98 protein-coding genes (2 of these 98 cut by a window edge) are annotated in these 114,785 nt (G+C 68.2%); 35 read left to right on the forward strand and 63 right to left on the reverse strand.

The features are described from left to right. The 3 genes from V5F63_RS22080 to V5F63_RS22090 all read left to right on the forward strand — a co-directional run. Positions 1 to 683: the 3' portion of a response regulator gene (locus V5F63_RS22080; protein ID WP_209485719.1), read on the forward strand. Its footprint begins 31 nt before the window's first position; only the last 683 of its 714 coding nucleotides appear in the window; its start codon lies off the left edge, out of view; its stop codon occupies positions 681 to 683. 41 nt (positions 684 to 724) lie between these two features. Further along, the gene (locus tag V5F63_RS22085) at positions 725 to 2,074 is read left to right on the forward strand and encodes an ATP-binding protein (protein ID WP_394028929.1); all 1,350 of its coding nucleotides are present in this window, start codon (positions 725 to 727) and stop codon (positions 2,072 to 2,074) included. Positions 2,075 to 2,141: 67 nt separating this feature from the next. After that, a complete protein-coding gene (locus tag V5F63_RS22090) occupies positions 2,142 to 2,993 on the forward strand; it encodes a tRNA nucleotidyltransferase/poly(A) polymerase-related protein (RefSeq protein ID WP_394101086.1) in 852 nt (283 codons plus the stop codon). Positions 2,994 to 2,996: 3 nt separating this feature from the next. On the opposite strand, the gene V5F63_RS22095 is transcribed toward V5F63_RS22090, so the two are convergent. Continuing rightward, a complete protein-coding gene (locus tag V5F63_RS22095; RefSeq protein ID WP_394101085.1) occupies positions 2,997 to 3,356 on the reverse strand; it encodes a tRNA-binding protein in 360 nt (119 codons plus the stop codon). A 143-nt stretch (positions 3,357 to 3,499) separates the two neighbouring features. Between V5F63_RS22095 and V5F63_RS22100 the strand changes: the two genes are divergently transcribed. Beyond that, entirely contained in the window at positions 3,500 to 4,309 is an 810-nt protein-coding gene (locus V5F63_RS22100) for a VHL beta domain-containing protein (RefSeq protein ID WP_394101084.1), read from the forward strand. A gap of 147 nt (positions 4,310 to 4,456) precedes the next feature. Here the strand turns inward: V5F63_RS22100 and V5F63_RS22105 are convergent, their stop codons facing one another. Further along, on the reverse strand, positions 4,457 to 4,627 hold the full coding sequence (locus V5F63_RS22105) for a hypothetical protein (RefSeq protein WP_509210812.1): 171 nt from the start codon (positions 4,625 to 4,627) through the stop codon (positions 4,457 to 4,459). A 343-nt stretch (positions 4,628 to 4,970) separates the two neighbouring features. Here V5F63_RS22105 and V5F63_RS22110 point away from each other — a divergent pair, with 343 nt between their 5' ends. Next, on the forward strand, positions 4,971 to 6,770 hold the full coding sequence (locus V5F63_RS22110) for an RNA-directed DNA polymerase (RefSeq protein WP_394101082.1): 1,800 nt from the start codon (positions 4,971 to 4,973) through the stop codon (positions 6,768 to 6,770). 10 nt (positions 6,771 to 6,780) lie between these two features. On the opposite strand, the gene V5F63_RS22115 is transcribed toward V5F63_RS22110, so the two are convergent. Further along, positions 6,781 to 8,079 carry an ATP-dependent DNA helicase gene (locus V5F63_RS22115; RefSeq protein WP_394101081.1) on the reverse strand — a complete coding sequence of 433 codons (1,299 nt, stop codon included), beginning with the start codon at positions 8,077 to 8,079 and terminating at the stop codon, positions 6,781 to 6,783. 30 nt (positions 8,080 to 8,109) lie between these two features. Beyond that, positions 8,110 to 9,111, reverse strand: coding sequence for an adenosine kinase (locus V5F63_RS22120; protein ID WP_394101080.1), 1,002 nt, complete (start codon positions 9,109 to 9,111; stop codon positions 8,110 to 8,112). Between the two features lie 340 nt (positions 9,112 to 9,451). On the opposite strand from V5F63_RS22120, the gene glmM reads away from it, so the two are divergent. The 4 genes from glmM to V5F63_RS22140 all read left to right on the forward strand — a co-directional run bounded on the left by glmM (position 9,452) and on the right by V5F63_RS22140 (position 13,639). Beyond that, complete coding sequence (glmM, locus tag V5F63_RS22125; RefSeq protein ID WP_209485735.1) at positions 9,452 to 10,795, forward strand: phosphoglucosamine mutase; 1,344 nt, start codon at positions 9,452 to 9,454, stop codon at positions 10,793 to 10,795. Between the two features lie 555 nt (positions 10,796 to 11,350). Next, complete coding sequence (locus tag V5F63_RS22130; RefSeq protein WP_394101079.1) at positions 11,351 to 12,064, forward strand: outer membrane protein; 714 nt, start codon at positions 11,351 to 11,353, stop codon at positions 12,062 to 12,064. Between the two features lie 243 nt (positions 12,065 to 12,307). Beyond that, the gene (locus V5F63_RS22135; RefSeq protein WP_245327799.1) at positions 12,308 to 13,051 is read left to right on the forward strand and encodes a rhomboid family intramembrane serine protease; all 744 of its coding nucleotides are present in this window, start codon (positions 12,308 to 12,310) and stop codon (positions 13,049 to 13,051) included. Positions 13,052 to 13,207: 156 nt separating this feature from the next. Continuing rightward, a complete protein-coding gene (locus tag V5F63_RS22140; RefSeq protein ID WP_209485740.1) occupies positions 13,208 to 13,639 on the forward strand; it encodes a CBS domain-containing protein in 432 nt (143 codons plus the stop codon). A 307-nt stretch (positions 13,640 to 13,946) separates the two neighbouring features. Here the strand turns inward: V5F63_RS22140 and V5F63_RS22145 are convergent, their stop codons facing one another. Beyond that, entirely contained in the window at positions 13,947 to 14,585 is a 639-nt protein-coding gene (locus V5F63_RS22145; RefSeq protein ID WP_209485742.1) for a peroxiredoxin, read from the reverse strand. A gap of 214 nt (positions 14,586 to 14,799) precedes the next feature. Between V5F63_RS22145 and V5F63_RS22150 the strand changes: the two genes are divergently transcribed. Continuing rightward, positions 14,800 to 15,906, forward strand: coding sequence for a choloylglycine hydrolase family protein (locus tag V5F63_RS22150; protein WP_394101078.1), 1,107 nt, complete (start codon positions 14,800 to 14,802; stop codon positions 15,904 to 15,906). 51 nt (positions 15,907 to 15,957) lie between these two features. On the opposite strand, the gene pncB is transcribed toward V5F63_RS22150, so the two are convergent. Further along, on the reverse strand, positions 15,958 to 17,250 hold the full coding sequence (gene pncB / locus V5F63_RS22155; RefSeq protein ID WP_394101077.1) for a nicotinate phosphoribosyltransferase: 1,293 nt from the start codon (positions 17,248 to 17,250) through the stop codon (positions 15,958 to 15,960). 108 nt (positions 17,251 to 17,358) lie between these two features. On the opposite strand from pncB, the gene V5F63_RS22160 reads away from it, so the two are divergent. Further along, positions 17,359 to 17,817 carry a DUF1801 domain-containing protein gene (locus V5F63_RS22160; RefSeq protein ID WP_394101076.1) on the forward strand — a complete coding sequence of 153 codons (459 nt, stop codon included), beginning with the start codon at positions 17,359 to 17,361 and terminating at the stop codon, positions 17,815 to 17,817. A gap of 30 nt (positions 17,818 to 17,847) precedes the next feature. Here the strand turns inward: V5F63_RS22160 and V5F63_RS22165 are convergent, their stop codons facing one another. Beyond that, positions 17,848 to 18,135 (reverse strand): YARHG domain-containing protein, encoded by a 288-nt coding sequence (locus tag V5F63_RS22165; protein ID WP_394101075.1) that lies wholly within the window; start codon positions 18,133 to 18,135, stop codon positions 17,848 to 17,850. Positions 18,136 to 18,354: 219 nt separating this feature from the next. On the opposite strand from V5F63_RS22165, the gene gcl reads away from it, so the two are divergent. From gcl to V5F63_RS22190, 5 genes are all read left to right on the forward strand, one after another. Then, positions 18,355 to 20,130 carry a glyoxylate carboligase gene (gene gcl, locus V5F63_RS22170; protein ID WP_394101074.1) on the forward strand — a complete coding sequence of 592 codons (1,776 nt, stop codon included), beginning with the start codon at positions 18,355 to 18,357 and terminating at the stop codon, positions 20,128 to 20,130. Positions 20,131 to 20,230: 100 nt separating this feature from the next. Beyond that, complete coding sequence (hyi, locus tag V5F63_RS22175; RefSeq protein WP_394101073.1) at positions 20,231 to 21,010, forward strand: hydroxypyruvate isomerase; 780 nt, start codon at positions 20,231 to 20,233, stop codon at positions 21,008 to 21,010. Between the two features lie 112 nt (positions 21,011 to 21,122). After that, the gene (gene glxR / locus V5F63_RS22180; RefSeq protein ID WP_394101072.1) at positions 21,123 to 22,010 is read left to right on the forward strand and encodes a 2-hydroxy-3-oxopropionate reductase; all 888 of its coding nucleotides are present in this window, start codon (positions 21,123 to 21,125) and stop codon (positions 22,008 to 22,010) included. A 377-nt stretch (positions 22,011 to 22,387) separates the two neighbouring features. After that, a complete protein-coding gene (pyk, locus tag V5F63_RS22185; RefSeq protein WP_394101071.1) occupies positions 22,388 to 23,917 on the forward strand; it encodes a pyruvate kinase in 1,530 nt (509 codons plus the stop codon). Positions 23,918 to 24,143: 226 nt separating this feature from the next. Continuing rightward, positions 24,144 to 24,608 (forward strand): CYTH domain-containing protein, encoded by a 465-nt coding sequence (locus V5F63_RS22190; protein WP_209485760.1) that lies wholly within the window; start codon positions 24,144 to 24,146, stop codon positions 24,606 to 24,608. Positions 24,609 to 24,805: 197 nt separating this feature from the next. Here the strand turns inward: V5F63_RS22190 and V5F63_RS22195 are convergent, their stop codons facing one another. Continuing rightward, on the reverse strand, positions 24,806 to 25,705 hold the full coding sequence (locus V5F63_RS22195; RefSeq protein WP_394101070.1) for a uracil-DNA glycosylase: 900 nt from the start codon (positions 25,703 to 25,705) through the stop codon (positions 24,806 to 24,808). Between the two features lie 217 nt (positions 25,706 to 25,922). On the opposite strand from V5F63_RS22195, the gene V5F63_RS22200 reads away from it, so the two are divergent. Beyond that, positions 25,923 to 27,596 (forward strand): electron transfer flavoprotein-ubiquinone oxidoreductase, encoded by a 1,674-nt coding sequence (locus V5F63_RS22200; RefSeq protein ID WP_394101069.1) that lies wholly within the window; start codon positions 25,923 to 25,925, stop codon positions 27,594 to 27,596. 58 nt (positions 27,597 to 27,654) lie between these two features. Here V5F63_RS22200 and cysG read toward each other — a convergent pair whose 3' ends face one another. From cysG to polA, 3 genes are all read right to left on the reverse strand, one after another. Then, positions 27,655 to 29,163, reverse strand: coding sequence for a siroheme synthase CysG (gene cysG / locus V5F63_RS22205; RefSeq protein WP_394101068.1), 1,509 nt, complete (start codon positions 29,161 to 29,163; stop codon positions 27,655 to 27,657). A 323-nt stretch (positions 29,164 to 29,486) separates the two neighbouring features. Beyond that, positions 29,487 to 29,831: a RidA family protein gene (locus V5F63_RS22210; protein WP_209485770.1), complete on the reverse strand. Its 345-nt coding sequence runs from the start codon at positions 29,829 to 29,831 to the stop codon at positions 29,487 to 29,489. A gap of 244 nt (positions 29,832 to 30,075) precedes the next feature. Further along, positions 30,076 to 33,066, reverse strand: a complete 2,991-nt coding sequence (gene polA, locus V5F63_RS22215; RefSeq protein ID WP_394101067.1) for a DNA polymerase I — start codon at positions 33,064 to 33,066, stop codon at positions 30,076 to 30,078. A 478-nt stretch (positions 33,067 to 33,544) separates the two neighbouring features. On the opposite strand from polA, the gene V5F63_RS22220 reads away from it, so the two are divergent. The 8 genes from V5F63_RS22220 to V5F63_RS22255 all read left to right on the forward strand — a co-directional run bounded on the left by V5F63_RS22220 (position 33,545) and on the right by V5F63_RS22255 (position 44,795). Beyond that, entirely contained in the window at positions 33,545 to 34,963 is a 1,419-nt protein-coding gene (locus tag V5F63_RS22220) for a CmpA/NrtA family ABC transporter substrate-binding protein (RefSeq protein ID WP_394101066.1), read from the forward strand. 70 nt (positions 34,964 to 35,033) lie between these two features. Beyond that, entirely contained in the window at positions 35,034 to 35,927 is an 894-nt protein-coding gene (gene ntrB, locus V5F63_RS22225; RefSeq protein ID WP_394028867.1) for a nitrate ABC transporter permease, read from the forward strand. Positions 35,928 to 35,960: 33 nt separating this feature from the next. Then, positions 35,961 to 36,755, forward strand: a complete 795-nt coding sequence (locus V5F63_RS22230) for an ABC transporter ATP-binding protein (RefSeq protein WP_209485778.1) — start codon at positions 35,961 to 35,963, stop codon at positions 36,753 to 36,755. 63 nt (positions 36,756 to 36,818) lie between these two features. Further along, positions 36,819 to 37,244: a globin family protein gene (locus V5F63_RS22235; protein WP_209485780.1), complete on the forward strand. Its 426-nt coding sequence runs from the start codon at positions 36,819 to 36,821 to the stop codon at positions 37,242 to 37,244. A 10-nt stretch (positions 37,245 to 37,254) separates the two neighbouring features. Continuing rightward, the gene (locus V5F63_RS22240; RefSeq protein ID WP_394101065.1) at positions 37,255 to 38,469 is read left to right on the forward strand and encodes an NAD(P)/FAD-dependent oxidoreductase; all 1,215 of its coding nucleotides are present in this window, start codon (positions 37,255 to 37,257) and stop codon (positions 38,467 to 38,469) included. Between the two features lie 22 nt (positions 38,470 to 38,491). Next, positions 38,492 to 40,249: a NirA family protein gene (locus tag V5F63_RS22245; protein WP_394101064.1), complete on the forward strand. Its 1,758-nt coding sequence runs from the start codon at positions 38,492 to 38,494 to the stop codon at positions 40,247 to 40,249. A 205-nt stretch (positions 40,250 to 40,454) separates the two neighbouring features. Continuing rightward, positions 40,455 to 42,083, forward strand: a complete 1,629-nt coding sequence (locus tag V5F63_RS22250; RefSeq protein ID WP_394101063.1) for a sulfite reductase subunit alpha — start codon at positions 40,455 to 40,457, stop codon at positions 42,081 to 42,083. 36 nt (positions 42,084 to 42,119) lie between these two features. Next, complete coding sequence (locus V5F63_RS22255) at positions 42,120 to 44,795, forward strand: molybdopterin-dependent oxidoreductase (protein ID WP_394101062.1); 2,676 nt, start codon at positions 42,120 to 42,122, stop codon at positions 44,793 to 44,795. Between the two features lie 258 nt (positions 44,796 to 45,053). On the opposite strand, the gene ppa is transcribed toward V5F63_RS22255, so the two are convergent. The 6 genes from ppa to V5F63_RS22285 form a co-directional block, all read right to left on the reverse strand. Continuing rightward, positions 45,054 to 45,596: an inorganic diphosphatase gene (ppa, locus tag V5F63_RS22260; protein WP_209485803.1), complete on the reverse strand. Its 543-nt coding sequence runs from the start codon at positions 45,594 to 45,596 to the stop codon at positions 45,054 to 45,056. Positions 45,597 to 45,716: 120 nt separating this feature from the next. Further along, positions 45,717 to 46,226: a GNAT family N-acetyltransferase gene (locus V5F63_RS22265; protein WP_209485805.1), complete on the reverse strand. Its 510-nt coding sequence runs from the start codon at positions 46,224 to 46,226 to the stop codon at positions 45,717 to 45,719. Positions 46,227 to 46,361: 135 nt separating this feature from the next. After that, on the reverse strand, positions 46,362 to 47,246 hold the full coding sequence (locus tag V5F63_RS22270; protein WP_394101061.1) for an aldose 1-epimerase family protein: 885 nt from the start codon (positions 47,244 to 47,246) through the stop codon (positions 46,362 to 46,364). 202 nt (positions 47,247 to 47,448) lie between these two features. Next, on the reverse strand, positions 47,449 to 48,501 hold the full coding sequence (locus V5F63_RS22275) for an NAD(P)/FAD-dependent oxidoreductase (RefSeq protein ID WP_394101060.1): 1,053 nt from the start codon (positions 48,499 to 48,501) through the stop codon (positions 47,449 to 47,451). Beyond that, the gene (locus tag V5F63_RS22280; protein WP_394101059.1) at positions 48,498 to 51,140 is read right to left on the reverse strand and encodes a LodA/GoxA family CTQ-dependent oxidase; all 2,643 of its coding nucleotides are present in this window, start codon (positions 51,138 to 51,140) and stop codon (positions 48,498 to 48,500) included. Before V5F63_RS22280 ends, V5F63_RS22275 begins: the two co-directional genes overlap by 4 nt. A 104-nt stretch (positions 51,141 to 51,244) precedes the next feature. Beyond that, positions 51,245 to 51,850: a biliverdin-producing heme oxygenase gene (locus tag V5F63_RS22285; protein WP_394101058.1), complete on the reverse strand. Its 606-nt coding sequence runs from the start codon at positions 51,848 to 51,850 to the stop codon at positions 51,245 to 51,247. 396 nt (positions 51,851 to 52,246) lie between these two features. Here V5F63_RS22285 and V5F63_RS22290 point away from each other — a divergent pair, with 396 nt between their 5' ends. Next, a complete protein-coding gene (locus tag V5F63_RS22290; protein WP_209485821.1) occupies positions 52,247 to 52,837 on the forward strand; it encodes a superoxide dismutase family protein in 591 nt (196 codons plus the stop codon). 50 nt (positions 52,838 to 52,887) lie between these two features. Beyond that, positions 52,888 to 53,049, forward strand: coding sequence for a hypothetical protein (locus V5F63_RS22295; protein WP_394101057.1), 162 nt, complete (start codon positions 52,888 to 52,890; stop codon positions 53,047 to 53,049). A 162-nt stretch (positions 53,050 to 53,211) separates the two neighbouring features. Here V5F63_RS22295 and V5F63_RS22300 read toward each other — a convergent pair whose 3' ends face one another. From V5F63_RS22300 to V5F63_RS22325, 6 genes are all read right to left on the reverse strand, one after another. Then, positions 53,212 to 54,144, reverse strand: a complete 933-nt coding sequence (locus V5F63_RS22300; protein ID WP_394101056.1) for a DMT family transporter — start codon at positions 54,142 to 54,144, stop codon at positions 53,212 to 53,214. A gap of 115 nt (positions 54,145 to 54,259) precedes the next feature. Further along, positions 54,260 to 55,855: a PEP/pyruvate-binding domain-containing protein gene (locus V5F63_RS22305; RefSeq protein ID WP_394101055.1), complete on the reverse strand. Its 1,596-nt coding sequence runs from the start codon at positions 55,853 to 55,855 to the stop codon at positions 54,260 to 54,262. Next, positions 55,852 to 57,810: a hypothetical protein gene (locus V5F63_RS22310; RefSeq protein ID WP_394101054.1), complete on the reverse strand. Its 1,959-nt coding sequence runs from the start codon at positions 57,808 to 57,810 to the stop codon at positions 55,852 to 55,854. The genes V5F63_RS22305 and V5F63_RS22310 overlap by 4 nt, the downstream gene beginning before the upstream one ends. A 151-nt stretch (positions 57,811 to 57,961) precedes the next feature. After that, a complete protein-coding gene (locus V5F63_RS22315) occupies positions 57,962 to 60,784 on the reverse strand; it encodes a cation-translocating P-type ATPase (RefSeq protein ID WP_394101053.1) in 2,823 nt (940 codons plus the stop codon). Between the two features lie 66 nt (positions 60,785 to 60,850). Then, positions 60,851 to 61,480: a glutathione S-transferase family protein gene (locus tag V5F63_RS22320; RefSeq protein ID WP_209489992.1), complete on the reverse strand. Its 630-nt coding sequence runs from the start codon at positions 61,478 to 61,480 to the stop codon at positions 60,851 to 60,853. A gap of 220 nt (positions 61,481 to 61,700) precedes the next feature. Beyond that, positions 61,701 to 62,474, reverse strand: a complete 774-nt coding sequence (locus V5F63_RS22325; RefSeq protein ID WP_394101052.1) for a ferredoxin--NADP reductase — start codon at positions 62,472 to 62,474, stop codon at positions 61,701 to 61,703. A gap of 189 nt (positions 62,475 to 62,663) precedes the next feature. On the opposite strand from V5F63_RS22325, the gene V5F63_RS22330 reads away from it, so the two are divergent. From V5F63_RS22330 to V5F63_RS22350, 5 genes are all read left to right on the forward strand, one after another. Then, the gene (locus V5F63_RS22330) at positions 62,664 to 64,268 is read left to right on the forward strand and encodes an acyl CoA:acetate/3-ketoacid CoA transferase (RefSeq protein WP_394101051.1); all 1,605 of its coding nucleotides are present in this window, start codon (positions 62,664 to 62,666) and stop codon (positions 64,266 to 64,268) included. Between the two features lie 53 nt (positions 64,269 to 64,321). Next, a complete protein-coding gene (locus tag V5F63_RS22335; protein WP_209485833.1) occupies positions 64,322 to 65,005 on the forward strand; it encodes a TetR/AcrR family transcriptional regulator in 684 nt (227 codons plus the stop codon). Positions 65,006 to 65,577: 572 nt separating this feature from the next. After that, positions 65,578 to 67,053, forward strand: a complete 1,476-nt coding sequence (locus V5F63_RS22340; protein ID WP_394101050.1) for an oxidoreductase — start codon at positions 65,578 to 65,580, stop codon at positions 67,051 to 67,053. Next, positions 66,969 to 67,982 carry an NAD(P)-dependent oxidoreductase gene (locus V5F63_RS22345; RefSeq protein ID WP_394101203.1) on the forward strand — a complete coding sequence of 338 codons (1,014 nt, stop codon included), beginning with the start codon at positions 66,969 to 66,971 and terminating at the stop codon, positions 67,980 to 67,982. The genes V5F63_RS22340 and V5F63_RS22345 overlap by 85 nt, the downstream gene beginning before the upstream one ends. Continuing rightward, a complete protein-coding gene (locus V5F63_RS22350) occupies positions 67,979 to 68,749 on the forward strand; it encodes an enoyl-CoA hydratase/isomerase family protein (RefSeq protein WP_394101049.1) in 771 nt (256 codons plus the stop codon). Before V5F63_RS22345 ends, V5F63_RS22350 begins: the two co-directional genes overlap by 4 nt. 104 nt (positions 68,750 to 68,853) lie before the next feature. Here V5F63_RS22350 and V5F63_RS22355 read toward each other — a convergent pair whose 3' ends face one another. From V5F63_RS22355 to V5F63_RS22380, 6 genes are all read right to left on the reverse strand, one after another. Next, positions 68,854 to 69,456: a hypothetical protein gene (locus V5F63_RS22355; protein WP_394101048.1), complete on the reverse strand. Its 603-nt coding sequence runs from the start codon at positions 69,454 to 69,456 to the stop codon at positions 68,854 to 68,856. A gap of 70 nt (positions 69,457 to 69,526) precedes the next feature. Beyond that, positions 69,527 to 70,384, reverse strand: coding sequence for a hypothetical protein (locus V5F63_RS22360; protein ID WP_394101047.1), 858 nt, complete (start codon positions 70,382 to 70,384; stop codon positions 69,527 to 69,529). Positions 70,385 to 70,457: 73 nt separating this feature from the next. Beyond that, on the reverse strand, positions 70,458 to 71,237 hold the full coding sequence (locus tag V5F63_RS22365) for a 2-keto-4-pentenoate hydratase (RefSeq protein ID WP_394101046.1): 780 nt from the start codon (positions 71,235 to 71,237) through the stop codon (positions 70,458 to 70,460). Next, positions 71,234 to 72,052 carry a shikimate dehydrogenase family protein gene (locus tag V5F63_RS22370; protein WP_394101045.1) on the reverse strand — a complete coding sequence of 273 codons (819 nt, stop codon included), beginning with the start codon at positions 72,050 to 72,052 and terminating at the stop codon, positions 71,234 to 71,236. The genes V5F63_RS22365 and V5F63_RS22370 overlap by 4 nt, the downstream gene beginning before the upstream one ends. A 174-nt stretch (positions 72,053 to 72,226) precedes the next feature. After that, positions 72,227 to 73,219, reverse strand: a complete 993-nt coding sequence (locus V5F63_RS22375) for an ABC transporter substrate-binding protein (RefSeq protein WP_209485858.1) — start codon at positions 73,217 to 73,219, stop codon at positions 72,227 to 72,229. 227 nt (positions 73,220 to 73,446) lie between these two features. Further along, positions 73,447 to 73,974 (reverse strand): MarR family winged helix-turn-helix transcriptional regulator, encoded by a 528-nt coding sequence (locus V5F63_RS22380; protein WP_394028931.1) that lies wholly within the window; start codon positions 73,972 to 73,974, stop codon positions 73,447 to 73,449. A gap of 510 nt (positions 73,975 to 74,484) precedes the next feature. Here V5F63_RS22380 and V5F63_RS22385 point away from each other — a divergent pair. Next, complete coding sequence (locus V5F63_RS22385) at positions 74,485 to 75,420, forward strand: ABC transporter substrate-binding protein (RefSeq protein ID WP_209485862.1); 936 nt, start codon at positions 74,485 to 74,487, stop codon at positions 75,418 to 75,420. A gap of 85 nt (positions 75,421 to 75,505) precedes the next feature. On the opposite strand, the gene V5F63_RS22390 is transcribed toward V5F63_RS22385, so the two are convergent. From V5F63_RS22390 to V5F63_RS22450, 13 genes are all read right to left on the reverse strand, one after another. Further along, a complete protein-coding gene (locus V5F63_RS22390) occupies positions 75,506 to 76,927 on the reverse strand; it encodes an amidase (RefSeq protein WP_394101044.1) in 1,422 nt (473 codons plus the stop codon). A 2-nt stretch (positions 76,928 to 76,929) separates the two neighbouring features. Beyond that, the gene (locus V5F63_RS22395; protein WP_394101043.1) at positions 76,930 to 77,451 is read right to left on the reverse strand and encodes an aromatic-ring-hydroxylating dioxygenase subunit beta; all 522 of its coding nucleotides are present in this window, start codon (positions 77,449 to 77,451) and stop codon (positions 76,930 to 76,932) included. A 12-nt stretch (positions 77,452 to 77,463) separates the two neighbouring features. Continuing rightward, entirely contained in the window at positions 77,464 to 80,337 is a 2,874-nt protein-coding gene (locus V5F63_RS22400) for an FAD-dependent oxidoreductase (RefSeq protein ID WP_394101042.1), read from the reverse strand. An 86-nt stretch (positions 80,338 to 80,423) separates the two neighbouring features. After that, positions 80,424 to 81,542 (reverse strand): xanthine dehydrogenase family Fe-S subunit, encoded by a 1,119-nt coding sequence (locus V5F63_RS22405; RefSeq protein WP_394101041.1) that lies wholly within the window; start codon positions 81,540 to 81,542, stop codon positions 80,424 to 80,426. Next, a complete protein-coding gene (locus V5F63_RS22410; RefSeq protein WP_394101040.1) occupies positions 81,539 to 82,360 on the reverse strand; it encodes an FAD binding domain-containing protein in 822 nt (273 codons plus the stop codon). The genes V5F63_RS22405 and V5F63_RS22410 overlap by 4 nt, the downstream gene beginning before the upstream one ends. Next, complete coding sequence (locus tag V5F63_RS22415) at positions 82,357 to 84,744, reverse strand: xanthine dehydrogenase family protein molybdopterin-binding subunit (protein ID WP_394101039.1); 2,388 nt, start codon at positions 84,742 to 84,744, stop codon at positions 82,357 to 82,359. The genes V5F63_RS22410 and V5F63_RS22415 overlap by 4 nt, the downstream gene beginning before the upstream one ends. A gap of 74 nt (positions 84,745 to 84,818) precedes the next feature. After that, entirely contained in the window at positions 84,819 to 85,907 is a 1,089-nt protein-coding gene (locus tag V5F63_RS22420) for a TRAP transporter substrate-binding protein (RefSeq protein ID WP_394028892.1), read from the reverse strand. A gap of 50 nt (positions 85,908 to 85,957) precedes the next feature. Further along, on the reverse strand, positions 85,958 to 87,847 hold the full coding sequence (locus V5F63_RS22425; protein ID WP_394028893.1) for a TRAP transporter large permease: 1,890 nt from the start codon (positions 87,845 to 87,847) through the stop codon (positions 85,958 to 85,960). Between the two features lie 55 nt (positions 87,848 to 87,902). Further along, positions 87,903 to 88,511: a TRAP transporter small permease subunit gene (locus V5F63_RS22430; protein ID WP_394101038.1), complete on the reverse strand. Its 609-nt coding sequence runs from the start codon at positions 88,509 to 88,511 to the stop codon at positions 87,903 to 87,905. A gap of 83 nt (positions 88,512 to 88,594) precedes the next feature. Next, a complete protein-coding gene (gene maiA, locus V5F63_RS22435) occupies positions 88,595 to 89,230 on the reverse strand; it encodes a maleylacetoacetate isomerase (RefSeq protein ID WP_209485887.1) in 636 nt (211 codons plus the stop codon). Between the two features lie 100 nt (positions 89,231 to 89,330). Next, the gene (locus V5F63_RS22440; RefSeq protein ID WP_209485889.1) at positions 89,331 to 89,699 is read right to left on the reverse strand and encodes a hypothetical protein; all 369 of its coding nucleotides are present in this window, start codon (positions 89,697 to 89,699) and stop codon (positions 89,331 to 89,333) included. Between the two features lie 437 nt (positions 89,700 to 90,136). Next, on the reverse strand, positions 90,137 to 92,266 hold the full coding sequence (locus tag V5F63_RS22445; protein ID WP_394101037.1) for an ATP-binding protein: 2,130 nt from the start codon (positions 92,264 to 92,266) through the stop codon (positions 90,137 to 90,139). Then, complete coding sequence (locus tag V5F63_RS22450) at positions 92,253 to 92,636, reverse strand: response regulator (RefSeq protein WP_209485893.1); 384 nt, start codon at positions 92,634 to 92,636, stop codon at positions 92,253 to 92,255. Before V5F63_RS22450 ends, V5F63_RS22445 begins: the two co-directional genes overlap by 14 nt. A 225-nt stretch (positions 92,637 to 92,861) precedes the next feature. Here V5F63_RS22450 and V5F63_RS22455 point away from each other — a divergent pair, with 225 nt between their 5' ends. Further along, positions 92,862 to 94,124 (forward strand): EAL domain-containing response regulator, encoded by a 1,263-nt coding sequence (locus V5F63_RS22455; protein WP_394101036.1) that lies wholly within the window; start codon positions 92,862 to 92,864, stop codon positions 94,122 to 94,124. 58 nt (positions 94,125 to 94,182) lie between these two features. Beyond that, on the forward strand, positions 94,183 to 94,998 hold the full coding sequence (locus V5F63_RS22460) for a response regulator (RefSeq protein ID WP_209485900.1): 816 nt from the start codon (positions 94,183 to 94,185) through the stop codon (positions 94,996 to 94,998). Between the two features lie 68 nt (positions 94,999 to 95,066). Here V5F63_RS22460 and V5F63_RS22465 read toward each other — a convergent pair whose 3' ends face one another. From V5F63_RS22465 to fliI, 21 genes are all read right to left on the reverse strand, one after another. Beyond that, positions 95,067 to 96,743 carry a methyl-accepting chemotaxis protein gene (locus tag V5F63_RS22465; RefSeq protein WP_394101035.1) on the reverse strand — a complete coding sequence of 559 codons (1,677 nt, stop codon included), beginning with the start codon at positions 96,741 to 96,743 and terminating at the stop codon, positions 95,067 to 95,069. A gap of 122 nt (positions 96,744 to 96,865) precedes the next feature. Continuing rightward, positions 96,866 to 97,537, reverse strand: a complete 672-nt coding sequence (locus tag V5F63_RS22470; RefSeq protein ID WP_209485904.1) for a response regulator transcription factor — start codon at positions 97,535 to 97,537, stop codon at positions 96,866 to 96,868. A 317-nt stretch (positions 97,538 to 97,854) separates the two neighbouring features. Continuing rightward, a complete protein-coding gene (locus V5F63_RS22475) occupies positions 97,855 to 98,700 on the reverse strand; it encodes a CheR family methyltransferase (RefSeq protein ID WP_209485906.1) in 846 nt (281 codons plus the stop codon). After that, positions 98,697 to 99,839 carry a protein-glutamate methylesterase/protein-glutamine glutaminase gene (locus V5F63_RS22480; protein ID WP_245327257.1) on the reverse strand — a complete coding sequence of 381 codons (1,143 nt, stop codon included), beginning with the start codon at positions 99,837 to 99,839 and terminating at the stop codon, positions 98,697 to 98,699. The genes V5F63_RS22475 and V5F63_RS22480 overlap by 4 nt, the downstream gene beginning before the upstream one ends. After that, complete coding sequence (locus V5F63_RS22485; RefSeq protein WP_029555998.1) at positions 99,839 to 100,216, reverse strand: response regulator; 378 nt, start codon at positions 100,214 to 100,216, stop codon at positions 99,839 to 99,841. Before V5F63_RS22485 ends, V5F63_RS22480 begins: the two co-directional genes overlap by 1 nt. Continuing rightward, positions 100,217 to 100,726, reverse strand: coding sequence for a chemotaxis protein CheW (locus tag V5F63_RS22490; RefSeq protein ID WP_209485908.1), 510 nt, complete (start codon positions 100,724 to 100,726; stop codon positions 100,217 to 100,219). Continuing rightward, positions 100,723 to 103,413, reverse strand: coding sequence for a hybrid sensor histidine kinase/response regulator (locus tag V5F63_RS22495; RefSeq protein ID WP_209485917.1), 2,691 nt, complete (start codon positions 103,411 to 103,413; stop codon positions 100,723 to 100,725). Before V5F63_RS22495 ends, V5F63_RS22490 begins: the two co-directional genes overlap by 4 nt. Before the next feature lie 75 nt (positions 103,414 to 103,488). Next, positions 103,489 to 104,046: a hypothetical protein gene (locus V5F63_RS22500; RefSeq protein ID WP_209485920.1), complete on the reverse strand. Its 558-nt coding sequence runs from the start codon at positions 104,044 to 104,046 to the stop codon at positions 103,489 to 103,491. After that, positions 104,043 to 104,438, reverse strand: coding sequence for a hypothetical protein (locus tag V5F63_RS22505; protein ID WP_209485922.1), 396 nt, complete (start codon positions 104,436 to 104,438; stop codon positions 104,043 to 104,045). The genes V5F63_RS22500 and V5F63_RS22505 overlap by 4 nt, the downstream gene beginning before the upstream one ends. Next, positions 104,435 to 105,034, reverse strand: a complete 600-nt coding sequence (locus V5F63_RS22510; RefSeq protein WP_209485924.1) for a rod-binding protein — start codon at positions 105,032 to 105,034, stop codon at positions 104,435 to 104,437. The genes V5F63_RS22505 and V5F63_RS22510 overlap by 4 nt, the downstream gene beginning before the upstream one ends. Before the next feature lie 50 nt (positions 105,035 to 105,084). Continuing rightward, positions 105,085 to 105,486 carry a hypothetical protein gene (locus tag V5F63_RS22515; protein WP_209485926.1) on the reverse strand — a complete coding sequence of 134 codons (402 nt, stop codon included), beginning with the start codon at positions 105,484 to 105,486 and terminating at the stop codon, positions 105,085 to 105,087. 2 nt (positions 105,487 to 105,488) lie between these two features. Further along, complete coding sequence (locus tag V5F63_RS22520) at positions 105,489 to 106,259, reverse strand: flagellar biosynthetic protein FliR (protein WP_394028902.1); 771 nt, start codon at positions 106,257 to 106,259, stop codon at positions 105,489 to 105,491. Continuing rightward, entirely contained in the window at positions 106,256 to 108,340 is a 2,085-nt protein-coding gene (gene flhA / locus V5F63_RS22525; protein WP_209485930.1) for a flagellar biosynthesis protein FlhA, read from the reverse strand. Before flhA ends, V5F63_RS22520 begins: the two co-directional genes overlap by 4 nt. A 26-nt stretch (positions 108,341 to 108,366) precedes the next feature. Beyond that, on the reverse strand, positions 108,367 to 108,633 hold the full coding sequence (fliQ, locus tag V5F63_RS22530) for a flagellar biosynthesis protein FliQ (protein WP_024276890.1): 267 nt from the start codon (positions 108,631 to 108,633) through the stop codon (positions 108,367 to 108,369). Between the two features lie 2 nt (positions 108,634 to 108,635). Beyond that, entirely contained in the window at positions 108,636 to 109,043 is a 408-nt protein-coding gene (gene flgD / locus V5F63_RS22535; protein WP_209485932.1) for a flagellar hook assembly protein FlgD, read from the reverse strand. An 81-nt stretch (positions 109,044 to 109,124) separates the two neighbouring features. Then, positions 109,125 to 109,538, reverse strand: a complete 414-nt coding sequence (flbT, locus tag V5F63_RS22540) for a flagellar biosynthesis repressor FlbT (RefSeq protein ID WP_245327258.1) — start codon at positions 109,536 to 109,538, stop codon at positions 109,125 to 109,127. Beyond that, complete coding sequence (flaF, locus tag V5F63_RS22545) at positions 109,535 to 109,882, reverse strand: flagellar biosynthesis regulator FlaF (protein ID WP_394101034.1); 348 nt, start codon at positions 109,880 to 109,882, stop codon at positions 109,535 to 109,537. Before flaF ends, flbT begins: the two co-directional genes overlap by 4 nt. A gap of 14 nt (positions 109,883 to 109,896) precedes the next feature. Then, positions 109,897 to 110,946 carry a flagellar hook-associated family protein gene (locus V5F63_RS22550; RefSeq protein WP_394101033.1) on the reverse strand — a complete coding sequence of 350 codons (1,050 nt, stop codon included), beginning with the start codon at positions 110,944 to 110,946 and terminating at the stop codon, positions 109,897 to 109,899. A 3-nt stretch (positions 110,947 to 110,949) separates the two neighbouring features. Continuing rightward, positions 110,950 to 112,404, reverse strand: coding sequence for a flagellar hook-associated protein FlgK (gene flgK / locus V5F63_RS22555; protein WP_394028905.1), 1,455 nt, complete (start codon positions 112,402 to 112,404; stop codon positions 110,950 to 110,952). A 32-nt stretch (positions 112,405 to 112,436) separates the two neighbouring features. Then, on the reverse strand, positions 112,437 to 113,693 hold the full coding sequence (locus V5F63_RS22560) for a flagellar hook protein FlgE (RefSeq protein ID WP_209485939.1): 1,257 nt from the start codon (positions 113,691 to 113,693) through the stop codon (positions 112,437 to 112,439). Positions 113,694 to 113,813: 120 nt separating this feature from the next. Next, positions 113,814 to 114,785 carry the 3' portion of a flagellar protein export ATPase FliI gene (fliI, locus tag V5F63_RS22565; RefSeq protein WP_394101032.1) on the reverse strand. Its footprint extends 366 nt past the window's final position, so 972 of the gene's 1,338 nt are visible here — the last part of the coding sequence; its start codon lies beyond the right edge, outside the window; it ends in the stop codon at positions 113,814 to 113,816.

Raw genomic sequence — 114,785 nt, forward strand, 5'->3', positions numbered from 1 at the left:
TCGCCGACGACGCCCCCCACCTGCTGGTGGTGGACGATGACAACCGCATCCGCACGCTCCTGTCGCGCTTCCTCACGGAGAACGGCTATCGCGTCAGCACCGCCGCCTCCGCCGCCGAGGCGCGGGCCCGGCTGGAGGGGCTCGCCTTCGACCTTCTGGTGCTCGACGTGATGATGCCCGGCGAGAGCGGGCTCGACCTCGCCCGCGACATCAGGCGCGGCTCGGCCGTGCCCATCCTCATGCTGACCGCCCGCTCGGAGACCGCCGACCGCATCACCGGCTTGGAGGCCGGGGTGGATGATTATCTCGCCAAGCCCTTCGAGCCGCGCGAGTTGCTGCTGCGCATTGGCTCCATCCTCAAGCGCGCCCTGCAGCCGCCGCAGAAGGCCATCGAGAGCGTGCGTTTCGGCGAGTTCGCCTTCCATCTGGAGCGCGGCGAGCTGACCCGAAACGGCGAGATCGTGCGCATCACCGAGCGCGAGCGCGACATGTTGCGGGCGCTGGCCGAGGCGCCGGGCGATACCGTGCAGCGCCTCGCCCTCGCCGGCGGCGGGGCGGCGAGCGAGCGCGCCGTGGACGTGCAGGTGAACCGCCTGCGCCGCAAGCTGGAGCGCGACCCCGCCAATCCCGTCTACCTGCAGACCGTGCGCGGCATCGGCTATCGGCTGGTGGTGACGCCTTGAGCGTGGCGGAGAGCCCTTCCGGCGCACGGCACTGGGCGAAGATGGTGCTCGTCCGGCTGCGCGACAGCACGAACGGCTTCGCCGCCTGGTTCAACCGGGTGACGCCCAAGGGGCTCTATCCGCGCTCGCTGCTCATCATCGTGACGCCGATGGTGATCCTCCAATCGGTACTGGCCTTTGTGTTCATGGAGCGTCACTACAATGTGGTGACGCGCCGCCTCTCGGCCGCCGTCAGCCAGGACATTTCGGCCGTCGTATCGCTCTACGATCTCCTGCCCAGGACCAACGACCACATCGCCCTGCGCACCTTCGCCTCGCGCAACCTCTCGCTGAACGTGGCAGTCCTGCCGCCCACCGACCTGCCGCCGCCGGGGCCGAAGCCCTTCTTCTCGGTGCTGGACGCCGCGCTCTCCCGCGAGATCGGCCTCAGGCTGAAGCAGCCCTTCTGGCTCGACACCGTGGGCCGCTCCATGCTCATCGAGGTTCGGGTGAAGATGGATGACGCGGTGCTGCGCATCTTTGCGCCGCGCAATGCCGCCTATGCCTCCAATTCGCACATCTTCCTCTTGTGGATGGTGGGCACTTCGCTGGTGCTGCTGGCCGTCGCCATCCTGTTCCTGCGCAACCAGATCCGCCCCATCGAGAACCTCGCCGACGCCGCCGAGGCCTTCGGCAAGGGGCGGGACGTGGAAAATTTCCGGCCCCGCGGCGCCCGCGAGGTGCGGCGGGCGGCCATCGCCTTCCTGGAGATGAAGCGGCGCATCGAGCGGCAGATCGAACAGCGCACCACCATGCTCGCCGGCGTCTCCCACGACATGCGCACCATCCTCACCCGTTTCAAGCTGGAGCTGGCCTTCCTGCCCGAGGGTGAAAGCGAGGCTCTGAAGAAGGACGTGGACGAGCTTCAGGGCATGCTGGAAGCCTACCTCGCATTCGCCCGGGGCGACCCGGGCGAGCAGGCGGCGCTCACCGACATGGGCGAGTTGATCGAGGACCTGCGCCTCAACGCCGAGCGCGATGGCGCCACCGCCACGGCGAGCTTCATGGGCCCGCCGCTGGTGGAGGTGAAGGCCGACCAGCTCAAGCGCTGCATCGGCAACCTCGTGAACAACGCCGTGCGCCATGCCCGCTGCGTCGCCATCGCCGGGACGCGGGACGCGCGCTATCTCATCGTGACCGTGGACGACGACGGGCCCGGCATTCCCGAGGAGAAGCGCGAGGAGGTGTTCCGCCCCTTCCTGCGGCTCGATGATGCGCGCAACCAGGATGCCGGCGGCTCGGGGCTTGGCCTCTCCATCGCCCGCGACATCGCCCGCGCCCATGGCGGCGACATCCAGCTTTCCGACAGCCCCATGGGCGGCCTCCGGGCGACGGTGCGCATCCCGGTCTAGCCCATTCTTTATGCATGCCCGAAGCTTAGGCTTGCCCCTGTTCGCCGGCTGATGATCCACTGACGGGATGGACAAGCTGCCCCCGTCTTCGCCCTTCCAGCCCTCGGATTTCGCCGAAACCCATCCGGGCCTCTCGCTGCTCCGGCTCGCCGCGCTTCTGGCGGAAGGGAGCGAGGCGGATGAGGAGACGCTCGACATGATGTTCGAGCAGATGGAGGTGGGGGCGCTCGACGGGCTCGCCCCCGCCGACATCTGGGCGGAATTCTCCCGCGGGCTGATGGGCCCGCGGCCGGGCACCATGGTGAAAGCGCTGCGCGAATGCGGCGTGCTGGAACAGATCTTCCCCGAAATATCCGCGGTCTTCGGCGTGCCGCAGATCACCGACAGCGCCGACGAGATCGACCTCGGGGCGCTCCTCGTCGCCTCGCTGGATGAGGCCGGCCGCCGTGCGGCGCCGCTGGAGGTGCGCGCGGCCCTGCTGCTGATGCACGCGGGGAAATCGGACTCTCCGCGCGAGCACCTGCCCGTCCATTATCGCCACATCGAGCGCGCCATTCCGCGCATCGAGGCGGCCTGCGACCGCTACGACGTGCCCGAGCGCTGCCGCGACCTCGCGCTGCTTGCGCTCCACGAATGCGAGCGGGTGCAGCGCGCCTCGCCGGTCCGCGCCGGACCGCTCGCCGCCATGCTCGACCGCACCGGTGCCTTCCGCGATCCCGATCTGTTCGAGGCGCTGATGCTGGTGGCCACCTGCGATTATTTCGGCCACGGCGGCCGCGTGGGCGAGACCCACCCCAAGGTGGACCTGCTGCGCGCCGCCCGCGACGCCTGCGCCGGCATCGAGGGAGACGACATCGCCGTCGCCCGCGCGCAAGCCATTGCGTCCGCTTTCAAATCCGAGCGGTGGGCGGACGCCTGAGGCTCAGAACAGGCGGCCGCCGTCCGGCACCTTGAGGCTCGGCGAGATCAGCACCACCGCGCCGTTCTCGTCCGGGAAACCGAGGGTCAGCACCTGCGACATGAAGGGGCCGATCTGGCGGGGCGGGAAATTCACCACCGCCGCCACCTGCCGCCCCACCAGATCCTCCGGCGTGTAATGCACTGTAATCTGTGCAGAAGAGCGCTTCACGCCGATCTCCGGGCCGAAATCGATGGTCAGCTTGAAGGCGGGTTTCCGCGCCTGTGGAAAGGGTTCGGCGGACAGGATGGTGCCGACGCGGATGTCGACCTTCAGGAAGTCGTCGAAAGTGATGAGGGGGGTGGCGGGGCTCTGGTCGGACATGGCGGCCTGCTGCTGTGGAGACCTGCTTATAGGCCATGGCCGGCCGCCCTCGCGAGCCCTGAAATACATGCGTCAGCTTGACAGTCGAGGGGTCGCAAAATAGGAAAACAGCGTTAACCATAATGGGGCGGGGGAGCCGACAAGTGACTTTCAGGACAGGATTTTTTGCCGGCTTCCTCGCCCTCTCGGCGCTCGGCGCCGCCCTGCCCGCCATGGCGCAGCAGGAGACGGCCTACGACCGGGTGGGGCGCTGGTCCATCACCGTCGTCAATGACGGCAACCGCTTCGGCTATTGCGCCGCCGACGTGGACAATGGAAAGGTGCAATTCCGCATCGGGACGGACGGAAAGTCTTGGCAGATCGGCGTGCCTTACTATGGCAACGTCTCCGGCCCGCTGGATGTCTATTACGGCTTCGGCGGCGCGGCGGAGATGGGCACCTTCCATGCGGAAGGGGACGGCTGGGCCTCCATGATGATCAACAATGATCAGCTCAACGCCTTCAGGACATTGCCGGAATTCTCGGTGAACCTCGACCGGGGCGAGCAGACCTTCAAGCTCGCAGGGGCCGCCCAGGCCATCGACAAGGCCCGCGAGTGCGCGCGCAACAAGGGCCAGAAGGCCTCCCCGCCCCCGCCAGCCCCGCAGCAGAACGCGAGCAACGGCAAGAATTGCCCGCCCTTCGGCACCGTCCGCTCGCAGAACAGCAAGGCACCGGTGAAGGTGATGTTCGTGAATCTCTCGAAGGTTCCGCTGAACATCATGTGGATCGACTTCAACGGCGAGTGGAAGAAATACCACACGCTGGCGCCCAATTCCAACGTCACCCAGTCCACCTTCGGCACCCATCCCTGGATCGCCGTGGACTCCCGCGGCACCTGCCACGGCGGCGTCATGTACGGCAACCCCGCCTCCCGCACGGAGGGGGATAACATGTTCCAGATCTGGGACTGAGGAGAGGCCGACGCGACCGCCCCGGCATGGCCTGACCGGCCCGTGCCGGGGGTGTTTCACCGGGTTTCCGGTGGGGATATCGGTGGGGTTCGGGAGGCGGTTCGGGTGGGAGTCAGGGGAATCGGCGGCTGCGGCGGCCATTCCGCATTATAATACCTTCAAAATCTCCGTGTGGACGACGGCGAGGCCCGCTTCGATCCGGTGGTGCTGAGCGGCAACGAGACCCTGCTGCTGATGGCGGCGCGCGAGGGCATGGGCCTCGCCTTCCTGCCGCGGGCGATCGTGGAGGACGACCTCGCCGCCGGCACGCTGGAGCACCTCCTGCCCACCGCCCTCACCCCCTCCGCCCCCTCTACGCCATCTACCCCAACCGCACCCACCTGCCCGCCAAGGTGCGGACGTTCCTGGATTTTCTGGCGGAGGAGGGGTGGGGGTAAGGGGGACTATTACCGGCGGCGCCTATATCCCTTGGCAAGCGCTCAATCTTATACTCTACTTCAGTCCATTAAAAAATGATTCAAGCTGAGAGCTATGCTGAACGAGACCCGCGCTAATCACAAGAGCCAATCCCGTTCGCAAGCTGACATCAGCGGCTTCAAACGATAACACATCGGGAAAAGTCCTCCACCGGCCCCTCACGGCAGCGCATTCTGGAACAAATATGAAGTCCCCCAGATTCAATATTCGCGCAAAAAAACTTGAGGAAATATTTTCGGCGCGGAACATCGAATTTATTTGGAAGAAGAAAGTGCGAACCTCCATGAGGTCGCAGATAATATCTGATGGCATCGAGAATTTTGACTTCCATGTATATCGAAAAGCTGAAAGCGAGAAACTTTCCAAGATGATTTTATCTGGCGACTATTCTCCACAAAAATGTCAGAGAATTCTTCTTGAGAAGAGCAAGGGACTTTGCAGACAAATTGTGATCCCATCTATCAGAGATGCGATCGTTCTGCAGTGCTTGTCTGATGCACTTTATGCATCTTTGAAGGGAAAGGCACCAACGAAAAAGTCATTTTTCGAGCCAAAAGATCATAGTTTTTCGGATACCGGAAACACTTATGGGACATATAGAGCTTGGCTCAATTTCCAGAGAGCGCTTTTCAATTTTTCCAAAGCGAGACGATATATAGTTGTAACTGACATCGCAAATTATTACGACTCAATAAACTATAATTATTTGAGAAACTCTATATCATCAATATCAGATGTTGATGAGTGCGTAATCGATATGCTGATTTATGTACTAAGTGACCTTTTATGGCAGCCGGATTATACGCCCAGAATGGAAGTCGGACTTCCACAGATAAATTTAGATGCCCCGAGAGTTCTCGCCCACGCCTTTCTTTATGAATTGGATTCATTTCTCGACAGCAATACTCACATCGACTTCGTTAGATATATGGACGACGTCGACATTGGCGTTGACACAATAGTTGATGCTAAGATGATTCTTAAATCTGTTGACCTAGTTCTACAAGCGCGCCAAGTTCGGTTGAATAGCGGGAAAACACTAATATTATCGCAAGCGCAGGCCAGCCAGCACTTTTGTATAGCAGAAAATGCTTATCTTGATAATTTAAAATCCAGGATAGATAATAAAATAAAAGCGGGACTTCCGCTCGACTCAGAACGGGAACTCGTAAAAAAATGCATACATAGGGATTTGAAGCGTGGAAGTTTCGACAAGGGCAATGGAGAGAAAATTCTTAAACGATGGATAGGCCTTGCAGCAAAAGTCGGCACCGACATTGCGCCTCAGGCTGTCGAATCCGTGATAAAATATAGGCCATCTGTTCGGGAAAATATGCTCACATATCTGAGAGGCCGGCCACTCACTCCAAAATACGCGGAGGCTCTTTACAATTGCATGTCGTCCGGTCTTTTGATGGACGATGCCGCCAATGTGCACATATCAAACCACCTGGCTGAAACCTTATGCAAAAACAAGAGATGCAATAAGTTTATTATTAATATTATTGATTCGTTCGATATTAATTCAACATATGGACTATATTGTAAGATATGGATGCAATCAAAATATAGTACAATAGATGATTTAATGAAAACTGTATCAGACTCCATCAAAGTTTGGGCACCAGACGAACCAATCGGGCGCCTAGTCGGGTCTCTTTATCCATTATTTTATGGAACGTCATTAATTGATAGATACAAGAGGGTGATTGCCCACTCCCTGAATTCTGGAGCGAGAGATGCATATAAATTTCAGTCGCGACTTTCGGATGACGTATATGTCCTAAATGAAATGATTCCCGCCTTGAGATCTCCAAACCCGACAAGAGGAACCGGAATAACTCACGCCAAATTCCTTTGCCTCGTATCGGCTTTGAATAATAGAAATGCCAATCCGGCTCATTTAAAAACCTTAAGAGACGCCAATCACATGGCTTTTTCCGATGCCTACTATAAGGATATTGCGAAGAGAACAGGTATATGATCGCCCCGCCTCACCCCTCAAACCGCTCCACAAACGCCGCCACCCGCCGGTCCACCCGCACATCCCGCCCCGTGATCGCCCGCACCAGCGAGAGCCCCTCCAGCGTCCGCGCGCGGGAGAGGGCCACATAGGCCTGCCCGGGGGCGAAGGCGCCTTCGGCGAAGTCGATGCGGACGTCGGTGAGGGTGAGGCCTTGCGCCTTGTGCATGGTGAGGGCCCAGGCGGGGGCCAGCGGGAGCTGGGTGTAGGTGCCCACCACCTGCGCCTCCAGCCGGCCGCCGGGCTCGTCCCAGCCGTAGCGGATGCGTTCCCAGGTGAAGGCCTCGATCTCCACGCTGGGGCCGGCATCGAGCTTCACCAGCGCCGAATGGGGGCCGAGGCCGGTCACCGTGCCCACCGAGCCGTTCACCCAGCGCCGGGCGGGATCGTTGCGCAGGGCCATGACGCGGGCGCCGCGCTTCAGCACCAGCTTTTCCGCCACAGGCAGGCGGTCGCCCTCCAGCCCGAACTCGCCCTTCAGCAGCCCGGAGAATTCGCGCCCCTCGTCGGCGAGGGAGGCGAGGCCGCGGGCGTTGTAGGCGTCGGCGCGGGCGTTGGTGGGGGTGAGGAGCACGGGGAGCGCGCCGTCGCGGTGGGGGCGCACGCAGGCCTCGTTCAGCGCCTCCGCCGCCTCGCGGGCGCCACGGCCCCGGCGCAGGGCGTCGAGCATGGCGATGAAGGCGCGGTCGGTCTGGCGGTGGACGAAGGTGAAGGGCACGCCCGTCACCTCCCGCCCGTCCAAAGCCTTGGCATGGAAGGCGAATGGCCCCTCGTAGCCCATGCGGCCGAGCATCTCCTGCTCGGCATAGGGCACCACGGGGGGCAGCTGGAGGAAATCGCCCACCAGCACCATCTGCACCCCGCCGAAGGGTTCCGAATTGTCGCGGGCGATGCGCAGCGAGATGTCCACCGCGTCGAGCAGGTCCGCCCGCACCATGGAAATCTCGTCGATCACCACCCGGTCCAGCTTCTTCAAGAGGCGCCGCACCTGCGCGCGGGGCTTCACCTCGTCCGGGTTCTGGAGACGGGGCGGAATGCCGAAAAAGGAATGGATGGTCTGCCCGCCGGCCTGCAGCGCCGCGACGCCGGTGGGCGCCAGCACCACCTGCCGGCCCCGTGGGGCTTTCCGCAGCTCGTGCAGGAAGGTGGTCTTGCCCGTGCCCGCGCCGCCCAGCACCATGATGAGCGGCGCCTTCGCCTCGATGGCGGCAAGCGCCCGCCCGGCCGCATCCGCGCCGGGGGCTTCGGCTGGTACGGGCAGGTCGGTCACGAAATGAGGTCGCTCACGAGATGAGGCCTTTCAAGAGATAAGGCCTGCCTCGCGGGCGAGGTCGATGAGGGGGCGCTGGGGCCGCGCGCCCATCTGGCCGATGATCTCCCCCGCCGCCAGCGCGCCGAGGCGCAGGCTGGTGGCCGGGTCGAGGCCACGGGTAGTGCCGGTGAGGAAGCCGGCGGCGAAGAGGTCGCCCGCGCCGGTGGTGTCCACCACCCGCTCCACCGGATGCGCCGGCACGCTCACCACCGCCTCGCGGGTGACGAAGGAGGCGCCCTTCTCCGAGCGCGTCACCACCGCCTCCTTCGCATCCTTGCGCAAGGCCACGAGGGCGGCGTCGAAATCGGAGGTCTCGTAGAGCGACTTCAGCTCGCCCTCGTTGCAGAACACGAGGTCCACCGTGCCGGAGACGATGAGGTTCTTGAACTCGGCGCGGTAGCGGTCCACGCAGAAGGTATCGGAGAGGGAGAGCGCCACCTTGCGGCCGGCGCCATGGGCGATCTTCGCGGCGGCGAGGAAGGCCTCCTTCGCGGCCGGCGGGTCCCACAGATAGCCTTCGAGATAGGTGACGGAAGCGCTCTCCACCATGGCGGCGTCGATGTCGGCGGCGACGAGGTTCTGCGCGGCACCGAGATAGGTGTTCATGGTGCGTTCGCCATCCGGCGTCACCAGGATGAGGCAGCGCGCGGTGGCCGGGCCGTCGGCGGCGGCGGGGGTGCCATAGGCGACGCCGGCGGCGCGGATGTCATGGCCGAACACGGTGCCGAGCACGTCGTCCCTCACCTTGCCGATGAAGCCGGCCCTGCCGCCCAGCGAGGCGACGCCCGCCGCCGTGTTGGCGGCCGAGCCACCGGACGCCTCGGTGCCCGGGCCCATGGCGGCGTAGACGTCCTCCGCCCGCGCCTCGTCGATGAGCGCCATGCCGCCCTTGGCCATGCCGTTGGCGGAGAGGAAATCCTCCTCGGCGCGCGAGAGGACATCGACAATGGCGTTGCCGATGGCGAGGACGTCGAGGGCGCTGGTCGTCACGGGAAGGTCTCCGGAAGGTTCGGCGAGGGGTAGCATCCGCCTTGGTGCGGTGCAATCGCCGGGCCACCCTCAGCCTGCCGCCCCTTAACCTTTCCGCAAGGAATGCCCACCGCCCCGCCCGGCCCCGCGCCTTCGCACTTGCAACGGGGGCGCCCTTCTGAACAATTCGGACACGTCTGCTCACAGGGGCCTGATCGACCCACGGACGGGACGTTGCGTTGCGGAGCGTCACGAGACGTGATGCCGCCCGGCGCCGCGCGGATGCTAAAGGCAGGTTCGGCGGCCGCCGGTCGGGGCACGGCGCGCCGGGATAAAAAAGCTTCAGGCGACGAGAGGGACCATGTCGCGCAGGTATTTCGGAACGGACGGCGTGCGCGGGCGCGCCAATGCCTCGCTGACGGCGGATCTGGCGCTGCGGGTGGGCATGGCGGCCGGGCTGGTGTTCCAGCGCGGCGAGTACCGCCATCGCGTGGTGATCGGCAAGGATACGCGCCTGTCCGGCTACATGATCGAGAATGCGCTGGTGGCCGGCTTCACCTCGGTGGGCATGGACGTGCTGCTGCTCGGCCCCATGCCGACGCCGGCGGTGGGCATGCTCACCCGCTCCATGCGCGCCGACCTCGGGGTGATGATCTCGGCCTCGCACAATCCGTTCGACGACAACGGCATCAAGCTGTTCGGCCCGGACGGCTTCAAGCTCTCCGACGAGGTGGAGCGCGAGATCGAGGAGCTGATCGACGAGGATCTCGCCAAGCGCCTCGCCAAGCCCGCCGAGATCGGCCGCGCCCGGCGGCTGGAGGGCGTGCACGCCCGCTACATCGAATATGCCAAGCGGACCCTGCCGCGGAACCAGTCGTTCGAGGGCATCCGCGTGGTGGTGGACTGCGCCCATGGCGCCGGCTACCGCGTGGCCCCGGAGGCTCTGTGGGAACTGGGCGCGGAAGTCATCGCCATCGGCGTCGAGCCGGACGGCATGAACATCAACCGGGACGTGGGCTCCACCTCCCCCGCCGCCCTCGCCGCCAAGGTGCGTGAAGTGCGCGCCGACATCGGCATCGCCCTCGACGGCGACGCCGACCGGGTGATGATCGTGGACGAGAAGGGCCACACGGTGGACGGCGACCAGCTGATGGCCGTCATCGCCGAGAGCTTCAAGGAGGACGGCCGCCTCGCCCGCGACGGCGTGGTGGCGACCGTCATGTCCAACCTCGGGCTGGAGCGCCACCTCGCCAGCGAGGGCATCACCCTCGCCCGCACCGGCGTGGGCGACCGCTACGTGCTAGAGCGCATGCGGGCGGACGGCTTCAATGTGGGCGGCGAGCAGTCCGGCCACATCATCCTGTCGGATTATTCCACCACTGGCGACGGCCTCGTCGCGGCGCTGCAGGTGCTCGCCGTGGTGGCGCGGCAGGGCAAGCCGGTGTCCGAGGTCTGCCACCGGTTCGATCCGCTGCCGCAGATCCTCAAGAACGTGCGCTATCGCGACGGCGCGCCGCTTGAGAACGAGAAGGTGAAGGTCGCCATCGCCGATGCCGAGCGCCGCCTCTCCAACCACGGCCGCCTGCTCATCCGCCCCTCGGGCACCGAGCCGGTGATCCGCGTGATGGGCGAAGGCGACGACCGCGAGCTGGTGGAAACCGTGGTGGACGAGGTGATCGACGCCCTCCAGCGCGCCGCCGCCTGAGCGGGGCGCGGTCTTCCGCAGCCGTCGCGCCCTCTGGCCGGACCGGAGGGCCCGGACCGCACCGTGACGCCGGTCCACCCCTCTCCTCCGTCATCGCCCGGCTTGTCCGGGCGATCAACGGTCGGGCCGGGATGGATTTGCAGACAGCCCGCAGGCCGATGGGTGGATCCCCCGGACAAGCCGGGGGATGACGGCACGAGTATGCGCTGCCACCTGAGCGGGGCGCGCTCTTCCGCAGCAGTCGTACTCCGGCCAGACCGGAGGGCCCCGGACCGCACCGCCCAGACAGCGCTGCGACGCCGGAACACCCGCCCCCTCCTCGGTCATCGCCCGGCGCGTCCGGGCGATCCACGGTCGGGCCGGGACGGGTTGGCCGATAGCGTGCTGGCCGAGGGGTGGATCCCCCGGACGCGCCGGATGACGGAACGAAGGCGCGCCGCTGCCGCCCCCCGAATTCCTTTGCCGCGCCAGAGCTTAACCCTTCATCAGGGTTAATCCGGCCTTAAGCCTCCCCGTGCCACACCTCGCTCCAGAGCATTTCTCGGGCGGGTCGTCATGATGGGTGTGTTTGGTCGGGCCGGGCGTCTTCTTCTGGCCTCTCTCGCAATCGCCGCGCTGGCGGGCACGGCGCAGGCCGCCGACAAGGCGGATGCGGAGATGGAGGCCATGATGGCCTCCCTCGGCAAGCCGGGCGACTTCTCCCTCGCCGCCCCTGCGGTGAGCGAGGACGCGGCCTCCGGCTGGTATTTCCGCGCGGACGTGGGCTACGTCGCTGCGACCAGCGCGCGCCTCTCCTTCGGCGGGCTCCCCACCGGGCTCGATGTGTCGGGGTCGGGCTGGTCGCTGGGCGGCGGCATCGGCTATCGCTTCCTCCCCTTCCTGCGGGCCGAGGTGAGCCTCGATTATCTCGCCCTCGGCTCCGCCAGCCTCGCGCCGTTCGGGCCAGGCGTCGGCGCCAGTGCCACGGTGGGGCTCGCCAGCGTCTACTGGGACATCATCACGCTCGCCGGCTTCACGCCCTATCTCAGCGTCGGCGCGGGCTTCGCCATCGACACGCTCAGCGCCCCTGCGGCGCTCCAGCCGGCCGGCAATGCCTGGGAATTCGCCTGGACGGCGGGCGCGGGCATCTCCTTCGCGGTGTCGAGCAGCTTCAGCCTCGATCTCGGCTACCGCTATCTCGACCTCGGCAGCCCCGCCTATGCCGGCGGGCTGTCCCTCGGCAATGCCACCGCCCAGCAGGTGCGCTTCGGCCTGCGCTACGCGCTGTAGGGGCGCGCCAACCGCCGTCGTCCTCCGACTTGATCGGAGGACCCATGACGCCATTGGCCCCGGTCATCGGACACTGGCACCGGCGGCTGGATGGGCCCTCCGGTCAGGCCGGAGGGCGACGATGGAGCAGGGAACCGCCCTAGCGCCCCGGACGTCCCCGGCAAGTGAAGGCACCAGAGCTGCCCCCTCCCCCCGCGCTTTTCCCTTGCCGGGCGGGGCAGCGGCACCTATGTGCAGAGCGTGCTGAACCGCCCCACCCATCCCGGCACGTCGCATCGGGAACCCGTCTTCAACGTGCCCGGCGCGGTGGCGGTGATGGCGCTTGGGCTGGTGGCGATCCACGCCATCCGCGTGCTGCTGCTCTCGCAGGACGCGGACATCGAAATCCTCACCTATTTCGCCTTCATCCCCGCGCGCTACACGCTGCCGGACAGCATGTTCTACCTGCCGGGCGGCCTCGGCCCGAAGGTGTGGACCGTGGTGAGCTACGCGCTGCTGCACGCGAACTGGATGCACCTCATCGTCAACCTCGTCTGGCTGCTGGCCTTCGGGACGCCTGTGGCGCGGCGGTTCGGCTCCACGCGCTTCTGGCTGTTCTGCGCGGTGACGGCGGCGGCGGGCGCGGGGGCGCATTATCTCGCCAATCGCGATGCCATCGCCCCGCTCATCGGCGCGTCGGCGGCCATCTCGGGCACCATGGCGGCGGCGGTGCGTTTCGCGTTCGGGCCGGGCGGCGCGCTCTCCGGCTACCGCACCATCTTCGCCGACCACCAGCCGGCCGGGACGCTGCGGGAAAATTTCAGCGACAAAAGGGTGCTGATCTTCGTCGGCGCATGGTTCGCCTTCAACCTCCTGTTCGCCGTCGGCGTCTCGCTCCCCGGAACGGAGGATGCGGAGGTGGCCTGGCAGGCCCATATCGGCGGCTTCGTTGCCGGCCTGCTGCTGTTCCCCCTGTTCGACCCGGTGGGGCGCCGGCGCATGGCCTGAGGGCATTTTATAGGCCCAAGGTCGTGGTGCATGGAGCGCGCTGCGCGCTTGCGTCGCACCGCAATGCGAGTGATCATCCCTGTCCGGATCGTTTCCAGAGAAGGCCCCGCCGGCGGAGCGGGCCCCTGGATTTCACCAGCTAGGGAGATTACGCCAATGTCCGTGACCGTCATCCTGAGCCGCAAGGGCAACGACATCGTCACCCTGTCGCCCGACGCCACGTTGGGCGATGCCGTGGCGAGCCTCGCGCGCAACCGCATCGGCGCCATCGTCGTCACCAATGCGGACATGGGGGTGGAGGGGATCATCTCCGAGCGCGACGTGGTGCGCCTCATCGGAGAACGCGGCGTGGACGTGCTCGCCGAGCCGATCACCGGGCTGATGACCAAGGCGGTCGTGACCTGCGCCCCGGACGACACCGTGCCCCAGATCATGGAACGCATGACCCGCGGCCGCTTCCGCCATGTGCCCGTGGTTCAGGGCGGCAAGCTCGTGGGCATCATCTCCATCGGCGACGTGGTGAAGTATCGCGTGGAGGAAATGGAGCGCGAGAGCGCCCAGCTGCGCGACTACATCATGTCGGCCTGAGGGGAGCGGATATCGGAACCCACGTCATCCCCCGCCTGGTGCGGGGGATCCACGGTTCCGCCTGTCCGGCTCTCGTGTCGGCAGGAGCCGACCCGGTCGTCGGTGGATCGCCCGCACAAGGCGGGCGATGACGGCGGGGTCAATGGATAGCGCCGTGCTCCGTAAGCAGCCGCGCTCAGGTTTTGCCCGCTGCGCGGCACTTGCGCGCTGGACCCCGGATCAGCGCTCCGGCTGCGACGTCGCTTGTCCGGGGAAAGGCTTCGCCCTCCGGGTGGGCCGGAGGGCGACAATCAAAGCAAGAAACGCCTCACGCGCCGGGCTGGCGCACCACGCGCAGATAGGGCTTCACGGTGGTCCAGCCGTCCGGAAACTTCTCCTTGGCGGCGTCGTCCGAGAGCGAGGGGACGATGATCACGTCATCGCCCTGCTTCCAGTCCACCGGGGTGGCCACCGAGTGCTTGGCGGTGAGCTGGAGGCTGTCCACCACGCGCAGGATTTCCGCGAAGTTGCGGCCGGTGGAGGCGGGGTAGGTGAGCGACAGCTTCAGCTTCTTGTCCGGGCCGATGATGAACACCGAGCGCACGGTGAGCGTGTCGTTCGCATTGGGGTGGATGAGGTCGTAGAGGTCGGAGACCTTCTTGTCGGAATCCGCGATCAGCGGGAAGTTCAGGGTGGCGCCGGTGGCGTCCTTGATGTCGCCGACCCAGGCCGGGTGATTGTCGATGGCATCCACCGACAGGCCGAGCAGCTTCACGCCGCGCTTGTCGAACTCGGGCTTGAGGTGGGACGCCTGCCCCAGCTCCGTGGTGCAGACGGGCGTGAAGTTCTTGGGGTGTGAAAACAGGATGCCCCAGCTGTCGCCGAGCCACTCATGAAAAGTGATGGGGCCTTCGGTGGTCACGGCCTCGAAATCCGGCACCACATCGCCCAGTCGCAGCGTCGCCATGGTCGTCTCCAATAAACATGTAAAAACTGTATATCGTTTTATTATACCAGAAGCTCGATGCATTTAAAGCGGATTCACGCCCCGTCGACCGCGCGCCCCGCGGCCGTATCGACGGCGCCATTCATCAGGCATCAGCCTTTGTGTGCTCAAGTCTCAGCCGGCCGGAGAGCCGATACGCTCCGCGATCCGCGGGACCTGGAGGGAGAAAATTCACATGAAACGCATCCTGGCGATGGCCCTCGCAGCCGTCCTTCCCCTCCAGAACGTCAGCCTCGCGGTGGCCTGCACGGCGGTGAACGTGGTCGCGGCGGACAAGACCGTGATCGCCGGGCGCACGATGGAATGGGCGTTCGACATGAAGTGGACGCTCAAGAGCATCCCCAAGGGCACAACCCTCACCTTGACCGCCCCGGCGGACCTGGGCCTGCCCGAGAAGAAGGTGGCGACGCTCTATTCGGCTGTCGGCATCAGCGCCGAGGTCATTCCCGGCGGCGCCATCATCGAGGGGCAGAACGCGGCCGGGCTCGGCATGAGCGGCAATTTCCTGCCCGGCTTCACCACCTACCAGACGGTGACCAAGGCGGACACGGCCTACGTCTCCATCCTCGGCTTCGGCGCCTGGGCGCTGGGCATGCACGGCACGGTGGCCGATGTCCGCGCCGCTTTGGAGAGGACCAAGGTGTGGGCCGATGCCTCGCTGCCGAGCGGGCCGACCCCGCCCACCATCCACATGGTCTTCACCGACCGCTCGGGCGCCAGCATCATCGTGGAATATGTGGGCGGCCAATTGCAGATCCACGACAATGTGGCGAGCGTCCTCACCAATTCGCCGCCCTACGACTGGCACCTCCTGAACCTGCGCAACTATCTGAATCTCTCCACCATGGGCGTCGGCGACCGCCGGTTCGGCACGGCCAATGTCACGGCCATCGGCCAGGGCGGCGGCGCCACCGGGCTGCCGGGGGATTTCACCCCGCCCTCGCGCTTCGTGCGCGCGGCCTTCATGCGCCATTACATGGCCCAGCCGAAGGACGCCGCCGACGCCGTCACCTCCATCGGCCACATCCTGAACACGGTGGACATCCCGCTGGGCGTCGCTCAGAGCCGGGACGGCAACGCGGTGGTCTCGGACTACACCCAGTGGGTGGCCATCAAGGACCTCACCCACAACAAGCTGACGATCTCCGACTACGCCCACCGCACGACCTTCATCACCCTCGATCTCGACACCATCTTCGCGCAGGACAAGCCGAGCGCGCGGCTGGTCACCGACCTGCCCTTCCCGGCGGCGGTGGACGGGACGGCGGCGCTGAAGAACTGAGCCGGCGGGACGGGCGGGTCGCCCTTACACCATGGCGACCCGCGCCTCTTTCTAGACCAGGGCGCTACGCGCCTCTTGCTCGCCCACCTCGAACACCCTCTTGTAGCGCTCGACCTCGCCGGCCGGGCCCATGGCCTTGGTGGGGTTGTCGGAAAGCTTCACCGCCGGGTGGCCGTTGGCGGCGATGACCTTGCAGACGATGGAGATGGGATCGAGCGCCCCATTCGGCGCGAGGCCCCGGAAATCATTGGTCAAAAGCGTGCCCCAGCCGAAGCCGAGGCGGATGCGGCCGGCGAACGTGCGGTGGATGCGGGCCACCTCCTCCACATCGAGCGCATCGGAGAAGATGGCGAGCTTGTCGCGCGGGTCCTGCCCGCGCGAGGCCCACCACGCGATGGCCTCCTCGCCGCCGGCGATGGGGTCCTTGCTGTCGATGCGGATGCCGGTCCAGTGGGTCACCCAGTCGGGGGCCCGCTCCAGGAAGCCGGTGGTGCCGTAGGTGTCGGGCAGGATGACGCGCAGGTTGCCGTCATAGTCGTCCTGCCAGTCGGCGAGCACCTGATAGGGGGCCCAGCGCAGTTCGTCGTCGTTGCGGGCGAGGGCCGCGTAGACCATGGGCAGCTCGTGGGCGTTGGTGCCGGTGGCCTCCACCTCGCGGCGGAGCGCTATGAGGCAGTTGGAGGTGCCGAGGAAACCCTCGCCCAGCCCCTCGATCAGCGCCTGCACGCACCAGTCCTGCCACAGATAGCCGTGGCGGCGGCGCGTGCCGAAATCGGCGATGTTGATGCGGCCGAGGGATTTCAGGAACTGCACCTTCTCCCACACCCGCGCCATGGCCCGGGCATAGAGGATCTGCAATTCGAACTTGCCCATGCCCTTCAGCACGGCCCGCGAGCGCAATTCGTTGATGATGGAGAGGGCGGGGATCTCCCACATGGTGGTTTCCACCCACGGCCCCTCGAAGGTCAGCTCATACTGGCCGTCCACCTTCTCCAGGTGATAGGCGGGGAAGCGGAAGCCCTCGAGCCAGGCCACATAGTCCGGCGAGAACATCTGCCTTTTGCCGTAGAACATGTTGCCGCGCAGCCAGGTGCTCTCGCCCCGCGTGAGGGAGAGCGAGCGCACATGGTCGAGCTGCTCGCGCAAAGCGCCGATGTCGATGATGTCGGCGAGCCGCACCGAGGTGGAGCGGTTGTGGATGCCGAAGGTGACGCGGGTGGCCCGGTGGCGGTTGAAGATCGTCTGCCCCATGAGCAGCTTGTAGAAGTCCGTGTCGAGCACGGACCGCACGATGGGGTCGATCTTCCAGGTGTGGTTGTAGACGCGCGTGGCGATGTCGGTCATGGGTGACCCCAGGGGCGGGACAGCACCTATACCATCGTCGCACAGGAATGGGAGGCTTCGCCCGCAGGCGAGACCCCGAATGGGGCAGGCCGACCTCGGGAGGCGGATATGACGGAAGGGAAGCGCAGGCCGGGCGCGACGGGCGGGCGGGCCGAGGAACGTCCCGTGGTTCTCCTCGCGGGGGGCAATCCGCAGATCCCCAAGGGCGAGGGGGATGCCCCGATCGCGGCCTATATCGCCGCGATGCCGGGCTGGAAGCGCGACCTCGGCGCGCGGCTCGATGCGATCGTCGTCGGGACCGTGCCGGAGGTGCGCAAGGCGGTGAAGTGGAATTCGCCCTTCTACGGTGTGGAAGGGAAGGGGTGGTTCCTCTCCTTTCACGTCTTCACGCGCTACGTGAAGGTGACATTCTTCAACGGCCTCGCGCTGGACCCCGTGCCGCCCGGCGGCACGCCCAGGAGCGGCGACGCGCGCTGGCTCGACATCCACGAGACCGACACGCTGGACGAAGCGCAACTGGTGTCCTGGGTGAAGCAGGCGTCCGCTCTGCCGGGCTGGACGCCCTAGAAGCCGCGCCCGTCAGCGGTCGGAATTCCCTCAGCGGCAGCCCTTGCGGGCCTCCCAGGCCTGCACCTCGTTCACGAAGCGCTGCTGGTCGGGGGTCAGCTTGCCATATGGCGCATAGCAGCGGGCGCCGAAGGTGGCGATGGCGTCCTTGGTCTTGAAGCAATAGCCCTGCTCGGCATAGACCGCATTGCGCTGGTACCACAGCGCCTTGCAGGACAGTTCGCTGAGCGCCTGCGCGCCCGCGCCCGTGACGAAAACCGTCGCCGCGCAGGCTCCGAGGGCGAGCGCCGCCAGCCCCCTCCCCTTGCCGTCTGCCATCCCTGCCTCCCCTTTGTTCCACACCCGGCCACCGCCTGACACGGCCGGCGGGTGCGCCCCGCACCATTATTGCTCAGATGGCACGAATGTCATTCCGTTTCTTCCCATAGAAGCGAAAACGGCGCGGGCGTATCCAATACGAAAGTCCAAAGCCGAGACGATCCGATCCGGATCGCGGCCCGCCAGGACGAAGCAACAAGATTCAAAGGGAGGACTGCCATGGCCCGCATGCGCGCCGTCGACGCCGCCGTCCGTGTTCTCGAGAAGGAAGGCATCTCCTGCGCCTTCGGTGTTCCGGGCGCGGCCATCAATCCCCTCTATTCCGCCATGAAGGCGCGCGGCTCCATTCGCCATGTTCTGGCGCGCCATGTCGAGGGCGCCTCCCACATGGCCGAGGGCTACACCCGCGCGGTGGCCGGCAACATCGGCGTGTGCATCGGCACCTCCGGCCCCGCCGGCACGGACATGATCACCGGCCTCTATTCGGCCTCGGCGGACTCGATCCCGATCCTGTGCATCACCGGCCAGGCGCCGCGCGCCCGCCTCTACAAGGAAGATTTCCAGGCGGTGGACATCGAATCCATCGCCAAGCCGGTCACCAAGTGGGCGGTGACCGTGCGCGAGCCGGCCCTCGTCCCCATGGTGTTCCAGCAGGCCTTCCACGTCATGCGCTCCGGCCGCCCCGGCCCGGTGCTCATCGACCTGCCCATCGACGTGCAGATGGCGGAGATCGAGTTCGACGAGGAGACCTACGCCCCGCTGCCGGTCTACAAGCCGTCCGCCACACGGGCGCAGATCGACAAGGCGATGGGGATGATCCTCGACGCCAACAAGCCGCTGATCGTCGCCGGCGGCGGCATCATCAATGCCGATGCCTCCGACCTCCTTGTGGAGTTCGCCGAGCTGACCGGCATCCCGGTCATCCCCACCCTCATGGGCTGGGGCACCATCCCGGACGACCATCCGCTGATGGCCGGCATGTGCGGCCTGCAGACCTCGCATCGCTACGGCAATGCGAACATGCTGGCCTCCGACTTCGTGGTCGGCATCGGCAACCGCTGGGCCAACCGCCACACCGGCTCGGTGGAGGTCTACACCCAGGGCCGCAAGTTCATCCACGTGGACATCGAGCCCACCCAGATCGGCCGCGTGTTCGGCCCCGACTTCGGCATCGTCTCCGACGCCAAGGCGGCCCTGGAGCTGTTCGTGACCGCCGCGCAGGAGCTGAAGGCCGCCGGCAAGCTGCCGGACTGGACGGCCTGGGCCGACGAATGCCTCGGCCGCAAGCAGACCATGCTGCGCAAGAGCCATTTCGACGCCGTGCCGCTGAAGCCCCAGCGGGTCTATGAGGAGATGAACGAAGCGCTGGGCCGGGACGTCACCTACGTCTCCACCATCGGCCTCTCGCAGATCGCCGGCGCGCAGTTCCTGCACGTCTACCATCCGCGCCACTGGATCAATTGCGGCCAGGCCGGGCCGCTGGGCTGGACCCTGCCGGCGGCCCTCGGCGTGCGCGCCGCGCGGCCCGACGCCAAGATCGTCGCGCTCTCGGGCGACTACGACTTCCAGTTCCTCATCGAGGAGCTGGCGGTGGGCGCCCAGCACAAGCTGCCCTATTTGCACGTGGTGGTGAACAACTCCTACCTCGGCCTGATCCGTCAGGCGCAGCGCGGCTTCAACATGGACTTCGAGGTGAGCCTCTCCTTCGACAACATCAATTCGGAGGAGGTCGGCGCCTACGGCGTGGACCATGTGGCGGTGGCCGAAGGCCTCGGCTGCAAGGCCATCCGCGTGCGCACCCCGAACGAGTTCAAGGACGCCTTCGCCAACGCCCAGAAGCTCATGGACGAGCATCAGGTGCCGGTGGTGCTGGAGTTCATCCTGGAGCGCGTGACCAACATCGCCATGGGCGTCGAGATCAACGCCGTGAACGAGTTCGAGGAAGTCCTCGACGTGCCCCTCTCCGAGGTGCGCACCCTGGAGCCGGCCGAATAGGCCGGGCCAAAAGACTCATATCGATTTAAAAAAGCCTGGATGCCCCGGCCCCGCCGGGGCATGACAGTGCGCCACAACGGCTCAGCCCGCGGAGAGACGCATGCCCAAGTTCGCCGCCAATCTCACCATGCTGTGGAACGAGATCGATTTCCTCGACCGCTTCGAGAAGGCCGCCAATGCCGGCTTCACGGGCGTCGAATATCTCTTCCCCTATCCCTTCGAGAAGGACGTGCTGGCCGAGAAGCTGGCGAAGCACAATCTCACCCAGGCGCTGCACAATCTGCCGGCCGGCGACTGGGCGGCGGGCGAGCGCGGCATCGCCTGCATCCCCGGCCGCGAAAGCGAGTTCCAGGACAGCGTCGGCAAGGGCATCGAATATGCGAAGGCCCTCGGCACCAAGGCCATCAACTGCCTCGCCGGCCTCACACCCAAGGACGTGCCGGCGGAGAAGGTCCACGAGACCCTCATCAACAACCTGAAGTTCGCGGCGGCGGAGCTGAAGAAGGCGGGCATCCCGTTCGTCGTCGAGGCCATCAACACCCGCGACATCCCGGGCTTCCACCTGCACAACACCAAGCAGACGCTCAAGGTGCTGGATGAAGTCGGCGCGGACGACATCTTCTTCCAGTACGACATCTACCACATGCAGATCATGGAAGGGGATCTCACCCCGACCATCCGCACCAACATCGCCCGCATCAAGCACATCCAGCTCGCGGACAATCCGGGTCGCGGCGAGCCGGGCACGGGCGAGATCAACTATCCCTTCCTGTTTAAGGCCATCGACGACACCGGCTATGACGGCTGGATCGGCTGCGAATACAAGCCGAAGACCACCACCGACGAAGGCATCGGCTGGTTCGCCCCCTACAAGGGCTGAACTGATTTTACCCCTCTCCCCCTGCGGGAGAGGGTGGACCGCGGCATGGCCGCGGGACGGGTGAGGGGTTCGGCCCCGCGAGACACAAAAGCACTCTTCAGGAGAAACGCACATGAACGTGGGATTCATCGGCCTCGGCATCATGGGGGCCCCCATGGCCGGCCACCTCATCGACGCCGGGCACACGCTGTTCGTCTATGACGTGGTGAAGGTGCCGGAGGCGCTGACCGCCAAGGGCGCGACCGCCTGCGCCTCCTCCGCCGAGGTGGCGAAAAACGCCGACATCATCATCACCATGGTGCCGGACACCCCGCACGTGGAAGAGGCGCTGTTCGGCAAGGGCGGCGTCGCCGAAGGCCTCTCGGCCGGCAAGATCGTGGTGGACATGAGCTCCATCTCGCCGGTCGCCACCAAGGGCTTCGCCCAGAAGATCAACGCGCTCGGCTGCGACTATCTCGATGCCCCGGTCTCCGGCGGCGAGGTGGGCGCCAAGGCCGCCTCCCTCACCATCATGGTGGGCGGGCCGGACGGCGCGTTCGACACCGTTAAGCCCCTGTTCGAGAAGATGGGCAAGAACATCACCCTCGTCGGCGGCAATGGCGACGGCCAGACCACCAAGGTCGCCAACCAGATCATCGTCGCTTTGACCATCGAGGCGGTGGGCGAGGCCCTGCTGTTCGCCTCCAAGGCGGGCGCCAACCCGGCCAAGGTGCGCGAGGCGCTGATGGGCGGCTTCGCCTCGTCCAAGATCCTGGAGATCCACGGCGACCGCATGGTGAAGCGCACCTTCGATCCGGGCTTCCGCATCGAGCTGCACCAGAAGGACCTCAACCTCGCGCTCCAGAGCGCCAAGGCGCTGGGCGTGAGCCTGCCCAACACCGCCACCTGCCAGGAGCTGTTCAACGCCTGCGCCGCCCACGGCGGCTCCAAGTGGGACCACTCCGCCATGGTGAAGGCCCTCGAGCTGATGGCCAACCACACGGTGGCCCCGGACGCCTGAGCGCGCCTTACGGCACGCAGAGCCACGACACCCTCGGCGACGCGCGGCACGTTCCCTGCCCTGCGTCGCCGGCACCCCGGACGGGTCCGCGCGGCCCCTCCGGAAGAGGCGCGCCGACAGCGTTCCCGGCGCGCCTCCGCCACTTCAGATCGCGCCCCCCAACCTCCGGCGCCAAAACGGGGGGCGATGCGCAGCCAGAATTGCCTGCAAGGACCTGCCTGCAAGGACCTGCCTGCACGGACCTGCCTGCACGGACCTGCCTGCAACGGTCAGCCTTGCTGCCGTTTATGCGACTTTATGCGTACATCAAAGGCGCGCATGATGCCGCCTAAAACGCATTGAACCGAGCGCGAACGCGCCGAGCCGGAGGACGACACATGCCCAGCAAGCGCCACCCCACCTTCAAGCGCCAGCGCGCCACCAAGATCGTGGCCACCGTCGGCCCCGCCTCCAACAGCGAGGAGAAGCTGAAGGCGCTGTTCCTCGCGGGCGTGGACGTGTTCCGGCTCAATTTCTCGCACGGTACCCAGGCCGATCACGGCGAGGTGCTGGCCCGCATCCGGCGGCTGGAGAAGGAGATGAACCGGCCCATCGGCGTCATCGCCGACATGCAGGGCCCCAAGCTCCGCATCGGCCGCTTCAAGGACGGCTCCATCGCGCTGAAGGCCGGCGACGTGCTGCATTTCGACGCCGATGTGGACCGCCCCGGCGACGAGACCCGCGTGCCGATCCCGCATCCGGACATCCTCGAAGCCCTCACCGTCGGCTCGACCGTGCTGTGCGACGACGGCAAGGTGCGCCTGAAGGTGGTGAAGAAGGGCGCCGGCTTCCTGGAGGCCCAGGTGGTGGCGGGCGCCAAGCTCTCCAACAACAAGGGCTTCAACATCCCGGACGTGGTGCTGCCGCTCTCGCCCCTCACGGAGAAGGACCGCCACGACCTCGAATTCGCCTGCGAGGCCGGGGTGGAGTGGATCGCCCTCTCCTTCGTGCAGCGTCCGGAGGACATCCACGAGGCGCGCGGCCTCATCAAGGATCGCGCCGCCATCATGCTGAAGATGGAGAAGCCCGCCGCGGTGGAGCATCTCACCGAGCTGGTGGAATTGTCCGACGCCATCATGGTGGCGCGCGGCGATCTCGGCGTGGAAATGTCGCTGGCCGAGGTGCCGGCGCTGCAGAAGCGCATGATCGCGGAATCCCGCAAGTATGGCCGCCCGGTGATCGTGGCGACGCAGATGCTGGAATCCATGATCACTGCCCCCGTCCCCACCCGCGCCGAGGTGTCGGACGTGGCCACCGCCGTCTATGAGGGCGCGGACTGCGTGATGCTCTCCGCCGAGACCGCCGCCGGCCAGTTCCCGGTGGAGGCCGTGACCTTCATGGACGACATCATCCGCCACGTGGAGTGCGATCCCGGCTACCGTCAGGTGCTGGACGCCACCCAGGCGGAATGGGGCAAGACCATCGGCGACGCCGTGACCAAGGCCACCTATCAGGCGGCCATCGCGGTGGATGCCTCGGCGTTCGTGGCCTTCACCTTGTCGGGCACCACGGGCCTCCGCGCGGCGCGCGAGCGGCCGGCCATCCCGATCCTCGGCCTCACCCCGAAGGTGGAGACCGCGCGGCGCCTCGCCCTCTCCTATGGCGTGCACGCCGTGCACATGAAGGAGGACATCCACTCCTTCGGGGAGATGGTGGACACCGCCGTGCGCACCGCCGTGGAGCACACCCTCGGCAAGCCGGGCGACCGCCTCGCCATCACGGCCGGCGTGCCCTTCGCCAAGCCCGGCACCACCAACATCATGCGCATCACCACCATCGGCACCACCAACCCGCCGTCGCGGGATGATCTGGACACCGGTGCGGCGCAGGACGCGCCGAAGGCGTCCAAGGGCAAGGTCCACGCCTGATGCGTGCATGGCTGAGGCAGTGCGCGACTTGCGCGCGCAATGCCCGACCCTGAAACTGGAGCGTGGCCACAGGCGCCACGCCCTAATGTGCAGCGTGTTGACGCATGCGGTATCATGAAATCGTTTTCTGCGATGTTTTAGGGTTTTAGCCCCGTTCTGCGGGCTGGACGAGTCCCGCCCCCTTCGGTCTATGGTGCGGATATCCACAGTCCCAGCCGGCCGAAACATGCCCGTCGAGATCGAGCGCAAGTTCCTCGTGACCTCCAACGCATGGCGGGCGGGCGCGCGCGCCACCCCCATCCGCCAGGGCTACCTCTCGCACGATGGCGCGACGGTGCGCATCCGCATCGCGGACGGCGACGCCTTCATCACCGTGAAGGGCAAGACGCAGGGCCTCTCCCGCGCCGAGTTCGAATATGCGATCCCCATCGAGGACGCGCGTGTGATGCTGGAGACGCTCTGCGCCCGGCCGCTCATCGAGAAGACCCGCTACGCCGTGGAGCACGCCGGCCGCCTTTGGACCGTGGACGTCTTCGAGGGCGAGAATGACGGGCTCGTCATGGCCGAGGTGGAGCTGGACGGCATCGACCAGCAGGTGGACCTGCCCGAGTGGGTGGGCGAGGAAGTCACCTCCGACCCCCGCTACCGCAACTCCGCGCTGGTGAACGCCCCGCTGGGGTATGGGAAATAGGCGGCGACGCAGCGCTGCCATCGTCCATCCCGGACCGCCGTCGTTCTTTCGCTCGATGATCGCAACGGCCCCTCCCCCGTCATCGCCCGGCTTTTCCGGTCGATCCACGGCGTGGCTGGTTCCCACTCTCGCAAGTGGCACGAGCGGAAGGGTGGATCGCCCGGACAAGCCGGGCAATGACAAAAGAAAAGCCTCCCTCACCCCCCGCTTATCTTCAGCAGCGCCTCCACCGCCAGCATGTCGCGCCAGGCGAAGCGCTTGCCGAGCGGGGTGCGCAGGAGATAGGCCGGGTGGAAGGTGGCGATGGCGCGGATGGTGCGCGTGCCGGTGTCGTAATCCATGAAGCGCCCGCGCAGCTTGGTGATGCCCTCGGTGGTGCCGAGCAGCGCCTGCGCCGAGGGGCCGCCCAGGCACACCAGGATATCCGGATCGGCCAGCTCGATCTGCCGGGCGATGAAGGGCAGGCACACCGCCGTCTCCTGCGGCGTCGGCGTGCGGTTGCCGGGCGGGCGCCAGGGGATGACGTTGGCGATATAGGCGCTGGTGCGGTCGAGGCCGACGGCGGCCAGCATCAGATCGAGCAGCTTGCCGGAGCGGCCGACGAAGGGCAGGCCCTGCTGGTCCTCGTCGCGGCCCGGCGCCTCGCCGACGAACATGACCTTCGCGGCCGGATTGCCATCGGCGAACACCAGCCGGCTCGCGGTGCGCTTGAGCGCGCAGCCTTCGAAACCCTCAAGGATCGCCTTCAGCTCGTCGAGGCTCGCGGCCCCCCGTGCCGCCTCGCGCGCGCCCATCACCGCCTCGTCGGGCGGCTGGGTGACGAGAGTGGGCGTCGCCGGAGCGGCTGGCCGCGCGGGCTGGTTGCGGGAGGGCGCGGGACGGGAGGGCGCGACGCCCGCCGGGGCGCCGGAGGCCGGGCCGGCATCTGCGGCCCCGCGCGCCGCAGGCGCCGGTGGCCGGGGACGGCTCGGCTCGGCGGCGCTTTCGGCGAAGCGGTCCACCGGCACCTCGCCGATGGCCACGTCCACGCCCGCCTCCCAGTGGAAGGCGAGAATGTCGGCCCAGTCGTCGAAGTCCCGGTCGGCGGTCACGTCCATCCCATCCTTTTAGACAGTCCGCCCGCCGGCGCGAAGCCCGCCCGGACGAAGCCCGCCCGAACATGGCAACCATAGGCCAGCGCCCGCGCGTGCGTAACCACGGAACTATAGTCCCATATAGGGCAAGATGTTGCCCTATGCGGAAGTGCCCGGTTGTCTTTGCCGGCGTGTCGTGGAAAAAGTCCAATCAACGGGATTGACGGACGGGAGCAGGCGTATGAGCGCGGCGGAGCTGCCAGAGCGCGAGGGCATGGATTATGACGTGGTGGTGGTCGGCGCCGGCCCTGCGGGCCTCGCCACCGCCATCCGCCTGAAGCAGCAGGCCGCCGAACGCGGCACGGATGTCTCCGTCGTGGTGGTGGAGAAGGGCTCCGAAGTCGGCGCCCACATCCTCTCCGGCGCGGTCGTCGATCCCATCGGCCTCGACGCCCTCATCCCCGGCTGGCGGGACGAGGCGGACACCCCCCTCACCGTCCAGGTCACGGACGACGCCTTCTATCTGCTCGGGCCCGCCGGGGGCGTGCGCCTGCCCAATTTCGCCATGCCGCCGCTGATGAACAACCACGGCAATTATGTCGGCTCGCTGGGCAACGTGTGCCGCTTCCTCGCCCAGAAGGCCGAGGCGCTGGGCGTGGAGATCTATCCGGGCTTCGCCGCCGACGAGATCCTCTATGACGAGAAGGGCGCGGTCATCGGCATCGCCACCGGCGACATGGGCGTCGACAAGACCGGCGCGCAAAAGGCCGAGTTTACCCGCGGCATGGAGCTGCGCGGCCGCTACACCGTCTTCGCCGAGGGTGCGCGCGGGCACCTCACCAAGAAGATCATCGCCAAGTACGACCTCGGCGCGGGCCGCGACGTGCCGAAGTTCGGCATCGGCCTGAAGGAACTCTGGAAGGTGAAGCCGGAGAAGCACAAGCCCGGCCTCGTGCAGCACGCCTTCGGCTGGCCGCTCGATTCCAAGACCGGCGGCGGCGCCTTCCTCTACCACATCGACGACGAGCAGGTGGTGGTGGGCTTCGTGGTCCATCTCAACTACCAGAACCCCTGGCTCTCGCCCTTCGACGAGTTCCAGCGCTTCAAGACCCACCCCATGTTCCGCGACACGTTCGAGGGCGCAAAGCGCATCTCCTACGGCGCCCGCGCCATCACCGAGGGCGGCTACCAGAGCGTGCCGAAGCTCTCCTTCCCCGGCGGCGTGCTGGTGGGCTGCGCGGCCGGCTTCGTGAACGTGCCGCGCATCAAGGGCAGCCACAATGCGGTGCTCTCCGGCATGCTCGCCGCCGACCACCTGCTCGACGCGCTCGCCGCCGAGCGCAGCCACGACGAGCTTGCGAGCTACGAGGCGGCCTGGCGCGCCTCGGCCATCGGCGCGGACCTGAAGAAGGTGCGCAACATGAAGCCGCTGTGGTCGAAGTTCGGCACCTTCCTCGGCATCCCGCTGGGCGCGCTGGACATGTGGACCAACACCTTCGGCTTCTCCCTGTTCGGCACGCTGAAGCACGGCAAGACCGACGCCGCCTCGCTGAAGCCGGCCAAGGACTGCAAGAAGATCCAGTATCCCCGCCCCGACGGCGTGCTGACCTTCGACAAGCTCTCCTCGGTGTTCCTCTCGAACACCAATCACGAGGAGAACCAGCAGGTGCATCTGGTGGTGAAGGACATGGCCCTGCAGAAGGCGTCGGAGCACGACGTCTATGCCGGCCCCTCCAACCGCTACTGCCCGGCCGGCGTCTATGAGTGGATCGAGGAAGGGTCGGACGCCCCGCGCTTCCAGATCAACGCGCAGAACTGCGTCCACTGCAAGACGTGCGACATCAAGGACCCGAACCAGAACATCACCTGGACGGCGCCCGAAGGCGGCGGCGGGCCGAACTATCCCAACATGTGAGGATGGGTCGTCATGCCCCGGCTCGTCCGGGGCATGACGGCGCTATCCGCGCCCTGCCCTACCCCCGCGCGGCCTCGGCCGCCTGCGGCAGGTCCTGCGCCGCGACTTCCGACAGCGCGAAACCATAGAGCACGAGGCAGGGGCCATCCGCCCCGGCCTCGACGGCGCGCGTCACCGCCTCGGCGAGGCTGGCGACCGTGGCGACGACCACCTTTTCCTCCGGCCGGGTGACCGAGAAGATGGCGATGGCGGGCGTCGCCGGCTCGATGCCGGCGGCGAGGAGATTCCGCACGAGGTCCGGCAGTGTCCGGCGCGGCATGTAGACGACGGTGGTCGCCGCCTTGTCGGAGAGCGCCTTGAAGTCGAGATCGGCGGGCAGCTTGCCGTCGCGCGCATGGGCGGTGACGAATTGCAGCCGCCGCGCATGGTCGCGATGGGTGAGCGACGTGACGAGCCGGCTCGCCGCGCCCTGGGGGGAGGAGATGCCGGGCACCACCTCCACCGGCACGCCGGCCGCGCGGCAATAAGCGATCTCCTCGCCCGCCCGGCCGAAGATCATGGGTTCGCCGCCCTTCAGACGCACCACGCGGCGGCCCTCGCGGGCGAGGTCCACCATCAGCGCGTTGATGTCGTCCTGCTTGCAGGAGGGGCCGTAGCCGGTCTTGCCCACGAGCATCTTCTTCGCCTCGCGCCGGGCGAAATCGAGGATCGCACCGGAGACGAGGTCGTCATAGAGCACCACGTCCGCCGATTGCAGCGCGCGCACGGCCTTCAGCGTGAGCAATTCGGGATCGCCCGGCCCTGCGCCCACCAGTACAACCGAGCCGCCCACGCCCGAGCGACCTTGCGGGGATGAGCCCTGCGTCTCGATGGCGGCGAACAGCGCGGCGCGGTCGGCTTCTTCCGGGGCGCGGTGGGGCTCGGCGAGAGCTTTCGCGGCGAACCGCTCCCAGAAGGCGCGGCGGGCGTGGAAGGAGAGGCCGCGCTCGGTCACCGCCGCGCGCCACGTCTTCGCCGCCTGCGCCCAGGCGCGGAAGCCCGAGGGCAACAGCGCCTCGATCTTGGCCCGCACCGCCTGCCCGAACACCGGGGCCGCGCCGTCCGTGGAAATGCCCACCACGAGGGGCGAGCGGTTGACGATGGCGCCGAAGGTGAAGTCGCACAGGGCCGGCCGGTCGATGACATTCACCGGCACCCCGGCCGCGCGAGCAGCAGAGGAAAAGCGCGCGGCCGCCTCCGCATCCTCGAAATCGCCGATGGCGAGGGCCGCGCCCGCGATGTCGTCGGCGTGCCAGTCGCGCACATGCACCGCGATGGCACCATGGGCAGGCGCGCCGGCCAGCCGCCAGATGTCCTCGCAGACGGCGGGGGCGATCACCTCCACCCGCGCCCCGGCGGCGGAGAGAAGCTCCACCTTCCAGGCCGCCGGCTCACCACCGCCCGCCACCAGCACGCGCCGGCCGTCCAGCCCAAAGAACACCGGCAGGCGCGCGAGCGCCTCCATGCGCGCCTGCCGCGTCTCACGCGGGGCACGGGGGCTGGAGGATTCGGCGCCGGGGGCGGCCATGGGTCGAGACTCCGGAGTATCGTCAGGCGGAGAAAGTAAGCTTCGAGACCACCGGGCGCCACCCCTCTCCCCTTGAAGTCGGCTGTTGCCGACTTCAACCAGCCCGAACCGAACCCGGCAACAGCCGGGTTCGGGCGGGAGAGGGGTTGGGGGTGAGGGGTAGACGCCGCCGGGAATGTGATCGCGGCGCCACCCCCTCACCCGTCTCGCGGCTGCGCCGCGATCCACCCTCTCCCGCCTGAACTCGGCTGATGCCGAGTTCATTTCGTGAAAGCCGAAGTCGGCAAAAGCCGACTTCGGGGGAGAGGGGGATGCCCGGCAGATCAGCCGCGGGCGGCGACGACGATGATCTCGACCAGGAACTGCGGCGCGGCGAGCTTGCCTTCGCTGGTGGCGCGGGCGGGGGGATTGTCCTTGTCCACCCAGCTGTCCCACACGCTGTTCATGCCGGCGAAATTCTTGATGTCCGACAGCCAGATGGTGGCGGTGAGAAGGCGCGACTTGTCGGTGCCGGCGCGGGCCAGCAGGCTGTCGATGGAGGCGAGCACGGCCTTGGTCTGGCTCTCCACGTCCGGCCCCTCGGCCACCTGGCCGGCGAGATAGACGGTGTTGCCGTGGATCACCGCCTCGCTCATGCGGGCGCCCTTGTCGAGCCGTTCGATGCTCATGATGTGTCCTCGTGTTGGGGAATGGCGGGTGTTTAGCAGTTTGGGGGGCGGAGGCGTCAACCATCTGGCGCCGCCCCGCCTCATCCCGGCGTCATCCCCCGCCTTGTGCGGGGGATCCACCTGTGGCCGGGGATGGTATCGGCATTCGCAGAGCAGTCCGTCGGCCAAGTGGATGCCCCGGACAAGCCGGGGCATGACAGCGGAAAGGCTGCGTTGCAGTCGGCCGGGACGCGAGAGCCGCCCCTCAGTGTGCCTCTTCCCAGTTCTTCGCCGCCCGCGCGTCCACCTTCAACGGCACGGCCAGCTGCACGGCGGGCGCCGCCGCGCTCTCCATGGCGTGGCGCACGACGGGAATGGTCGCCTCGGCCTCGCCCTCGGGCACCTCGAACACCAGTTCGTCATGCACCTGCAACAGCATGCGGGCGGAAAGGCCAGCCTGTTCCAGCGCCGGCTCCATGCGGATCATGGCGCGGCGGATGATGTCGGCGGCGGTGCCCTGGAGGCGGGCGTTGATGGCGGCGCGCTCGTTGAAGGCGCGAATGGAGGGGTTCTTCGCCGCAATGTCCGGATAGTGGCAGCGCCGGCCGAACAGCGTCTCCACATAGCCGTGCTCGCGGCAGAAGGTCTTGGTCTCCTCCATATAGTCGCGGATGCCGGGGAAGCGCTCGAAATAGCGCTTGATGTACTGCCCCGCCTCCTCGCGCGGGATGGAGAGCTGGTTGGCGAGGCCGAAGGCGGAGATGCCGTAGATGATGCCGAAATTGATGGCCTTCGCCCGCCGCCGGATCTCCCCCGGCATGTCCTTCACCGGCACGCCGAACATCTCGGAGGCCGTCATGGCGTGGATGTCGAGCCCGTCGGTGAAGGCCTGCCGCAACGCCGGGATTTCCGCGATCTCGGCGAGGAGCCGCAGTTCGATCTGCGAATAGTCGGCCGAGACGAGGAGGTTGCCCTCCTCCGCCACGAAGGCGCGGCGGATGCGCCGGCCTTCCTCGGTGCGCACGGGGATGTTCTGAAGGTTGGGATCGGAGGAGGAGAGCCGCCCCGTGGTGGTGGCGGCCAGCGCATAGGAGGTGTGGACGCGCTTCGTCTCAGGATGCACGAAGTTCGGCAGCGCGTCCGTATAGGTGGAGCGGAGCTTGGAGAGCTGGCGCCATTCCAGGATCTTCTGCGGCAGCTTGTGGCCCTGCTCGGCGAGTTCCTCCAGCGCGGTGGCCTTGGTGGACCACATGCCGGTGGCGGTCTTGGTGCCGCCGGGCAGGCCCATGCGGCCGAACAATATGTCGCCCATCTGCTTGGGCGAGCCCACGTTCAGCCGCTCGCCGGCCAGCTCCGCGATTTCGTCCTCCACCCGCGCCGCGCCCTGCGCGAATTCGGAGGAGAGGCGCGCCAGCATGGCCTTGTCGATGGCGATGCCGCGGGCTTCCATGCGCGCCAGCACGGGAATGAGCGGGCGCTCCAGCGTCTCGTAGACGGTGGTGCGGCCCTCGGCGGCGAGCCGGGGTTTCAGCACCTGCCACAGGCGCAGCGTCACGTCCGCATCCTCGGCGGCGTAGGCCGTGGCGGGCTCCAGCGCCACCTTGTCGAAGGTGATCTGCGCCTTGCCCTTCCCCGTCACCTCCGAATAGCCGATGGGCTGATGGCCGAGATGGAGGACGGAGAGTTCGTCCATGCCGTGGCCGTTCTTGCCGGCATCGAGCGCGTAGGACATGCACATGGTGCAGTCGATGGGCGCAACGGTGATGCCGTGGCGGGCCAGCACCGCCTCGTCATACTTCACATTGTGCCCGACCTTGAGCGTGCCCCTGTCCTCAAGCATGGGCTTCAGGGCGGCGACCGCATCGCCGAGGGAAATCTGCCCCGGCAGCAGGCCTTCGCTGAACAGGCCATCGCCGGCCCCCTGATGCAGCAGCGGGATGTAGCAGGCCTCATTGGGCGAGAGCGCCAGCGAGACGCCCACGAGGTCCGCCTGCATGGGATCGAGGGAATTGGTCTCGGTGTCGAAGGCGACGACGCCGAGGTCCACGGCCTTGGCGCACCACGCCTTCAGCTCGGCGAGATCGAGGATGGTGCGGTAGGCCTTGCGGTCCACCGGAGTCGCCCGCGCGGCCTGCGCGCGCTGGTGGGCGAGATCGGCAGGGGTGGGCGTGCCGCCGGGGGCGGCGGCAGCGGCGCCCGGCTGGGCGACGGCGGCCGGCGCTTCCCCATCTGCGGCGGGCGCGGCCGCGGGCGCGAAGAGGTCACCGCCGCTGGGCGCCAGCTTCGGGTCCGGCTCCACCTCGCCGGCTTCCACGCCATAGGCCTCGGCCACGCGGCGGGTGATGGTGGTGAATTCCATGGCCTTCAGGAAGGAGATGAGGCGCTTGGCGTCCGGGTCTTCCAGCACGAGGTCTTCCAGCGGCACCTCCACCGCCACGTCGCGCACCAAGGTCACGAGCTGCTTGGAGATGCGCGCCGCCTCCTGATTGTTCAGAAGCGACTCGCGACGCTTGGGCTGCTTGATCTCGCCCGCGCGGGCGAGCAGCGTTTCCAGATCCCCATATTCGGCGATGAGCTGGGCGGCGGTCTTGATGCCGATGCCGGGCACGCCGGGCACGTTGTCGGTGGAATCCCCCGCCAGCGCCTGCACGTCCGTGACCTTCTCCGGCGGCACGCCGAAATATTCCTGCACCTCGCCGAGGCCGATGCGCCGCTCGGGGCGCGCCCCGCGCCCGCCGCTCTCGCCGGAGGCGGGGTCATACATGGCGACCTTGGGGCCGATCAGCTGCATCAAGTCCTTGTCGGCGGAGACGATGAGCACGTCCGCCCCCGCCTTCACCGCCTGCTCGGCATAGGTGGCGATGATGTCGTCCGCCTCGTAGCGCGCCTGCTCCACGGGGATGAGGCCGAAGGCGCGCACCGCCTCGCGCATGAGCGGGAACTGGGGAATCAGCTCCTCCGGCGGCTCGGAACGATTGGCCTTGTAGTCGGGATAAAGCTCCTTGCGGAAACTGTCCTCCGACTTGTCGAAGACGATGGCGAGATGGGTGGGGCGGATGCCCACGGCCCCGTCGCGCACGAACTGGAACAGCTTGGTGCAGAAGAGGCGCACCGCGCCCGTGGGCAGCCGGTCCGAGCGGAAATTGTACTTCCGGTCCTGGTTGATGGACTGGAAATAGGCGCGGAACACGAAGGACGAGCCATCCACCAGGAACACATGGTCGCCGGGCTTGAGGGGGCGGGGAGAGGGGGACATGGGGCGTCCTTCAGAGGTCCGGCGGCAGCGGCGACCAGCGGTCGGAATCGGGGTCGATCGAAGGCGCGCACGATGCCCGAGGGGGCGGCGGGGGACAAGAGCGGCACCGGCGGCCGCGCCGCCGATAGACGCGGCTCAAGAGGTGCACGCTCCAACGGTCAAGCCGTGCCGCGTCGCACACTTCACAGGCATCTGCATCGCGTAATGACCAACACTGATGCAGGTAGTATCCGCGCCCAATTTTTAATCAGACAAGATTCAATATTCAAATCAGCCAGATAGGCATTTCGAGGCAGTTGGCCCGCCGCTTGCTTTTAACGTTGCGGCGCAGTCGATGATGACCGCGCCCCATATTCGTCCCAACGATGGGACCCGCAGCAGAGCCGCTGACAGCCATGGCCGGAAGGTCGTGAGCATGTCCGCGGCTTTTTTCGTTTCGGGTCTCCTCGTCCGCCTTTGCCGTCCAGGGGAAAACAAAATGAGCGACGCTTCCAAGACCGAGTCCGCCGCCGCCGAGTCCGCTGCCGCCGAATCCGCAGCCACATCGAACGCCAAGGCTGAGAGCGCCAAGACTGAGAGCGCCACCCCGGCCGCTGCCGCCGGCGTCTCGCGCCGATCGCTGCTGAAGGGCACGGCCGCCGCGCTGGGCACCGCCGCTCTGTTCGAGAGCATCCGCATGGCGTTCCCCGGCGGCGTGCCGGCGGCCTATGCGGCGACGCCGGAGACCACCAAGGCGACGCTCGGCTACATCGCGCTCATGGACGCCTCGCCCCTCGTCATCGCGAAGGAGAAGGGCTTCTTCGCCAAGCACGGCGTGCCCGACGTGGAGGTGGTGAAGCAGGCCTCCTGGGGCGCCACCCGCGACAACCTCGTGCTCGGCGGCGAGAAGAACGGCATCGACGGCGCGCACATCCTCACGCCCATGCCCTACCTGATCTCCACGGGCAAGGTGACGCAGAACAATGTGCCGACCCCCATGTACATCCTCGCGCGCCTGAACCTCGACGCGCAGGCCATCTCGGTCTCGAACGAATACAAGGACCTCAAGGTCACGGCCAATGCCGGCGCCCTCAAGGAGGCTTTCGCCAAGAAGAAGGCCGAGGGCAAGGAAGTAAAGATCGCCATGACATTCCCGGGCGGCACCCACGATCTGTGGATCCGCTACTGGCTGGCCTCGGCCGGCATCGACCCGGACAAGGACGTCTCCACCATCGTGGTGCCGCCGCCCCAGATGGTGGCCAACATGAAGGTCGGCAACATGGACGCCTTCTGCGTGGGCGAGCCGTGGAACGAGCAGTTGGTCAACCAGGGCATCGGCTTCACCGCCTGCACCACCGGCGAGATCTGGAAGCAGCACCCCGAGAAGGCGCTCGGCATGCGCGCCGACTATGTGGACAAGAACCCCAACGCCACCCGCGCCATCCTGAAAGCCGTCATGGAAGCCCAGCAATGGTGCGACAAGATGGAAAACAAGAAGGAGATGTCGGAAATCGTCGGCAAAAGGCAGTGGTTCAACGTGCCCGTCTCCGACATCTACGGCCGCGCCATCGGCGACATCAATTACGGCAATGGCCGCGTGGTGAAGAATTCCGACCAGTACATGAAGTTCTGGATGGACCACGCCTCCTATCCCTTCCGCAGCCATGACGCCTGGTTCATCACCGAGGACATCCGCTGGGGCAAGTTCGAGCCCACGACGGACATCAACGCCCTCGTCGCCAAGGTGAACCGCGAGGAGATCTGGCGCGAGGCGGCGAAGGAGCTGGGCGTCGCCGCCAGCGATATCCCCGCCTCGTCGTCGCGCGGCAAGGAAACCTTCTTCGACGGCAAGGTCTTCGACCCCGCCGATCCGCAGGCCTACCTCAAAAGCCTCGGCATCAAGCGCGTCGACGCCTGAGCCGCGCCAATACGCCCCCTCCCGCGCGGAGGGGGCCTCTTCCCGATACCCAGACCCGGAGTTCGTGCCCATGTCCGTCACCGCCTTGAAGGAGCCGCCCCGCGAGGTCCGACGCTCCGGGACAGCAGAAGTCGTCAAGATGAAGCCTGCCGCCATGCGCCGGCCCTCCCGCTGGCCGGGCTATGCGAAATCCGTCGCCGCCACCGTCATCCCGCCGCTGGTGATGGTGGTGCTGCTCGGCCTGCTGTGGGAAATCCTGTGCTCCGGCGCGGGCGCCACGCTGCCGCCGCCGAGCCGCATCTGGGCGGATTCCAAGGACCTCATCCTCGACCCCTTCTTCGTCGCCGGCCCGCAGGACATCGGCCTCGGCTGGCGCGTTCTGGTCTCGCTCCAGCGGGTGGCGGTGGGCTTCGGCCTCGCGGCGGTGGTGGGCATCGCGCTCGGCGCTGTGGTGGGCCAGTCGGTGTGGGCCATGCGCGGGCTCGATCCCATCTTCCAGGTGCTGCGCACGGTGCCGCCGCTGGCGTGGCTGCCCATCGCGCTCGCCGCATTCCGGGATTCGAACCCCTCCGCCATCTTCGTGATCTTCATCACCGCCATCTGGCCGATCATCATCAACACGGCGGTGGGCATAAGGAACATCCCGCAGGATTACCGGAACGTGGCGCTGGTTCTGCGGCTGAACCCGCTCGAATTCTTCTGGAAGATCATGCTGCCGTCCGCCGCGCCCTACATCTTCACCGGCCTTCGCATCGGCATCGGCCTCAGCTGGCTCGCCATCGTTGCGGCGGAGATGCTCACCGGCGGCGTCGGCATCGGCTTCTTCATCTGGGATGCGTGGAACTCCTCCCGCCTGCCCGACATCATCGTCGCCCTCGTCTACATCGGCCTCGTCGGCTTCGTGCTCGACCGCCTGGTGGCCGGCATCGGCTCCTTCGTCACCCGTGGCACGCAGGCTTCCTGAGCCCTGCCCGACCCCATCTTCAAGGAGGCTTCGATGCCCGCCTATCTCGAGCTCAGCCAGATCGGCAAGACCTTCTCCCGCGGCGCCGCCACCACCGAGGTGCTGCGCGATGTTTCCCTGGACATCGCCAAGGGGGAGTACATCTCCATCATCGGCCATTCGGGCTGCGGCAAGTCCACCTTGCTCAACATCGTGGCCGGCCTCACCTCCGCCACCACGGGCGGGGTGATCCTCGACGGGCGGGAGGTGAATTCCCCCGGCCCGGACCGAGCGGTCGTGTTCCAGAACCACTCGCTGCTGCCCTGGCTCACCGTCTACGAAAATGTGCGCCTCGCGGTGGACAAGGTTTTCTCTGGCACCCGCTCGCGCGCCGAGCGGCACGACTGGACCCTGCACAATCTCGACCTCGTGCAGATGGGCCACGCCAAGGACAAGCGCCCGGCGGAAGTCTCCGGCGGCATGAAGCAGCGCGTCGGCATCGCCCGGGCGCTGGCCATGGAGCCCAAGGTGCTGCTGCTGGACGAGCCGTTCGGCGCGCTGGACGCGCTCACCCGCGCCCATCTCCAGGACAGCGTGATGCAGATCCACGCCACGCTGGGCAACACCATCCTCATGATCACCCACGACGTGGACGAGGCGGTGCTGCTCTCCGACCGCATCGTGATGATGACCAACGGCCCCTCCGCCTATGTGGGCGAGGTGCTGGAGGTGAAGCTGCCCCGTCCGCGCAAGCGCCTCGAGCTGGTGACCAACCCCACCTACCTCAAGGCCCGCGAGGCGGTGCTGAAATTCCTCCACGAACGCCACCGCTTCGTCGAGGCGGCCTGACGCGCCGGGGAGCGGGTTTCCCCGCACCCGCTCCCCGTCTTCATTTCAAGCCAGGAGATATCCATGACTCCGAGCCAGATTGATCTGATCCAGGATTCGTTTCGCAAGGTCGTTCCCATCTCCGACACCGCCGCCGCTTTGTTCTACGGCCGGCTGTTCGAGATCGCGCCGGAGGTGAAGCCCCTGTTCAAGGGCGACATGAGCCTCCAGGGCGCCAAGCTCATGGCGACGCTCGGCCTCGTGGTCGCCGGCCTCAACGATCTGTCGAAGATCGTCCCGGCCGCCGAGAGCCTCGCCCGCAAGCATGTGGGCTATGGCGTGAAGGACGAGCATTACGCCCCCGTCGGCGCCGCGCTCATCTGGACGCTGGAGCAAGGCCTCGGGCCGGACTTCACCCCCGAGACGAAGGCCGCGTGGATCGAGGCCTACGCCATCCTCTCCTCCGTCATGATCGCCGCCGCCGCCAAGGCGCCGGTCGCGGCCGAGTAAGGAGGCAGGCGTGAGCGAGCCCCTTCTCGTCATCGGCAACGGCATGGCCGCCGCGAAGCTCTGCGAGGAGCTGACCTCCCGCGCGCTGGGCCGCCACGCCGTTGCGGTGATCGGGGCGGAGCCCTGCCTCGCCTATAACCGCGTGCTGCTGTCCGAAGTGCTCGCCGGCCACATGAGCGCCGCCGAGGCGGAGATGAAGCCCGCCCAATGGTGGCGCGCGCGCGGCGTGACCCTGCAATACGGCACCCCCGCCGCCGCCATCGACCGCGCCGCCCGTGAAGTGGTGCTGGCGGACGGACGCCGCCTGCCCTTCGGCAAGCTGGTGCTGGCCACCGGCTCCCATCCCATCCGCCTGCCGCTGCCCGGCATGGCGCTGCCCGGCGTCCACACCTTCCGCGATCTGAAGGACGTGGAAGCCCTGCTCGCCGCCGCCGCTGTTCCCGGAACCCGCGCCGTGGTCATCGGCGGCGGCCTGCTTGGCATCGAGGCCGCGGCGGGCCTTGCCGGCGCAGGCGTCGAAACGCGCCTCGTCCACCTGATGGACCGGCTGATGGAGCGCCAGCTCGATGTCGCCGCCGGCGCCTTCCTCAGGCGCGCGGTGGAGGCCAAGGGCATCGAAGTGCTGCTCGGCGCCGCGAGCGAGGCCATCGAGGGCGAAAGCCGTGTCACCGGCCTGCGCCTGAAAGACGGCCGCGTCATTCCCGCCGACATTCTCGTGGTGGCCTGCGGCGTCACCCCCAATGCGGACCTTGCCCGCGCGGCGGGACTGGAGGTGAAGCGCGGCATCGTGGTGGACGACACCCTCGCAGCCTCCGACCCCGACATCTTCGCCATCGGCGAATGCGCCGAGCATCGCGGCATGACCTTTGGACTCGTCGCCCCGGCCTATGAGCAGGCCGGCGTGCTCGCCCGTCGCCTTGCGGGAGAGGACGCGCGCTATGCGGGCTCCGTCGTCTCGACCAATCTCAAGGTGTCGGGCGTGCCCGTCTTCTCCGCCGGCGACGTCACCGGCGGTCCGGGCACCGAGGACATCGTGCTCACCGACCGGGGCCTTGGCATCTATCGCCGGCTCATCGTGAAGGACGGCCTGCTCGCCGGCGCCGTGCTGTTCGGCGACACGGCGGACGGCCTCTTCTACCTCGACCTCATCACCCGCCGCACCCCCATCGCCGCCATGCGCCCTGAGCTTGCGTTCGGCCGCGATGCGGTGGCCGCAGCCGCCTGACAAGAAGAAGAAAGGAAACCCCATGGGCGCCGATTTCACCACCGACCAGAAACGCTATCTGGAAGGCTTCGTCTCCGGCGCCAAGGCGGTGCAGATCGCCCGGAGCGCGCCCGCGCCCGCAGTCGCGCCGGTGGCGGAGATGACCGGCCCGGACGCCGCCAGCCACCGCGCCATGGCCCGCTTCGAGGCGGAGGGCAGGAAGCTCACCCCGGAAGAGAAGGCCAAGCGCGAGGAACTGGGCCTCGACGCCTATGACCGCATGCGCGCCGCCGCCCGCGAGGGCGTGTTCCCGAAAGGCCCCGACCTGCTGCGCTGGAAGTATCACGGCCTGTTCCATGTGGCCCCGGCGCAGGACAGCTACATGTGCCGCATGCGCATTCCCGGCGGCATCCTCACCCACTGGCAGTTCCGGGGCGTCGCCGACATCGCGGAGCGCCATGGCGGCGGCTACACCGACATCACCACCCGCGCCAATCTCCAGATCCGCGAGATTGCGGCCACCGACGGCATCTCGGCGCTGGAAGGTCTCGTCGCCCTCGGCCTCACGGCGAAGGGCTCGGGCGCGGACAATATCCGCAATGTCACCGGCACGCCCACCGCCGGCATCGACCCGCAGGAACTCCTCGACACCCGCCCGCTGGCGAGCGGGTGGCACCATTACATCCTGAACAGCCGCGACATGTACGGCCTGCCGCGCAAGTTCAACGTGGCCTTCGACGGCGCCGGCACCATCGGCGCGCTGGAGGACACCAACGACATCGGCTTCCAGGCGGTGGAGGTGATGGACGGCTTCGGCGTCGACGGAGGCGTGTGGCTGCGCCTCGTGCTGGGTGGCATCACGGGGCACAAGGATTTCGCCCGCGACACCGGCATCGTCGTGCGCCCAGACGAGGCGGTGGAGGTGGCGGCGGCCATCGTGCGCGCCTTCATCGACACCGGCGACCGCACCGACCGCAAGAAGGCGCGGCTGAAATACGTGCTCGATTCCATGGGCTTCGACGGCTTCCTGAAGCTGGTGGAGGACAAGCTCGGCCGCCCCTTCACCCGCCTTGCCGCCGCGGCGGTGAAGCCGCGCGCGGAGCCGGACCGGCTCGCCCATCTCGGCGTGCATCCGCAGAAGCAGGCGGGGCTGAATTATGTGGGCGTGGCGACGCCCGTGGGCCGCATGAGCGCGGCGCAGATGCGCGGCCTCGCCGACATTTCGGCGCGCTCCGGCGACGGCGACATCCGCCTCACCGTCTGGCAGAACCTGCTCATTTCCGGCGTTGCCGATGCGGATATCGCGGCCGTCACGGACGCGGTGGAAGCCCTCGGCCTCTCCACAAAGGCAACACCGCTCCAGGCCGGCATCGTCGCCTGCACCGGGGCGAAGGGCTGCCGCTTCGCGGCGGCCGACACCAAGGGCACCGCGCGGGCCATTCTGGCCCACTGTGAAGAGCGCGTCGCCCTCGACGGGCCGGTGAACATCCATGTCACCGGCTGCCACAATTCCTGTGCCCAGCATTACATCGGCGATATCGGGCTGATCGGGGCGCGGGTGCCCGTCAATGACGACGGGGACACGGTGGACGGCTATCACATCCTCGTCGGCGGAGGCTTCGGCAGCGCGGCCGCCATCGCCCGCGAGCTTTACCAATATGTGCCGGCGGACGACGCCCCGGCCGTGGTGGAACGCCTGCTGAAAAGCTGGAAGGCCCACCGCACTCCGGGCGAGACCTTCGCCGATTTCACCCGCCGCCTCGATCCCGATGCGCTGAAGGCGCTGGCGACGGCGGCATGAATCGCCCGGTCCCTTCCATTCGACCGCTGCGTGACGCCGTGCGCTGGCCCCCGGCTCGCATTCCGCGGACGCTCCATGCGTCCGGGGCGCGAGAGCGGGCGCGTGTCCCGGCCGACTGCAACGCAAGGCAGCGCAGTGGAAGGAGAGCCGGGACCCAGCGCAACATGCGCGCGCCCCTGGCGCGCACCGTTTCCGGATCCCGCCCATGAGCCTCCAGTCCCGCCCCCCCGTCGTCCCCGTATTGCCCGACAGCGCCCCCTTCTCGGCGGAGCAGCGCGCGTGGCTGAACGGCTTCTTCGCCGCCATCCTCTCCACCGACGCCGGGCACGCGCCCATGGCCCTGTCGGCCGGTGACGCGGCGGCGCTGATGCCGGATATCTCCGCGCCCGCGCCTGCGGAGGAGGACGATGGCGCCCCCTGGCACGACCCGTCCATGCCGCTTCCCGAGCGCATGGCGCTGGCCGAGGGCAAGGCCCTGCCCCGGCGCATGATGGCGGCCATGGCGCAGCAGGATTGCGGCCAGTGCGGCTATGTCTGCGAGACCTATGCGCAGGCGCTTGCGAGCGGCGCGGAGAGCAAGCTCAATCTCTGCGCCCCCGGCGGCAAGGAGACGCTGCGCATGCTGAAGCAGCTGGCGGCGGAAACCTCCGCCCCCGCCGAGGCGGCGCCCGAGGCCCCGGCCACGGCTGTCGCGCACCCGGCCCCCGGCCACGCCGCGCCCGCCACCGGCACCCGCGAATATCCCGGCGAAGTCACCTTCCTCTCCCGCACCCGCCTCAACAAGGAGGGCTCGGAGAAGGAGACCTGGCATGTGGAGTTCGATCTTGCCGGCTCGGGCATCGACTATGCCGCCGGCGACAGCTTCGGCGTCTTCCCGGTGAACGATCCGGGCCTCGTCGCGGCGGTGCTGGAGGCGCTGCACGCCCCCGCCGACTTCCCCATCGCCGGCCATACGCTGGCCGAGGTGCTGGCCCGCGAGGTGTGCCTGAAATCGGCGCCGGACGCGCTCTTCACCCTCATCTCCTATCTCGTCGGCGGGGCGCGCAAGGCCAAGGCCCGCGCGCTCGCCAACGGCGAGGACCCGGACGGCGATGCCGCCAGCCTCGACGTGCTGGCGGCCCTGCGAAAATTCCCCGGCATCCGCCCCGATCCGGAGGCGCTGGTGGAGTGCCTGGAGCCGCTGCAGCCGCGCCTCTATTCCATTTCCTCCAGCCCCGTCGCCACCCCCGGCCGGCTCACCCTGACCGTGGATGCGGTGCGGTATGATCTGGAGGGCCGCACCCGGCTCGGCGTCGCCTCCACCTTCCTCGGCGACCGGCTCGCGCCCGGCACGCGGATGAAGGCCTATATCCAGAAGGCGCACGGCTTCGCGCTGCCGCAGGATCTGGCGAAGGACGTCATCATGGTCGGCCCCGGCACGGGTATCGCGCCGTTCCGTTCCTTCCTGCACGAGCGGCTGGCGACCAGGGCGCCGGGACGCAACTGGCTGTTCTTCGGCCACCAGCGGCGCGAGACGGATTTCTTCTATGAGGACGAGCTGTCCGGCCTTCAGGCGGCCGGCTGCCTCACCCGGCTCGACACCGCCTGGTCGCGCGATGGCGAGCGCAAGGTCTATGTGCAGGACCGCATCCGCGAGGCCGGCCCGGAGCTGTGGGGCTGGCTGAAGGATGGCGCGCATTTCTACGTCTGCGGCGATGCCAAGCGCATGGCGAAGGACGTGGAAAAGGCGGTGGCTGATGTCGCCGCCACCCATGGCGGTCTTTCGGCGGAGGCGGCGGCGAAATTCGTCGCCGATCTCAAGACCGCCGGGCGCTATCAGGCCGACGTGTACTGAGCTAGAAATGATGGCCAAGCCTCAGGCAGGACCGGCATGAACGCCCCGCTCGCCTCACCCCCTTCGGTGAAGACCACCTGCCCCTATTGCGGCGTCGGCTGCGGCGTGAAGGCGACGCCCGACGGGCGCGGCGGCGCGCTCATCGAGGGGGATCACGACCACCCCGCCAATCTCGGCCGCCTGTGCTCCAAGGGCGCGGCGCTGGGCGAGACGCTGGGGCTCGGCACCCGCCTGCTCCATCCCATGGTGCGCGGCGCGGACGGCGCGCTCGCCCGCGCGACGTGGGACGAGGCGCTCGACCGCATCGCCTCCGACCTCAGGGACATCATCGACCGGCACGGGCCGCAGGCGGTGGCCTTCTATCTCTCCGGCCAGCTTTTGACCGAGGATTATTACGCCGCCAACAAGCTGGCCAAGGGCTTCCTCGGCACGGCCAACGTGGACACCAATTCCCGCCTGTGCATGTCCTCCTCCGTCGCCGGCCACAAGCGCGGCTTCGGCTCGGATACGGTGCCGGGCAGCTATGAGGATCTGGACCGGGCGGACCTCATCATCCTCACCGGCTCCAACACGGCGTGGTGCCATCCTGTCCTGTTCCGCCGCATGGAACAGGCGCGCAAGGCGCGGGGCACGAAGCTGGTCGTCATCGATCCGCGCCGCACCGACACGGGGGCCGAGGCGGACCTGTTCCTGCCGCTGGCCCACGGCACGGACGCGCTGCTCTTCTCCGGCCTGCTGGTGCATCTGGCGCAGAGCCCGGCCTTCGATGCCGCTTATGTGGAGGCGCACACCACCGGCTTCGCCGAAGCGCTGGAAGCCGCCCGCGCGGTGGCGCCCGATGCCGAAACCACCGCGCGCGCCTGCGGGCTGGCGGTCAAGGACGTGGAGCGTTTCTTCGCGCTGTTTACCGAAACGGCGCGCACCGTCACCTGCTATTCGCAGGGGGTGAACCAGTCGGCGGTGGGCACCGACAAGGTGAACGCCATCCTCAATTGCCATCTCGCCACCGGCCGTATCGGACGGGAGGGCATGGGGCCGTTCTCCCTCACCGGCCAGCCCAATGCCATGGGCGGGCGCGAGGTGGGCGGGCTCGCCAACCAGCTCGCCGCCCATATGGGCTTTTCCCCCGCAGAGGTGGACCGGGTGCGCCGATTCTGGGGCGCGCCCCACATGGCGGAGCATGAGGGCCACAAGGCGGTGGACATGTTCGCCGCCATCGGCCGGGGCGAGATCAAGGCCCTGTGGGTGATGGGCACCAACCCCGCCGTGAGCCTGCCGCAGGCGGACGCCGTGCGCACGGCATTGGAAGGGCTGGAGCTGTTCGTCCTGTCCGAGAATGTGGTGGCCAACGACACCGCCGCCTGCCGCCCGCATGTGATGCTGCCCGCCGCCGCCTGGGGCGAGAAGGACGGCACCGTCACCAATTCCGAACGCCGCATCTCCCGCCAGCGCCCCTTCCTGCCCCGCCCGGCCGAGGTGAGACCGGACTGGTGGGCGCTCAAGGGCGTGGCCGAGCGCCTCGGCTTCGGCGCGGCCTTCCAATGGCGCGGGCCGGCGGACATCTTCCGCGAGCACGCCGCGCTGTCCGGCTTCGAGAATGGCGGGACGCGTGATTTCGACATCTCCGCCTTCGGCGGCCTCAGCGAGACCGCCTATGAGGATATCGCGCCGGTCCAATGGCCCGTCCCCGCCGGCCGGGTGGAGGGCACGGCGCGCCTCTTCGCGGAGGGCGGCTATTTCACGCCGGACCGGCGCGCCCGCTTCGTTGCCCCGCGTCCCGTGGCGGCCGCGGAAAGCACCCCGCCCTTCCCCTTCCTGCTCAACACCGGCCGCATCCGCGACCAGTGGCACACCATGACCCGCACCGGCCTTGCCCCCCGCCTCGGCGCGCACATCCCGGCGCCGTTCGTGGCGGTGCATCCGGACGATGCCGCGCCGCTGGGGCTCGCCACGGGCATGCTGGCGGAGGTGACAAGCGCCCACGGCCGCGCGGTGCTGGAGGTGGTGGTGGATGCCGGCCAAAGGCAGGGCACGCTCTTCGCCCCCATCCACTGGAGCCACGCCAATTCGTCGGACGGCCGCGTCGGCGCGCTGGTGCATGCGGTGACCGATCCGGTCTCCGGCCAGCCCGACGCCAAGGCGACGCCGGCCGCCCTCGCGCCTTATGCCGCACCGTTCGAGGGCTTCGTGCTGGCGCGCCGCCACATGCCGCTGCCGGAGGGTGTGTGGTGGGCGCGCGCGGCGCTGGAGGGCGGCTTCGGCTGGCGCATCGCCGGCCGCATGGCACCTGAGGACTGGGCGCAATGGGTGACGGCGGAAGGGCCGGCCGATGTGGCCGAACTGAGCGACACGCCCTCCGGCCTCTATCGCGCCGCCGCCTTCGATGCGGACGGGCGGCTCGATTTCGCGGTGTTCATCGCTGCCGCCGGCCAGCGCGTGGCGTGGGATGCGCTGAAGGGGCTTCTGGCGTCGGAGGTCTCAGCCGCCGACCGGCGCCTCGTGCTCTCCGGCCGGCGCGCCGGCGCCGCCGCGGCCTGCGGGCCGCTGGTATGCGCCTGCTTCGGCGTGCCGAAGGACACCATCCTCGCCGCCATCCGGGACGGCGCCGCCGATGCGGCGGCGGTGGGCGCGCGGCTCAAGGCCGGCACCAATTGCGGCTCCTGCCTGCCGGAAATCCGCAAGCTGATTCTGGAGGCGAAGGCGCCGGCGTGAGCCCGCTCGCGTGCCCCGGACGCATGAAGCGAAAGCGGAATGCGAGCCGGGGCCCAGCGCAAGAGACCGCCGAAGGCGCTGCACGTCCCCCTCTCCCCTTGCGGGAGAGGGGATAATGCCCCGCTGCGCGGGAGTTTTGCGCTGGCCCCCGGATCGGCCGCTCCACCTTCGGTGTCGCTTGTCCGGGGAACACGGACCCAATGCCCTCCGGTCGAGCCGGAGGGCGACAGGTAAACGGCCGAGAGGGCAGCGCAGCCCTCAGCCTTCCTTGCCTTCGGCCTTGGCGCGCTCGATGCCTTCGAGGATGAGCTTGTGCGCCTCGGCGGCATCGCGCCAGCCGACGATCTTCACCCACTTGTTGGGTTCGAGATCCTTGTAGTGCTCGAAGAAGTGCTCGATCTGCTGGAGGGTGATCTCGGGCAGGTCGCTGTAGTTGTTCACCTTGTCGTAGCGCTTGGTGAGCTTGGAGGAGGGCACGGCGATGATCTTCTCATCCATGCCGGCCTCGTCCTCCATCAGCAGCACGCCGACGGGGCGCACCGAGATGACCGCGCCGGCCACGATGGCGCGGGTGTTGGCCACCAGCACGTCGCACGGGTCGCCGTCGCCGGAGAGGGTGTGCGGGATGAAGCCGTAGTTTCCGGGATACCGCATGGCGGTATAGAGGAAGCGATCCACGAAGAGGGTGCCCGCGGCCTTGTCCATCTCGTACTTGATCGGCTCCCCGCCGATCGGGACTTCGATCAGCACGTTCACGTCGTGGGGCGGGTTCTTGCCGATCGGGATCGCGTCGATGCGCATGGGATGCTCGCTCTTGCCACTGGCCACGGGACTTCAGGCCCGCTCCGACCAAAGTCGAACCCACACGGCACAAGGCTTTGCGGGCTCTGCGGACCGGACGGGCTCATGCCTGTCCGGGCGCTACCGCTGCCAAGCGAAGGCGGTCTTGTCCAGTGTTTTCGAACCGAACTGCTCGGTCGAGGATGCGACCGGTTGCCCCCCCAGCGCCTTGTAGAAGCCCATGGCGCCTTCGTTTTCCGAGAGCGCCCACACCACGAGACCTCCGAGCCGGGCTATGGCGAGATCGCGCCGCGCCGCCGCGAACAGCCTTTGGCCGAAGCCGAGGCCCTGGTATTGCGGGTGCAGGTAGATCTCGTAGATCTCCCCGCCATAGGGCAGCGCCTTGGCGCGGTTGCCGCCATAGTTCACGTAGCCGGCGACATCCTCGCCAACGAGCAGGACGGACAGGCGGCTGCCCCGGCGGATCGCGGCATCCCACCAGCGCGGGCCGCGCCGCTCCACCATGCGCTCCAGTTCAAGCCCCGGAATGATTCCACGGTAGGCGGTGCGCCAGGCGTCATCATGGACCGCCGCGATCGCCTTGGCGTCGGCGGGCTTGGCCCTGCGGATCTCGATCAGGCCGGTCGTCATGCCCTGATGGAAGCAAACCCGGCGCGTTCCATCAAGGGGCATGACGCGGGACAGCCCCAACCGGCAGGGGATGGCGCCCGCCGCCCTGCGACATGCGGAGCGAAAGTGCCCACGTTCAAAGGCGCTTAGCGCTCCTCAGGCGGCGATTTCGGGGATCAGCCGCACATTCATCACAAAGCGGCGCTGCTCGCCCGGCGGGATGTGGAGAAGGCCCGGCTTCTCCACGAACGGGCGGGCATCGCCCTCGGGCGTCGCATAGCCGGACCACGGCTCGATGCAGAGGTAGGGGGCGCCGGGCTTGGTCCAGATGCCGAGGTCCGGCATGCCGGGAAAGGTGATGTCCAGCCCCGGCCGGCCGGGCACGCCATATTGCAGGCGATGGGAGTTCAGACCGAGGAAGATCAGCGCGTCCCGCTCGAACATGGCATCGTCTGGCGTCAGCACGCCGTCGGCGGCGGGGCTCGGCTCGACGGCGCGGGAGAGGAGGCCGTTCACCGGGCGATGGATCGGCGCGGCCTCGGGATGCTCGAAGATCACCCGGTGCTCGGCCCGCGTGCCGCCATAGGGCAGCGGCCAGAGGAAGGCCGGGTGGTAGCCGAAGCTCGCCGGCAGCACGCCGGGGCCGGGATTGGTGACTACCGCCTCCATGGCCAGCGTCGCGCCTTCGAGCGCGAAAGTGACCTCCAGCGCGAAATCGAAGGGATATTCGGCGCGCGTGGCCTCACTGGGCAGGAGGCGGAAGGTGGCCCGGTCCGGCGCCTCGGCCACCACCTCGAAGACTGAGAAGCGGGCGAAGCCGTGCCGGCGCATGGAATGGCCCTTGCCCTCATGCACGAGGGTGAGGTCCGGCAGTTCGCCCACGATGGGGAACAGCAGCGGCGCGCGACCGGTCCAGAAGGCCGGGTCGCCATGCCACAGCAAAGCGCGGCCCTCGGCATCCGCAAGCGCGCGCAGCTCGGCGCCCAGCGTGGAAATCTCCGCCGACAGCGCCTCCGAGCGCAGCGATACGATCGTGCCCATGATGTCCCCCGTTCCATCCCCGCTTCTGTCTAGCACCGGACGGCGGCGTCGGGCAGCGGGGTCTGCGGCGAGGGGCGGGTGAAGATCGGCCACAGGCTCACCTCGGCCGCCCAGTAGCACCATCCCCGTCCCTCCCATCGTCGTCTTCCGGTCGAGCCGGCGGGCGACGGCGGTTTGAGCATCGCCCGAGGGGGAATGCGCTCTACGACCCCGCCATCCGCCGACGTGCCCAGAAAGGCGCATCGCGCCAGCGGGCTTCCAGCAGCGCGTAATGACGGCCGAGGTCGGCGGTCTCGCCCTGAAGGGTGCGGTAATCCTCCGCCCAGTCGTCAAAGGCGGAGGTCTCCCCCGCCAGCGCCTCCACTACCGCCGCGCCGGCGCGGGCACCCATGAGGATGGCGGCAGTGATGCCCTGCGAGGACAGGGGGTCGAACGTCATGGCCGCATCCCCCGCCGCGCACCAGCGCGGGCCGTGGAGGGTGCGCTCGGCGGCGGTTTCGGCCGGGCAAATACGGGGGGCGGCGCCCGCCGCCGCGCCGGCGATCCGCCGCATGTGGAGCGTCGCCTCAAGGCGCCTTGCCCATCCGGCGGTGCCGTCCCCGAGAAGGCCGGCATCGGTGAGGAAGGCGAGGACGCGCCGGCCGCCGGGAAGGGGCGTCGTGTACCACCAGCCATCCGCCACCGCCTCCACGCTCGTGCCGCGATAGGGGTCGGCGTCATCCAGCGTCGCCACCAGCGCCACCTGACGGTCGGAGGCCTCGCGCCCCGTGCCCAGCCGCCGCGCCACGGCGGCGGCGCGGCCGGTGGCATCGAGAATGAAGCGCGCGGCGATGCGCCGGCTGTCTCTCAGCGTGATGTCCCAGCCATCGGAGGCGGCGGCGATACCCTCCAGCCGCCCCTCCAGCATCGTCGCGCCGGCCGCCGCCGCGCGGGCACGCGCATCGGCATTGAAGCGGGCGCGGTCGAGCAGCCAGCCGCCGCCGAGGGGATTGGCGAGGAAATCCGTCTCCACGAGATCATCGCTGCCCCACGCGGCGCGCGTGCCGTAGGCAACGAGGTGGCGGTCCTCGTCGAGCAGTCCCGGCCCGAAGGCGGCGTCCACCAGCCCTGCCATGCCCGGCGGCAGGCTCTCCCCCGGCCACGCGGTGGCGCGCGGGTCGTGGAGCAGCACCACCCGAAGCCCCCGCCCCGCCGCGGCGATGGCTGCGGCGGCGCCCGCCGGGCCGGCGCCAGCGACCAGCAGATCGCACCTCATCCGATGAAGACGAGGCCGCCCGGATTGGGCAGGCCATCGGCGAAGTCGGAGACGATGCCCACCTCGCCCTTCAGCTGCACTTTCTTGATGAGCCGTCCGCGCGTCTGCGACGTGTAGAGATCGCCCTTGAGGTCGAAGGCGAGGCCGAACGGCATGGTCAGTTCCGCCCCGCGCAGGATCAGCGGGATGGGCGCGCCGAGGGGGTCGAAGCGCTTCACGCCATTGTCCAGCTGGTCCGCCACATAGAGGCGGTAGGAGGTGTCGTAGGCCATCTGGCGGGGATTGCGGAAGCCGGTGAGCCAGTGGAGGTTGATGATCTCGCCCGTGGTGGCGTTGATCCGCGCCACCGAGGTGCCGCCCCAGCTCACCAGCAGCGCGCCATCCGGCGTGACGATGACGCCGATGGGCGACACGAGCCCTGCCTCCGGCGGCACCAGCACGCGGCTCTTCCCGTCCGGCGTGATGACGGAGACGAAGCCCTTCTCCACCCAGTTGGCCACGTAGAGATTGCCCTGCCGGTCGGCGGCGATGCCCATGGGCTGGGAGAAGCCCTCCGCGAGCAGGGAGACCTCACCCTTGGGCGTCACCCGCCGCACATAGCCGGCATTCATGCAGGAGACGTAGAGATTGCCGTCGAGGTTGCGCGTCATGCCCTCGGGCCGCTCCAGCGGGGCGGAGAGGGTCATCACCGTCACGGCGCCCTCGGCATCCACGAGGCGCAGGCTGTTGTCGTCGGAATTGGCGGTCACCAGAGGGAAGGTCGCCGCCTGCGGATAGAGCGTGTTGGCGCCATAGCTCACGTCCGGCTCGCGGGAAAAGCCCACCAGCGTCTCCACCTTCATGCGGGCGGGAAAGGCGCCGTCGCGCGGGCCGGGACGGTCGGCGACGATGCCGAGGCGGAACCAGTCCTGCGCCATGGCGGCGAGCACCGGCGGGCGGGTCGGCGCGCTGATGAAGCGCTCCCAGTCGCGGCGGCGGGCGAAGGCGGCGCGGCGCTCCTCGATGGCGCGGGCAGTGTCCATCACCACCTTGTAGTCGGCTTCCGACAGCACCGTGTTTGGCACCCGCGCCGGCCAGAAGGCGGGCAGCACGGGCGAGATGGAGGACTGGTAGCCCGAGCGGCAGCTCGCCCAGTCCGCCTGCCACGGCAGGCCGAGCCACTGGGTGATGCCGCCGGGGCCGAGGCGGGAGAGCGGGCCGGATTTCGACAGTGCTTCCGGCGAGGTCAATTCGGGGCCGTAGTCGGTGAGGTCCACCGCCCGCGCGGTGGAAGCGAGGCGCATGTCGGCGGTCCAGATCCACGACACGCGGGCGATCCACGGGAATTCCTGCCCGGGATGGAACGGCCCGCCGACGCACGCCTCCAGCGAAGCCCGGTCCAGCGCCGCCGGCCGGCCCGCGACGGCGATCTCCTCCAGCCGCGCCGCGCGCGACGGACGGCCGGGCGTGAAGCGGCCGGCCGCCCAGTTGCGCAGATGGGCATATTGCAGCGGCGTCAGCGTCATCCACTGGCGCGGCTCGATGGCGTCGGGCGGCATCACCAGATGGTCGCCGTAGAGCTGCGGCTCGAGGTCCGGCCGCACATCCCCGGAGGCGGGATCGCGGAACAGGGCGAAGATCTCGGCGCGGAAGGCCGCATTGGCCGGTGCCGTATCGGCAAGGCGGGCGCGGAAGGCGGGGCTGGCGAAATCCTTCGCCGACCCGAACCCGAATTTCGCGAAGAAGCCGGCGTTCACCCATTGCAGATCGGAGAGGCGGGCGAAGACCGGCCAGACGTGGTCCTCGAACACCGTCGGCGGCGCCTTGCGCTTGCCGGCTGCGACCAAAGTCGCCTCCACCACGTCGTGCAGCGTGACAAGGCTGGTGGCGATGGCCGGCGCATAGTTTGGGCCGACGCTGATGAGCCACGCGGGATCGGCGCGGAACTCCCGCCCGCCCATGCGCACCACCGCATCCACCGGCCCGTCCCCGGTGTCGTCGGCCCAGCCGTCATTGTCGGCATAGCCGCTCATGGGCGGGGCGTCCGGCGCGGGATGGCAGCGGCCGGACGCGGGCATCACCACGAGGCGGCCGTCCGTGTCGGTCATGACCTCGCCGAGCGTCACCTTCTGCCCCTGGAAGGTGCCGCCATCGAGCCGTTGGGGGCTCGCGCCCGGCCCGGAGACGGTGCGTGGACCGGGCACGATGGCGAGGCTGGCGCGGTCCGCCACCTTGGCGTTGCGGCGGCCGGCGGCGGGCGCGCCGGGCAGGTCGAAGGGAATGTCGATGCCGTACCAGAGCGCCTTGGTGTTTGCGACGGTCAGCGTCCAGGACACCTCCGCCTCGCGCGCCGTCACCTCGCCCAGCACGCGCCCCTGCGCGTCATAGGCGAAAAGGCGGAAGCGGGCGGCCTGCCGGGCCATGGCGCCGGCCTCATCCTTGAACGGGCCGGCGGGCACGCCGCCGGGCACCTCGGGGCCGAAATAGAAGGCGTCCTTGCTGTTGCCGACCCGCGCCACGCCGATGGCGGGATGGATGGCGACGCGCGCCACCCGCTGCGGATCGATCCCGGCCGTCGCGGCCGAGGCCTGTGAAACCCCGGCCAAGCCGGCGGATAGCGCCGCAACGAACGCACGACGCGACAGCACCCCGTCCCCCATGGTCCCCTCCCGCTCGCGAGCGGCGCGAGACTATGCGGGCCGGGGCAACGGCGTCCAGAGCTTGGCGGCAGGTGGATTGGCGGCAGGTAATGACGGTAGGCGGATCAGCCGAACACGTCGCCGACATAGGAGGCGACCCGATTGAAGGCGGCTTCCGCGCCGCGGGCGGCCCGCGCCTCCTCCTCGGCCGAGAGGGGCACGGCATCGAGCGCGGCGACGAAGGTCTTCCAGTGAAGCCCCCGCCCCTCCGGCGCGGCGGCCAGGTGCCGGGCGCCGAAGCGCTCGTCGAGGCCGAGGCCGGCGGCGGCCTTCAGCAGGAAGGCGGCGCCGAGGTTCGAGCCCTCCGCCACATAGAGCCAGCCCAGCGCCTCAGGCAGAGGCGTCGCCGCTCCCAGCGCGGGCGCCTCGGTCGGCGCGGGCACGGGGAGGCCGAGATCGGCCAGATCGTCGGCGATGTCGGAGAGGCGGCGGCGGCCGGGAAGGTCGGGCAGCAGCGCGCCGAGGGCGGGGCTGTCATAGAGCGCGGCGATGTCGCGATGAAACAGATACTGCACCGCGAGGAAGCGCCCGTAGCGCTCGCGGCTCTCGAACGGCCGGCCGGCCATGATGGCACCGTCCAGCCGCTCATGGGCGGCATGGGTCAGGGCCTTGAGCGCCGATGCGCGGGTTTCGGCGCGGGGCGCGGGGCGGTCGAGTTCGGCGGTGGTCATACGGGCCTCAATATTTGAACTATTATCGATCAAAACAGATGATCCGGCAGAACAGGGGCATTCGTCCAATATCTAGGCGGAGACGCGGCGCACCGCAAGACGAAGCGGTGGCCTCTGCGGGAGCACGGGCAAGTCATTGCCGACGTCGCACCATGGCGAAATCAGCGGGAACCGCATCATTACATCAATGTCCCGACGCCACCAGCTTTGCCCTGCCGCGACCATCAGGGGGCATCGCAAGCTTTGCTGGAAAAATTCCAATCGAGGCCCGGAACGTTCGCACCCCTGTGGCGATAGGGGTGGACGGGCCGGCTGCGGCCCGGTCGAGTTCGCCGCAGCCTTGATGTAGGCTCGTCGTCGAGGCCGGCGCGCCGTCCGGCCGGAGGAGGAACGATCATGCGTCCGTTCACCAGTGCCCGCCGCCCCGCCCGGACACCGCGCTCTCTTGCCCTTCTCGCAGCCCCGATTCTCGCCGGCGCGCTCGTCGCCACACCGGCCTTCGCACAGGCCCCTGCCCCGGCCGCCGCGCCCGCCGCGAAGGTGGTGAAGGCCGACATCATCAACAACGAGGGCAAGACCATCGGCTCCGCCACCGCGACGGGCACGGACCGCGTCACCATCGTGCGCGTGGCGCTGTCCGCCGGCGCGCTGCCCCCCGGCTGGCACGGCATCCACTTCCATCAGGTGGCGAACTGCTCCGACACTGCGAAGTTCATGGACTCCAAGGGTCACGTGAACCATCACGACAAGGCCCACGGCCTGCTCAACCCCAACGGACCGGACCAGGGCGACCTGCCCAACATCTTCGCCAACGCCGACGGCTCGGTGAATGCCGAGGTGTCGAGCACCACCGGCCTCACCGACAAGGACGGGCTCGGCCAGCCGGGCGGCTTCGCGCTGGTGATCCACGCAAGCCCCGACGATTTCATCACCCAGCCCATCGGCGGCGCCGGCGCCCGCATCGCCTGCGCGGCGTTCAAGCCGTAAGGGGAGACAGATCGGCCATCCCCCCTCTCCCCTTGCGGGAGAGGGCCGGGGTGGGGGGTAATGGAGACACCGCGACCGTCGCCACGCAGATGAAGGCGACGCCGGTGGACGATTTCTTCTCCCACGGCGGGCGCATCCGCGAGGACGGGCGCGTGGTCCACGATCTCTATCTGCTGCAGGTGAAGACGCCGGCCGAGCAGAAGTATCCGTAGGATTATCTCAAGCTCATCCGCACCACTCCCGGCCACGAGGCGTTCCGTCCCCTCGCCGAGGGCGGCTGCCCCCTGGTGCGCCAGCAGGCGGCGAAGTAGGCCTCTTAAAGCCCTTCCCGCCGCTCAGGAGCGGCGGGCGGCCTTCTGCCTTGCCCTCGCCGCTCAGCCGCGGCGCGGGAGCGGCCCCCCGCTCGCGAGATAGACGCCGATGGTGGCGGCAAAGATGCCCAGCCAGTCGGTGCCGGAGGGATACTCGCCGAGGATGGGGATGGCCATGAGCGCCGCCATCACCGGCACGCAGGCGCCGAAGGCCGCGCCCGCCGAAGCCCCGAGCAGCGCCACCGAGCGGGCGAACAGGAACAGCGAGATCACGGTGGCGAAGACGCCCTGGTAGACCGCCTGGAAGATGACATCGCGCAGCGGCGCATCGAGCACGGTGAAGCCGTGCAGCAGTCCGTACAGCGGCAGATAGAACACCGCCGACCCCACCGACACCACCGCCACCGCGTGGAGCGCGCCGAGCCCGCTCCTGCGCAGCGCCACCGCATAGCAGGCCCACATGAAGGCACCGGCCATGCACAGGAGGTGGCCGATGCCCGATCCCAGCCCGGTGGCCACCGCCCCCACCCCGGCGATCAGCGCCACGCTGGCGAGGATGAGCGCATAGCCGACCTTCCGCTGCATGCTGAACCGCTCGCGCAATGCCACGGCCGAGATCAGCGCCACGAAGAGGGGCATGACGCCGGGAATGAGCACGCCCGCCTCCCCCGCCGGCGTGGTGCGCAGGCCGAAGCCCGCCACCACCGCATACGGCGCGCCGGCCCCCGCGATCATAACGAGAAGCTGCCACGGCTTCGCCTTGTCGAGCCCCAGCCCGTGGCGCAGCAGCACCGGCAGCAGCACGAGGCCGGCGGTGGCGTAGCGCAGCATGGTGACGTCGAACACGCCGAGGGAAGAGGTGACGCCGAGCCGGGTGATGGACATCCACCCCGCCCAGATGGTGACGCTCGCCAGCCCGAACAGCGCCCCCGCCACATAGCGCCCCGTAGGGATGGGCGCGGCCGCCCTGTGCGTGTCCGTCGTCTGTGAAGTCATGCTTGCCGCGTGCCCGCCTGCCGAAATCGGGCCACAGGCTACCGCGCGCGATCCATTCAACCTAATGAGAGTTTGAGCTGCAACCCATGAGGCATGCTGATGGATCGGCCGCCCGTCACGCCGGAGTCGGCGCGGCCACCCGCCAGCCCGCCACCGCCGCAAGCTCCGCCTGCGGCTCTTCAGACACCACCGCGCGCCGGCCCAGGAAGACGCTGCCCGCCTCGCCGTCGAGGGACAGCCAATCCCCCTCCCCGAGCGTCTCGGCCCCGAGCCTGGCGCGACGCGACGCGCCATCGATGACGAGGGCAGAACAGCCCACCACGCAGGCCCGGCCCAGTTGGCGCGCCACCACGGCGGCATGGGCGGTCCGCCCGCCGACGCTGGTGAGGATGCCGGCGGCCAGCGCCAAAGCGGCGATGTCGTCGGTCGCCACATCCGGCCGCAGCAGGATCACCGGATCGCCCGCCGCGGTGAGACGGCGCGCACCCTCCTCGTCGAACGCCACCCGGCCGCTGACCGTGCCGGGCGAGGCGGCGACGCCGTGCGCCACCGGCTCCGCATCGCCGGAAAAGCTCGTTGCGGCGACGGCGGAAAGATCCACGCCTTCGAGCAGCGCCAGCCCCTCGGCCGGGGTGATGGCGCCTTCCGCCACCATGTCCACCGCGATCTTGAGGGCGGCGCGCGGCGTGCGCTTGGCGGCGCGGGTCTGGAGGAAATAGAGGCGGCCCTCCTCGAAGGTGAATTCCACGTCCTGCACGTCGCGATAATGCCGCTCCAGCGCCGCGACGCCCTCGGCCAGTGCCGAGGCGACATCGGGCAACACCGCGCCGAGCCGGTCGAGCCCCACCGGCTGGCGGCGGCCGGAGACCACATCCTCGCCCTGCGCATCGAACAGCAGGTCGGCATAGAGGCCGGGCGCCCCGCTTGCCGGATTGCGGGAGAAGGCGACGCCCGAGCCCGAGCGCACGCCGGCATTGCCGTACACCATGGCCTGCACCGTCACCGCCGTGCCGGCCAAGTGCTCCAGATGGTTCAGCCGGCGATATTCGATCGCTTTCGGCGCCGCCCAGGAGCGGAACACCGCCTCCACCGCCTCGGCGAGCTGGTCACGCGGGTCGGCGGGCACGATCGCGCCGTAGCCGTCGCGGGCGAGGTCGAGATAGCGCGCGGCGAGGCGCTCCAGCGCCTCCGGGTCCAGCCCCTGCTCGCTCAACGCCTGCTCGGCGGCGATGAGATCGCGCTGCACCGCTTCGAACGGCGCGCGCGGCAGGCCGGCCACCACCTCGCACCAGCCCTCGATGAAGCGGCGATGGCAATCGAAGGCGAGGCGCGGGTTGCCGTGGAGGCGCATGAGACCGCGCGCGGTCTCCGCGGTCATGCCCACGTCCAGCACGGTCTCCAGCATGCCCGGCATGGACTTTTCCGCACCGGAGCGCACCGAGACGAGGAGCGGGCGGCGGCGGTCGCCGAAGCGCCGGCCGGTGGCCGATTCGAGAAAGCCGAGCCCCTCCTCCAGCAGGCGCCGCACGGCGCCTTCGCGACGGTCGCCGCAGAGCGCGGTGGAGAGCACGAAGGCGGGCGGCACGTCGAGCCCCAGCGCGTTCATGCGCCAAATCTGGGCGGCCTTGGAGCCGAAGTCATGCGCGGTGAGGGGCGCCTTGCTGCCGCCGGGGCCGATGAAGGCGATGGGGTGCGGGGTGTCGTGTTTCACGGGGCCATCTCCTCCAGCACCGAGGCGCGCAGCGCGAGGGCGGCGCGGGCCAGTTCGTCGGTGGCGCCCTCGATGGCGCGGGCGAGTTCCAGGGTGGCCACCAGCGCCCCGGCATCGATGGGGTCGTTAGCGGCCGGCGCCAGCGTGGCCTCCTGAACCCGGCGATGGGCGGCATCGGCCCGGCGCTCGCCCTCGGTCACGGCGTCGATGGCTTCCAGCGTGTCGGTCACGTCCTCCCGCCGGCCGGCCGAACCCTCGCTGGCGGCGGCCACCGCCCGCACGAGATCGGAGCAACAGACCACCGCGCCGGCGGCGAGATCGCGCAAGGGCGGGCCGGCGAGGCCCGGTTTCAAGCGCGCGGCGCTGGCGAGGAAGGCGGCCTCCTCGAACGCATCCACCGCCTGCTCGGCGGCATCCGCCACGGGCAGGAAGCGGCCGCCCTGTCCGAACGGGCCGCTCGCCCGCTCGCGGGCGCCGATGATCTGCCGGTCGGCCTTCTCCTCCAGCCGCTTGGCGCGGCTGCGGAGCCCATCGCGGGCGGCGTCGGAGAGGTCCGCCGGGCCATCGAGCACGCCGGCCACCTCGCCGGCCAGCATGCGGGCGATGCCGAGCTGGCGCAGCACCACGGCCAGCATCTCCTCCTCCACCGAGCCGAAGCTGCGCGCCAGCTCCGCCCGCACCTCGTCGCGGATCAGCCGGGCCGAGCGGCCGGCGGCCAATCCCTCGCTGGCGAGGCGCAGCACCTCGGCGAGGAAGCGCGCCGCGCCCTCACGCCCCAGCACCCGGTCGAGCCGCGCGCCATAGGGCACCCGCCCCTCGGCGCTGCGGCGGACGGCATCGAACACCAGTTCCGGCCCGCCCATTTCCAGGAAGCCGCGATGGCCGATGGCCCCGCGCGCCGCTGTGCGCAGCAAAGCGATGGCGGTGGGCTTGTCCACGAAGGTCTGGAGCGCCTTGCGCGCCTTGTTCCAGTCGATGAGGAAGACGATGTTGCGGCCCACGGCCGCGAGAAAGCCGTCCAGCGCCTCCGCGTCCTTCGCGGTGAAGCGCCCGGTGACGAGGTGGAAGGCCGCGCCCCCCGCGATGCCCGCCGCCGTGCGCTCGGCCAGCGGCGTCCACTCGGCCCCCGCGTCCGAAAACAGGGAGATGAAGAATTTCGCGCGGGAGCGATGCACGTCCGTATAGGTGACGGTGGCCCCGAGCCCTTCCACCGCGATGATGATGACATGGGCATCGGTGGTGCCGATGTCATTCTGGATCACGAGGCGCGCCCCGCTGCGGCTCGCCGTGGTGTCGAGGCCGGGATGGCCGAAGATCAGCCCCCGCGTCTCGGCGAGCCCGGCCATGAAGGCGGCGATGCGCGGCTTGTCGTCCTCCGCGATGCCCAGCGTCCGCGCGCCGGCCACCGTCTCCGCCGAGAGGGCGGCGGAGAGGCGGTTCAGCGCCTTGTGCAGATCCATGACGAGGAGATGCGCGCTGTCCGCCCCGCCGCGCCGGGCGCTGGTGAGGCGCACCAGGTCGGCCTCGGAGAGGATATCGACGGAAAGAATGTCGTCCGTGCCCGCGCCGAACGCCGTGCGCAAAGCGGCAAGGCGCGCGGCGAAGGCGTCGGCGCCGGCCTCCCCCGCCGCCTCCAGAGGGTCGGCCATGGCGGCGATGTCGTCGAGGATCGCCTGCGTGAGGCGGCCGGCGCCGGCCACCTGATAGCCGCCGCCATCGAGCAGCCGGGCGCTGGCGATGGCCGCATCGAGCCCGTCGCCCGAGAGGCCGGCGGCATGGGCCTCGGCGTCCAGCGGCCGCACGGGAGAGGCGGGCGAACGGGCACGGGCGGCGGCGTCCTGCAAAGCGGTCATGCGCAGCTTGGCGCGGTCATTGGCGGCGAGCGCATGTTCCAGCCGCGCCGGGAGCAGCAACCCGCCCTCGCCGAGCGCTTCGACGATCAGGGTCTTCTCCATGCTTCCGCCTCCATGTCTCTTACACGGTCACCCGCACACACAGCCGCCCACGCGCCGGCCGCGCGGGCGGGCGCCGGGTGTCGAAAGGCTGTGTGGGACTTTCGGCGCCTCCGCTTTACGACCGGCATCTGACAGATCGACGACAGGCCGCTCATGCCGGCCTCCCCCGCCGGATCGCCCGCGCGCCGAGCTTCCACAGCTCGCGCGTCCACACGACCGAGCTTGCCACCGCCGCGCACAGCACCAGGTCGCCCGTTGCGAGCGGAACCGTCGAGAAAGCCCGCTGGAGCGCCGGCAGGTAGAGCACCAGCCCATGGAGGAGCAGCGACGCCGCGACGGCGGCGATGAGCCAGCGGTTGGCGAAGGGCCGCACGAAGGCGCTCGCCGTGTCGGAGCGCGCGTTGAAGACATTGCACAGCTGGAACAGAACGAGGGTGGTGAAGGCCATGGTCTGGCCATAGGCCAGCGTGCCGTCGCCCTCCACGAACCCGCCCGGAAGCGACAGGTCGATCACGAAAAGCGTACCCACCGCCATCACCGCGCCGACGAAGGCGATGCCCGCCCACATGGTGCCGGTGATGACGCCCTCTCCGCGCCGGCGCGGCGGCCGTGACATCACGTCCCGGTCGGCCGGATCGATGCCGAGGGCGAGCGCGGGCGCGCCGTCGGTCACGAGGTTGATCCACAAAATCTGGGTGGCCAGCAGCGGCAGCGCCACGCCCCCGCCTGCCGCTCCGGCCGCGGCCGAAAGGCCGATGCGGTCGGCGAGCAGCAGCCCAAGCACCATGGTCATCACCTCACCGATGTTGGACGAGAGCAGATAGCGCAGGAACTTGCGGATGTTGGCGAAGATCGCCCGGCCTTCCACGACGGCGCGCACGATGGTGGCGAAATTGTCGTCCGCCAGCACCATGTCGGCCGCCTCCTTCGACACGTCCGTGCCGGTGGTGCCCATGGCGATGCCGATATCCGCCGCCTTGAGGGCCGGCGCGTCGTTCACCCCGTCGCCGGTCACGGCGACCGTCTCGCCGGCCCGGCGAAGGGCCGCGACGATCCTCAGCTTGTGCTCGGGATCGACACGGGCATAAACGGACGCCTGCGCGACCACCCGGTCCAGCCCGGCCTCGTCCAATGCGGCAATGCGGGTCCCGGTCACGACCCCAACGTCCACCGGAATGCCGAGTTCGCGGGCGATGACGGCGGCGGTGGCCGGATGGTCGCCGGTCATCATGAGCGTGCGGATGCCGGCGGCATGGGCCTCAGCCACCGCCGCCCGCGCCTCGGGCCGGGGCGGGTCCATCATGCCGATCAGACCGATGAAGACGAGGTCGCGCTCGTGCTCCGCGGTGACGGCGCCATCCGCCAGGTCGGGGGCCGGCAAGGTCCGGTAGGCGACGCCGAGGGTGCGCAGCGCCTCGCCGGCAAGCGCGTCATTGGCGGAAAGGATGGCGGCGCGGCGTGCTTCGCCGAGCGGCACCTCGGCCTCGCCCCGAAGCTCGCCGGTGCAGTGGGCGAGCAGCACGTCCGGCGCCCCCTTGGTGACGAGGACGAGGTGGGAGGGGCGTTCCGCGTCGCTGTGCAGCGTGCTCATGAGCTTGCGCTCGGACGAGAAGGGCACCTCGCCCAGCCGGGCGAAGCGCGCATCGAGCGCCAGGGCGCTGAGGCCCGCCTTGCGCGCGGCGACGATGAGCGCGCCTTCCGTAGGGTCGCCATGCACCACGAAGCCGTCCGCGCCTTGGCGGAGGATGGCGTTGTTGGCCCGCTCGGCGGCGATGAGCGCGCGCTCGACCTCCTGCTCCAGCGCCAGCCGGTCGGCGGGCGCGTCGGGAAATTCCAGCGCGCCGTCGGGGGCATAGCCGGTTCCAGTGAGGGCGACGCTGCCGCTTGCCGTCACCACCCGGCGCACGGTCATCTCGTTGCGGGTCAGGGTGCCGGTCTTGTCGGAGGCGATCACCGTTGCCGAGCCCAGCGTCTCCACGGCGGCGAGGCGGCGCACGATGGCCTTGTTGCGCGCCATGCGCTGCATGCCCAGCGACAGCACCGCCGTCACCACCGCCGGCAGGCCCTCCGGCACCGCGGCGACGGCGAGGGCGACGCCGAGGATCAGGACGTTCAGCACGTGTGGCAGGTCGCGCACGCCCTCCATGAGGAGGATGGTGCCGATGACCGCGACGGCGATGGCGAGGACGACGGCGCCGAGCACCCGGCCGACCCGCTCCAGTTCCCGCTGGAGGGGCGTCTGGTCCTGCGGCGCCTTCTCGATGAGGCCGGCGATGCGCCCCATCAGCGTCTGCATGCCGGTGGCCGTCACCACCGCCCGGCCGTGGCCATAGACCGCATGGGTGCCGCTCCACACCATGTTGGCGCGGTCCGCCGGCTCGGCCCCGTCCGGCAGCGCCGCCACATCCTTCGCGGTGGGCACGCTCTCGCCGGTGAGGGCCGCCTCCACCGTCTGCAATGCGGTGGCCCGTAGCAGGCGCGCGTCGGCGGGAATGGTGTCGCCTTCCGCCACGAGAATCACATCGCCGGGCACGAGGCCGGCCGCGTCGATGGACAGGGGCGCGCCGTCGCGTACGACCCGGGCCTGGGCCGCCGACAGCTGCCGCAGCGCCGCCGCCGCGCGCTCCGCCCGCGCCTCCTGCACATAGCCCATCACGGCGTTGATGAGCACGATGGAGAAGATCGCCAGCGCCTCATAGGGCACAGGCGTCTCGCGCTCATGCAGCCAGATGGCGGCCGAGATGGCTCCGGCGGCCACGAGCATGAGAACGAGGGCGCTGGCGAACTGGTCGAGGAACTGCCGCCATGCCCCGCGCGGCGCGGCGGTCGCGATCAGGTTCGGACCAAAGGCCGCCTGCCGCCGCTCCGCCTCGGCGGACGACAGGCCGCGCTCGGCATCGCTGCCCAGCGCGGCGAGTACGGCCTCGGCGGCGTGTCGGTAGGGCTCGGACGATGGGACGGTAACGGGCAGCATGATGCCACGATACCGGCGTTGCCGCGACGGGGTGCTGACGCAGAGCAAAATCCCGCGGGATTCCGCTCAGGTCCGGTAGCCCTCCTCGGCCAGCACCTGCCGCACCACCGGGCGGGCGCGCAGGCGCTGGTAATGGGCCTTCACCTTGGGCGGCATGGGGATGCCGGTGCGGTCGGCCCAGAACTCGTTGTAGAACAGAGCCGCGTCCGCGATGGAGAAGCGCTCGCCCACGGCGAAGCCTTCTTCCGGCAGGCGGCGCTCCACGATGTCGAACCCCTGCGTCACGATCTCCCGGCCATGGGATGTCACGTCGTCTTTCAGACGTCCGGTATCCTCCGGCGCGACATAGCGCTCGGCGACGAACACGCGGGTGAAGCCCTCGCCGTGCAGATGGCCGATGGCGAAATTCATCAGCTCCTCGGCCTTGGCCGCCAGCGCCGGATCCTCCGGCAGCAGCTTGCCGCGCGGATAGGTGCGGGCGAGCCAGAGCGCGATGGACCTGAAGTCGCACAAGGGCTCGCCGCCGTCCGGCACCAGCGTCGGGATGGTGCCGCGCGGGTTGATCTTGAGATAGTCCGGACGCAAATGGTCGCCGGCGGGGATGTTGATGATCCACGCCTCGAACGGCAGTTCCAGCGTCTCGAGCAGGATGTGGATGCCCGTGGAGCAGGACCCGGGCGTCATGTAGAATTTCATGGCCATGGGGACGGCCAAGCAAGAAGCGTGACAGGACGGTGCGTCGTTCTCGCCCGTCTGGTTCCGCTCTCTTCCCTCAAGACCGTCATGCCCCGGCTTGGCCGGGGCATCCACGGAACGGCCGGGCCGGCTCTGCGCTGTCAGGCCCCCCGCGTGTGGCGAGGTGGATCCCCCGGACAAGCCGGGGGATGACGGCTATGAGCGTGGAGAGGATGCCCCCCTATTTCTCCACGAACGCCTTCTCGATCACATAATGCCCCGGCTCGGACATGCTGCCCTCGGCGAAGCCCTGCGTGTCGAGCAGGCCGCGGATGTCGGCGATCATCGCGGGGCTGCCGCAGAGCATCACCCGGTCGTGCGCCTTGTCGAGGGGCGGCAGGCCGATGTCGGTGAAGAATCTGCCGGAGGTCATCAGGTCCGTGAGCCGGCCCTGGTTGCGGAAGGGCTCGCGCGTCACGGTGGGGTAATAGATGAGCCGCTCGCGCACCTCCTCGCCGAGGAAGGGATCTTCCGGCAGTTCCGTCGTGAGGTAGTTGGAATAGGCGAGTTCGGCCACCGTGCGGCAGCCGTGGGCCAGCACCACCTTGTCGAAGCGCGCATAGGTATCCGGGTCACGGATGATGCTGAGGAAAGGCGCGAGCCCCGTGCCGGTGCCGAGCAGATAGAGCGTGCGGCCGGGCAGGAGATTGTCGTGGATGAGCGTGCCGGTGGGCTTCTTCCCGACGAGGATGCGGTCGCCCACCTTCAGGTGCTGGAGGCGCGAGGTGAGCGGGCCGTTCGGCACCTTGATGGAGAAGAACTCCAGCTCCTCGTCATAGTTCGGCGAGACGATGGAATAGGCGCGCACCAGCGGACGGCCGTCCACCTCCAGCCCGATCATTGTGAACTGGCCGTTGATGAAGCGCAGCGCCGGGCTGCGGGTGGTGCGGAAGCTGAAGAGCGTGTCGGTCCAGTGATGGACGCTGAGCACGTCCTGCGTCTCGAAATTGCTCATGGGCGATCCGGTGGCTCTGGGCCGCGCGGCCGCCTTGAGGCGCGCACGACGGCGCGCCCGCGCGGCACGGGGCGAATTGACGATGGACGCATCGAGACATATAACTAACTGGTGAGTTAATCAAGATGGAGCCCCGTGCCTCGAGGCCCGGCGGCGCCGCGATGGGCAGGAACGGCAGGGAGAATCGACATGGCGATGCGCGTTCTGAGCGCGGAGGAAGCCGCGCGGCTGGTGCAGAGTGGCGACACCATCCTCATCGGCGGCTCGGGCGGCGGCCATGCGGTGCCGGACACGCTGATCGCCGCCGTGGCCGAGCGCTTCCTGAAGGAGGGCGCCCCGCGCGACCTCACCACCGTGCATCCCGTCGGCCTCGGCGACCGCAAGACCCGCGGCGTCGGCCATCTCGCCCATGACGGCCTCTTGAAGCGCGTCGTCTGCGGCACGCTGGTGGATTCCCCGCCGGTGGAGAAGATGGCGCTGGAGGACCGCGTCGAGGCCTACACCCTGCCGCAGGGCGCGCTCTCGCAGCTCACCCGCGAGATGGCCTCCGGCCGCCCCGGCCTCGTCACCCATGTGGGCCTCAACACCTTCATCGACCCGCGCCTCGGCGGCGGGCGGCAGAGCCCCTCGGCCACGGAAGACCTGGTGGAAGTGGTCCAGCTCGCCGGCCGGGAATGGCTCTTCTACAAGCCCTTCGTGCCCAACATCGCCTTCCTGCGCGGCACCACGGCGGACGAGGACGGCAACATCTCCATGGAGCAGGAGGCCATCTTCGGCGAGATGATCTCCATGGCGCAGGCCACCAAGCGCGCCGGCGGCACCGTCATCGTGCAGGTGAAGCGCCTCGCCCGGCGCGGCACGCTGAACCCGAAGATGGTGAAGATCCCCGGTATTCTGGTGGACGTGGTCGTGGTCGATCCCACCCAGATGCAGACCTATGTCTCGGACTACAACCCCGCCTATGCCGGCGAGCTGAAGATCCCGCTCTCGGCCATCGCGCCTTTGCCGTTCGATCCACGCAAGGTCATCGCCCGGCGCGCGGCGCTGGAGCTTTATGCGGGGGCGGTGTGCAATCTCGGCTCGGGCATCTCCACCGGCATCGCCACCGTGGCGGCGGAGGAAGGGTGCCTCGATGCCATTACGCTGACCAACGAGCAGGGCCTCATCGGCGGCGCGCCGGCGAGCGGCAACGAGGTGGGCGCCAGCCGCAACTTCCACGCCATGATCGACCAGCCCTACCAGTTCGATTTCTACGACGGCGGCGGCCTCGACATCGCCTTCCTCTCCTTCGCGGAGGTGGATGCGGAGGGCTCGGTCAACGTCTCCCGCTTCTCGGACCGCATCATCGGCCCCGGCGGCTTCATCAACATCTCGCAGAACGCCAAGAAGGTGGTCTTCTCCGGCACCTTCACCTCCGGCGGGCTCGACATGGCCTGGCCGGACGGAAAGACGGTCATCCGCAGGGAAGGGCGCGACCGCAAGTTCGTGGATCGCCTCCAGCAGCTCACTTACTCCGGTGCCTATGCCGCCGGGATCGGGCAGGAGGCGCTTTATGTCACCGAGCGCGCGGTATTCCGGCGCGGGGCCGCTGGCCGGCTGGAGCTGATCGAGATCGCCCCCGGCATCGACCTGGAGCATGACGTGCTCGCCCAGATGGATTTCCGTCCTGATATCGCGCCCGATCTGCGACTGATGGATCTGGCATTGTTCCATCCGCAAACGATCGGACTTGAACAGCGGCTCGCCGTGTCGCAACGTTCGCCGCGCGAGCCCGGCGCAAGACTCAGCGCTTGAGCGGGCGCGCGCTCGTCACGTTTCCTGTTTCGTTGCCAGTTCCGGACCCTGCGATGCCCGCATCCCCTCCCGCCCGCAAGGCGGCCCGCTCCACCACCGCCGCCCCGCAGCGCGAGGCGGCGACGCGGGATGCGGACAAGACGCGGCTGAACATCCTTGAGGCCGCCGAGGCGGAATTCGCCGCCAAGGGCCTCGCCGGCGCGCGGGTGGACGTGGTGGCCGAGGAGGCCGGCGCCAACAAGCGCATGATCTATTATTACTTCGGCAGCAAGGAAGACCTCTATCTGGCGGTGCTGGAGCGCGTCTATACCGACATGCGCGTCGCGGAGGCCGAGCTGGCGCTGGAAGCCATGGCGCCGCTGGCGGCCATCACCTGCCTCGCCGAATTCAAGTTCGACTATCCCGCCCAGCACCCCCACCTCATCCCGCTGCTCAACAGCGAGAATTTGCTCGGCGGCGAATATCTGCGCCGCTCGCTTCGCCTGCGCGAGATGCAGATTTCCCTCATCGCCCGGCTGGAAGCCATCCTCGCGCGCGGCGCCGCCGACGGCACGCTGCGGCCCGGCATTGACCCGCTGCACCTCTACCTCACCATCTCGGCCATCAGCTATTTCTACTTCTCCAACAACCCCACCCTCTCCACCGCCTTCGGCCGCGACCTCGCCACCGCCGACGAGCGCGCCGCCCGGCGCCGGCATGTGGTGGATGTGGTGACGCGGTATATCGAGCGGGTGTGAGGGGGGCGCAGCGAGCCCCGGAGCGTTTGAGTAGGAGCGCCTGCGGCGGCGCGGCTCGGCCTCGTTGACCCCCAAGCCGTCATGGCCGGGCTTGTCCCGGAAGTCGGCTGTTGCCGACTTCCGCCCCTGGGAACGGAACCCGCAAACATGCGGGTTCCGGCCATCCACGTGGAGCGGCCGGGAACACCTTCCGCTCATCGCGCCCTCGGCCCGAGGTGGATGCCCGGGACAAGCCCGGGCATGACGGTGGTTTGGCGGATAATGCCTTTCCAAGATGCCCAAGCACGCTCCCCTCTCCCCTCGCGGGAGAGGGGCTGGGGGTGAGGGGGCTGATGCCGCAATCTCAACTTCCGGGCAAAGGGCGAAACACCCCTCACCCCAACCCTCTCCCGCAAGGGGAGAGGGAGCACGGATGGCGCCTCACGCCGCACCGTTCCCGCCTGCATCCTCCCCACGCGATCCACATTGACAGCCCCGCCTCACCCGTATTAACTAACCAGTTACATAAGCAAGAGCGCCGGCCGCAAGGCCCGCATCCGAAACGCCCCGAGAAACACCCCAAGGAGCCCTCCATGAAGTATGGGGATTTCCCGAAGATCACCTCCTTCTCCGGCGTCGCCGGCTTCCGCGCGCATCTCGCCGAGTTGGGCGCGGACATGCCCTGCGACGACATCGTCGCCCACGGCCCCGACCAGCCGTTGGCCGCGCCGCTGACGGTCGACGGCATGACCATCGGCAACCGCTTCGCCATCCACCCCATGGAGGGCTGGGACGGCACGCGGGAGGGTGCCCCTACCGAAAACACCATCCGCCGCTGGCGGCGGTTCGGCGAGAGCGGGGCGAAGCTCATCTATGGCGGCGAGGCGGTGGCGGTGCGCCATGACGGGCGCGCCAACCCGCTCCAGCTGGTGATGACCGAGGCGACGCAGCCGGCCATCGCCGGCCTGCGCGAGACAGTGATCGCGGCCCACAGGGAGGCCACCGGCAGTGACGACAAGCTCGTCATCGGCCTCCAGCTCACCCATTCGGGCCGCTTCTGCAAGCCGAACGACAATCGCAAGTTCGAGCAGATGATCCTCTACCGCCACCCGGTGCTCGACCGGAAATTCGGCATCCCGGAGGAGTATCCGGTGATGTCGGACGACGACATCTGGCGGCTGATCGACGATTACATTACCGCCGCCAGGCGCGCGCAGGCCTGCGGCTTCGATTTCGTGGACCTGAAGCACTGCCACGGCTATCTCGGCCACGAATTCCTCTCCGCCCGTAGCCGGCCCGGCGCGTTCGGCGGACCCCTGGAGAACCGCACCCGCTTCCTGCGGGAACTCGCGAGCGGCATCCGCGCCGCCTGCCCGGGGCTGAAGTTCGGCGTGCGCCTCTCGGCCATCGACCTCATCGCCTACCGGCCGGACCCTGCGGCGAGCGTGCCCGGCATCCTCGGCCCCGGCGTGCCGGAGAATGCGGCCGGCGCCCTGCCCTACGTCTACGGCTTCGGCACCGATGCGGGCGACCCCACGGCCTATGATCTCAACGAGACGTTCGAGGTGTTCGAGGTGCTGCGGGCGCTCGACATCCACCTCGTCAACGTCACGCTCGGCAGCCCCTATTACAACCCCCACGTCACGCGGCCGGCGAGCTATCCGCCCTCCGACGGCTACCAGCCGCCGGAAGACCCGCTTCTCGGCGTAATGCGCCATCTGGAGGTGGTGCGGGCGCTGAAGGAACGCTTCCCGGACTTCACGCTCATCGGTTCCGGCTACACCTATCTGCAGGAATTCCTGCCCAACGTGGCGCAGGCGGTGGTGCGGCAGGGCTGGACGGATGTCGTCGGCCTCGGCCGCATGGTGCTCTCCTATCCCGACCTGCCGCTCGACGTGCTGCACGGCCGGCCCTTCCAGAAGAAGAAGGTGTGCCGCACCTTCTCCGACTGCACCTCGGCACCGCGCAACGGCATCGTCTCCGGCTGCTATCCGCTCGATGCGTTCTACAAGAAGTCCGAAGAGTTCAAGCAGCTCGCGGCAGTGAAGAAGGCGGCGAAGACCGCCTAACAACCTCGGAGGACACCATGGCGGAGATCGCACCGGGGGCGCGGATCGCCTTCCTCGGCACCGGCATCATGGGCGGCCACATGGCGCGGCGGCTGGCGGAGGCCGGCTTCAAAGTCGCCGCCTGGAACCGCAGCCGGGCGAAGGCGGAGCCGCTGCTCGCCTCCGGCGCCACCCTCACCGAGACGCCCGCCGAGGCGCTGGCGGGCGCGGCGGCGGCGGTGGTGATGCTCTCCACCGGCGCGGTGATCGACGAGGTACTGTTCGAAGGCCCCGCGCTCGATGCGCTCAAGCCCGGCGCGGCGCTGGTGGTGATGAGTTCCATCCCCGTCGAGACCTGCCGGGCGCAGGCCGCCCAAGCCGCCGCGCGAAACATCCGATACGTGGATGCGCCCGTCTCCGGCGGCGAGGTGGGGGCGCGCGACGGCACCCTCGCCATCCTCGCGGGCGGCGATGACGCCACCATCGCGGACCTTGCCCCCCTCTTCGCCCCCCTGGGCCGGGCGACGCGCATCGGGCCGGTGGGGACGGGGCAATTGGCCAAGCTCGCCAACCAGATCATCGTCGGCGCGGCCATGGCGGGCGTCGCCGAGGCGTTCGCCTTCGCCGCCAAGGGCGGGGCGGACCTTGCCAACCTGCGCACGGCGCTGATGGGCGGCTTCGGCGATTCGAAGGTGCTGAACCTCCACGGCGCGCGCATGGCGGCGCGGGATTTCGTGCCCGGCTCCCCGGCGCAGTATCAGTTGAAGGATCTGAGGACCGCGCAGGCGCTGGCGGGGGAGATGGGGCTCAGCCTCACCTTGCTCGACACGCTCACCGGCCTGTTCACGGACATGATGGCCCATGGCGGCACGGACCGCGATGTCTCCGCCATCTTCGAGGAGGTGGAGCGCCGCTCCGCCGCCCGCGCGCGCACGGGAGAGGAAGCATGAGCGACACAGACGGCGCCATCCGCGTCACCCACGAGGGGGCGGTGGCGCGCCTCGTCATCGACCGGCCGCGCAAGCACAATGCCATCACCCCCGCCATGGCCCGCGACCTCGCGGCGGCCTGCGCGGCGCTGGATGCGGACGAACAGGTGCGCGTGGTGCTCATCACCGGCGGCGGGGAGAAGGCGTTTTCCGCCGGCTCGGACATGAACGCCCTCGGCGAGATCACCGACCTCTGGGCCTTCCGCAACCGGGTGGAATATGCCGCCGTGGTGCGCGACATGCGCAAGCCCGTCATCGCGCTGCTGCGCGGCTGGGTGCTGGGCGGCGGTCTGGAGATCGCGCTCGGGGCGGACATCCGCATCGCCGGCACGTCCGCGAAATTCGGCGCGCCGGAGGTGACGCGCGGCTGGGTGGGCGGCGGCGGCGCCTCCCAGATGCTGCCGCGCCTCGTGGGCTACGGGCAGGCCATGCGCCTGCTGCTCTCCGGCGACACCATCGATGCGGAGCGCGCACGCGCCATCGGCCTCGTGGAGGAGGTGGTGGAAGACGACGCCCTCGACGCTTACGCCACGGCGCTGGCCCAGCGCATCGCCACCTTCAGCCCCCTCGCCACCCAGGCCGTCAAAGCCGCCACCCGCGCCGCCCTCTCCATGCCGCTGGACGCCGGCATCCGCCACGAGAACGAACTGCATGTGATCTGCATGAGCGACCGGGGCCGGCAGGAGGGGATTGCGGCGTTTCAGGAGGGGCGGGAGGGGCGGTATTGAGGGGCGCGCGCCAAAAGGGGAGACCGCGGTCGCGAGCCTGGCGATGGATTTGCGCATGCTACGGGGTCAATTTTGTAAGTGTACGCGCCGCAGCCGACATTGAGTCACTTAAGCTGGAGAACCATCGGAAAGCCCATCCCCGCCTTTTTAAAAGCAATCTGTGCCATGTAGGTCTCGCTCACCTCGAAGCCATATTTCTTGAACACAGGATACAGAGCGCCATCGGCGACCATTAACGAAATGCGTTCGACGCCTTTTTCCTTAGCAACGCCTCTGAGTCCATTGATGAAATCTCCGAATATGTGGAGTCCGTGGTAGCTGCGCCCCAACTCTCCTTTAATCTTTGGGCCTGCATGAACCGGCAGCCGGTTGTCGGAAAACTCGACATCTGCAATATGAATGTCATTGGGCCAGCACCGAACCAAACTTACGTCAATGAATGAGGTTTTCGGAGTGATTTCGTTAAAGTACGATACGGCGTAGGCTTCGGTCACCGGCGGCCTTCCCAATTCCTTCTGAATGAACTCAGCCACACCGCTGAAATTATTTTGAGTATAAGGTGCAATCTTAGAAGGAAAAGAGGTCACATTACGGTGGACCATCTCGTCCCAGATAAACATGCAGATACCCGGAACATCTTGGGGTCGAGCCTTTTGGAAGGTAGCCCAGTCGGCCGCAAGTACCTGCTCAACAACATGTTCGAACATTGGTAGAAATCGATCCTTAGGGACCGCATCAGATAGATTAGCCACCCTTCTCTCCTTATTATTTACGAGGCTATTCCGCGTTTCTATTTGTGAAATCGACCACAGCTGCTTGTATGTGTTCGACCGGAAGCCTCTCGCCGTATCCGTCTTCAATTGCGCTGCGTACCTTCGCCGAAAATCTAGCGGGCACCATCCGGACCTGCGGGCTATCCCGCCAAACATCAGCCACAACTGCATCTATTATTGCCTGCTCTCTGTACGTAGCAGCAAATAACCGGTCAACTTCACGTAGGCAGACGCGCATGAGATTTATGAGCCCGAGCGCAGCTTCCGCTGTGAGCTCCTGGTGAGGAAGCTCTCGAAAACTAAGCCCCCCAATGTCAGTTTTCCCATTTTCCCAGAATTTGCTTAAATCATGAGAATATACTGCAGCATATGATGCCAACTCTGGGGAAGGCCCGTCGTGAGCGTGAGCGAAACTGTTCCTGAGATGCCTAAGGTAGCCGATCGTCCGGAAATACTTGCGCCCGGCCAGCCCAGGCGACCACGCTTCAATACGTGCTGCAACCTGCTCTTCGAGGACGTCCATTATTAGCGAATCCTGAGGGGTGGGTTGGAGTTTACTCCTATGATCTTGAGCATCTTCAAGATAGGCCGCCAAAATCTCATACCCACACAACACAGCCATTCGCCGACTGGCGATAGCTGACCTAGTCATGAAAAACGGAAGATCGTCAACCTTACGAAATAATCGAATCGCAAAAGGATTATTATAGAACACATCTACCGTGTATTTTATATCCGAATCTACGGGTAACGCATCAATTATTCTTTCGAATTCGAAATTTGCGATCTCCGTAAAACAAAGATCATCGTTAACTAAGGCGAGCGTTCGCTCATATCTACACAATAAAGGTGTTTTTTTCATCCCCACCTCTACGCAAGCTTTCGTCCACATTCCCGCCCTTGGCTACCTTACAATTCAGGATAGAACCCTCGAATCAGATTGTCCACCTTAGGTAAACCCCCACAACCCCCATCCCCCCGAAATCCGCCTCCACCCGTCCCCCTTGCTCCAGCCGCACCGGCGTCGTGGCCGTGCCGGTGGTGATGATGTGGCCGGCGCGCAAAGGCGCGCACAAGGGCTGGGCGTTGGCGAGGTGCTGGACGGCCTTGAGGGGGTCGCCGAGTATGCGGGCGCCGCTGCCGGTCTCGATGGTCCTGCCGTCAATGATGAGCGTGACGGGGCCGGCGCGGTCGAGGGCGCGCCAGTTGGTCACGGGCGGGCCGGGGATGAAGGCGCCGTTGCCCATGCTGTCGGCAAGGCGCAGGGCGCCGGGCGCATCCGGCGGCACGCGGCCATCGGCGATCTCGAAGGCGGGGATGAGCGCGGCCACCGCCTCGGCGATCTCCTCCAGCGTGTAGGGCGTTTCGCGCGGGGGCAGATCCCGCCCCAGCAGGAAGGCGAATTCGCATTCCAGCAGCGGCGCGACGAAGCGGGAGAGCGGCACCTCCGCAGGCGACGGAAACACCCAGCCGGAGAGCAGCGGGCCGGCCACCGGCCGCCTGCCGCCATAGGCCGCGCGGTCTTCCTCCTTCAGCGCCGTGACCTTCCAGCCGCGTATCTCTTCGCCGGAGAGGCGGACGATCTCGGCCTGCACCTGATAGGCCTCCTCCGGCGTCGCGGGCAGGCGCGCTTCGGCGGGCAGGTCGGCAAGGCGCGCCTCCTGCCGCGCGGCGTGCAGCAGGCCGGCGAGGCGGGCGGCGTCTTCCGGGCTCACGGGGTCGCCTCTTTCGGTGTGCCTTGGGGCGCGAGGCCGAAATAGGCCATCATCAGGTCGCGCTGGCCATCCAGCATGTGCCTGCCCTGGTGGATGGCGCAGCCGCGCGCGGCGGCGGCGTGGAGCAGGGCCGTCGTCTCCGGCTTCATCAGCACCTCGGCGACGAGGGTTTCGCGGTCCGCCTTCTCCACATCGAAGGAGAAGGGATCGGAGGGCTCAAGGCCCAGCGGCGTCGCATTCACCGCCAGATCATGGCCGGAGGGGTCGCGGGTGCCGAATTGGGTCTCGATGTGCGGGTAGGCCGCCTTCACCCGCTTAAGCAGCGCCTGCCCGATGGCGGGCGTGCGATCGAAGAGCGTGAGCCGCGCCATGCCGGCCCCCGCCAGCGCGAAGGCAATGGCGCTCGCCGCCCCGCCGGCGCCGGCGATGTAGACGGATCTGCCCTGCGGCCCCCACCCCGCCTTGGCGAGGCCGGCGACGAAGCCGTGGCCATCCAGCATGGTGCCGGTGAAGGTGCCATCCGCCTCCCGCCGCACCGTGTTCACCGCGCCCACCTTATCCCCGTCCCCCACCAGCCGGTCTACAATGCCCGCCACCCGCGCCTTGTGCGGCGCCGTGACGATGAAGCCATCGAGATTCGCGATGGCCTTGAGGCCCGCCATCGCGGGTTCGAGTTCGTCGGGGCGGATGTGGATGGGCACGCAGACGGCATCGATGCCGTGCTCAGCGAAATACGCATTGAACACGAGCGGCGTGCGCACATGGCCGACGGGATCGCCGATGATGGCATAGAGGCGGGCGGTGCCGGCGACCATGGGGGCTCCTTTGGTAACTATCCGGTTAGGTGGTTCATGGCGCGCGGGTCTGGCGCGATCTGGAACGGCTCGGCCCCCGCGCGCGGCGGGGGCCTCGGCATCATTCGACTGACTCTCTCCCGAACGGCATCGATTCCCCGGTGAAAACCGGGGCTGACAGCATCGATATCGCTGTCAGTTCGGGAGGAAGTCGTTGGTGTAAAACTTCGCGCCCTGGGCGGGGTCGATGTCCACGCCAGAGTATTTGGAGAGGATGTCCAAGGTTCCGGCGATGTCCTTGGGGTCCGTCCACAGGGGCGGCTTCTTCTCGGTGAGGGCCGTGTGCAGGAGCGGCAGGGTCACAGTCCAGCTGGCGAGAAGGGTCTCGCGTTTACCTGCCTTCGGGTTCACCTTCAGCATGGCATCCACGGCGCCTTGCGGATTCGACTTGGCTTCCGCGATGGACTTCTGGAGCGCGCGCAGGAAACGCTTGGCGAGGTCCGGGTTCTTCTCCAGAAGGTCCGGACGCACGATGACGGAGCCGTTCACAGTGTTGACGCCGAAATCGGCGAAAAGCATGGCGTAGACAGGCTTTCCGGTGGCCTCCTCGATCAGCGGCTTCTGGTCGTTGACGTTGCCGAGGAGGAAGTCCGCCTGGCCGGAAATCACCGCGTTGCGCTTGGTGGCGGCATCACCGGTGATGACCTTCACCTGGCTGTCCTGAATGCCGTTGACCTTCAGAAGTGCCGGCCACAGCTGGGAAAAACTGTCACCCGGTGTATAGACGACAGTCTTGCCGATCATGTCCTTGGGGGTGCGGATGTTCTTGTCCGCGAAACCCTGCACGGCCATGGGGCTCTTCTGCAGCATGATGCCCACAGCCTTGATGGGGGCGCCTTTGACGGCCGCCTTCACCATGGTGCCGAAGTCCGCGTAGCCGAACGTCGCGGAGCCCGCCGCCACCGCCTGCACGGTCGCGCCGGAGCCGCGCCCCTCCTCCACGGAAAGCTCGATCCCCTCGGCCGGGAAGTATCCCTTCTCGATGCCGAGGTAGAACGGCGCATGCTCGCCGTAATTGTACCAGTTCAGCAGCAGCGTCACCTTGTCGGCAGCCGCGGCCGAAAGGGTGGTGCACAGGAGCACCGCCGCACCGCCAAGCCACGCGCCGAACCTCGCCTTGAGCGCCATCTTATCCTCCCCTTCCATCCGGCCCGTATCATGTGCGGGCCTTGTCGTGTCACTCCCGCCCCCGCGTTGGCGCGCATCAGGGCGAGGCAGATCCCATCGGCGGGGCAACCCGCCGCGAGTTATCTAACCATATAGTTACGTCCGCTCCGCGACGTGTCAAATGGAGGTGTTCGAACTTTCCCCATCGTCAGCCACAGACCCCCACCACCCGCGCCGCCGAAGGTCGCTCAGTCCTCACCCGGAGCGCGACGACGGCGGACCTTGAAATCGGCCTTCAGCTCGGCGCGGCTGTAGTGGTTGTTGCCTTCCACCAGCTGCGTCAGCATCGCGAGGAAGGCTGACCGGTATTCCGGATCGAGCGGCTCCAGCAGGCGCTGCTGGGCGCGGACCATGGCCTCATACATCTCGCCCACCAGCGTCCGGCCCTCATCGGTGAGGAAGGCATTCATGGCGCGCCGGTCCGTCTCCGAGCGCTCGCGGCGGACGAGGCCGCGCTCGGCAAGGCGCTCGAGCACGTCCGCGACATTGGTGCGGTCGATGCCCACCTCGACGCCGATGGTGCGCTGGTCGCTGCCGGAATGCTGGAGCAGCGTGGTCATGAGGCCGTATTGCACGGGCGTGATGTTGAAGGCCTTGCACTCCTCCAGAAAGATGGCGGAGTGGATCTGATGCAGCCGGCGCACCAGATAGCCGGGCCGCTCCCAGAGCGGCATGGAGGGGGACGAAGCGCCGGCGGCATCGTGGGTAACAGCCACCTCGCGCAAGGTGGCCTCCGCATCGCGGCCCTGCGCGTCCGAGATTGGGACATCCCGGCCCGGATCGGGATCGGCGCCCCGGATCTTCCGCCCTGCGCCGGGCCGACGTGTCCCCTTCCGATCCCGCGCCGATGTTGCGTCCACGGCACCGGAAGCCGTCATGTCGTTCCCCTTCAAGGCCTCACCTTTCATCTTCCTCGAGCGACAGCCCGCGACGGCACGAGCCCACATGATGCCTTGGCCGAGAAGAATGGGAGCACACTCGCCGCCGCGCCGGCAAGCGCCGGCAGCTATTGTTGAATCCCGGCCTGGAAGGGACTTCCCAGCAGAGGCACGTTTCGTGCAGTGTACCACATTGTACCGCGCTCGATACGAGCTATTCCCGTGAGTTAAGCACACTGGAATAGCTACCAGAAAAGGATCAACCCGATGTTTGGACTGTCTGCCCCGGCCCTCCTTGCATCAATTGTAGGCTGTATGCTGACTATCTTACCAGCACATGCAGCGGACGTGATCCGCGTCCGGCTGGATTGGACGCCGTGGGGCGTCCACGCCCCCTTCCACCTTGCCGCGAAGAAGGGACTCTTCGCCGCCAACGGGCTCGATGTGGAGCTGGTGGATGGCAACGGCTCCGTGTCAACCGTGCAGATCGTCGGCAATGGTGAGTACGACGTTGGCCATGCGGCACTCGCGCCCATGGCCATCGCCCGCGCCAAGGGCCTGAACGTAAAGGCCATCGCCGGCTTCGTGCGCCAGAACGACATCGGCCTTCTGGTTCCGAAGGACAGCGGCATCACCGGCCCGGCCGACCTGAAGGGCAAGAAGCTGGCCTTCACCGCCGGCTCGCTCGAAGCCCCCTTCATCGATCGCTTCCTGGCCGCCGGCGGCCTGAAGCGCTCCGACGTGGAGCTGATCGCCGTGGATGCGTCCGCCAAGGGCGGCACCTACATGGCCGGACGCTCGGACGGGGTCTTCTCCACCGTGCCCTTCATTCTGCCCGTGGTGAATGCGCAGCGCCCGTCCAGCACCATCAACTTCACCACCTATGGCCTGACCTTCCCGAGCTTCGGCCTGTTCGCCACCGAGAAGAGCATCGCGGCCAAGACCGATGCGCTGCGCCGCTTCTCCAGCGTCGTCGCCGGCATGTGGACCTACATCATGGCCGGACACGAGGACGAGGCGGTCGCCGCCATCATCGAGGCCCGGCCGAACGCCAAGCTCAATCCGGCCATCCTGCGCCAGCAGATCGACGTGCTGAAGGGGTTCGTCGCCACGCCGGCCACCAAGGACAAGCCCATGGGCATCATGGCCGAGGCCGACTGGCGGCAGGGGCTGGACGTTCTCGCGGATGGCAGTCTCGTCCCGGCCGGTCAGACCGCCCCGGACTTCTTCACCAACGACCTGATCGATACCACGATCTCGGCACGGGTCGCCTCCGGCAAGTAGGCCCACACGTAGACACGCCCGCGGCCGGTGCGCCGGACGCGGGCGTTGGCGACGATCAAACTCGGGCCGGTTGCCGGCCCGAGCCTCAGCCCCGGATTTCCACTTCAGGGCATGCCGGCGCCGGCATCCCAGCGGCGATCTCGGCGGCGGCGGCAAGCAGCGCCATGTCGTGGTTCCAGCGCCCCACCAGCTGCACGCCGAGCGGCCCGCCATTCTCCGCAAGCCCGACGGGTAGCGCGAGAGCGGGGTGGCCCGAAAGATCGAAGAGCGACAAAGCCGAAGTCCACTCCGCCCGCAGCGGCCCCACGGCTTCGCCGTCGATCACCAGGGGCGCCGAAAGGTCGAAATCGGCGGCCACCAGCGGGGCGGAGAGGCAAGGGGTGAGAATGAAATCGTATTGCGCGAACTTCGCCTGCACCCCACGGAACAGCTGGGCGCGGGCCACCTGGGCGCGCATCAGGTCGAGGGCGGTGAACCCCCGCGCCGCCTCGATTCCCGCCCTGAGTGCCGGCGACAGCCGCGCGAAATCCTCTGCGGAGGTCGTAGCAAATCGCAGCGCCCAGTTCGTCTGCTGCAGGGTGCTCCAGATGGGATCGGGCGCGGCGAGGGCATAATCCTCCTCCGCCACGTTGGCGCCCAGCCGCTCCAGCATGCGCACCGCAGCGCGGGTCGCCGCCTCCACCTCGCGGGCGACACGGCCATTCCCGGCACGCATCCACAGAAGAACCCGCGCACCTTCGAGGCCGCCGCCGGTTGCGGCGAGCGGAGGGGCGCGCAGGCTCCAGGGATCGGCCGGCGACGGCCCGGCGACCACGGGCAGGGTTGCCGCGATATCGGCGACGCTTCGGCCGATCAGCCCCAGATGGATGAAGCTGCCGAAGGCATCCGGCACCCGCTCGTGCGGCACGAGGCCCAGCGTCGGCTTGAAGCCGTAGGTGCCGGTGGCCGCGGCCGGCAGGCGGCTGGAGCAGCCGGCGTCGGTCGCGAGCGTCACCGGCGTCACCCCGAGCGCGACGCTCGTCCCGGCCCCGGAGGACGAGCCACCGCAGGTGAGGCCCGCCGCGAACGGGTTCAGCGTCAGCCCGGTGAGGGGCGAGAAGCCCAGCGGCGAATGGGCAAATTCCGTCGTCGTCGTCTTTCCGATGACGATGGCGCCCGCCGCCCTGAGCCGGGCCACGGCCGCGATATCCGACGCCGCCGGTGCGGCCTCAGCGAGCAGCTGTGAACCCCAGCGCGTGGGCAGTCCGGCGCAATCGAGAATGTCCTTCACGGCGATCGGGACGCCCGCGAGCGGACCGGGCGTCTCGCCGGCGGCCGTGCGCGCGTCCATATCCGCCGCCGCCGCGCTCGCGCCCGCGCCGTCGAGCGCGGCGAAGCAATTGTACCCCGCCTGGGCCGCCTGCGCGCGGGCCAGCGCCGCGTCCACCGTCTCGCTCACCCGCCGCGTGCCGGCGGCATGGGCTGCGGCGAGGCGTGCGACCTCGCTTTCTCGTGCAATCGCGTTCATGCTCAAACCGGGATGCACAGAGCGTTGTCGATGAGCAGGCTGTCGTAAACGCAAATGCGCGAGGCGAGCTTCAGCGCGCCCTCCTCCCGCACGAAACGGTCGATGTAGCGGCCCACCTGGTGGATGGTCGCGTCCGGCCGGTCGAACAGCACCTGAAACACCACATAGTTCGCGGTGGCGTCGACGCTGCCGTCCTCCGCCTCGGCGACCTTCAGGTTGCCCACCATGTGCCGCAAATAACGCGGCGCGAACATGGCGGTCTTCTCCAGCGCGAACGCCCGGTCCCGGATCATGCCGCGGTTCTCGCAATAGATCAGGCCCACCGGGAGCTTCCGGTCGTAATTCTCGCGCGAGATGATGTTGTAGAAGCCATTGACGGTGAACATCTCGGCCCAGTCCGCCAGCCGCTGCTGGTCGAGGGCGGAGGCATAGGTCTCGTTGAAGGCCTCCACCTCCGCCTTAAGCAGCAGGGCATCGATCAGATCTTCACGGGAGGGCGCATTTGCGCTCGTGGGGTTCAGCATGTTCGCGCCTCCTCAGGCGATACCCATGGCGTCGCGCCAGTGGCGATACATGGCACGGATGGCGGCTTCCGAAATCAGCGTGTCGGCGGTGCCCGCCTCGGTGCCGGGATCGAGCTTCACCAGATGTTTGCCACCGGGCACGCCGATCATGCCGTCCTGCACGAACTTGATCGCCTCGTTGTCCTCCAGCCCCAGGAAGCCGGCCGGACCCATCAGGTTGCCCTGGCGCAGCCGATGGCGGGTCATCTCCTCGTCATCGCCCTCGAAGCCGAACATGGTCCATTTCATGATGAACTCGTTCGGGCCGGTCGGCACGATGTGGCGGATGCCCAGCGTGTTCATCTCCCGCTGCACGATGAGGTTCGGCCAGATGGTCGCCATGGTGACGGACCACGGGCTGTCGAACTCGTCGATGAAGTCCATGAAGCGCGGCTCCTCGAGGGTCATGCCCTCCTTGTAGGCGCGCATTTCCTTCTTCTTGTCCTCGGACACCACGGCATCCGACTTGGCGGACGCCATCACCCCGTGCCGGCCGGAGGGGTCCGCCAGCATCAGAGACTTGTTGCCCGCCACCAGCAGGCCGAACGTGACCAGGAAGGTATGCAGCAGGGTCGCGTGATAGGGGTCCTTGAGGTTCTCGTGATAGAGCTTCCAGTTGCCCGGCAGGCTGTGGCGATAGTGGCCCAGCAGCTTGGGCTTGCGGCCGTCGAAGGTGGCCTCGAACTCGCGCAGCACCTCGGGGCCGAGATAGTCCGGGAAGCTCTCCATGTCCTCCGCGTAGGAGGCGAAGACGACGCCGCGATGGGTGGTCACGGTGAGCTGCTTCAGGCCATGGTCCGCCGGCTTGAAGTCCTTCGGCATGCCGCCCTTGCCATCCACCCCGCGGCGGAAGGGGACGCCCACGAGATTGCCTTTCAGGTCATACGACCACTGGTGATAGGGGCAGACGAACTCCTTGGCATTGCCCGACAAATCCCGGCAGAATTCGGCCGCGCGATGGGCGCAGCGGTTCTCGAAGACGTGGATGGTGCCGTCTTCCGCGCGGGCGACCACCACGGGGGTCGGGCCGACATTGGAGCGGACGAAGTCGCCGGGATTTTCGATCTCGCATTCCAGCGCGACGAAATTCCAGGTGCGCCCGTGGAAGATGCGCTCCACCTCGCGGTGGTACACGGTTTCGTCCGTATAGACCCAGTCGGGGATGATGGAGAGGCCTTCATCGGGCCACACATATTTCTTCGTGAACTGGACGTCGGGGCTCGCGCTCATGTCGTCCTCCTCAGGATCGATCGGCGTGGGTTCAAAATCGCCCGGCGCAAGGAGACGCGCGCCGTGGGCGGCAAGGTCGAAGGGGGTGCCGGCGGCCAGCTCCGCGCGGGCGGCGCGGATGGCGGCGGCTTCGGAGAAGGCGATCACAGCCGTGACGCGCCCGTCCGCGAGGGTGCGGTAGATGGCGCCGGCGCTGCCGTCCGTGCCGCTCAGAGCCACCGCGTCTCCGGTGCCGGGCACGCCCAGCATCTGGATGTTGAGGCCGAACTGGTCGGTCCAGAACCACGGCGCCTTCTCGGCGCGCGCGGTGTCGTCACCGGCGATGCTGCGGCCGGCGGCGGCACCCTGCTCCTCGGCATTCTGCCAGCTTTCGAGCCGGCCGCACCGGCCGTTCAGCGGGGCATGATGGAGCGCGCAATCGCCCGCCGCCCATATGCCGTCGATGGTGGTGCGCCCGGACGCATCCACCACGATGCCGCCCGCGACCTCGCAGCCGGCGGAGGCGGCAAGGTCCGTCTCGGGCACGAGGCCGACGCCCACCAGAACCGTGTCTGCAAGGATCTCGCCGGCTGTGGTCGCGAGCGCCAGAGCGCCGTCGCGCGGGGCGATCGCCTTCACCGCCACATCGCGCCGGATATCGACGCCATGGGCTTGCGCGAGCCGGCGGAAGGCGGCGCCCAGGGCCGGCGGCAGGAGGCGGGACATCAGCTCGCCCTCGCGCTCCAGCAGCACCACCTTGAGACCGCGCGCCCGGGCGGCGGAGGCAAGTTCCAGCCCGATGAAGCCGCCGCCCACCACAGCCACGGTGCGCGCCGAGGCAAGGGAGGCGGCGATGGAGCGGGCATCCTCCAGCGTGCGCAGGTGATGCACACCGGGCAGGTCATCGCCCGCAACGCCGAGGCGGCGGGCCGTTCCGCCGGTGGCGATCAGGAGCGCGCCATAGGAGATTTCCGTTCCATCAGAAAGGGTTGCGATGCGCGACGCCGCATCGACCCCGGCCACGCGCAGGCCCGGATGGAACGTCACGCCCAGCGCCGCCACATCGGCGGTGGGGAGGCGGCAGGCGGAGACGGGATCGAAGGTTTCGCCCAGCGCCTCCTTGGACAAAGGAGGCCGCTCATAGGGCAGATGCGGCTCGGCGCCGACCAGGTGAATGGGGGCGGAAAAGCCGGCCGCGCGCGCCGCGCGGATGGCGGCGGCGGCGGCCTGGCCGGCTCCGGCGATCACGAGCGGAAGCTGATCTCGTCCCGTTTTTTCAAGCACTTGATCCGCATCGACAGGCGCCTCATCGGCGCGGCCGGTGCTGGCGGTTTCGAGGTCGACGAGCACATCGCCGCCCTCCACCTTGGCGGCATAGGTGGCGAGGTCCTGGGTGAGGGGAGCGCACAGAGCGCGGCCGGTGCGGATGTCGAAGACGCCCTGGTGGAGGGGGCATTCGATGGTGCCATTCTCCACATAGCCATCCTTCAGGAAGGCCAGCGCGTGGGTGCAGATGCCGTGGGTGGCGTGAACCTCATTCCCTTGACGGAACAAGGCGATAGGCACACCGTCCACCTCCACCCCGGTGACGCCGCCGTCGCGCAGCGCGTCGAGTTCCGCCACCTTCCTGAAGCCCATCGGATCCTCCCACCGTTTCCGGCGATTTTAATCAGTATACCGAGTAATTTTCTGCCGCAAGCCGCTCGGTACTCACACGTTCGACATCACTTCGGGTGGGGTTCCACCCACGTTTTCATCCGCTTGAACCACGTTGCCAGCACCACTTTGACAATGCCGAGTGCCGAGAGGCTCGTCTGAGTGGTCGGCGCCTCCCCTTTCAGGGCGGCGGCCAGATTGGCGGCGAACACCCCCGTCAGGTGTGAGACGAGATTTTGCACAAGGGCGCCCCGTGAAAACTGGGCGAGGGGGCCGGAGATGCGGTAGCGCAGCGCGAGGTCGATGGCGCTGCCCGTGCCGGCCGGCTTGAGAGCGAAGGTGATCTCGCCATGGGCGCGGGAGCCGCCATCCCGGCCGGAGCCGACGACGAGGCCGGTGCGCGCGGCATCGTCGAAGGTCACCGTCGCATCGCCGCCGAAGGCCGCCTTGATGGGGCCGAAGGTGACCACCATCCGGCCCTCCAGCTTCTCTCCATCGAAGGCGGTCACCTCGGCGCCGGGCAGGCAGCGGGCGATGAGGTGGATGTCCTTCAGCGCTGGCCAGACGACCTCCGGCGCGGCATCCACGGTGAGGCTCTGGCGGATCTCGCTGCCGCCGGCACCGATGGACGCGGCGGGGGCCGGTGCGGCCTTGGGAGCGGCAGCCGCCACGGGCGCGGGAGCCGTAGCGGCGGCGATGCCGACCGCCTCCGCCTGCCCCGCCGGAGCCTTCCCGGAGGAGACGGCGCAGACGGCGTTCACGATGCCCACATAGCCGGTGCAGCGGCAGAGGTTTCCGCTCAGCTCCTCGCGCACCGTGCGCTCGGATGTCTCCCCCAGCCGACTGACGATATCGCGCGAGGAGATGAGCATCCCCGGCGTGCAGAAGCCGCACTGGAGCGCGTGGTGGACGGAGAAGGCCTCGCGCAGCTCGCCCATCAGCGCATCGCCATCGAACCCCTCGATGGTGCGGATATCCGCCCCGTCGCAGGCGGCGGCGGAGGCGATGCAGGAGCGCTGGGGCTTGCCATCGATGAGCACGGTGCAGGCCCCGCAGACCCCCTGCTCGCAGCCGAGGTGCGTGCCGGTGAGGTTCAGCTCCTCCCGCAGGAAATCGGCGAGGTGCGTGCGCGGCTCCACCTGACGGGAGAGGCGCTGGCCGTTGACGGTGAGGGTGATGGCGTTCATGCGAGCCCCGCATCGGTGAGGGCGCGGTCCACGGCCACCTGATGGAGTGCGCGGAACGCCTCCGGATGGCCCGCCAGCGCGGCCTCGATTTCTTCGTTGGCGGCGGCGCGCGCCCCCGCGATATCGCCGGCCTTGAGGCGTTCGCCCGCCCCCGCCAGAACGAGCGGCGGCGCTTCCACCGCGCCCGCCACCACGCGGGCGAGGCCGCGCCCGCCATCCACCACCACGGCGCCGATGGCCTGGGCGAACTCGCCGGTCTTGCGGCACACCTTGTGGTAGCCGGTCTTGGCTCCGGCCGAGAGCACCGGCACGCGGACGGCGGTGATGATCTCGTCCGCCGCGAGGGTGGTGGTGTAGGCCGCCAGCATGAAGTCGGCCATGGCGCAGGCCCGCGCACCGGCCGGTCCCCGAATGAGGAGGGTCGCGTCCAGCACGGTCATGGTGCTGATCCAGTCGGCGGCCGGGTCCGCATGGGCAATGCTGCCGCCAATCGTCCCGCGATTGCGCACGGCACGATAGGCGATGCCGTGGGCGACGCGGCGCATCAGCCCGCCGGTCACGTCCGGCACCACGCCGTCCTCGATCTCCGCATGGGTCCAGCCGGCCCCGATGTCGAGATGGGTCGCGCTGCCCTGAAGCGTGCGCAGCTCGTCGACGCGGCGCAGGTCCACGAGCGCGGCCGGCCGGGCGAGGCGCAGGTTCAGCATCGGCCCCAGCGAGCAGCCGCCGGACACGGGCTTTGCCCCCTCCCCCGCCAGCGCGGAGAGCGCCTGATCGAGGGAGGTCGCGAGGGTGAGGTCGAAGGCTGCGGGCTTCATGCGGCGCTCCGTCCGTTGCTCGTGCGCCGCGCCTCGGCGAGGGCCGCGAGCACGCGCTCCGGCGTCGCGGGAATCTCGCACAGGGTGGCGCCGAGATCCTTCAGCGCATCGTTGATGGCGTTCACGATGGCGCCGGCCGGGGCGATGGCACCGCCCTCGCCCACGCCCTTGATGCCGTGGGCGGAGAACGGGGACAGCGTCTCGGTGTGGGCAATGCGCACCTTGGGCAGCTCGGTGGGGCCGGGCAGCAGATAATCCACGAGGGTGGAGGCCAAAGGCTGGCCTTCGGAATCGTAGGTGCTTTCCTCGAACAGCGCCGTGCCGACACCCTGGGCGACGCCGCCATAGGCCTGCCCCTCGACGATCATGGGGTTCACCATGCGCCCGCAATCCTCCACCACCACATAGTCGAGGATTTCGGTGGCGCCGGTCTTCACGTCCACGGCCACCAGGGCGGCGTGGGTGGCGTAGGAGAAGAGGCCCGTATCCACGTCCGGCTTGTAGCCCTCGGTGACTTCGAGGCCGCCGGTGTCCACGCCGTCCGGCAGCACCTCGGGGGTGCGATACCAGGCGCGGGCAATCTCCGCGAACGTCACGGAGCCGGTCGGCCCGTGGATGGCGCCGCCCTCGAACCGCACCTGCTCGGCGGAGCACTGCATGAGATGGGCGGCGAGCGCCTTCACCTTCTCCGCCAGCTTCTGCGCCGCCTTGGAGACCGCGCCGCCGGCCATCACGATGCCGCGCGAGGCATAGGCGCCGGTGGAGAAGGGCGTGGTGGCGGTGTCGCCCAGCGTCACGCGGATCTGCGCGATGGGCAATGTGAGGATCTCGCTCGCCATCTGCGCCAGCGTCGTCTCCAGCCCCTGGCCGATGGTGTGGATGCCGGCCTTCACGTCGGCGCTGCCATCCGGATTGAGGCGGATGGTGGCCTGCTCATAGCCCGGCACCAGCGGCGTGCCCCAGGAGGCGAACACCTTGGTGCCGTGGGCGGACTGCTCCGTATAGGTGGAGAAGCCGACGCCGATGCGCCGGCCGTCCATCTCGTCCATCTTCTGCCGGGCGCGGATGGCCTCGAAGCCGATCATCTCGCGGGCCGTCGCGAGCGAGGCGGGATAGTCGCCGCTGTCGTAGAATTTCTTGGTGATGTTGAGGTACGGCATGGCCGAGGCGGGCACGAGATTTTCCGCCCGCACATCCACCGCCTCGCGGCCCACGGCGGCGGCGACCGCATCGATGGTCAGTTCCATGGCGAAGCACACGCCCGGCCGCGCCACGCCGCGATAGGGCGCGAAGGGTGGCTTGTTGGTGGCCACCGAATAGGTCTTGCAGCGATACTGCGGCCAGATGTACGGCCCCGGCAAATTGCCGCCCGCCTGCGCGGCCTCCAGGCACGCCGTGAAGGGCCACACCGAATAGGCGCCCACGTTCACCGCCACTTCCGCGTCGAGGCCGAGCAGCCGGCCGCGTTCGTCGGCATAGGCGGTAATGACATATTCATGCTCGCGGGCATTGGCGCCGGCCGTGAGGTGCTCGCGGCGGTCCTCGATCCAGCGGAAGGGGCGTTTGAGCGTCATCGCCAGCCACGCCACCAGCACTTCCTCGGGCTGGAGCAGGCATTTGTAGCCGAAGCCGCCGCCCACGTCGGGCGGGGCGATGCGGATCTGCGCTTCCGGCAGGCCCAAGGTCTCGGCGAGGCCGGCGCGGATCATGTGCGGCACCTGGGTGGAGGTGTTCACCACCAGCGTGTCGTTCTGGAAATCCCACCACGCCACCAGCCCCTTGCCCTCCATGGGGTGCATGCACTGGCGGCCGGTGCGGAAGCGCTTCTCCACCTTCACGGCGGCAGTGCGGGCGACCTCCTCGATGCCGCCGGAATCGAAGCTGGTTTCCAGAAAGAGGTTGTCGCCCCACGCCTCGTGCAGCAGCGCGGCGCCGGGCGCGCGGCCGCTGTCGCAATCGACGATGGCGGGCAGTTCCTCATAGTCGAAGAGGGTCGCCTCGCAGAGGTCTTCCGCCTCGGCGCGGGTCGGCGCATAGGCCATGGCGACGATGTCGCCGACGAAGCGCACCTTCTCCCGCGCCAGCGGCGGATGGGCGGAGAGCTTGTAGCCGGGGATGGTGGAGCGGGTGATGATGTCGCCGACGCCCGCGCAATCGGCGGCGGTGAAGACCGCGCCTTCGTGCCCCTGCGGCTTCGTCACCGAGAGGATGCGCGCGTGGGCCACGGGGCTACGCAGGAACGCCACGTCGCTCATCCCGGGCATGCGGATGTCGCCGGCGAACCGGCCGCGGCCCATCAGGTGGCGCGCATCCTCCTTGCGGCGGACGCGGGCGCCGATGCCTTCGCCGCTGACGGCGGGATGGGTGTCGTGCTCCACGGACATGGCGTCCCTCTCCTTCGGTATGGGCAGGGCGGCGGCAAGGGCCGCCCTGCGATCATCGTCTCAGGCTGCCGCGCTCACGGCCATTTGGGCGCGGAGAAGCGGAAGCTGTCGAGGCGGAAGTCCGCGACGCGCATCCAGGCGTTGGATTCGTTCAGGTAGGTCTTCCAGGGCTCGTAGATCTTCTTGAACTCGGGGTTGGAGGCGGCCAGTTCCGCGAAGGTCTCCAGCGTCGCCTTGTAGACCGCCTCCATCACCGGCTGCGGGAAGGCGCGCAGCTCGACGCCGGCCGCGAGCAGGCGGCGCAGCGCCTCGGGGTTCTTGGTGTCGTAGTTCGCGAGCATCATCAGATTCTGCTCGGTCGCGGCGGTCTCGAAGGCGGCCTTGAACACCGGCGGCAGCGCGTCCCACGCCTCCTTGTTGGCAAGCGTGGTGATCTGGGCGCTGCCCTCCCACCAGCCGGGGGTGTAGTAATACTTGGCCACCTTGTTGAAGCCGAGCTTCTCGTCGTCATAGGGGCCGATCCACTCGGCCGCGTCGATGGTGCCGCGCTCCAGCGAGGGATAGATGTCGCCCGGCGCGATCTGCTGCGGCACCACGCCGAGCTTGGTCAGGATGCGGCCGCCGAGGCCGGCGATGCGCATCTTGAGGCCCTGCAGGTCCTCGAGCCCCTTGATCTCCTTGCGATACCAGCCGCCCATCTGCACGCCGGTGTTGCCACAGGGGAAGGAGACCATGTTCTCCTTGCCGAACAGCTCCTGGATCAGCGCCTTGCCGCCGCCGTAGTAATACCAGGCGTTCTGCTGGCGGGCGTTGGTGCCGAAGGCGATGCCGCCGTCGAACGCATAGGCCGGATTCTTGCCGGTGAAGAAGGAGGTGAGGGTGTGCGAGCACTCCACCGTCTTGTTCTTGGTGGCATCGAACACCTGCGTCGCGCCGACGATCTCGCCGCCGGCGAAGGGCGTCACCTCGAACTTGCCCTCGGTGAGCTCGCCGATGCGCTGGCACATGGCGGCCGCCGAGCCATAGATGGTGTCGAGGCTCTTCGGCCAGCTCGTCGCCATGCGCCACTTCACCGTGGCCTGGCTCTGCGCGATGGCGGGCGCGGCCACCAAAGTGGCGGCGGAGCCGGCGGCGATATTGGTCAGGAAGGTCCGTCTCTTCATCATCATTCCCCTTGTTTTTGTCAGGTCGGCGTCGGTCGGCAAAGGCGAAATCAGAAGCCGGCCCCGGGCTTCGGCAGGTCATCGAGGCCGGGCATGGCGGGCAGGCCGAGGCCGCTCGCCGGCGCATCGAGGCTGTCGAGCTGGCGCTGGGCGGCGGCGGGATCGGCCGTGGGGGCCGAGGATTTGTAGTGCATCACCAGGCCCGGGAAGGCGGCGATGAGGCCCACCATCACCATCTGGATCACCACGAAGGGAATGGCTCCCCAATAGATCTGCGCGGAGGTCACCGGCTCCATGCGCTTGCCGGTGAGCCGGTCGAGATAGGCGCTCTTCGGCGCCACCGAGCGCAGGTAGAACAGCGCGAAGCCGAAGGGCGGGTGCATGAAGGAGGTCTGCATGTTCACCCCCAGCATCACCCCGAGCCAGATGAGGTCGATGCCGAGCTTGTCCGCCGCCGGCGCCAGCAGCGGCACGACGATGAAGGCCAGCTCGAAGAAATCGAGGAAGAAGGCGAGGACGAAGATCAGCGCGTTGATGAAGAGCAGGAAGCCGATCTGCCCGCCCGGCAGGCCGGTGAGCAGATGCTCCACCCACACATGTCCGTTGATGCCGTAGAAGGTGAGCGAGAACACCCGCGCGCCGAGCACGATGAAGATGGCGAAGGCGGAGAGCTTGGCGGTGGTCTGGGTCGCCTGCGTGAGGATGGAGAGCGAGAAGCGCGCGGGGTTCTTCTCCAGCCGGCGCTTCAGCGCGGCGAGGGCCATGGCGCCGAGCGCGCCCATGGCGCCGCCCTCCGTGGGCGTTGCGACGCCGAGGAAGATGGTGCCCAGCACCAGGAAGATGAGCAGCAGCGGCGGCACCATCACGAAGGTGACCCGCTCGGCCATGCGCGAGACCAGGGGCATGCCGGTGAACCGCTCGATCCCGCCGGCGATGAAGGCATAGAGGGCACCCGCGGCGAGGATGTCGGCCATGAGACCGACCGTCGGATGCCCGCTCTCGCGGAGCAGCACATAGGCCGCGCCGAACGCCGCCGTCAGCACGGCCGAGAGGACGAGCCGCCGCGCGCCGAGGAAGCGGTTGAGCAGCGCGCAGACGAGCGCCACCACCACCGCCACGCAGATGGCGAGAATGACATAGTCCGCGCCCGCCTTGATGCCGGTCTCGCGCATCAGCAAAGTGGCGATGGCGGCGGAATAGGCGACCAGCACGCCGAGCTGCCACACGCCGCGCGCGCCCGACGGCTCGCGGCAGGTGAGCGCTTCCGGGGGCAGGCCGGGCGCCGACTTGGGTGAAATGATGGTGACCGCGAAGACGTAGAGTGCATAGAGGCCGGACAGGATGAGGCCGGGCAGGAAGGCGCCTTCGTACATGTCGCCCACCGAGCGGCCGAGCTGGTCGGCCATCACGATCAGCACCAGCGAGGGCGGGATGATCTGGGCCAGCGTGCCGGAGGCGGCGATGACGCCGGCCGCGAGGCGCCGATCGTAGCCGTAGCGCAGCATGATGGGCAGCGAGATGAGCCCCATGGAGATCACCGAGGCGGCCACGACGCCCGTGGTCGCGGCCAGCAGCGCGCCCACGAAGATCACCGCATAGGCAAGGCCCCCGCGCACCGTGCCGAACAGCTGGCCGATGGTCTCCAGAAGGTCTTCGGCCATGCCGGAGCGCTCCAGCACCAGCCCCATGAAGGTGAAGAAGGGGATCGCCAGCAGCACCTCGTTGGCCATGGTGCCGAACATGCGCTCCGGCAGCGCCTGGAGGAGCGGCCAGGACAGCGTGATCGCGTCCGGCGCGTAGGGCGAAAGCTCGACGGCGATGAAGAAGAAGAGCAGTCCGTTGGCGGCCAGCGCGAAGGCGACGGGATAGCCGAGCAGCATGAACACGACGAGCGTCGCGAACATGATGGGGGCGAGGTTCTGGGCAATGAACTCGATCATCGGGGCAGCCTTGGGCGCGGCGGGCGAACGGGCGAGGAGGATGGGGCGGCCATGGTCATGGCCGCATGCCGCCTTCCGAGATCCGCGGGTCCACCTTCGCGAGTTCGTGGAGAATGCGCTCCGCCTCGGCCGCGTGGATGTCGGGGCCCGCCGCCTCCGCGAGATCGCCGCGCATGATGGCCACGCGCTTGATGAGCTCGCTCACGCCCTGCAGCAGAAGCAGCGCGAAGCCGACGAGGATCAGCGCCTTGGCGGGCCAGAGGATGAGCCCGCCCGCATTGGTGGAGGTCTCGCTGGACTTCAGGGACTCGAACACGAACGGCACGGACAGCCACACCATCAGCATCGAGAACACCATCAGGAACAGGACGATGCAGACGATCTCGATGATGTTGGTGACCCGCCGGCTGAAGCGGGAGGCCACGATGTCGATGCGGATGTGCTCGTTGAGCTGCAGCGTCCACGGCGCGCAGAGCATGAACACCGCGCCGAACAGATACCACTGCAATTCGAGCCAGGCGTTGGACGATACGCCGAACATCTTGCGGACCACGGCGTTGGCGGCCGAGACGAGGATGGCGACGAAGATCGCCCAGCACGCCACGCGGCCGACGAAGACATTCAGCGCGTCTATGGAACGCGACAAGAACAATAGAGCTTTCATGCCTCTACTCCCGGGGCAAGGGATGCGAGCGGCGGAGGGATCGGGCAACACGTCTTTTCAACTTGAAAAAGAACTATTCTAATCTAGGCGGCGTCTGCCTGATACTTCGGGTGCGTGGCCTCGAAGCAGTCGAGGGCCATGCAGTTTTCGTAAATCCCCATCACCAGCGGATAGGGCGTCACATCGCAATTGAAGCGCTGGGCATTGAACACCTGCGGCACGAGGCAGATGTCCGCCATGCCGGGCGCATCGCCCAGCACGAACCTGCCGCTGAGGCCCCGCGCCGCGAGCATGGCCTCCAAGCTCCGGAAGCCTTCGGCGATCCAGTGGGCATACCAGGCGTTGCGGGCGGTCTCGTCATGGCCGAGGCGGTCGAGATGCTTGAGCACCCGCACATTGTTGAGCGGATGGATGTCGCAGCAGATGGCCTGGCTGAAGGCGCGCACATAGGCCCGCTCGATGGGGTCCTTCGGCAGCAGCGCCGGCTCGGGCTGCGTCTCCTCCAGATATTCCATGATGGCGAGCGACTGGGTGAGCACGAGAGAGCCATCCACCAGGGCCGGCACAAGGCCCTGCGGATTGAGGCGCACGAAGGCGTCGGCCTTGTGCTCCATCTTCGGCAGGCTGATGGCACGCGGCGTCGCGGTGAGCCCCTTGAAGGCGAGCGCGATGCGCACCCTGTAGGACGCCGACGACCTAAAGAAACCGTAGAGTTCCATTTGCGCACTCTGGAAGTTTTGTTTTTTCTTCGGACGCATGGAACGGCGATGGCGCGAAGCCATCGCCGGAGGGGGCGGCAGACAGCGCCGCCCGGAGATGTCAGCTGGCGGCCTTGGCGAGGATCTCGTCGGGCGTGGAGGACACGACCTTCGCGTAGCGCGGCACGAACTTGCCACCGACGATGTGGCGGATGAAGGAGGGCTTGAGCTCTTCGGCCAGGATCTTGCGGATCTTGGCGTGCTCCTCGATGTCCTTCCACTCCGCGATCAAATAGAAGCGCAGCGGATTTTCCTCATCGCGCAGCAGAACGCCGTCCTTCACCTGCGCCCACGACTTGTGCATCGGATTTCCATCCGAATAGTCGAAATCCTCGAACTCGCGGATGAACTCCGCTTCCGAGCCCGGATTGATGGTGAAGTCGTAGATGTGGAGGTAGTTGCCCTTGGTGGCGAGCGGCTCTTGAGCCATTCGTGTCTCCCTCTCGTTGCCCGGAGACGATGCACCCGATCGCAACGCGACCCGGCGGCGCCTGCTCCTGTGCGCCCGCCTGCGGCGGACTCCATTAATAGGAGTACACTGATTAATTCGGCCGTCAATGCGCCACGTCACATTTCCGGAAAATGACGCAGATATGGGCTGATTGCTGGCAAATCGCGCACATTCGTGCCGCATCTCTCGGCGGCGATCCGAAAGAAATGATGTGACACTGACTAATTTGGCGATTTTGGCTGGGTGCAATGCAGCGAGGCAGGACGCCGCCGCGTGGCGGATCGGCGTGATTGCGGGCATTGCGCGGCGCGCGACTTATGACGCACTGCGAGCGTGGCGCGCGCGCGATCCATGTCGCTGCGCGCGCGGGTAGGGTCGATGGGAGGGCCGGCCCGGCGGCTGCCCGCCAGATCGGCTCAGACGGCCTGCGCCGCCGGCTCCTCTTTCATCGCCGGCAGCTCGATCGTGAAGGCGGCGCCGCCCTCCCCGTTCTCCACGGAAAGCGTTCCGCCGTGGTCGCGGATGATGCCGAAGCTCACCGAGAGGCCGAGGCCCGTGCCCTTGCCCGGCGGCTTGGTGGTGAAGAAGGGCTGGAAGATGCGCTCCATCACGTCCTCGGGGATGCCGCCGCCATTGTCCTCCACGCGGATGCGCAGCAGGCGGCCGGCCTTGCCGGTCTCGCAGCCGACGCGCAGCCGGATAAGGCCGGGAAAGTCCGTGCCGGTGCTGGCACGGCGCTCGACGATGGCGTCGCGGGCGTTCTGGATGAGGTTGATGATGACCTGCTCCAGCTGGTCCTGCCGGCACAGCACCTTGGGAATGTCCGGCCCCTGGGCGGTCTCGACTTCGATATTGTCCAGCCGCAGGTGGGCGCCCACCACCTGCAGCGCGCCCTCCACCGCATCCAGCGGCGCGGAGGGCTGGAGGTGCTCGTCGCTCTTGCGGCCGAAGATGCGCATGTGGTCGATGATCCGGCTCATGCGCACGGTCTGCTGCACGATGCGGTCGAGCTTGGAGACGAGATGCTCGGGCGGCAGCCCCATCTTCATCCCGGTCAAAGCGTTGGAGGCGGCGAGGCGGATGACGCCGAGGGGCTGGTTGATCTCGTGGGCGAGGCCCGTCGCCACCTCGCCCAGCGAGGCGAGCTTGGACATCTGGTAGAGCTTGTTCTCCTCCATCCGGCGCTGGGTCTGGTCGACGGCGACCACCACCACCTCCTGCCCGCCGGAGCCGCCCGGGCCCATGCCCTGCAGCGGCGCCACGACGATCTCCGCCTCCACGTCGGTCTCCCCGTCGGAGAGGCGCTCATTGATGTGGCGCGGCGCATTGAGGTCCGCGACGATGGTGCGGAAGCGGGGCCTGCCCAGATAGGACCGCAGGAGGCGTCCGAGCGTCCCGTCCGGCGGCGAGCCGATCTCGCTGGCGCCCTCCGGCGTGACGTGCATGACCGAAACGCCGGGCACCCGGCTGATGGCGTCGAGCACATTGGCTTCGCGCAGGCGCGCGAGTGCCTGAACCTCCTGCGCCTCCAGCCGCTTCTGCAGGTTGAAATAGCTGCCGCCCACCGCGACCACCATCAGAAGGGCAATGGAGAGGCCGGCCGCCGTGCTCCAGATCGCCGCCTTGAAGTCGGCGGACTGGGCTCGCACGAAATCCGTGGAATAAGCCACGGAGACGAGGATGGGAAACTTGCCCGAGCGCACGGTGAAGCCCACCCGCTCGATGCCGTCGACGGTGCTGGCCTGGCGATAGGCATCGCCGCCGTTCTGCATGGCGGCCACGAAGGCCGGCGATTTGGACAAATCGTCGCCGAAGCTGGTCCTGTTGGTGGCGCGGGCGCGGACGATGCCGTCCGTGCCCATGAGGGCGATGAGCTGGCCATCCTCGGTGCGCAGCTGCTTGTAGAAATCGATGAAGTCGCTGATGGCGTAGGAGGCGACGACCACGCCCGCGAAACCGCCCTGCGCGTCGGTCAGGGGCCGCGTCAGCTGGATGGTGTATTTCTTGGAGACGCGGCCGAGCACGGGCTTGCTGATGAAGAGCTGCCCCTTCCCCGGGTCCTTGCCCATGTGGACGCGGATGTGCTCGCGATCAGAGAGATCCACCTTCTCCGGCCCCGGGGGGGCGAGGCTGCTCGCCACCATCACGCCGTTTCTGTCGGTGACGGCGAGCTGCACCACCGAGGGGGGGACGCTGAAGTCCTTGAGCTGCTCATAGATCTGGTAGGGCGCAGCGCTGTGGTCGTAATTGCTCGCGAAGTTTTGCAGCAGCGCGTCGATGGGCTCCACCGCCTGCTCGAAGCTGCGCATGAGCAGCGTCGCCATGCGGTGGGCCGTGATCTCCGCCTTCTCCATCTCCGCATCGCTGTGCAACTGGAACAGCACCAGCGCCGCCACCAGCGGAATGAGGCCGACGAGAAAGACGAGCCCGGCAAGCATCAGCGTGACGCGGTTGAAGCCCTGGGGCTCCTGCTTCGGCGACGGATCGGGTCCGGGACCGGAGGGGTGATCGGCCGGCCGACCAGACATGACATCAGGCGGTGACATCGCCGGCCCCTCCAAGCTCCACCAGCGCCGCGCAGAGATCATCGAAGGCCAGCGGCTTCGGAAAGCAGCGCAGCACGCCCTTCTGGCGCGCGCGCTCCATGTCGGCCTCGGCAGCGTGTCCGGTCATCATCAGGAAGCGCACATCGCGGCCAGGAAACCGCCCCTGCACGGTCTCCACCAGAGCGACGCCGTCCATGTCCGGCATGCGCATGTCGGTGAGCACGACCCGGATGTCGGTATCGCGCGCGAGAATGTCTATGGCCTCGGCGCCCCGCCCGACGGAGCGGGTGGACAGGCCGCGAAAGGCCAGCGCCTCGATCAGCTCGTCGAGGTATTCAGGCTCGTCATCGACGATGAGAACATGAGTCATCTGTCGTCGGACCCCGCTCAGCCGGTATTGAAGGATGGGATGCCGGTTTTGCGGCGCACTCCACGCCCGCGCCTGCCCTCCGTCAAGGCAAACTCATTCCGATTTGAAGTGAATTCCGGATCAGTTGCCGGCTTGAAAGATGACAAACGGAGTGAAATATGAGCCCATAGATTGGAATTTTTCCAACCCGGCCAGAAAGATGGCGGCCAGCGCGAGGTGTATTTGATGCCGCAGGCTGCCGCACCACCCAAAGTGCCCCCGGGGCGTGGCAAGCTTCGGCGCATCCTTATTCTTGACGACGATGCGGCTTTTCGCGAAGACCTAGCGGAATACCTTACTTTCGCCGGCCATACGGTAAGCCATACCTCCGATCCCACGGATGTGACCCCACGGAGCCTGTGCGATACCGACATCCTCCTGCTTGACCTGAACATGCCGGGCGTCGACGGAGTGGACGTACTGCGCAACCTCTGCCGGTGCGTTCTCAGCGCCCAGGTGGTCCTCATCAGCGGCAGTGACAAGGATGTGATCGAAGCGGCCGCCGAGGCCGGGAGGATGAGCAACATCCGGATCCTCGGCACCCTCCACAAGCCGTTCGATCCCGAGGAATTGCTCACACTCATCGGCGGCGAGGCGGCCGAGGCGAGCATCCACCACGCCACCGCCCGCGCTCCGTCCGTTTCGCAGGTGGCCGAGGCGGTGGAGGCGGCGATCGCGGGCGGCACGGTGCCGGTGATGTTCCAGCCCAAGTGCCGTCCCGGCGACCGCGCCTTCGGCGGTGCCGAGGCACTGCTGGGCGATGTCTGGCCGGGCCTCGGCCGCATCTCCCCGTCAGCGATCATCGAGGCGGCCGGCACGATGCCGGGCCTGCTGCGGCGGCTGACCCTCGAGGTGGTGGAGCGCGCGGCCCGGGGCGGCGCCGCCTGGCGCGCGGCCGGGCTCGACGGTCCGGTCAGCATCAACATGACCCTCGACCTTCTGACCGAGCCCCGCGCCCCGGCGCTGCTCGCAGAAACCGTCAGGGCAGCCGGCCTTGCACCCTCCGACGTGATCCTGGAGCTGACCGAGGACGCGATCTACGATTCCTCCAGCGACGCGCTGATGGCCCTCGCACAGGTGCGCATGGCCGGCTTCGGCGTGGCGCTGGACGATGTGGGACAGCGCCAGAGCGGCCTGCTCCAGCTGGCCCGCCTGCCCATCACCGAGCTCAAGATCGACCGCGCCCTCGTCGTCCAGTCCCGGGGCACCGAAAAATCCCGCAGCATTCTGGAGGCTCTGATCGAGCTTGGCCATCGCCTCGGCCTGAAGGTGGTCGCCGAGGGCGTGGAAACGGAAGAGGATTTGTCCCGCGTCAAGGCCATGGGCGTGGATCTGGTCCAGGGTTTTGTCATTTCCCGCAAACTCGCCCTTGCCGAATTCATCGCGATGTTCAAGGAATGGAGACAATCCGGCGCCACAATCACGGTTGCCGGCCCAGAGAAAGCTTGACCGAGGACGCCCCCGAGGACCCAACCCACGACCTAACCCCAGGACGCCAAGCTGAAGAATGCGTAACGACAGCTCCAAGGGCGGATGGGCCGAGGCCGCGACCGCCGAGCCGCAGGTACTTCTGGTCGATGACGACCGCGACGTGCTGGAAGAGCTGCACGACGGCCTCTCGATGCTGGGCATTGCCTCGCTCACCGCCACCACGGCGGTGGAGGCGCTGGACCTCGTGCAGCGCAATGATCCCCTGAAAGTGATCGTGACCGATCTCCAGATGCCGCGCATCGACGGCATCGAGCTTCTGCAGAAGCTCTCGGTGCGGCGCCGCAAGCATCCCATGGCCGCCATCGTCATCACCGGCCACGCCTCCCTCGACCGGGCCGTGGGCGCGCTGCGCCTCCAGGCGGTGGATTTCCTCCAGAAGCCGCTTCTCGCCGAGGAGGTGGCGCACGCCATCCACCGCGCCCTCGCCATCGTCGAGGACGAGGCGCTGAACGCGAACGGCGAGGACGACCTGCCCGCCACGATCGCCCGGCCCAATTACATGAAGGCGCTCGTCGCCGCCCGGGCCGACCGGGACGCCATCTTCCAGACCGGCCTGTTCTCCGATCCCGCGTGGGAGATGATGCTCGACCTCGCGGTGGCGGAGGCGAGCGCCCGGCCCATCTCCGTCACCAGCCTGTGCATCGCCTCCGGCGCGCCCACCACCACGGCGCTGCGCCGCATCGATGATCTGGAGGAGGCGGGGCTGGTGAAGCGCGTGCCCGACGGCCGCGACCGCCGGCGCATCCTGGTGGTGCTGACCGAGCAGGGGCGCGGCCGCATGGAGGCCTTCGTGCAGCGGCAGGCCGATCGCTTCGGCATCAAGCTCGACTGAACGCGACGAGGCAAACGAAAAGGGCCGGTGTCTCGCGACACCGGCCCTCTTTCTTTGTGCGGCGCGGATCAGGCAGCGCGCAGGGTGGAGACGAAGCTCGTCACCTCGCGCTGGAGATCCTGCGACTGCTCGGATAGCGCCGAGGAGAGGCTCATGAGCTGGGTCGCGGCGGAGCCGGTCATGCCGGCGGCCTGGCCGACGCCGGACATGTTGTTCGTCACCTGGGTGGCGCCCTGCGCGGCGCGGTGGGTGTTGGCGGCGATCTCGCTGGTGGCGGCCCGCTGCTCCTCCACCGCACCGGCGATGATGGCGGTAAGGTCACGCACGTTGTTGATGGTGGTCACGATGCTCTGGATGGAGGTCACCGTGGCGGAGGTCGCGTGCTGGATCTCGCCGATCTTCATGGAGATCTCGTCGGTGGCCTTCGCCGTCTGGGCGGCGAGTTCCTTCACCTCGGAGGCGACAACCGCGAAGCCGCGGCCCGCATCGCCCGCCCGCGCCGCCTCGATGGTGGCGTTGAGGGCGAGGAGGTTGGTCTGCTCGGCAATCTCCTTGATGAGGTTCAGCACCTGCCCGATGGACTGGGCCGCCTCGGAGAGCTGGCGGATGTTGTCGTTGGTGCGCTCGGCCTCATCCGCCGCCGACCGGGCGATGACCGCCGAGTTCGACACCTGGTCGCTCATCTCGCGGATGGAGGCGGACAGCTCCTCGGCAGAAGCCGCGACCGTCTGCACGTTGTCCGAGGCCCCCTCGGCGGCGAGCGTCACCGACTGGGCCTGGCGGGAAGTCTCCTCCGCCGTGGCGGAGAGGTTGCGGGCGGCGTCGGCCACCTCGCCGGACGAGCCGGAGAAGCGCTCGGCGAGGGCGCCCATGCGGCTCTGGAAGGCGTTGGCGATGTTGGCGCGCTCGGCGATGAGCTGCTGCGCCATCTCCTCCTCCTTGCGCTTCTGCTCGGCGCGCAGGTTCTCGGTCTCGGCGAGGCCGTCGCGGAACACCTCGAGGGTGCGGGCGATGTCGCCGATCTCGTTCTTCGTCTCGCGGTTCGGCACCTGCGTATCCAGCGCGCCGCCGGCGATCTTGCCCATCGCATCAGTGACGCGGTTGAGCGGGCGGGTGATGCCGAACAGGATGAAGGCAACGGCCGCAAGACCGAGCACGAGCTGCGCGACCACGGCGAGGATCAGGACCGATTGCGCGGTTTCGTAGTCTTCGGCGGCGCGGGTCTCGGCGTCGGCCGCCCCCTTGTTGTTGATACCGATACTCTTCGCAAGGCTGAGCATGACGGCATCGAAGACACCGACGCTCTTGTTGGCGAGCTCGATGGCGGCGTCCTCCTGCCCGGCGCGGTGCTTGCCCAAGAATTCGCCCTGCACCTGGACATACTCCGCCCAGCGCACCAACACGTCGTTCCACAGCGAGCGCTCCTCCGGCGAGGAGATCAGCTTCTCATACTCTCCCGTCGCCTTGCCGGTCTCCCCGATGAGGCGGCTCATGCGGTCCGCCAGGGCCGCGCTCTCCTTGGGCTCGGTGACCAGCAGGGTGCGCATGGCGGCGACGCGGACGCGGGTCATTGCATACTTGACCTCGCCCAGCGCACGCACGCTCGGCAGCCAGTTCTCCGCCAGTTCGTCGACATTGTGGTTGATGTGGGCGAGCTTGCTCAGGGCAAGCGCGCCCTGCCCTGCCGCCAGAGCGACCAGGACGAGGTAGAGGCCGATCAATGTACTCTTGACGGTCAGACGCATGTTTGTCTCCCCTTTTTCGGGTATTTCTGAACTTGTCTCAGGACTGAAAGACAAAGATCCGTCTTTTCATACTCACCCAAGCTGGATTGGAGCTTGCGCTACCGAGAGTACTACCCGCGCCGTCAGCCGACGTACTGGTATCCGAGATAGCGGCGGGCATCGATCACGTCGCGGCCGAGCTGCAGGCGCAGCTTCTTGCGCAGCTTGCTCATGTGGCCCTCGACCACGCTCTCGTCCACGTCCTCGTTGAAGATGCCGTAGATGGTGTTGAAGATCTGGGTCTTGGTGACCCGGCGCTTGGAGTTCTTCACCAGATATTCGAGGATGTGCCGCTCGCGGCGCGGCAGGGCCAAGGGCGCGCCGTCCACCTCGGGGTCGCGGCCGTCGAAGAACACGCGCAGGCGCTCGTCGGACGGCATCTGGATGTCGCCGGAACGCACCCGCCGCCACACCGCGTCCGCGCGGGCCACGATCTCGCGCACATGGACGGGCTTGCGCACCACGTCGTCGATGCCGGCGGTGAAGAGTTCCAGCGTCTGGGTCAGGGACTTCACATCCTCCAGCGCGATGATGGGCGCCGGGCTGTGCGAGCGGATGAGGTCGGGATAGGTGATGCGCGCGTCGGATTCCCCGATCAGGAAGCTTTCCACCGCGCCGAGATCCTGGTCCGAGGTGGTCTCGATCCAGTCGCGGAATTCGCTACCCGTGAAACCCTGCGAAGAAAAACCCTCGCGGGAGAACGCCGAAACATAGCTTTCGGCAACAGAGGCCCGCTCATCAACGACGACGTACATGATTCCCTCCATCATGTCTTAAAGGGTTCGTGTCGCCGGCATCGATGTCTTAACGATTTATTTCGCGTCAGGCGACGCAAAATCCCTAGGACGATGGCACAGAACGGGCAATCTGAAGAGGAACGGGTTTGGAAGCGAATTGATTGCCAGATCGGAGTGGTCGCGGCCTCGCCCCCTACGAAAGACGAAAGCCGGCGGCGGATTCTGCATCCGCGGCGCCGGCTCTGGAGTTTTGAGGGCATTCTCGCTCCGGATTGGCTCCGATCCGGAACGATCCCCGCCGCGGGCTGGGCGCCGGCGGCCGGCGAAAGCTCGTGCTAGCGCCGGGCGGCGACGATCGTCGACGGCGCGCGGGTGTGGACGTAGGTGCCGCGATGATCGGGGAGCGGGCGGAAGGCATCGCAGATGCCGATGGCCGTCTCCGCCCCGCCGAGCTGGAGGAAGCCATCCGGCGCGAGCTGGCGCGACATGCGGGCGAGGATGTCGGCCTTGGTGGGCACGTCGAAATAGATCAGCACGTTGCGGCACATGATGAGATCGAACGTACCGAGCCCGGTGTACGGGTCGAGCAGGTTGAACTTGCGATACTCCACCACGGACTTCAGCTGCGGCACGACCTCCCACCAGTCGCCCGACTTCACGAAATACTTGAGCAGCTGCTGCACCGAGAGGCCGCGCTGCACCTCGAACTGATTGTAGCGGCCGGCGCGGGCCCGCTCCAGCACATCGCTGGAAATGTCCGTGCCGAGGATATGCACCCGCCGCCCGCCGGTCAGCTCGGGCCGCTCGGCCAGCAGCATCGCGATGGAATAGGGCTCCTGGCCCGTGGAGGCGGCGGCGCACCAGATGCGCAGCGTGTGGGTCTTCAGCCGCGACGCGCACAAGGCCGGAAGCAGCGAGCGGGCCATGTCCTCGAACGGCACCTTGTCGCGGAAGAACAGGGATTCGTTCGTGGTCATCGCCTCAACCACCGCTTCCGCGATGATGGGCGCCTCGTTGCTCTTCAAGATCTCCGCCAGCCGCGCGAAATCGGGGATGGCGAAGCGGTTGAGCAGCGGGATGAGGCGGCTTTCGAGGAGATAATGCTTGTCGTCGGTGAGGATAAGCCCCGACCTGTCTTTCAGGAACCGGGCGAAGAAGTCGTAGTCCGCGGGGCGGATCATCCGCGCCTCCTCGCAAGCATGGCGATGACCTTGGGTCCGATGGCCTGGAGCGGGAGCACCTCGCTGGCGTTCCCCGCATGGGCGGTGGCACCGGGCATGCCCCAGACCACGCTCGTCTCCTCGTCCTGCACGATGACGCTGCCGCCCGCGTCGGCGATGAGGCCGGCGCCCCGCGCGCCGTCGCTGCCCATGCCGGTCAGCACGAGCGCGAGGGCGTTGCGGCGATAGATCTGCGCCACCGTGTCGAACATGGGGTCCACGGCCGGCTTGCAGAAATTCACGGGCGGTCCGTCGGAGAGGCGGATGAGCGTGCGCGGCCCGTCGCGCTCCAGCAGCATGTGCTTGCCGCCGGGGGCAATGTAGATGTGCCCGGCGCGCAGCGCCTCGCCCTCCTGCCCCTCGGCCGCCTGACGGCCGGCGGCGCGGCTGACGTGCTCGGCCAGCAGCGCGGTGAAGGTTGCCGGCATGTGCTGCGTGATGACCACCGGGATGCGCTCGATATAGGGCCCGAGCACGGCGAACAGGCGGGTGAGCGCCTGCGGCCCGCCCGTGGAGCTGCCCACGGCGATCAGCGAGATGTCGGACGCGGAATAGGGGCGCAAACGGATCGGTCCCCTTGGCAGGCTGGCGGCCGCCGCCTGCGGCTGCAGGGAGGGCGGCGGCAAGGCGGGCGCGCGGCCGGCCTGCCGCAGCACCTTCAGGCCGAGGCTGCGCACCTTCTCCATCAGCTCGCGCTTGAAGTCGTCGGTGGCAAACGTGCCCTTGGTGGCGTCCGGCTTCGGCAGATAGTCGGCGGCGCCCAGCGTGAGCGCCTTGAGGCTGATCTCCGCGCCCCGGCGGGAGAGGGCCGAGGCGACGATGACCGTCGTGTTGCGCCGCTGCTTGAGGATGAGCGGCAGAGCGGTGAGGCCGTCCATCTCCGGCATCTCGAGGTCGAGGATGACCACGTCGGGCTGCACCCGCTCAAGATCGCCGAGGGCGGCCTTGCCGTTGGAATAGGTGCCGACCAGCTCGAAGGCCGGGTCGTCCGAGAGCCAGCGGGCGATGATGCCGCGCACGAACACGCTGTCGTCCACCACCATCACGCGGATGGCGGTGCCCGGCGTTGCCGTCGCCGGCGGGGAGGAAGGTTGCGGCATCAGTCCACCCTGTCCAGGAGACCCACGGCCTCGAGCTTCTCGCGCAGGATTTCGGAATCGAACGGCTTCATGATGTATTCATCCGCGCCGAGCGAGACGGCGCGGGCGATATGCTCCATGTCGTTCTTGGCGGTGCAGAAGATGACCTTCGGCGTCCGTCCCGCCTCGGTGGAGCGCAACTGCTCCAGCACGGCGAGGCCGTCCGTCACCGGCATGGACCAGTCGAGCAGGATGGCGTCGGGCATCGCCCGCGCGCACATCTCCAGCGCCGGGGCGCCGTCCGCCGCCTCCTCCACGCAGAAGCCGAGATCTTCCAGGATGCCGCGGGCAACCTTGCGGACGACGCTGGAGTCGTCCACCACAAGACAGGTCTTCATTCAAAGCTCCGCGCGTTTGCCGGCATCCTGGCGGGCGACGGCCGAGCCGGCCCGCTCAAGCACCAGGTCCACGTTGAGGATCAGCATCAGGTCGCCGGAGAGGCGATGGACGCCGGCGGCCACCTGCGCCCAGCGCGGGTCGAGGTTGGCCGGGTTCGGTTCGCGACGCGCGGCATCGAGGGACAGCACCTCGCCCACGTCGTCGATGATGAGGCCGAAGGCCTCGCCATGGTGCTCGATGCCCACCGCCATGGGCGCGCCCTCGGCATCCGGCAGCGACAGCAGGCGCCGCATGGCCACCATGGTGACGATGCGGCCGCGCAGGTTCAGCACGCCGGCGATCTCGCCTGGGGCCAGCGGCACGCGGGTGATGGCCTCCGGCACGAACACCTCGTGCACCAGCGCGATGGGCAGGCCGAACAATTGCGGCCCGATGCGCACCGTCACGTACTGGATCACATCATGCGCGGACTGGGCCGCGTCGGGGGTCAGGGGTGTGTGGGCGTTCATGCGGCAATTCCCTGTCGGCCGGTGAATTCCTTCAGCGCGGCGATGAGGCCGGGGCGGTCGAACTTGGCGACGCAGTCGGTGAAGCCCACGGCGCGGCCCCGCTCCAGCGCGTCGCGGTCCTGCGCGGTGGCGAGCGCGATGATGGGCACCGCGCGGATGCGCGGGTCGCCGCGCACGGCGGCGGCCAGGGCGAAGCCGTCCATGCCCGGCAGGTCCACGTCGCTGACGATGGCGTCGAAGCCATCTTCCTCGCCGAGCCGCGCCAGTGCCTCGCCGGCGGAGGCGCAGGCCGTGACCTCGTAGCCATTGCCGTTGAGCATGGGCGCGAGCAGGTCGCGGTGGAACGGGCTGTCATCCACCAGCAGCAGCCGCGGCCGCTCCGCCGGACGGACGAGATGGCGGAAGCGCTCGCCGAAGGCCACCTGCGTATAGAAGGCGACGTCGAGGATCTCGGTGGCCTGCCCCGACAGGACGGCCGCGCCGAGCACCTCCGGCATGTTGGAGGGCGACAGCTCCATGTCGAGCTCGGCCTCCACGATGTCGACGATCTCGTCCACCACCAGGCCCATGACGCGCACGCCATCGGCGAACACCAGCATGGGCTGGGTGCCCTGCGCCACGCGCTGCACCTCCTCGTTGGCGTAGAGCACGGGGATGAGAGCGCCGCGATACTGCAGCACCGGGTAGCCGTTGACCCGCTCGATGCGCGCCACCTCCAGCTCCTCGATGCGGGTGACGAGGCCGAGGGGCACCGCCTTGAGATCGCGGGAGCCGGCGCGGAACAGCAGCAGCGACGAGCGCTTCTGCGCGGCGCGCGCCTGACGCCCGGCGCCGTGCCGGCCGACATCCTCGGCGGCACCGCCGCGCGCCGCGGCATGCTGGGCGAGGCCGGAAGGATCGAGGATCATGATGACCCGCCCGTCACCGAGGATGGTGCTGCCCGACACCATGGGCAGCTGGCGCAGCGCCGAGGCCATGGGCTTCACCACGATCTCCTCGGTGTGGGACACCGCCTCCACCACCACGCCAAAGGTCTGGTGGCCCACCTTCATCACCACGATGAGCGCCCGCTCCCACAGCGCCTCCTCGCGCCCGTCGCCCTCCGGCGCGAGGCCGAGCAGGCCGCCGAGGCTGACGATGGGCAGCAGGCGGTCGCGCAGGGCGAGGACCGGCGAATTGTTGAGCCAGGTGATCTCGTGGTCCGAGCCTGCCTGCACCCGCACCAGTTCCTCCACCGCGCTCTGCGGCAGGGCGAAGCGCTCGCCGGCGGCGCGCACGATGAGGGCCGGGACGATGGCGAGGGTGAGCGGGATCTTGATGACGAAGGTGGAGCCCTCGCCCGGCCGCGACCGCACGTCCACCGTGCCGCCGATGGATTCCAGGTTCGAGCGCACCACATCCATGCCGACGCCGCGGCCGGAGACGCTGGTGACCTTGCTGGCGGTGGAGAGGCCGGCATGGAAGATGAAGCGGAACACCTGCGCGTCCGGCATCTTCGCCAGCTCCGCCTCGGTGGCGAGACCGTTCTCCAGCGCCTTCTGCTTGATGCGCGCCACGTCCAGCCCGCGGCCGTCGTCGGAAATCTCGACGATGACGTGGCCGCCCTCGTGATAGGCGGACAGGCGGATGAGGCCGCGCTCGGACTTGCCGGCGGCGCGGCGCTGCTCGGGCATTTCCAGCCCATGGTCGGCGGAGTTGCGGACCATGTGGGTGAGCGGGTCCTTGATCTGGTCCAGCACCTGCCGGTCCAGCTCCGTGTCGGCGCCCACCTGCTCCAGCTCGATCTGCTTGCCCAGCTCCTGCGCGAGGTCGCGCACGATGCGGGGCAGCTTCTGCCAGGCATTGCCGATGGGTTGCATGCGCGTGCGCATGACCGCCTCCTGCAGTTCGCCCGTCACGTTGGACAGGCGCTGCAGGGAGACCTTGTATTCCGGCTCGTCGTGGCGGCGGGCGATCTCCATCAGCTGGTTGCGGGTCAGCACCAGCTCGGAGACCATGGTCATCAATTGCTCCAGCACCCCCACGTTGACGCGGATGGACTGGGCGGCGACGCCGTGGCCATCGCCGGCGGACGGGGCGCCTTGGGGGGCACTTTGGGCCGCCTCCGCCGGGGGCGGGCTCTTGGCCACCGGCGCGGGGGCCGGAGCCGAGGCCGGAGCGGGCGCGGCGGCGGGGGGCTCCACCTTGGTCTCGCGGAAGATGCGGTCCAGCTCGTCCAGCGAAAGCTCTCCGGGCAGCAGCGGGCGCTCCAGCGTCTGCACCGGCTGGGCCGGCGGCGGAGGTGGCGGGGGAGATGCGACGGGCGCGTCCACGGCCTCCGCCATGGCTTCGAGCAGCGCGATGAGGTCGCGGTCCTCGCCCTCGGGCTCGGCGCCCTCGCTCTCCTCCACATGCTGGAGCAGGAGCTTGATGCGGTCGATGGTGGACAGCACCAGCCCGACCGCCTCGGTGGTGACGGGACGGCCCTCCCGGAAGCGGTCCATCAGCGTCTCGGCCGCGTGGGCGAGGGCCGCGAGGCGCGGCAGGCCGATGAAGCCGCAGGTGCCCTTGATGGTGTGCACCAGGCGGAAGATGTTGTTGAGAATCTGCGCGTTGTTCGGGTCCTGCTCGAACTTCACGAGCTCCACGTCGGCGACGTCGAGGCTCTCGCTGGTCTCGGTCAGGAACTCGCGCAAGAGATCATCCATGATCCTGGCTCCGGGGCGGTGCGGCGCGGCCGCTTACAAGGTGGGAGAAGTCTGCGAGGATGAGGGGGCGCATGCTCAGTGCCCGCCCTTCGGCTTGGCATCGGCCTCGCCGTGGCCGCCGGATTTGTCACCGGATTTGCCCGCCGGCTTCTCGCCCGGGGCGCTGGCGACATTGACGCCGACGCCGGAGCGCATATCCGTCTTGTCGATATAGTTGAGCGAATCCACGAGTACCTCGCGGATCACCTCACCCTTGAGATAGGTGTTGGTGCTCGTCTTGATGCGGCCGAGCATCTCGGGAAGATTATACTTGGTGATCTTGCCGCTCTCGATGCGGCCGTTCACATAGATCTCGCTGAAGGCGGCATTCACCGCGAAGACGGTGGGCTCCAGGGGGAGCCTGCGCAGTTCGGCGGCATCGGCGGTGATGACGAACTTCGCCAGCACGTAGCCCTGCAATTTGCCGTCCACGATCATGGGCACCGTGACGGCGGGCAGGCGGCGATATTCGAGGCCGGCGAGATAGGGCTCCTCGCTCTTGCGCGGCGTGCCCGCCGCATACCAGGCCGCCGCATAGCTGGAGCCGAGCCCCACGAGGCAGGCCCACACGCCGATGATGACGAAGCGGATCATGCCCCGGCCCCCGCGCGCGCCGCATGGGCGGAATGCGCCGAATAGGTGCCGTCCGATTCCGCCTCGGCGAGCGCCCGGTCGAGGATGGCGCCCACCTCGCGCGCGGCGGCGATGCGCAGGGCGATGACATAGAGGTTGCGATCGAGCTTCGCCTTCAGCCGCGCGAGCCGCGCGGCCGTGGCGGCATCGAGCCGGTCCGGCAGCCCGCGCATGACGCGGCTCAGTTCCAGCAAGGCGCGGCTCTTGCGCCGGTTGATCTCCACGAGGTCAAGGGCGCCGCGCGCCTCGAACGCGGCATTCTCCAGATCGATAATCTCTTCCAGCCGGTCGAGGGCGCTGATGAGGGTGGCGACCGCAGGGGGCCGGCTCGGCGCGTCGAGATCCAAGCTCATGCCGCGCCTCCCTTCGCCCGCGCGAAGACGGCCGACGACGTGCCGAGGCGCGCGGCGAGGCCGATGCCGCCAGCGCGGGCCGCCTCCTCGCCCACCTTCTGGGTGAGCAGCGACTTCCACGTGTCGCCGGCGGTGCCGGAGCCGAACATGGAGGATTTCGAGGTCGCGCCCTTCGCCGGCATCATGGTGTCGAGGAACTGGGAGAGCACCATGGCCTCGAACTTCTGGAGCGAGGCCGCCCCCGGGGTAGCGGCGTTCGGCGTGCCGGCCAGCGGCGCGGCGCCGGTGCCGCCGCCCGCATGGTGGGGGCCGAGGGCATGGGCGTTCTTCAGCCCCGTGAGGCTGGCGCCGGAAAAGGCGACGCCGGGCGGGATCAGCGCCGCGGCGGCGGCCGCGGCATCCTTGTCTCCGCGCGCAGCCAGTTTTTCAGTCCGCGCGGTGGCCTTCGCCTCGGCCACCGTATCCAGCTCGGTGCGGAAGGCGCCGTCGGGCGCGGGGGTGAGGGCCTGAAGCTTGCCCATCACCTGCCGTGCGCGGGCGGCGTCTGCGGCCTGCATCACGTCGAAGACGAGGTCGGACGGCGGGGAGATGCCCATGGCGCGGATTCCATCGAAAACGGTTCGGAAGCCACCCTGCCCCGCCATGCTTATGCGAGGCTTGCACGCCCGCTGGAGATGAGGCTCGCCTCGGCGATGGCGTCGGTGGCCGCGCGCTCATCCTCGGCGCGGGCGAGGCGGCCGGTCGCCTCCGCATGGCGCTCGGCGCGCTTCAGGGTGAAGCTTTCCGCCTTCACCTGATCGGCGGCCGTCGCCTCGGCGGCAAGGGCCTGCTGGCGGGCGAGGGCGACCCGCTCCAGCCGGCGCGCCACGTTCTCCAGCATCAAAGGCGCGAAATGCCCGTCATCGAGGGCGGCAAGAAGGTCCGCCGTCTCGCCGTCGAGCCGCACGCCCTCCCGCACCGCGTCCGCATGGCGGGTCTCGGCGGCGCGCTTCAACTGCCGCTGGACGGCGACGAGGCGCTCGGCCTTCCTGTGGCGCGCCTTCTCCATGCTCAGCCCACCCTCAGCCATTGCGAGAAGGCGACGAGGAAGGCCGAGAGCAGCGGCTCCACGCTCACGTAGAGCAGAAGCAACCCGCCCGCCGTGACGAAGGGTGTCGCCACGAAATAGACCGGCACCTGCGGCGTGAACTTGTTGATGAGGCCCACCGCGAAATTCACCATCACCGAATAGAGGATGAACGGGCCGCAGAGCCGCACCGCCACCAGGAACACCGCCGTCATCTGGTCCACGAGATCGACCAGCGCCGGCCGCACGGCGAGCAGGCTGCCCGGCGGCACGCGTGAAAAGCTGTCCACCAGCCCCTTCACCAGCTCCAGATGCAGGTCGGCGACGAAGATGAGGGCGGTGGCGGCGAAGACGATGAGGGTGGCGAGGATGGGCAATTGCTCGTCCTCCTCCACCGATACGCCCGGCATGGGCGAGACCCCAACCGCCTGGGCGATGAAGCTGGTGGCGAACTGCAGCCCCGTCACATAGAGCCGCGCCAGAAGCCCGATGAGGAGGCCGGTGAGAAGCTCGCCGGCAATCATGAAGACGAAATCTCCCGAACCCGCCGTCCGCACCCGCGGCGCCACCTGGTCCAGCACCAGCGGCAGGAAAGCGAAGGAGAGGGAGAGCGCCAGGAACACCTTGACGCGCATGGGAATGTGCCGGCCGCCGATGCCCGGCATCAGCATCAGCGCGCCGCCCACCCGGCAGAAGACGAGGAAGGCGGCGAGCACCGCCTCGCGCGCGAGCAGGCTCACGGCGCCGGAGGTCACGAGATGGCGCCCAGCGCCTTGATCTCCACCCCGCGCGCGATCTCCACATGGGAGAGCACGGGCAGCGAGGGGAACATGCGCTCCACGATCATCCGCACATAGGGCCGCGCATCCGGCGCGGTGACGAGCACGAAGGGCGCGCCCGCCTTCATGCGCTCGCGCACGGCGGTCGCCGCTTCCGTGCCGAACTGCTCCACGAGGCGCGGGTCGATGTCGAACTCGATCACCTCGCCCTTGGCGTCGCGCTTGAGGCTCTGGTGGAAGGCGAGGTCCCAGCGGCTGCCGAGGCGCAGCACGTTCAAGACGCCGCCCTCGGCGAGATCGCCGCAGATCTGCTGCGCCATGCGCATGCGCACATGCTCGGCCACCTGCTCGGAGCGCCGCGCGTGGGGGACGATCTCCGCGACCGCCTCCAGGATGAGATGCAGGTTGCGGATGGAGACGCGCTCCGCCAGCAACAGCTTCAGCACCGCCTGCAGGCCGGAATAGGAAATCTGCGCCGGGCAGATGTCCTCCACGAGGCGCTTGTATTCGGGGTCGAGCCGGTCGATCAGCGCCCGCATGCTCTTGTAGGACAAGAGTTGCGGCAGGTTGTTGGCGATGGCCTCGGAGAGGTGGGTCAGGATGACGGTGAGATTGTCCACCGGCGCGAAGCCCTCGCGCTTCACCTCGGTGGCGTAGGCCTCCGGAATCCACATGGCCTTCATGCCGAACGCCGGCTCGCGCGCCTCGTCGCCCGGCACGTCCGGCGGCGCGCCGTCGCCCACCACCACGAGCAGTTCGCCGATGCGCATCTCCTGCGCCGCCAAGACCGTGCCGTGCATCTTGATCTGGTAGCCCTTGGCCGGCGCGGCGAGGCTCTCCGACATGCGGATGTCCGGCACCACGAAGCCGTAGCGCAGGGCGAACTTGCGCCGCATCTTGCCGAGCCGGTTGCCGAGCTCGGAGGGCGTGCGCAGCACCTGCGTCGCCAGTTGCTTGCCGACGCACACCTCGATCTCGGCGGTCTTCAGCTGCTCCTTGACGGACTCCCGCGCCTCGCGGTCCGCCAGCTGCTTCGCATCGGCCTCGCGCGCGTCGGCATCCGCCTTCTGTTTGGCGAGCTGGCGCGGCACCGACCAGCCGACGAAGGCCATCATGCCGCCGATGAGCGCGAAGGGCAGGAACGGCAGGCCGGGCACCAGCGCGAGGGCGAAGAGCAGGCCGGCCGCCACGAACAGCGCCCGCGGATAGGCGCCGAGCTGGCCCAGTACCGCCTTTTCCGCCCGCCCCCGCGTGCCGCCCTTGGAGACGAGCAGGCCGGCGGAGAGGGAGACGACGAGGGCCGGGATCTGCGACACGAGGCCGTCGCCCACGGAGAGGCGGGTGAAGATGTCGGCGGCGTCGGCGATGGGCATCTTGTGCCGCGTGACGCCGATGATGATGCCGCCGAAAATGTTCACCGCGATAATGATGAGGCTCGCCACCGCCTCGCCGCGCACGAATTTGGAGGCGCCGTCCATCGAGCCGAAGAAGGCGCTCTCCTCCTCCAGCTCGGCGCGGCGGCGCTGCGCCTCCTTGTCGTCGATGAGGCCGGCGTTGAGATCGGCGTCGATGGCCATCTGCTTGCCGGGGATGGCATCGAGCGTGAAGCGCGCGCCCACCTCCGCGATGCGGGTCGCGCCCTTGGTGATGACCAGGAAGTTCACCGTCACCAGGATCAGGAACACCACGATGCCGATGACGAAATCGCCGCTCATGACGAGCTGCGAGAAGCCGTGGATGATGTGCCCGGCCGCGCTCACCCCCTCGGAGCCGTGGGCGAGGATGAGGCGCGTCGTCGCCACGCCGAGGCCGAGGCGCAGCAGCGTCGCGATGAGGAGGACGGTGGGAAAGGCGGAGAATTCCAGCGGCTTGTCGATCCACAGCGCCACCATCAGGATCAGCACCGAGAGCGCGATGGAGAGCGCGAGGCCGATGTCGATGAGCGTGGGCGGGATGGGCAGGAACAGGATGGCGAGAATCGCCACCATGCCCAGGGCGAAGCCGATGTCGCGGCGCGAGCCCTGCGCTGCCGGCGCGCGCGCCGTGATGTCGGACATGCGTCAGGCTCCTCGAAAAGGCGGTGTCAGAAGCCGCTGGAGATGCGACCGTAGATTTCCTCGGTGAAGGCCATGATCTGGGCCCCCATGAAGGAACCCGTCACCGCCGCCACCACCAGCACCGCGACGATCTTCGGCACGAAGGTGAGGGTCACTTCCTGGATCTGCGTCAGCGCCTGGAACAGGGCGACGAGGATGCCGATGAGCATGGCCGCGGCCACCGCCGGTCCGGCGGCGACGAGGATGGTCCAGATGGCCGAATGGACGATGCCGAGCGCATCCGCCTCGTTCATCGTCAGCTCACCGTCACGCCGGGGCCGATGAGCAAACTCTTGCCGTTCGAGAGCTGCGCCAGCGGCCCGTCGCTGGTGATCTCCACCGAGGTGACCTTGCCGCTGATGCTGCCGTCGGCGGAGGTCACGGTATGGCCGAGCGCGAGGTTGGCGGTCTGCAAGGCACTGGCGGCCAGCAGCGATTCCAGCTTGGAATTGCTCGCCACCTGCTGCTCGACTTGAGAGAACGAAGCGAGCTGCGACATGTAGGCGGTGGAATCCATGGGCTGGGTCGGATCCTGGTTCTGCAGCTGCGCCACCAGGAGCTGGAGGAAGGCGTTGTAGTCGATGCTGTTCGCCTTGCCGGCCGAGGCCGTCTTGCCGTTTGCGGCGGCGCCGGCCGCCGGGGCGACGCTCTGGACCTGGGTCATGCTGCTGTCTCCTTCCTCACGCCGCGTCCTGCCGCCCTTCTCACCCGCGAGGATTGCGCGAGGCCGACTTCGCGAAATCCCTCATGCGGCGCGGTGCGGCTGGGTGCAGGCGAGAACCACCTCTTCCTGCGGGAACATGCCCCGGAGCGCCTTCAGCGCCTCGAAGGCCCGGCCCTCGCTGACGAGCCGGCCCACCGCGTCGAGGTTCAACAGGATCGCGGGGTTGGAGAAGGTGGTCATCAGCGCGGCCAGATGGCGGAAGAACAGCCGGCGGGCGGCATCCGCATTGGCCGGGTCCACCAGCAGCGACTGCGCGACGAAGTAGAGCTGGCGCAGCGGCGTGGTGGTGTCTTCCGGCTGCATGACGTGGCTTTCCAGCAGGAAGGTCGCGTCATTGAGCAACTCCAGCGTCACCTTGCGGTCCGCCTGAAAGACCGCGCCGTTCAGGAACAGCTTTTCGCCAGCCTTGAGGGAGATGTGCATGGATTTCGTCATTTCAGGCCATCCCGGATCGCAGTATTGATATCAATGAGCAGGCCGATGCTGCCTCCGGTGCCGGAGATCAGCCGGTCGCATTCCTGGATCACGCCGAGGCCGAGGGAGGCGAGGGACGCGCGCAGCTCGCGCGGCAGCTCGTTGTTCGCGTCGGCGAGGTCGGCGATGAAGAAGCCCCAGAGCTTCTGGAGATAGGCCACCGCCGCCATCACTTCGCGCGAGCCCGGCTCCGCATTCGCGGCGAGCGTGAGCAGCTCCACCGCCTTGTCGAGGGCGAGGCGTTCACGCTCGCGGTTGAGCGTCGCGGATTCGTCGAGGATTTCCGCGTAGGAAAAACGATACATCACGCACCCTCATGTCAGATGTAGTTCAGGATGCTCAGCTGCATCACCTTGGCGGTGGTCGCGTAGGACATCTGCAACTGGGTCGTCAGGGTGTCGAGGCGGGTCTTCGCCTCGGCGGGATCGACCCCTTCGAGGACGTTGATCCTCCGGTCGACGAGATCGGACACCCGGGCGAGGGCCTCGTCCGCCGCATCGACGCGGGTCTGGGACACCCCAAGCTGCGCGGACAGCGAAACCACCCCGCTCACGGCCGAGCCGGCGACGGTCGCGGCCTTGTCCAGCATCACCTTGCGGGTGGCCTCGGAGAGGTTCGCCGTGCCCAGCTCCGACACCATGGTGAATGCCATGGCAAGGTTGCGCATGGCTGTCGTGTTGGCGGTGGTGGTGACGGGCACGCGCGCGGTGTCGGAAATCTGGCTGGTCAGCGCCTCGTCCGACGCGCTGGACCAGGTGGCGCCCCAGGCGGGATCGGCGAACAGGTCCGCGAACGCGCCGTCGAGAAAGGACGACATATCGGCGGCCGAGATGTCCGCCACCTTCGGGTCCGCCTGCGGGTTCGCGGGATCGAGGCCGAAGGCGCTGGCGAAGGCCGCATCCACCGCCGCCTTGGGGCCGGTCGCGTAATCCGCCATCGGGGGCTCGGCGCTGTTGATGCCGGCGAACAGATAGCGCTGCCCGTCGGTGGCGTTCAGGTGCGCGGTGAAGGCCTCGAGCGCCGATTTCGCCTGATCCGCGAGGATGGCGCCGGATGAATTGCCCGCCTGCCCGGCAAGGATGTCCTTCAGGAACTGGTTGGCATCGTCCGAGATCTGCGAGAGCGCCACCTGGCTGTTGCCGAGGACGCTCGCGGCCAGCGCATTGCCCTGCTTCTGCGACAGGATCGCGCCGCGCGCCAGATGCAGCGCCACGCTCTCCCCCGTGGCGACGCCCAGCGTGAGGCCCAAGTCCGCCTGCCGCCCGGTGGCGATCTCGGTGGTGGCCTTCGAGATGTCCGATTGCAGCTTCGGCAGCGCCGCGCGGGACGGGGAGGTCCAGGCGAGGGTGGAGATGTAGGTGCTGCGCATGGCTTAGCCGATCATCCGGAAGAGGCTGTCGTAGAGCTGGTTCACCACGCCCATGAGCTTGGAGGTGGCCTGATATCCGCGCTCCAGTTCGAGCTGGCTGGCGTATTCGTCGTCGAGGTTCACGCCGGTGGCAGCGGAGAGCGCGTTGGAGGCCTGCGCCAGCACGGTCTTTTCGGAATCGAGCCGCGTGTCCGCCGCCTTGCGCGCGCCTTGCAGCCAGCTCACCGAGGCGGTGCCGAAGGAGACGAGGCTCTGGTTGTCGGAGAGCTGCGCCGCCCCGTCATAGGCGCGCGGGGCGTCGAGCGCGGCGGAGAGCGCCTTCAGCCGTCCGGCGAAGCTCGCCGCGCCGGTGGTGTTGGCGGCGAAGGCCGCGCCGTTCATTCCGCCGTCGCGCAGCAGGCGGATATCGCCACCCTGCGCCACATCCACCGCCGCGTTCACCGCCAGCGTCCCGGCAAGGCCGGGCGACACGGCGCCGGGCACGGCGGCGCTGCCGGACGCCGGCACGAACAGGCCGGCGCGGGTGTTGCCCGCGCCGTCGGTCTCCTGGAAGGCGTCGGTGAGGCCGCGCGCGAGTTCATCCAGCTGCGTCTGGTAGGTGGAGGCGGCTTCGTCGCGCAATTGGGTGAGGCCGGCGATGCGGCCGGTGCGCACCGGCATGGTGGCATCGCGTCCCGTCACCGACACACCGTCCACGAACACGCTGCCACCCTGCGTCTTGGCATCGAGCGTATGGGACGGGGTGAAGCCAACGGAGCGGGCGGTGGTCTCGAACAGGGTCGCGCCACCCTCGGTGTAGATGACGATATCGTTGTTGGCCCGCGTCACCGTGGAGATGCCGATCTCCTCGGAGAGTTTGGCGAGGATGGAATCCCGCCGGTCCAGCGCATCGGTCATGTCGGCGCCGGCGGCGGAGCCCTTCACGATGGCGCTGTTCTCCGCCTCGAACTGGTGGAGCAGGTCGTTGACGTTGGCGACCGAGTTGGCGATCGCCGCATCCGCATCGGTGCGCACCTGCTGCACGGTGTCGGTTGCCGTGTTGAGGGTGGCAGCGACATCCTGCGCCGCCGTCACCGCCGCCTGGGCGAGGGTCATGTCGTCCGGCGTGTCGGCGGCGCGGGCCAGCGCATCCTTCAGCGTGCCGAGGCGGGCGACGGGGGAGGTCGGGTCCTGCGGGTCGCCCACCGTCTGGGCGAGGCGGCCGAGGCCATCGGCGAGGGCCTGCTGCGCGGCGCTGTCGGAGGTGGCGCCGAGCATCCGGTCGAACAGGGCGCTGCCGGTGGCGCGGGTGATGGAGACCACCCGCACCGATCCGTCCGCCGCCGTGGTGGTGACGGCGATCTTGCGCGAGGCCGAGGCCTCGCCCGCCCCCGCCACGTTGCGGCTGGACAAAGCGATCTTCGCCGCATTGGCGGTGAGCGAGGATTGCGCCGTGTTGAAGGCGAGGGAAAGGCTCATGATGCACCCGTGCGCGCGGCGGCGCCGTCAGATCAGCGCTTCAGGTTCATCAGCACGTCGAGCAGCTCGGTGCCGGTCTGGAACACCTTGGAATTGGCGGTGTAGTCGCGCTGCGCCACGATCATGCGGGTCAGCTCGGAGGCCATGTCCACGTTGGACTGCTCGGTGGCGCCCGACAGCAGCGTGCCGGCCCCGCCCTCGTTGGGAAAGCCGACCTGGATGGCGCCGGATTCCAGCGTGGTGCTGTAGGCGTTGCCGGTGAGCGGCTCCAGCCGGTCGGGGCTTGCCACCGTGGCCAGCGGGATGCGGTAGATGGCGGATTTCCGGCCATTGGCATCGGTGGCGTAGACCGTGCCGTCCTTGGCGATGGAGAAGTCGGAAATGGCGCTCGGGGCATTGCCGTTCACGCTGGCGGTAAACGGCGTGTAGGGCGCCGCCAGCTGCGACATGCCGGAGAGATCGAGGGTCAGCGTCGCCCCGTTCGGCACAGCCAACGAGATGCTGTCGCCGGAAGCGAGCTTGCCGCTGGCGTCGAAGGTCAGGGTCTGGGTGGACAGCGGGCCGGAGGCATAGGGGAAGGTGCCGGTGGCGGGCGCGCCCGCCTGGTCATAGACCGCGAGCTGCCACGTATCCGGGTTCGCCGCCGTCTTGGTGAGATAGAGATCCAGCGTCACCGCATTGCCGAGATTGTCGTAGGCCACCAGCGAGGACTTCTCGGTGAAGCTCGCGCCCGCCACATTGGCGCCGGCGACGGGGGCGGTGGCGACCGGGGCATTGGACGGCAGGTTCGCCGCAAACGTGCCCTCGGTGGAGGGCGTCGCCGCGAGCTTGGTGTTCTGCAGATTGATGGGCACGAGGCCGGCCGTGCCGTTCAGCACCACGCTGGGATCACCCTTGGAGACGTCGTAGCCCATCAGGGTGAGGCCGGCGCTGTTCACGAGGTTGCCGGTGCTCGCGTCCACCTGGAACGAGCCGGCGCGGGTCAGCTGGGTCTGCCCCGACGGGTCGTTGACGAGGAAGAAGCCCCCGCCCTGAATGGCGAGATCGGTGGAGGAGGAGGTGTAGTCCAGCGCCCCCTGCTGGGTGATGGCATAGCGCACATCCGTGTTGACCGAGCCGGACTGATATTCCGTGCCGCCGGTCTCCAGCAGCAGGGAGGAGAATTCCGTGTCGGCGCGCTTGTAGCCCGTGGTGCCGGCATTGGCGATGTTGTCGGAGACCGTGCCGAGCAGGTTGGATTGCGCGGTCATCCCCGACACGCTGGTGCGCAGCATTCCGTAAAGGCTCATGGCTTCGTCCTCGTCGCGGTCTGGATATGGGGCGCGCCGCCCGCCCGGGGGGCGGAGCCTGCGCCAGTGTCTTCGCCGCATCTGAGGGCGGATGGCTTGCGCGGGGCTGGAGTCAGCCGCTCAGGCCTTCAGTGCGGCGGCGAGGTCGGAGAAGGCGGCGAGGCTGGGCGGGGCGCCGGGGTCCTGCCGCAGGGCGTCGTAGATGCGCGGCACGATGGCGACCGCCTGGTCCAGCTCGCCGTCGGCACCGGGCTGGTAACCGCCCATGAGGCGCAGGTCGCTTGTGTCCTCGAAGCGGGCGATCATGGCCTTGAGCCGCCGCACCAGATCGCGCTCCGGCTCGCTCCACACCTCCCCCGCGAGGCGCGAGATGGAGCCGAGCAAATTGACGGCCGGAAAGCGCCCCTGATCGGCGATGGCGCGGTCGAGCACGATGTGTCCGTCGAGGGTGCCGCGGATGGCGTCGGCGACGGGATCGTTGTGGTCGTCGCCATCCACCAGCACGGAGAAGATGCCGGTGATGGTCCCCTCCCCTTCCAGGCCCGGACCGGCCCGTTCCAGCAGCTTCGGCAGCGTGGAGAAAACGCTCGGCGCATAGCCCCGCGCCACCGCCGGCTCGCCCGCCGCCAGCGCCACGTCGCGGGCCGCATGCGCGTAACGGGTGACGGAATCGACGATGAGCAGCACGCTCTCGCCGGCATCCCGGAAATACTCGGCCACCGCCAGCGCCGCCTGCGGGGCGAGGCGGCGCATCATGGGGCTCTGGTCGGAGGTGGAGACGATGACCACCGCGCGGTCGCGGCTGGCGGCGAGCGGGCCTTCGAGGAACTCGCGCACCTCGCGCCCGCGCTCGCCCACCAGCGCCACCACCACCGTGTCGAATCCGGCCGACCGGGCGAACATGGAGAGCAGCGTGGACTTGCCCACGCCCGAACCGGCGAAGATGCCGATGCGCTGGCCCTCGCAGAGGGGCGTGAAGATATCCACCGCGCGCACGCCGGTGACGAGGGGCCGGTGCACCCGCCCGCGCGCCATGGCGGGCGGCGGCTCGGCGTCGAGCGGCATGCGGCGCGGGCCGTGGGCGAGGGGTTC

It is taken from the genome of Xanthobacter wiegelii, from assembly GCF_043193855.2.
Lineage (GTDB): Bacteria > Pseudomonadota > Alphaproteobacteria > Rhizobiales > Xanthobacteraceae > Xanthobacter > Xanthobacter flavus_A.

Bases quoted from the DNA above. Each gene is read 5' to 3' on its own strand.
- V5F63_RS22405 (WP_394101041.1), bottom strand. From the start codon at position 81,542: ATGAACGCCATCACCCTCACCGTCAACGGCCAGCGCCTCTCCCGTCAG.
- polA (WP_394101067.1), bottom strand. From the start codon at position 33,066: ATGTCCCCCTCTCCCCGCCCCCTCAAGCCCGGCGACCATGTGTTCCTG.
- V5F63_RS22495 (WP_209485917.1), bottom strand. From the start codon at position 103,413: ATGGATGATCTCTTGCGCGAGTTCCTGACCGAGACCAGCGAGAGCCTC.
- V5F63_RS22230 (WP_209485778.1), top strand. From the start codon at position 35,961: ATGCCCGCCTATCTCGAGCTCAGCCAGATCGGCAAGACCTTCTCCCGC.
- flhA (WP_209485930.1), bottom strand. From the start codon at position 108,340: ATGTCCGACATCACGGCGCGCGCGCCGGCAGCGCAGGGCTCGCGCCGC.
- V5F63_RS22150 (WP_394101078.1), top strand. From the start codon at position 14,800: ATGAAACGCATCCTGGCGATGGCCCTCGCAGCCGTCCTTCCCCTCCAG.
- ppa (WP_209485803.1), bottom strand. From the start codon at position 45,596: ATGCGCATCGACGCGATCCCGATCGGCAAGAACCCGCCCCACGACGTG.
- V5F63_RS22220 (WP_394101066.1), top strand. From the start codon at position 33,545: ATGAGCGACGCTTCCAAGACCGAGTCCGCCGCCGCCGAGTCCGCTGCC.
- V5F63_RS22160 (WP_394101076.1), top strand. From the start codon at position 17,359: ATGACGGAAGGGAAGCGCAGGCCGGGCGCGACGGGCGGGCGGGCCGAG.
- V5F63_RS22375 (WP_209485858.1), bottom strand. From the start codon at position 73,219: ATGGCGCTCAAGGCGAGGTTCGGCGCGTGGCTTGGCGGTGCGGCGGTG.
- V5F63_RS22130 (WP_394101079.1), top strand. From the start codon at position 11,351: ATGATGGGTGTGTTTGGTCGGGCCGGGCGTCTTCTTCTGGCCTCTCTC.
- V5F63_RS22235 (WP_209485780.1), top strand. From the start codon at position 36,819: ATGACTCCGAGCCAGATTGATCTGATCCAGGATTCGTTTCGCAAGGTC.
- V5F63_RS22310 (WP_394101054.1), bottom strand. From the start codon at position 57,810: ATGGAGAAGACCCTGATCGTCGAAGCGCTCGGCGAGGGCGGGTTGCTG.
- V5F63_RS22505 (WP_209485922.1), bottom strand. From the start codon at position 104,438: ATGAGCTTGGATCTCGACGCGCCGAGCCGGCCCCCTGCGGTCGCCACC.
- V5F63_RS22165 (WP_394101075.1), bottom strand. From the start codon at position 18,135: ATGGCAGACGGCAAGGGGAGGGGGCTGGCGGCGCTCGCCCTCGGAGCC.
- V5F63_RS22285 (WP_394101058.1), bottom strand. From the start codon at position 51,850: ATGACCACCGCCGAACTCGACCGCCCCGCGCCCCGCGCCGAAACCCGC.
- V5F63_RS22465 (WP_394101035.1), bottom strand. From the start codon at position 96,743: ATGCGTCTGACCGTCAAGAGTACATTGATCGGCCTCTACCTCGTCCTG.
- V5F63_RS22425 (WP_394028893.1), bottom strand. From the start codon at position 87,847: ATGATCGAGTTCATTGCCCAGAACCTCGCCCCCATCATGTTCGCGACG.
- pncB (WP_394101077.1), bottom strand. From the start codon at position 17,250: ATGACCGACATCGCCACGCGCGTCTACAACCACACCTGGAAGATCGAC.
- maiA (WP_209485887.1), bottom strand. From the start codon at position 89,230: ATGGAACTCTACGGTTTCTTTAGGTCGTCGGCGTCCTACAGGGTGCGC.
- V5F63_RS22470 (WP_209485904.1), bottom strand. From the start codon at position 97,537: ATGTACGTCGTCGTTGATGAGCGGGCCTCTGTTGCCGAAAGCTATGTT.
- V5F63_RS22290 (WP_209485821.1), top strand. From the start codon at position 52,247: ATGCGTCCGTTCACCAGTGCCCGCCGCCCCGCCCGGACACCGCGCTCT.
- V5F63_RS22330 (WP_394101051.1), top strand. From the start codon at position 62,664: ATGGCGATGCGCGTTCTGAGCGCGGAGGAAGCCGCGCGGCTGGTGCAG.
- V5F63_RS22140 (WP_209485740.1), top strand. From the start codon at position 13,208: ATGTCCGTGACCGTCATCCTGAGCCGCAAGGGCAACGACATCGTCACC.
- V5F63_RS22190 (WP_209485760.1), top strand. From the start codon at position 24,144: ATGCCCGTCGAGATCGAGCGCAAGTTCCTCGTGACCTCCAACGCATGG.
- V5F63_RS22475 (WP_209485906.1), bottom strand. From the start codon at position 98,700: ATGATCCGCCCCGCGGACTACGACTTCTTCGCCCGGTTCCTGAAAGAC.
- V5F63_RS22210 (WP_209485770.1), bottom strand. From the start codon at position 29,831: ATGAGCATCGAACGGCTCGACAAGGGCGCCCGCATGAGCGAGGCGGTG.
- glmM (WP_209485735.1), top strand. From the start codon at position 9,452: ATGTCGCGCAGGTATTTCGGAACGGACGGCGTGCGCGGGCGCGCCAAT.
- V5F63_RS22460 (WP_209485900.1), top strand. From the start codon at position 94,183: ATGCGTAACGACAGCTCCAAGGGCGGATGGGCCGAGGCCGCGACCGCC.
- V5F63_RS22515 (WP_209485926.1), bottom strand. From the start codon at position 105,486: ATGGAGAAGGCGCGCCACAGGAAGGCCGAGCGCCTCGTCGCCGTCCAG.
- V5F63_RS22390 (WP_394101044.1), bottom strand. From the start codon at position 76,927: ATGAACGCGATTGCACGAGAAAGCGAGGTCGCACGCCTCGCCGCAGCC.
- flaF (WP_394101034.1), bottom strand. From the start codon at position 109,882: ATGTATCGTTTTTCCTACGCGGAAATCCTCGACGAATCCGCGACGCTC.
- V5F63_RS22265 (WP_209485805.1), bottom strand. From the start codon at position 46,226: ATGACGACCGGCCTGATCGAGATCCGCAGGGCCAAGCCCGCCGACGCC.
- V5F63_RS22420 (WP_394028892.1), bottom strand. From the start codon at position 85,907: ATGAAGAGACGGACCTTCCTGACCAATATCGCCGCCGGCTCCGCCGCC.
- V5F63_RS22255 (WP_394101062.1), top strand. From the start codon at position 42,120: ATGAACGCCCCGCTCGCCTCACCCCCTTCGGTGAAGACCACCTGCCCC.
- V5F63_RS22335 (WP_209485833.1), top strand. From the start codon at position 64,322: ATGCCCGCATCCCCTCCCGCCCGCAAGGCGGCCCGCTCCACCACCGCC.
- V5F63_RS22195 (WP_394101070.1), bottom strand. From the start codon at position 25,705: ATGGACGTGACCGCCGACCGGGACTTCGACGACTGGGCCGACATTCTC.
- V5F63_RS22340 (WP_394101050.1), top strand. From the start codon at position 65,578: ATGAAGTATGGGGATTTCCCGAAGATCACCTCCTTCTCCGGCGTCGCC.
- V5F63_RS22275 (WP_394101060.1), bottom strand. From the start codon at position 48,501: ATGAGGTGCGATCTGCTGGTCGCTGGCGCCGGCCCGGCGGGCGCCGCC.
- V5F63_RS22355 (WP_394101048.1), bottom strand. From the start codon at position 69,456: ATGTTCGAACATGTTGTTGAGCAGGTACTTGCGGCCGACTGGGCTACC.
- V5F63_RS22280 (WP_394101059.1), bottom strand. From the start codon at position 51,140: ATGGGGGACGGGGTGCTGTCGCGTCGTGCGTTCGTTGCGGCGCTATCC.
- V5F63_RS22395 (WP_394101043.1), bottom strand. From the start codon at position 77,451: ATGCTGAACCCCACGAGCGCAAATGCGCCCTCCCGTGAAGATCTGATC.
- V5F63_RS22350 (WP_394101049.1), top strand. From the start codon at position 67,979: ATGAGCGACACAGACGGCGCCATCCGCGTCACCCACGAGGGGGCGGTG.
- V5F63_RS22315 (WP_394101053.1), bottom strand. From the start codon at position 60,784: ATGCTGCCCGTTACCGTCCCATCGTCCGAGCCCTACCGACACGCCGCC.
- V5F63_RS22415 (WP_394101039.1), bottom strand. From the start codon at position 84,744: ATGTCCGTGGAGCACGACACCCATCCCGCCGTCAGCGGCGAAGGCATC.
- V5F63_RS22300 (WP_394101056.1), bottom strand. From the start codon at position 54,144: ATGACTTCACAGACGACGGACACGCACAGGGCGGCCGCGCCCATCCCT.
- V5F63_RS22145 (WP_209485742.1), bottom strand. From the start codon at position 14,585: ATGGCGACGCTGCGACTGGGCGATGTGGTGCCGGATTTCGAGGCCGTG.
- V5F63_RS22500 (WP_209485920.1), bottom strand. From the start codon at position 104,046: ATGATCCGCTTCGTCATCATCGGCGTGTGGGCCTGCCTCGTGGGGCTC.
- V5F63_RS22320 (WP_209489992.1), bottom strand. From the start codon at position 61,480: ATGAAATTCTACATGACGCCCGGGTCCTGCTCCACGGGCATCCACATC.
- V5F63_RS22110 (WP_394101082.1), top strand. From the start codon at position 4,971: ATGAAGTCCCCCAGATTCAATATTCGCGCAAAAAAACTTGAGGAAATA.
- V5F63_RS22085 (WP_394028929.1), top strand. From the start codon at position 725: ATGGTGCTCGTCCGGCTGCGCGACAGCACGAACGGCTTCGCCGCCTGG.
- V5F63_RS22250 (WP_394101063.1), top strand. From the start codon at position 40,455: ATGAGCCTCCAGTCCCGCCCCCCCGTCGTCCCCGTATTGCCCGACAGC.
- V5F63_RS22445 (WP_394101037.1), bottom strand. From the start codon at position 92,266: ATGTCACCGCCTGATGTCATGTCTGGTCGGCCGGCCGATCACCCCTCC.
- V5F63_RS22270 (WP_394101061.1), bottom strand. From the start codon at position 47,246: ATGGGCACGATCGTATCGCTGCGCTCGGAGGCGCTGTCGGCGGAGATT.
- V5F63_RS22490 (WP_209485908.1), bottom strand. From the start codon at position 100,726: ATGAACGCCCACACACCCCTGACCCCCGACGCGGCCCAGTCCGCGCAT.
- pyk (WP_394101071.1), top strand. From the start codon at position 22,388: ATGCCCAGCAAGCGCCACCCCACCTTCAAGCGCCAGCGCGCCACCAAG.
- hyi (WP_394101073.1), top strand. From the start codon at position 20,231: ATGCCCAAGTTCGCCGCCAATCTCACCATGCTGTGGAACGAGATCGAT.
- V5F63_RS22095 (WP_394101085.1), bottom strand. From the start codon at position 3,356: ATGTCCGACCAGAGCCCCGCCACCCCCCTCATCACTTTCGACGACTTC.
- fliQ (WP_024276890.1), bottom strand. From the start codon at position 108,633: ATGAACGAGGCGGATGCGCTCGGCATCGTCCATTCGGCCATCTGGACC.
- V5F63_RS22450 (WP_209485893.1), bottom strand. From the start codon at position 92,636: ATGACTCATGTTCTCATCGTCGATGACGAGCCTGAATACCTCGACGAG.
- flgD (WP_209485932.1), bottom strand. From the start codon at position 109,043: ATGACCCAGGTCCAGAGCGTCGCCCCGGCGGCCGGCGCCGCCGCAAAC.
- V5F63_RS22200 (WP_394101069.1), top strand. From the start codon at position 25,923: ATGAGCGCGGCGGAGCTGCCAGAGCGCGAGGGCATGGATTATGACGTG.
- gcl (WP_394101074.1), top strand. From the start codon at position 18,355: ATGGCCCGCATGCGCGCCGTCGACGCCGCCGTCCGTGTTCTCGAGAAG.
- V5F63_RS22430 (WP_394101038.1), bottom strand. From the start codon at position 88,511: ATGAAAGCTCTATTGTTCTTGTCGCGTTCCATAGACGCGCTGAATGTC.
- flbT (WP_245327258.1), bottom strand. From the start codon at position 109,538: ATGACGAAATCCATGCACATCTCCCTCAAGGCTGGCGAAAAGCTGTTC.
- cysG (WP_394101068.1), bottom strand. From the start codon at position 29,163: ATGGCCGCCCCCGGCGCCGAATCCTCCAGCCCCCGTGCCCCGCGTGAG.
- flgK (WP_394028905.1), bottom strand. From the start codon at position 112,404: ATGAGCCTTTCCCTCGCCTTCAACACGGCGCAATCCTCGCTCACCGCC.
- V5F63_RS22550 (WP_394101033.1), bottom strand. From the start codon at position 110,946: ATGCGCAGCACCTACATCTCCACCCTCGCCTGGACCTCCCCGTCCCGC.
- V5F63_RS22455 (WP_394101036.1), top strand. From the start codon at position 92,862: ATGCCGCAGGCTGCCGCACCACCCAAAGTGCCCCCGGGGCGTGGCAAG.
- V5F63_RS22510 (WP_209485924.1), bottom strand. From the start codon at position 105,034: ATGGGCATCTCCCCGCCGTCCGACCTCGTCTTCGACGTGATGCAGGCC.
- V5F63_RS22090 (WP_394101086.1), top strand. From the start codon at position 2,142: ATGGACAAGCTGCCCCCGTCTTCGCCCTTCCAGCCCTCGGATTTCGCC.
- V5F63_RS22360 (WP_394101047.1), bottom strand. From the start codon at position 70,384: ATGAAAAAAACACCTTTATTGTGTAGATATGAGCGAACGCTCGCCTTA.
- V5F63_RS22325 (WP_394101052.1), bottom strand. From the start codon at position 62,474: ATGAGCAATTTCGAGACGCAGGACGTGCTCAGCGTCCATCACTGGACC.
- V5F63_RS22370 (WP_394101045.1), bottom strand. From the start codon at position 72,052: ATGGTCGCCGGCACCGCCCGCCTCTATGCCATCATCGGCGATCCCGTC.
- ntrB (WP_394028867.1), top strand. From the start codon at position 35,034: ATGTCCGTCACCGCCTTGAAGGAGCCGCCCCGCGAGGTCCGACGCTCC.
- V5F63_RS22485 (WP_029555998.1), bottom strand. From the start codon at position 100,216: ATGAAGACCTGTCTTGTGGTGGACGACTCCAGCGTCGTCCGCAAGGTT.
- V5F63_RS22560 (WP_209485939.1), bottom strand. From the start codon at position 113,693: ATGAGCCTTTACGGAATGCTGCGCACCAGCGTGTCGGGGATGACCGCG.
- glxR (WP_394101072.1), top strand. From the start codon at position 21,123: ATGAACGTGGGATTCATCGGCCTCGGCATCATGGGGGCCCCCATGGCC.
- V5F63_RS22440 (WP_209485889.1), bottom strand. From the start codon at position 89,699: ATGGCTCAAGAGCCGCTCGCCACCAAGGGCAACTACCTCCACATCTAC.
- V5F63_RS22410 (WP_394101040.1), bottom strand. From the start codon at position 82,360: ATGAAGCCCGCAGCCTTCGACCTCACCCTCGCGACCTCCCTCGATCAG.
- V5F63_RS22400 (WP_394101042.1), bottom strand. From the start codon at position 80,337: ATGGGCTTCAGGAAGGTGGCGGAACTCGACGCGCTGCGCGACGGCGGC.
- V5F63_RS22480 (WP_245327257.1), bottom strand. From the start codon at position 99,839: ATGCCGCAACCTTCCTCCCCGCCGGCGACGGCAACGCCGGGCACCGCC.
- V5F63_RS22245 (WP_394101064.1), top strand. From the start codon at position 38,492: ATGGGCGCCGATTTCACCACCGACCAGAAACGCTATCTGGAAGGCTTC.